Source organism: Paraglaciecola marina, assembly GCF_004360155.1.
Classification (GTDB): domain Bacteria; phylum Pseudomonadota; class Gammaproteobacteria; order Enterobacterales; family Alteromonadaceae; genus Paraglaciecola; species Paraglaciecola marina.
In genome coordinates, this window is sequence record NZ_SAIS01000017.1 from 1 (window position 1) to 97,449 (window position 97,449).

The window sequence follows — 97,449 nt, forward strand, 5'->3', positions numbered from 1 at the left end:
CAAACAACTATTGAGAGCGGCTTAAAGAATTTCTACGAATATCTGCTGCTTAAAATGGGGAGATTACACTAACGCTCAGCAGTAAAGGTTGAATTGTATGAAAATAATGACGATATTATTTGATATTAATGAAACTGTTCTGAACGTAAGTTCATTACATCCAAACTTTACGTCTGCTTTTGATGATGATAATGCTTTATCGTTATGGTTTTATCAGTTATTACATGCATCTACCGTATGTGTTGCCACTAAAGTTAAAACCGATTTTTCTACTTTGGCCAGCACTATGTTAGATGTGGTAGCGGGGCGTTTGGGTGTTTCTTTAACTGCTGAGGTAAAGGCAAATTTACTTTCTGACTTTGGCTGTTTACCGCCATATGAAGATATAAAGCCCGCACTTACAAATTTAAGACAAAAAGGATTTCGACTGGTAGCTTTTTCGAACTCCTCAAATGAACTTATTGCAACGCAAATCAAAAACTCTGGCTTATCTGATTTTTTTGATGAAATTGTGTCTGTAGAGAGTACAGGTAGTTTTAAGCCAGATTTAAGAGTTTATGAATTCGTGGCTGACAAATTAAGGCAAAAGGTTGAAAACTTGAGGTTAGTAGCTAGTCATGACTGGGACATACATGGAGCGTTAACTGCTGGATTAAACGGAGCATATGTAGACAGAAGTGGTGCGCCATATAATGCTTTATATCTTAAACCAGATATTTATGAGAAAAATATGATGGGTATAGCAGAAGCCATTATCCAAAAACGCTAGTTTAAGATAAGGGTGTAGCTATCTGTAATAATAGTTACACCTTACTACTCTCGACATCTTTAAACTTGGTCCTTTAATTCCTCTACCCACAATGCAGTGGCACCGCATACTGCAACTGGCATCACCAAGAAGTTTACTATAGGTATCAAAGAACACACACTTACTGTAATTCCAAAACTAAAGCTTTGTGATTTATTGTCACCTAGTACATGCTTCATTTTTGTAAATGGAACTTTGTGATTATCAAATGGGTAGTCACAATATTGTACTGCCATCATCCAAGCGCTAAACAAGAACCACAATATTTGTCCAAAAACCGGCAAAATGAAAAACAATAATAAAAAGCCAATTGCTCGTGGTAGGTAATAGCTTAGCTTGGCTAACTCTCGCCCTAACGTACGAGGGATATCCTTAAATACATCTAATAAACCTGAGTCATCCATTGCTTGCCCTGTTAGATGCTGTTCTACTTTCTCTGCTAATAGGCCATTAAAGGGCGCTGCTATCCAGTTCGCTAAAGTTCCAAAGATTAAAGAAAACACCAGTAGTATGCTAATAACGGCAATTGGCCAGATAATATAACTTAAGCCTTGCTTTAACCAGCTTAACCAGTCCCAATCGGGGATCAGGTCAACCATCCAAACAATACTGGCGCTGATTTCGCCAAATAAATAATAAAATGCAACAGAAAATAAAATAAGATTAATTGCTAGGGGGAAAAACACAAATCGTTTTAAACCTTTGGTTGTAATTAGACTAAATCCCAAGAAAAAATAATGCATAGTAAACTTTAATAACCTTTTGTTTTGTTTGAATTAACTACAATATTAACCAGTACAAACGTCAATTTAATTATAGGAAGTATACGGAACTCGCGCAGATGTTCAAAACGTCAATTGTTACACTTGATGACTTTTGGTACATTCACTTACTAATCAATAATAATTATAATATTTTTAGGGAAATTACGACTTCGTGTCTTTCACTCTATGCGCCTGAAAAAAATAAAACTGGCCGGATTTAAATCTTTTGTAGATCCAACCACTATCCCATTTCCTGATGATATGACCGCTGTCGTAGGCCCTAACGGCTGTGGGAAATCCAATGTAATTGATGCTGTACGCTGGGTTTTAGGGGAAAGTTCGGCCAAAAATCTTCGTGGCGATGCCATGACAGATGTTATTTTTAATGGGTCAACCGCAAGGAAACCCGTATCTCAATGTAGTGTTGAGTTGGTGTTTGATAATTCTCTTGGACGTATACAAGGTGAATATGCTGGTTACAATGAGTTATCAGTGAAACGTATCGTCACCAAAGAAGCAAAGTCCAGCTATTTATTAAATAATGCAAAGTGTCGTCGTAGAGATGTAACTGACCTATTTCTAGGGACAGGTTTAGGCCCTCGAAGTTACGCGATTATCGAGCAAGGCATGATTTCTCGATTAATAGAGTCGAAACCTCAAGAATTGAGGGTATTTATAGAAGAAGCTGCTGGCGTTTCAAAATATAAAGAGCGTCGCCGAGAAACAGAAACCCGTATTCGTCATACTAAAGAAAATCTTGAAAGGCTAGAAGATGTTCGAGGTGAATTAGGACAACAACTTGAAAAACTACAACGTCAAGCGTCTGCAGCTAAGCGCTACAAAGAATTAAAACAGAGTGAAAGACAATATAAAGTTGAGTTAGCCGCTTTACGTTGGTTAAAACACAGTAAAAAGGTTGAAGTATTAGAATCGGAGATTGCACAAAAAAATGCTGATATTGAGGCTTATGTTGCTACTCAGCGAAATGAAGAAAAAGACATTACGCTTTATAAAGAACAACAGCATGATGTTAAACAACAGTTGTCAGATATGCAGCAACAGTTGTTTAAGGTGAGTACAGACATCACACGTATAGAGCAAATTCAAATTCATACTAAGCAAAGGCAACAGCATATTGAGCAGGAGTCACAATCTCTGCGGGATGCTATAACCGACAATAAAATAAGCCAGCAACAGCACCTAGACACTATTAAAGGCTTAGAGCAGCAGCTTGAGTTAGCGATACCAGAAAAAGAGCTGCTTGATGAGGAGGTTGAACAGGCTCAATTTACGTTACTAGAGTCAGAGGAACAATTCAGTCAAGCACAGCATCAATGGCGAACTCTGGATCAAGAGTTTAATCAACGTAAACAACAAGCCCAAATTTGTCATGGTAAAATCCAATCGCTAATGTCAATGCAAATGCGTACTCAGCAGCGCATTGGAGAGCTAAAAGATGAACTATCAGCTGAGTCTGACCAAGAATTGGATTTAAAGATAGAAGCCCACAAAGAACAAATATTAATCCAAAAGCAAGCCTTAGAAGAGCTTGCAGAGCTAGCCCACCAAAGGGAACAAGTAGAAAACGAAAAACGTAGTCAGCAGCAGAAAGCCAGTCAGCTGCAACTAACAATTCAAGGTTCTTTGCAAAGCCTAAATGCCCAAGTAGATGCGTTAACAGTGTTACAACAAACTAGTGACCAGAGAGATAATGGTTTCGAAACATTGGATCAGCAGCACATAAAATATAAGAAGTGGTGGCAAACTTTAGACATTACACCTGGCTGGGAGCAAGCATTTGAAACTGTTACCCAGCAATGGCAACTGGCTTTTGAACTCAATGACAATGTAAAACTAGAAACCCTATTAGATTGTGCAGATGGCTCTTGGTTATTTTCGGGAGATTATGTCAGTGACATCGCTTCAAAGTCTATTGCGTCAAAATTGAATATGACTAAGGTGCCTCTGTGGTTAACTCATATTATGTTTACCGAAAATCTACAGCAAGCCCAAGCATTGTTACCTCAATTAAAGTCATATCAAAGTGTGGTAACAAAAGATGGTATTTGGTTGGGCCGAGGCTGGATTGTTTCTGGTAATACAAGTCAAGACTCCGGTTTGCTGGCTCGTGAAAATCAAATTAAAGAGTTGAGACAACAACAGAGCCAAGTTGCCAAGGAATTGCATCAGGCTGAATCAGTAGCTAAAAGAACTGAACAAGAGTTGCTAGATTCTATACAAAACTCTAAGAGCGCACAGCTACATTTAGATCAACATAAGCAAGCGTTACAAACAAATCAGAACCAACTGCAATTATTTACTGGACAAAAACAACAAACCTTAAGTCGACACAGTCGATTAAATGAGGAATTGTTCCGTCAGCAAGAAACCTTCGAAGATGAATGCCAGCAATTGGATGAATTAGCGTTGCAAGCCGAAGAGTTGGAGCAAGCTGTTGAGGCATTAGAAGAGCAACAGATAACCTCTGAGCAAGGTCGAGAGCAATTTCAGCAAAATATAACGGATAGTCGCACCCGTTTAGAAAGTGGTAAAACTAAACTGCATCAATTGGCACTTCATTTACAAGGGCTCAAAAATCAATACGATGGGCTTATATCTGGTCAACAAAGAGAAGACCAATTACTCAATACCATGGAACAAAAGTTAGCTCTTTTACAAGTAGAACTAACTGAAATTTCTATGCCCCTTGAGGAACAGGTTGAAAACCTACAATTGTATTTAGAACAAAAGGCCACCCTTGAAATCGAACAGAACCACTTGTCAGAAAAGTTGTCAAAAATTGAAGAAAAGTTACTTGAAGCTGAAAAAGGTCAACAAGGGGTAACTGATAAAATTCAATCCATGTTAACTGAATTACAGAGCGTTAAGTTAGAGTGTGAAGGTTTTCGAGTAAGAGCTAATGCAGTTCTAGAACAATTAGAAGAAATGCAGCAGCATTTAAAAACAGTGTTAGATGGCTTGAGTGCAAATGCAGAAGAAAACGAATGGCAAAGATTACTCGATAAAACAACGGCTTCTGTGAGTCGATTGGGCGCGGTAAACTTAGCTGCTGTTGAAGAATATGAAGTGCAAGCAGAGCGTAAAAAGCATTTAGATGATCAAAATGATGATTTAGTGTCTGCTATGGATATTTTAGAGCAAGCCATTCGTAAAATTGATAAAGAGACCCGTACCCGGTTTAAAGAGACTTTTGATACCGTTAACGAAGATTTAAAAATGTTGTTTCCTAAGGTATTTGGTGGTGGCTCAGCATATTTAGAGTTAACAGGTGATGATTTGTTGGAAACTGGTGTGAGCATTATGGCTAGACCACCAGGAAAGAAAAACAGCACAATTCATCTTCTTTCGGGTGGTGAAAAAGCGCTGACCGCTTTATCATTAGTGTTTGCGATATTTAGATTAAATCCGGCGCCATTTTGTTTGTTGGATGAAGTTGACGCGCCGTTAGATGATGCCAACGTAGGGCGTTTTTGTAAGTTGGTATCTGAAATGTCAAAAAGTGTGCAGTTTATTTATATTACCCATAATAAAATTGCCATGGAAATGGCCACCCACTTAACAGGGGTCACAATGGCTGAGCCGGGTGTGTCGAGAATGGTCGCTGTTGATGTTGAAGAAGCTGTTGCCATTGCAAATGCTTAATTAACGTTAGTCTTAAAAATTATAATAAATAGAAAGTACGAGTGAATTAAATGGAAGATGTGTTACGTTGGTCGTTATTGGTAGTGGGTAGTTGCGTCATTATTGGTGTTGCTGTTCATGGCATTTGGGTGTCACGTAAGAATAGTGAACAAAAGTTACAAAAAACTAGAACCAGACCAGAATTACAAACAGAAGACCAATACCCAGTTAATGATGTGGCTGAAAAAGACGTAGATGTTTCCATAAACTTTGACAATGATTTTAATGAGTCTTCTGTTGAGCTTGAAGATGAGATTACTAGTACATCGACTGTAAGTTCTCCTAAATTCGATGATTTAGGACTAAGTAGTGTTCGAGTGGTGTCGGGTAATACTACAACAGAGCCCGATGAGGCAACTGAAATTAAACATCAAGGTTTCCCAAGTATCGCCAATACTGAAGTTGAAAATCAAAAAGAGTGTAAAGCAGAAAAGCAACCTAACGAATCTCCAAGTAAAATTTATGCTTCGGTTGTAACACAGCCTAAGCCTGAGTATACAAAACAAAGTCACGTTTCTAAATCTCAAAATAGTGACCTTTCACAGCAAACTAAACTAGTGTCTTCTAGCACGACTGGAAACCCAAAACCTTCAGTGAGTAGTGGTACAAGCCAAAGTAGTACTAATTCGATTTCTGATGGATATCAAGCGCCAGAGCCTCCACCATTTTTACTTAAAAAAGATGCGTCCCACGAGCTTGAAACTACAAAAGACATACAAAAAGCAACATCTAGAGCTGATGACAAACCACTACTTAAAGATACTAAATCCGTTAGCTCAGATAAAAGTGTCAGTGAAAAGCCTAGCCTTAGTGAGCAAGCACGTAATTTGGTTAAACGTAAAAAGTCTGAAAATACGCGAAAACGTCGTGAGCCCAAAATAGCCGAAGATCAAATGAAAATTGATTTTGACGAAGAAGACACCAAAGACGTTACGCAGCCACAGGCAATAGAACCAGAGAAAAAATCAGAAACAAAACCAGCTAAGGTAGAGCAGGAGCAAGAAGTATTAGTGCTTAATGTTAAAACTCCGGACGGAGATCCAATTTCAGGTGCGGCATTACTGCCTATGTTGCTTACCTTAGGGTTTAAATTTGGGGATCAAGATATCTTTCACCGCCATGTTAATTCTAATGGTAAGGGACCTGTGTTATTTAGTTTAGCAAATATGTTCAAACCTGGTGTATTCGATATTGATAATCTTGAAAATTTTACCACGCAAGGTGTGTCATTATTTATGATTTTACCGATTGAAGGTGAACCTCATCAGGTTTTCAATATGATGCATAATGCAGCTCGTAAAATTTCTGAAGAGTTTTCAGCGCAAATTTATGATGCTAAACGCAGTTTATTAACCAAACAAAGCCTGCAACAGTACGTTGAAAAAATTCGTGAATTCGAGCGCCAACGTATGCTAAAAAACGGATAATACTCAACTATTCTCCCCTCACGTTTGTGAGGGGAATGCTTAATCTCTTTTCTATGGAATGCTTCTTATGGCAGTCTCGCAAGACACAATATTAAAACTCGCCGCTATCAAAGCCACGATTACAGAATATAACTACCAATATTACGTACTAGATAACCCAAGCGTACCTGATGCTGAATACGACAGGCAAATGCTGGCCTTAAAGGCGATTGAAACCCAGTACCCTGAATTACTGACAGCAGACTCACCTAGTCAAAAGGTGGGAGACATGCCATTACCAGAGTTTCAACAGGTAGAGCACGAAGTCCCTATGCTGTCTTTAGATAATGCCTTTGATGAAGAAACCTTTCTTGCTTTTGAAAAGCGCATGCAAGACCGATTAAAAAGCAGCGATCACATTACCTATAGTTGTGAGCCTAAGCTTGATGGCTTGGCAGTTAGCTTACTCTATGAAAACGGGAGATTAGTGCGCGGAGCTACTCGAGGCGATGGTAGAGTCGGAGAAAATATTACAGCAAACGTCCGTACAATTCGTAATATCCCCTTAATGCTCAGAGGAGATGATTACCCTGAACGACTTGAAGTTCGTGGTGAAGTAGTTATGAGCCGTGATGGCTTTATAAAACTAAACGAAAACCAACTAGCCGAAGGTAAAAAAGTGTTTGCTAATCCCAGAAACGCTGCTGCCGGCAGTTTACGGCAACTCGATTCGCGAATAACAGCCAAACGACCTTTGCTATTTTTTACTTACTCTCTTGGATTGGTCGAAGGGGAACAAAATCCCTTAGCCCAAACCCACTCAGCCCGTTTACGGCAGTTAAGTGAATGGGGATTCCCCCTTAGTAAAGAACTTCAAGTAGCCCAAGATTCAAGGGAATGTTTAGCATATTACCAGGCTATTGGCGCAAAACGAGATGCACTTAATTACGATATCGATGGGGTCGTATTTAAAGCGGACAAGATAGCGTTACAGCAAGAGCTTGGATTTGTCGCTAGAGCGCCGCGCTGGGCCATTGCCCATAAATTTCCTGCACAAGAAGAAATGACAGTAGTGCAAGACGTCGAATTTCAAGTGGGCAGAACAGGGGCCATTACTCCAGTCGCAAGGCTAGAGCCTGTGTTTGTAGGTGGTGTAACTGTTTCTAATGCAACACTTCATAACCAAGATGAAATCCAACGTTTAGGCTTAAAAATTGGCGATACGGTAATTGTTAGGCGGGCTGGGGATGTCATCCCTCAAGTGGTATCGGTTATTTTAGAAAAACGCCCAGCAGATGCTAGAGACATAGTGTTTCCTAAAACCTGTCCAATTTGTGATTCGAATATAGAAAAGCTTGAAGACGAAGCCGTAGCTAGATGCACAGGTGGCTTATATTGCGGTGCACAGCTTAAAGAGTCGATGAAACACTTTGCATCTCGCAAGGCCTTCGATATAGATGGTCTGGGTGACAAAATAATTGAACAGCTAGTTGACCAAAAGTTAGTAAAAACCCCAGCAGACTTTTTTAATCTCGAACTGATTCAGATCTCAAATTTAGAACGAATGGGTGAAAAGTCTGCGGCTAATTTAATTCATTCATTAGAAAAAAGTAAACAAACAACACTAGCTAAATTTCTGTATTCATTAGGTATTCGAGAAGTGGGTGAAGCTACCGCTGCAAATTTGGCGGCCCATTATTGTGAGCTAGATGCCATTAAAACCGCTGATTTAGAAAGTTTACAGGAGGTGAGCGACGTAGGTGTGATTGTAGCTCAACACCTAGTTAACTTTTTTGCCGAAGAGCATAATGTACAAGTAATAGATGATTTGATAGCAGCGGGTATAACCTGGCCAATAATAGAAAAAATTGAACTCGACTCATTACCACTTGCAGGTCAAACCTATGTGTTAACAGGAACCTTATCGCAAATGGATAGAAATACTGCAAAAGCCAAGTTACAAGGCTTAGGTGCTAAAGTTGCAGGAAGTGTTTCAGTAAAAACAACGTGTTTAATAGCGGGTGAAAAAGCTGGCTCTAAGTTAACTAAAGCAGAAGCCTTAGGTGTAAAGATCCTAAACGAACAAGGTATGTTAGATTTATTTGCCGAGCTTGAAGCCTAATTTGACCCTGCTCATGGTTGTAGTGATAACGTTAGGATCATAGTAAATGAGTGTAAAACAAGGAAATAGTTAAATGATTGATGATAAAGCTGCTGGTACCCGGCAGCTATTTATTGAGCTGATTGAATCTAAAGAATTGGCAATGAAGGATGTACCTGAGGCTATTGCCATAGCCAAGATATCGCCGTCGGCCGGTCAATGGCAAAACTTCATCAATACCCTTTTACTTTGGTTTGGAAGCCTCACCTTAGCATTTGGCGTGATATTTTTTGTTGCAGCAAATTGGCAAGAAGTAGGGCGTATGGTTAAGTTTGCCATAGTGGAAGGCGCTATCTTAATCGCTATGATCTTAAACATGAAATTTCGTCATAAAGAAGTCATCAGACAAGCTACTTTATTGATCGTTATCATATTGGTTGGTGCGTTAATGGCACTGTTTGGACAAACTTACCAAACTGGTGCCGATCCATGGCAATTATTTTTAAATTGGGCATTGTTAACCACACCTTGGGTGTTAATTAGTCGGTTCAGTGTTATCTGGTTAATTTGGTTGGGTCTACTTAACCTTTCGATTAGTCTTTATTATCAAACCTTTGGTGGTTACTTCAATATTGCCTGGGTAGCCTTTGGGTTCAATACGGCTGCGCTTGTTATTTGGCAAGGCAGTGTGAGTAAATTTAGTTGGTTAAATATGACTTGGGCTATTAACTTACTAGGTTTTATCTCTGGTGCATTGGCCCTAAATCTCTTTGTTCGTAGCCTTTTTAATGATGAGCCTTCTGGGCTAATAGTATGGGGGCTATGGGCGGGTTTTACTTTTTATGTATATCGATATCGAATATTAAACCTATTTATGTTGGCAGTATGGTCTGTTGCTATTTTAGTGGCAGCAAATGCCCTGCTGATACGTATTCTCCCCGGCTTTTTTGAAGCTGGAACGCTTATGTTGTTAACAATAGTGACAATTGGTTTAGGCACCTATTTTACGGTTTGGTTAAAATCACTGAATAAGGTAAATCACGCATGATTGCAGCCTCTAATTTGCTTAGGTTACTTAAGCAATCTGATTTAATAACTTTAGGTGCTCGTGATGAACCTACAGTGTTTGATTCTCCTTGGTATATAAAAGTATTGATGGCATTTTGTGGTTGGTTAGCGGCTATCTTTATACTGGGTTTTTTCGGGCTTAGTATTGCAGGCTTGTTTGATAACTCCTATGCATTAAGTATTTTAGGCATTGTTATGATTGGATGCAGTTTAGGTGTGCTTTATTCAAAATCATCAGAGTTCTTTGAACATCTTTGTCTCGCGTTTAGTTTTGCAGGACAGGCACTTATAGTATTTGCCTTATTTAACCAAGGGGAATCGAAGGATATTACTAATTGGGTAATGTTAAGCTTAATGTGCTGTTCTTTAGCCATAGTTATGCCGAGCTATATCCATAGCCTAGTTTCAGCTTGCTTAGGGACTCTTTGCTTTTCATATTTAATGTTTTTAGTGGGGCTACCTTCGTTTTTTAGTGGTGTGTTTTTGTTCCTAGTGGCTAGCATCTGGTTGTATGAATTTACCCTCAGCTACCAGGTTAAAAAATTACAGGCAATTGGATACGGAATCGTTATTGGGCTGATGCAATTTAAAACGTCAATTTTGTTTAGCCAGGGTGGTCAAACTTGGGCGCAAGAGATGGTGCCTTATGTAAACCAATGGCTGGACGAAGGGCTAAATACCTTGGTATTAATTTATATTGTCGTACAAATGCTAAGACATAAAGCGTTACTAATAGAACGAGCTAACCGCTTAATAGGTATAGCCGTGGTTCTGCTATTTTGTATGGGTAGCTTATATGCGAACGGTATTATTGTTGGCCTTACTTTTGTGCTTTTAGGGTTTGCGAATCAGAATAAAATTCTATTAGTGTTAGGGGGAATTTGTACTTTAATAAATTTGTCTTCTTATTACTATTTTTTAGACATCACCTTATTAAACAAGTCTTTGATTTTTGTTGGAATGGGCTCTTTGAGCTTGCTACTTATGTACTTAAATAAGCGTTTACCTGTGGGTAAAGCGTTATGAAACACAACTTGGTAATGTGGCTTACTGGGGGTGTTATTTTAATACTTATTAACTTGTCAATTTGGCAAAAAGAAGTACATCTAGATGAGGGTGAAGTGATTTATCTTGAACTCGCTCCCGTTGACCCTCGCTCCTTAATGCAAGGAGATTATATGGCACTAAGGTATAAGTTGGGTAATAAGGTGTATGCCGCGTTAACTGGGGCTACTGACACCGAAGATAATCAAGAGTGGCAAGATTGGAATAACCAACAGTTGTCGGCTACTGATGGCTATCTTATTGCTGAAAAAGACCAAAATAAAGTCATGAAGTTTGTACGTCTAGATAACGCTGAAGCAATGACAGCCTCACAGAGAAAGCTGCAATTTAGATTTAGAGATAAGCGAATTAAATTTGCCACCAATGCATTCTTTTTTAGTGAAGGGGATAGAGCATTATATGAAGACGCTCGATACGGCGTTTATCGCTTGAATACTCAGGGGGAGGTTCTACTTACGGGTATGTTAGATGAGCAGTTTAATGTGTTAGGTAATCAGTAAAATGTCAAAAATCGAACTATAGAAAAGGAAAGTATATGTTTGGAATAAGTTCAATACTTGTGTTGTTAATTTGGTTAATACCTATCATTTTAGTCGCTAAATCAAATCGTACCCAAGGTAATGAAAAGCTAGTCTGGCTATTATTAATTGTATTTGTTTCTTGGTTCGCATGGGTCTTTTATGTGTTGTTAGCCCCTCTTAAGAAAATTCCAACAAGTGAATAATATTCATAGTTAGTCGTTAATATTCACCTTTCTAGTCCTTTAAGAATAGCCAAGACTAGTGGCGTCTTATCAGCGTTTGGTAAGGCATCAGTACCTTAGGAGGCAAAAAATGACATTGGGTAGAAAATTAAAAAGTTTACGTACAGAGCATGAATTAAGTCAGCCAGAATTGGCTGATAAAATTGGAATTGAGCAATCCTATTTATCTAAATTAGAAAATGATAAATCATTGCCTTCGAACGAAGTGCTTCGCAAGATTTTAGACGCTTTTAACTTATCTTTATCTACATTTTTAAAAGATTTTGAGCTAGGTAAAGAGCATGGCGTATTAAGGCAAATCCCAATTGTTGATGAGTATTTTTCTGAACAAGAAACGGTGAAGTTTGCGCAACAACGAGTGTATTTTATTACCTCAAGCTTCATCATTGTGCTGGCGGTTACTTTATTTTATATGGGTTATAGTAAGCAGGTGTTTTCAGAAACTCAATTTCAATATGAGTCGCAGGGTGTCATTTTTGAAGGTGAGCCTGATATTATTTTTTCTAGGTGGATGAGTTTATTAAGTCCAGACGAATCTGCTGACCGTACTTTCATGGCAAATAAAAAACTAGAAATTGCCCTTAGAGTCGACGAACATATGATTTCATTATTTAAATATGCTGGGCAAAGTTTTAAACAGAAACAGGAAGACGGGCACCGTCATTTTGTACTTAAAAGAGAAAAACAGATTAAGAGGCCCATAAATGCCTGGTTACAGGTGTTGGGTGTATTTCTATTTAGTCTTGGGATTATGGGGTTTGTGATTGAGAGGCGGTTTTTTAAATAGTTTGTTTAAGCTTACTGTAAAAGGGGCGGGTGACGCCCCTAATTATTATTGAGAGCGACTATTTTCGAGAAATAGTAATTTTAGCTACTACATCTCGCCAGTCATACTCTGAGGCAAGAAGATCACCTTCACCATGTATTCCTGAACTAATATGCACAAATCCTTCATCAGTGGTGCTTTCTTCAGAAAAGCCTATTCCACCACAAGCAGGCCCAGGAATGTTGTCACATAATTCATCGTTATCTTCGGAGCCAGCATCATATGCCTTTGCAAAATACACTTCAGTATCTGTACGTCTAGGTAAATATACTGAATCTAATGCCATAAATGTGTCATTAGTGGGAATTAACATGGCAGCTAAGCTTAGCCTAGGAAATCCCCGTGATGTTGTTAGTTCCAGGGTGACTGATTCGCCAGGTCGTAATAGACCATCAGCTAACATTGGGGCAGAGTTATCAGTATCATGAACTAAGTCAGGTGTTGCTAATAATAACTCTTCTAATGGTGCTGGATTTCCCGATTCAGCTAAGGTTGCTAACTCTAGGGATGCAGGGGTACCTAATTCAAAATAGCCAATATCGGTACTATGTGTTGCTGCTAAAATAGGTGTAAAAATTTGGTTGCTGGTAATATTGGTAATGGTTACTTCGTAAGCTCTATCAGAGGCAAGGGCATTTCCCATCATAAGTAAAGTTGCAGTGGTGCAAAGGATCTTTTTCATTTTGTGTTTCTCCGTTAAATAAGTTTTATTGAAGTCATACTGCGACTTAATAAAAAGTAACGGCTTAATATCACGCTGCATTCACATATTTATAACAAATTTATTAAGATCCCTTATATGTTGTGATTTTTGTGTGATAACTATGATAAGAACAGACCTTATAATTATAAGATCAAAAGAAATTTTGAGAATTGAAACAGCTAGTAGTATTTCAATTCTCAATTGTGCAGCATTAGGACTGCTGATGACTTTCATGGGCGACTTCGTGTTTTAAGGTCATGGCGATAAGTATGATGGCACAAACGCAACCACCTACTAAGAGTATAAAACCACCGTCCCAGCCAAAATGATCAACCGTATACCCTAAGGCTATATTAGCCACAACCGCACCGCCTAAGTAACCAAATAAACCCGTTAATCCAGCAGCCGTACCCGCTGCTTTTTTAGGGACTAACTCTAATGCAAATAAGCCAATTAACATCACTGGGCCGTAAATTAAGAAACCAATTGCCATTAACGCTGCAATATCAATGCTAGGGTTACCAGCGGGGTTAAACCAGTAGACCAATACTGCTACCAATACCAATAGCATATAAAGGATGGCAGCGGGGGCTCTGCGGCCTTTAAACCACGCATCGCTGATATAACCACATAATAGCGTACCTGGAATACCCGCCCATTCGTACAAGAAGTATGCCCAAGAACTTTTATTAAATGAGAAGTCTTTAACTTCATGTAAATAGGTTGGTGCCCAATCTAATACCCCATAACGAATGAGATAAACAAAGGCATTCGCAACGGCTATAAACCATAAGAGTTTGTTGTTAAGTACATATGTAAGAAATATTTCTTTGGCGCTAAATTCTTGTTCGTGCTTTATCTGGTAATCTTTTGGGTAATCCTTTCTGTGCTCTTCTACGGGCGGCAAGCCGCAAGACTGTGGGGTATCCCGTAACGTTAAGAAGATAAAAACTGCAACAAAGACCGCAGCGGCTGCGGGGACATAAAAGATACTGTGCCAGTCGTTAAACCATGCCATACCTAATATGGCCAATGGGCCAGTTAAACCGCCACCTACATTGTGGGCTATATTCCAAAAAGAGACGGTTCTCCCCCTTTCATTACCCGAAAACCAATGCACCATAGTGCGGCCACAGGCGGGCCAGCCCATACCTTGAGCCCAGCCATTTAAAAATAGTAAAATGAAAATTGAGCTAACGCTTGCAGTGGCCCATGAAGTAAAGCCAAACAAAAACATTACGCCAGCTGATATCAATAACCCTGTGGTGAGAAAATACCTTGGATTACTGCGGTCAGACACACTGCCCATTAAGAACTTACTTAAACCGTAAGCGATAGACACAGCGGAAAGGGCTAAACCCAGTTCGCCTTTAGTAAAACCCTGCTCTTCAATCAGAAAGGGCATGGCGAGGGAGAAGTTTTTACGGACGAGATAATAACCAGCATACCCGACAAAAATGCCTATAAACACCTGCCAGCGCAGGTGTTTATAATCTTTATCTACTTGGTTGTTTGGTACACGCTCAATATGAAGTGCAGGTTTAAAAATTCCAAACATAATAGTTTGACCTAATTGGTTTTTTCCAATTAAAACAAAATATTAACATTAGATATATGACTATTTTTATTTGTTAGCAAACCAACGGGCAATTATTTGTCTTTCTTCTTCAGTCATACCTGTTCTATTCATCATAGGCATATCTTTAGTGATTACCGTGCGGTGATGGATAAGTGCTGCTTTAGCTTCAATCTCCGCCCATGAGTCATACTTCACACCAAGAGGTGCTACCACAAAGATGTCGTCTGTAGGTGCAGCTGAATGGCAATTAGCACAATGAACTTGCATAACATCAAATACCGCTTGTTGCTCAGGGCTTAAAGCCGCAGGTTTAGCTTCTACCACTTGTGTAGTTGAAGAAGTTACCGTTGCAACAGGTGCTGGGGTTGGCATAGAAACCCAATAAGCTATGGCGAACATGCCAATGAAGCCCGTGATTAAAATTGAAGGTCGTGAAATACCAATATGTTTTAAGTTAAAATAGTGACGTATCCAAGCAGAAACGATACCGATAGCCATTAACACCAACCACGCTTGTTCATGCTGGTAAGTCATAGCATAGTGATTGCTTATCATAATAAATAACAGGGGTAGGGTAAGGTAATTATTATGAACTGAGCGTAGTTTCGCTCCTAATCCCCAACTAGGGTCAATCTCTGTTTTATTGGTTACCGCATCTACCATTAAGCGTTGTGCTGGCATTATTTTGAAAAATACATTTCCGGCCATAATCGTACCGATTAACGCCCCTACATGGATAAACGCACCGCGGCCACTAAACCAGTGTGTAGCAAGAAAGCTAGCTGCAGCCAATAGAATTAAAAACATGATCCCGAATGCTTTGGGGTAACGGCCTAATGGACTGCGACATGCTGCTTCATAAATGAATAAGCCACCAAAAATAATGCCTAGGCCACGAGCAATTGCTTCGCCAGGCGTTAAGTCCATCACAGAGGTATCAATTAAATAGATAGCTGCGCCATGATAGTAGACTAGACCTAATAGTAAGAAGCCACTGATCCAAGTCGTATAAGCTTCCCATTTAAACCAATGGAGTTTCTCTGGGATAACTTCTGGCCCATATTCATACTTGGCAACTTCGTAGAATCCCCCGCCATGAACTGCCCACAAGTCGCCTTTGATTCCCTTTTTCTTTTTCCAGTCAGGGGGCGTGTCTAGATTGTTGTCGAGCCAAACAAAGTAAAACGATGCACCTATCCATGCGACGCCAGCAATAACGTGAAACCAGCGAATAAATAGTGAAATCCAATCAAGCAACATTATGTACTTCCTCTTGTGTATTGTTTTGGGCTTGGTAAACCGGCTTGCCGGCTATGTAGGTTGCAAATACTGCTCTGTCATCTGCCAACATACTTAGTGCAAAAATTAAATCTTGTGGGGTTCTGTGGTGCTCAAAACGTAGCGCAGTTAACTCATCAAACTCTGGGTCAAGCACAACAAAATCAGCATCTGTACCTGGGTTGAGGTTACCAATTTTATCATCAAGATCTAAGGTGACAGCGGAGCCTTGAGTCATTAGGTAAAGGCCTTGCATAGGATCTATCTGATTACCTTTTAATTGGCATATCTTGTAAGCCTCACTCATGGTTTTCAACATGCTAAAACTGGTTCCACCGCCCACATCAGTGGCTAAGGTGACGGGGACGTTTTCCTGTTGCGCCTTGGCTAAATCAAACAAGCCGCTGCCTAAAAACAAATTAGACGTGGGGCAAAAGGCAATGGCAGCCTCTGTTTCTCTTAACCTTTGCCATTCTGATTGTTCTAAATGAATACCATGACCAAATACCGCTCCTTTGCGAAGTAAATTGTAATGGTCGTATACGTCTAGATAATTCTTTCGCTCGGGAAACAACTCTTTAACCCAAGCTATCTCATTGTGATTTTCAGATAAGTGAGTTTGAATATAAACATCGGGGTATTGCTGGGCAAGCTCCCCTAAAGCATGGAGTTGCTCTGGGGTGCTCGTTGGTGCAAACCTTGGGGTAATGGCATATTTCAATCTGCCATTGTTGTGCCAAGTTTCAATTAACTGTGCTGTATCCTGCTGCGCACTTGCAGCAGTATCTTGTAGCCAATCTGGGCAATGTCTATCCATGCAGACTTTACCTGCAATCAATAACATTTCATTATTTTGAGCTTCTTCAAACAGGGCATCAGCCGCTTGTTTATGGACCGATGAATACACCATGCCTGTTGTGGTGCCATGGCGATAAAGTTGCTTTAAAAATACTTTAGCTATTCGGCTCGCATATTCTTTGTTTTCGAACTTACGTTCAACAGGAAATGTGTAGTCAGTTAACCAATCTAGTAATTGCTCACCAAAGCTTGCTAGCATTTCTGTTTGTGGAAAGTGTAAATGGCTGTCTATAAAACCCGGCAATATCAACTTACCTGAATAATCATGATGCTTTGCATCAAGATATTGATGTATATTGTCTTTATACTCACCAATGAACTCTATTTTTCCGTTACGCGTTACCAACAAGCCATCTGCGATGTACACATAGTCTTCTTTTGGCGATTGGGTTGGCGCTGCAAAGTGCAACAAAGAGGCGCGATATGTTTGAATGCTCATAATCTCTATTTACTCACTAGCTACCGCGATAACTGCTAAAGCCATAAGGCGAAATTAACAAGGGAACGTGGTAATGACCACCGTTTTTTACTAGTTCAAAATGCACATCTACAAAAGGGTAAAAGGCTTCTTTATGGTGGGCTAAAAGGTAGTCCTTAGTGTAAAAGCGTAAGCAATATTCGCCTGCTGCAAATTCAAAGTCTTGCCACTCTTTACATCTCCCATCAACATCTGTTGTACCTGTGATAGTTTTGCCGTCGTAGGTAGTTAATTCAAGCTGCATATGTGCAGCTGGTTTACCTAAAGTGGTGTCCAGTACATGGCTAGATAAACTAATGCTCATTAATATGTCGCTCCTTTTTCTAAGCCCTTTTCTAATCGCAAAAGGGTGATTTTAATTTGTTCTGCAGCAGCGAGAGTAATCTCTGTTGTTGTGTCATTCTCTAAGCGTTCAGTTAATGCATCTAGCATGGTTTTAGCGCTTAAACCACTTGCACAGATAATGAAAATAAACCCATTTTTTTCTAAATATGTTTTATTAGCACCAGCTAATGACTCCAACACCTGTTCGTCTGCTTCAGATGCACCTTGTTGTTCGTTACTGGCCATGGATTTTGTTGAGGCGTATTTTGCTCTGAGACTATTTACGTCACCAATCATTGGGTGTGCTTCAAACGCTTGCAAAAAGTCTGTGGTGCTACAATCTTGCCAGACTTTCTCTGAATAGCGTTTGACTGCATCAATTGAGCTAAAAGGACGGCCAGCGGTCATGGCTTTAAACCATGATTCAGAAGCACAACACTGGCTAAACCAATTTTCTGCCTCGTGTGTTGATAGGTTGTTTAATGCTGATAAAGATAAGGTCATTGAGGCACTCATTTTAATGGTTCAACTACTAAGGATTTAAATAGTAGTTTGTTGTCACGCCACGCTTGCTTATCGGCATCTTCGTTCGGTGATTTTATGTTTAATTTTTGGATGATTTGGGCCGCCATAGAAACCGCTACCTCAATAGGTTTTTTACCTGGGATATCATGCAATCCTACTGGGCTCACGAGTCGTTTAATATCTGTCGATGACCAGTCCCTATGGGCGAGCCGGGTAACGAACCTTCGTGCTTTTGTTTCTGAGCCTATCATGCCCACAAACGAAATTGCTTGATTGCTAAGGGCGGCTTCAACTATGTCAAAATCTAACTGATGGTTGTGGGTCATGACCATCACCCATGATGAGGCAGGCAGACTACTTAAGGTGTCTTCTGGGTGTTCAGCATGGTGTAACTTAACGTTAGAGGCGAGAGTTTGCTGATCAATCTCATCAAGTAGTTCTTGGCGATTATCAATCCAGCGAATTTGTAATGGTAGCTGAGCCAAAATCGGGACTAACGCCTTAGATACATGGCCAGCGCCATAAATGGCAATATGCTGAGTATGTTGGGTAAATACTTCAAACAACACATTGGTTGCTCCGCCACAGCATTGCCCTAATTTACTCGATAGAGGATAGTGCTCTACTTTTTGCGTGGCGCTATTCTCTAGTAGTAAGGCTCTAGCTTGCTTAGTGACTTCAAACTCTAAGTGACCGCCGCCAATAGTGTCAAAGGTAGAGTCGTCACATACTAGCATTTTGGTACCGCCATCTCTTGGTGTAGAGCCTGCCGTTGCTAACAAAGTAACGAGTACAAAGCTTTTACCCTGTTGCTGACATTGGTAGACAGCGTCAAACCAAGTGTTAGCTTTCATAGCTATTGTCCTTCCAAGCTTGAGCTCGCTCAATGGCGTTGTAGACTTTCTCTGGTGTAGCTGGCGTATGTAGTACAGGGTCAGTTTTATAGTCGGTAATACTCGAAATGGCATCTTTTAATGCACACCAAACTGAGTTTGCCAACATAAAAGGAGGCTCACCCACGGCTTTAGAATGATAGATACTATCTTCATCGTTTGCTCTAGGGTAGAGGTCTACGTTGAATATTTCAGGTGTATCACCAATAGCCGGTATTTTATAAGTTGCAGGGTTATTACTAACTAATTTACCTGAGTCATCCCATAACAATTCTTCGCTGGTTAACCAGCCCATCCCCTGAATAAAACCACCTTCAATTTGCCCGATGTCGATAGAAGGGTTAATACTTTTGCCCACATCGTGCAATATATCAACACGATTTACCTTGTACTCACCTGTCAGTGTATCAACAGACACCTCTGAACAACTTGCGCCATAGGCAAAGTAGAAAAATGGGCGACCTTTACCTGTTTCTCTATTGTAATGAATTTTTGGGGTTTTATAGAATCCAGATGCAGACAAAGAAATACGATTCATATAGGCCTGTTGTACGAGTTCCACAAAGGTTATTTTATGTTCGTTTAGGGTGACGGATTGTTCAGTAAACTCAACAAGTTGCGGATTACCTTCGACCTGCTCGGCAAAGAAGGTTGCCAGCCTTTCTTTTATCGCGATACAAGCATTCTGTGCTGCTTTACCATTTAAATCGGTACCGCTTGATGCCGCGGTAGGCGAGGTGTTGGGCACTTTGTCGGTACGGGTTGAAGTGACTTCAATATGGGATAAGGGTAATCCAAACTCATTTGCAACAATCTGCCCAATTTTAGTATGTAAGCCTTGGCCCATTTCGGTGCCACCATGACTTACTTGTATACTGCCATCAGTATATATGTGTAATAGTGCGCCTGCTTGATTTAAGTGTTTTGCCGTAAAAGAGATGCCAAATTTTATCGGCGTTAACGCTAGGCCCTTTTTAATGATTGGACTGGTTTCATTAAACTGCCTAATTTGGTCTCTTCTGGCCCAATAATCGCTAGATTTTTCTAACCGTTGAATGAGATCTTCAAGTAGGTTGTGCTCAACCGGCATACCATATTGGGTAGTATTGCGGCTGTCTTTTTGATAAAGATTGAGTTTTCGTATGGTTAGCGGATCTTTACCCACTTTACGAGCAATCGCATCCATGATGGCTTCAGCCATAATCATACCTTGGGGACCGCCAAAACCTCGGTAAGCGGTATGTGAGACCTGATTGGTACGACACCTATGACCTTCTATGTAACAATCTGCTAAATAATATCCGTTGTCAGCATGGAACATAGCTCGGTCAACAATGGCGTCTGATAGATCAGGAGAGTGGCCGCAGTTGCCATTAATTTCTACATGGGTTGCTTGCAATAAACCTTGCTCATCAGCTCCAATACTAAAGCGGTTCTCAAATGGATGCCTTTTGCCTGTCGCTGCCATGTCTAGCATTCTTGGAACACGTATTTTTACTGCTACATTATTTCGAGTTGCAAGTAATGATGCCAAGCACGCCCACTGTGCGGCTTGGGTTTCTTTGCCACCAAACCCACCGCCCATGCGGCGCATATCTACTACGACTTTATGTAATCTAATATTTAACACTTCTGCGATAAGCTTTTGTACTTCGCTTGGATGTTGGCTAGAGGTATACACAGTCACTCTGTCTTCTTCTTCAGGGATCGCCATTGAGATTTGGCCTTCAAGATACATATGCTCCTGACCGCCTATAAATAATTCACCACTTATTTTTACAGGGCTGTTGTCATAGCTTCCCTGAAAGTCTCCATGACGCATAAAGTGGGGAGGGCGGACAAAATTACTAGCCTCTTTGGCCTGAGCAACTGATAAACATGCTTCGTCAGGCGTGATCTCTATTTTGGCTTTTAGTGCAGCTTTTCTAGCCAAAGTTGTGGATGTCGCAAGCACAGCAAAAATAGGTTGGCTGTGATAAAAAATTTTTGAATCAGCGAGTAACGGATCACCCGAAAAGACCGGCCCAATATCTTTATGCCCAGGAATATCGTCAACGGTAATAACGTCAATCACACCTTCACTGGCTTTTACTGCCTCTAAATCCATAGACGTAATGACACCAGACGCTACTGGGCTAACCCCTACCGCTCCATGATGAATGTTGGCTGCCTCAGGAATATCGTCAACATAGCGAGCTAGTCCGCCCACTTGGCGCTGCGCACTTTCATGTTTATGTGATTTGCCTGCTACGCCTTGGGCTTGATTGTCAAAACCGGGCTGTGTAATGAGTTTACGCATGGCTAGTGACTCCAGTGCTATGGGGTACATGAACAACACGAGTTGCAATAGTGTTGGCTTGATGGTTACTCTCAAGCCAAAAGCGTTTCCATAAATTTGCCAACATAATCACTCTGTATTCTTTTGTTGCTCTAACATCATCCAAAGGAGTGAATGCTTTAGATAAAATATCTTTGCCGACTTCGAAGGTGAGCGAACTTGACCAATCTTTACCTATAAGAGCAGTATTCAGTTCTTCTACTATCGCAGGAATAGCCGCAACGCCACCAAATCCGGCGCTTAGGCCAACTACTTTTTTGTCTTCGAGGGCAATATTAAAGACTGCACATACCGCAGATATATCATCTTCGTAACGCTTTGATATTTTATACGCTCTAATGCTTTGATTGGGTTGTAAAAAAGGGATGAAAATAGCGGCAACCCATTCTCCCTGTTGTAGCACTGTTTTTCGATACCCTAAGAAAAATTCATTTGCCGCAACTGTGCGTTGTTCATAGCCATTATCAATATGTATTTCTGCATTTAGGGCTAATAATACGGGTGGCATATCACCTATTGGAGACGCATTTGCTACATTGCCACCTAGTGTCGCTTGGTTACGTATTGGCGTCGCTGCAAAGCGCCAAAGTAACTCTGATAAATCAGGGAAATGCTTTAATAGTTCAGGTTCGATTTCATTAAAGGGTAGGGCTGCACCTATTAGTAAACCCTTCTCTTGGGTATTAATGGTAGTTAATTCAGGTACTAAACTCAGTGATATTAACTTGTCAAAGGTGTGCAGTTGCTGGGTAACTTGCAAGGCTAAGTCTGTACTACCAGCAAACATCTTTGCTGTTGGGTGGCTTTGTATAGCTTGGCTCAGCGCCTCTCTAGACGTTGGGATAATCAAATTGTCAGTATCTACCGAAGTTTTGTCGATAGATTTTAGTGTAGTAATAGTTTGTGCTTCCGCTCGGCTAAATCTATCCTCAATTTTATCGCCACATATTTTTAGAGCGGCATCAATAATGGGACGATATCCAGTGCAACGACATAAATTACCTGATAAACCATTAATAACGGCTTCTCTGTCTATTTCTGAGGGTTGATGATAAAGCGCAAACATAGACATAATAAAACCAGGTGTACAAAAGCCACACTGGGAGCCATGTTCTTCAACCATACTTTGTTGCACAGGGTGTAAGGTGTTGCCGTCACTTAAATGCTCAACGGTTATTAATTGCTTGCCATGTAGCGCAGATAAAAATGTGACACAGCTATTGATAGCTTTGTATTGAAGAGAATGGTCTGTTGCCTTTGATATTTCAGCCACAACCACAGTGCACGCTCCGCAGTCACCAGAAGCGCACCCTTCTTTTGTGCCTGTTAACTTTTTATTCTCACGAAGATATTCTAGTAAGGTTAGGTCCGCCTTTTCTTCCTGAATATGGTTCATCTGACTATTTAACAAAAAGCTGACCATTTTTTTAGCTCCAGCGAATAATTTAATAAATGGGACATTATCCTTAAAGACTGGCGAATTACAATAAAAACCTGACTAGTTGGTCAGGTTTGATTCGCAAGGATACAACAAAAAGTAGAAAATTCTACAATTAGTAAATTGAAAAGCAATTTAAATGCCGTTTACTGGCTCATTAGTACGATAGCTTTAGTTTGCTAAAGATTATTCCCAAAAAAGTGTTAAAGTATTAACTTATAAGAATAAAAGTACTTTGGTTAATTAGATGATTATAGGAATTAAAAACCGTTAATGACTGCAAGTAGAAACGAAAAAGACGTCACTATTGGTGAGTTAAATAGAAGCAAAATCCTTCGCGCTGCCGAAGAAGAGTTTGCATCCCACGGATACAAAGGGGCAAGGGTACAGCAAATTGCTGATAGGGCAGGCTTACCTAAAACCAATGTTTTATATTACTTTAAAAGCAAAGAGAGCCTATATCTCGCTATTTTAGAAAATATAATGCGGTTATGGAACAGTCGGTTTGATGAAGCAACTGTTCATGATGATCCTGCCAGAGTATTAGCGCAATATATTACTGATAAAATGGAAATATCGCGGTCTCATGCCAATTCTTCAAAAATATTCGCACTGGAAATTATCAATGGTGCACCAAACTTGAACGACTTTTTTAAAGATCAGCACTCAAAATGGATGGCAGGTAGAGTCGCTGTAATTAACGAGTGGATAAAAGCAGGAAAATTAAAAGAAACCAACCCCTATTACTTGCTATACAACATTTGGGGAACTTCTCAGCATTACGCAGATTTTTCTACGCAAATTACGGAACTTCAAGGTAGTTCAATGGGTCAAAAAGATTTTGAAAATGCGACGAAAAATCTTATACATTTGATTTTAACGGGCTGCGATTTAACTGTCCCAGCTGAATTTAGGTAATTTATGAAACACGCATACCCAAGGGATTTAATAGGGTACGGTCAAAATCCCCCCAATCCACATTGGCCAAATAATGCCAAGATAGCCGTACAGTTTGTGCTGAATTATGAAGAAGGTGGAGAAAACAACGTTCTTCATGGAGATGAGCATTCTGAGATATTCTTATCTGAAATTGTCGGAGCTCAAGCATATAAAGATCGCCACTTAAGCATGGAGTCTATGTATGAATACGGCAGTAGAGCGGGATTTTGGCGTTTATATAACTTATTTGTAAAGTATGACCTACCCATTACTGTATTTGGTGTCACTATGGCGTTACAACGCAATCCAGAGGCGGTTGCTGCTATGCAAGATGCTAATTGGGAAATCGCTAGTCATGCCATGCGTTGGATACATTTTCAGGATATGCCTGAAGAGCAAGAAAAGAAAATGATAGATGCGGCTATACAATTACATCAGGCTATTACCGGCAGTAAACCCGTAGGGTGGTACACAGGGAGAACTAGCCCTAATACCTTAAAGTTGATTGCCAATAGAAATGATATTCTATATTGCGCTGATTCTTACGCAGATGACTTACCCTATTACGACGAGCAATACGCCAAACCTTTATTGATGGTACCCTATACTCTAGACACCAACGATATGCGATTTGCGACCCCACAAGGGTTTAATAGTGGTGAGCAGTTTTATCAATACCTAAAAGATGCCTTTGATGTACTGTACGCTGAAGGTGAAACCGCCCCCAAAATGTTATCAATTGGTTTGCATTGCAGAATAATAGGGCGCCCAGCTAGAATGGCAGCCTTGCAAAGATTTATAGAGTACGTTCAGAGTCATGATAGGGTTTGGTGCTGTACTCGAGAGCAAATCGCGGTTCACTGGAAACAGAATTTCCCAGCTTAAGTTAAATCACAAAAGTAACCCATAAAAAAACCGACTAAATTCAGATTGAATGAGTCGGTTTTTGTTTATTTAAAATGGATTGGTTTTGTAATAACAGCGGGTATTCCATAACCCTACTTTAAGTCTAAAACATACCTTAATACAAAAACTGCCGCCATGGCGTATGTGATCAAGGTTACTTGTTTGTAACGCCCTGTACCCATCATGATCCCCACATAAGTGATAAAGCCTAATGCTATACCTTCACTAATGCTAAACGTTAATGGCATGGCAAGTAACGCCACTGTTGCAGTGGCTAAGGCTGTTAAATCATCGAAATCAAGTTGTCTGAATGAATCCATCATTAAAATGCCAACCATTATCAAAGCGGGAGTAGTAGCCATCAAAGGAATGACTTTCATGACGGGTGTTAGAAATAAAGCTAATAAAAAACATAAGGCGACAAATATTGTCGTTAAGCCGGTTCTACCACCTGAAGAGACCCCAGCGGCCGACTCTACATAAGAGGTAACAGGAGAGGTACCCACGGCAGCCCCCATAACACTTGCCACTGCGTCAGCTGTCATGGCTTTGCCTAGTTTCGGTAACTCACCTTGTTTATTGAGTAAGTTCGCGCGACGAGACACACCAATAAGCGTGCCGATAGTGTCGAACATGTTGACGAATAATAGTGCAAATATCAGATCCCATGTCTCTGCTAGGTGTTCAATTGGGTACATGATATCCATAGCAAAGAAGGTGTTTGAAATATCATCCGGTAAGCCGATAAATTGATCGGTATGTTGTGTTAAGTAGCCATCACCAACAGGTATAAATGCGCCTATGACACTTAAGGTAATAACGGATATTAAAATCGCCCCCGTCACTTTTCTAATGACCAATACTATTGTTAATATAATGCCGGCTAAGGCTAATAAAGTAGCTGGTTCAGATAGATCACCTATGGATACAAAGGTAGCGGGGTTATCGACAACCAGGCCTGCATTTTTTAATCCGATAAAGGCGATAAACATACCAATACCACATTGCACACCAATTTTTAGTGCCGCTGGAATCGCCTCTGCTATCTTGGTTCTTACCCCTGTAACAGATAACAGTAAAAACAATATGCCATTCCAAAAAACAATCCCTAAAGCGGCATCCCAAGGCACTTCTCTTGTTAAACAAATAGTAAATGCAAAGAATGCATTTAACCCCATACCGGGTGCCATAGCGATAGGATAATTGGTTATAAACGCCATAAGTAAACAACCTATACATGCAGCTAATGCCGTAACGGTTATTAAGCCTTCAATGGGCATTCCACTGGCCCCTAATATGCTAGGGTTTACAACTAAAACGTAAGACATAGCAGCAAAGGTTGTCAGGCCCGCAATAAACTCAGTTTTTAGATTGGTGCCTTTTTGTTTTAATTGGAAATAATGCTCGAGTAGTTTAGACATCTGATTTCACTCTTGTTATGGCTGATTTAATGATCATTTATTGAAAGCTAACGGAACACCCTGCAAAAAGCTGACCAATTAGTCTGGTAATGCTGGGCTTTATGCTGTAAATAATATCAAGGACTTACGACTAGGTCTGTAAACTTTTCAGAAATTAAAAACTCTTAAAGAGTTAGTAGTAGAAATATTGCGTTGTAAAAGAAAACTGTGCACCATTAATTAACGAAAAGAAATAATATGGTGCAAATTATCAAGTGCAGCGTTAAACATATGCTGAGTGACTAGGTGAGTAATGAATAAAGAAGAATTAAAAAAATGGGTATCGGTACAACCGAAAGTAGAACTGCATCTACATATTGAAGGCAGTCTTGAGCCTGAACTAATGATGGAGTTAGCCAAAAAGCACAGTGTTGAATTACCCTATCAGTCAATTGCAGAAGTTCGTGAGGCATATGATTTTCAAGACTTACAGAGTTTTCTAGAGTTATATTATCTGGGGGCATCTGTGCTCATAGATGAAGATGATTTTTATCACTTAATGTGGCGCTATTTATGTCACTGTAAGACCGATAATGTCGTCCATGCTGAAATTATGTTTGATCCGCAAACCCATACCGAAAGAGGTATTGATTTTTCAGTATTTATGGCGGGATTCAATCGCGCTATGAATCAAGCCAAACAAGAGTGGGGGCAATCCTGTTTGCTCATTATGTCCTTTTTACGGCATTTAAGTGAAGAAAGTGCCATCGAAACACTTAAGGCAGCCACACCATATTTGCCAAATATCACTGCGGTAGGCTTAGATAGTAGTGAAATGGGAAATCCTCCAGAAAAGTTTACTGAGGTTTTCAAAATGGCAAAAGCATTAGGATTAAAGCGCGTTGCCCACGCTGGTGAAGAGGGGCCGCCTGCATACATTTGGGGGGCACTTAAGACTCTAGATGTTCATAGAATTGATCATGGTGTGCGTAGTATTGAAGATCCAGTTTTAATTGAGTTTTTAGTAGACTCTCAACATCCATTAACGGTTTGTCCTTTATCTAATACTAAACTTAAAGTGTTTGAGCATATGCAGCAGCATAATATTTTAAAGTTGTTAGATTTAGGCTTACTGGTAACAGTTAATGCTGATGACCCTAGTTATTTTGGTGGCTATTTAAATGACAACTACCATGCGCTAATTGATCATTTACCTATAAACAAAGAACAGTTATTGGTACTACTTAAAAATGGTTTTAATGCTAGCTTTCTACCTGAAGAAGATATCAAGAGTTGGTTGCTTAAGTTAGATATACCCGAATAAGGATTTCTAAGCTCATAGAAAAACGGCTCTTAATGAGCCGTTTTTAGGTTGAGATTTTAGGAGCTTTAACTATCTTTCTTTACCGGCCTTAGCTACAACTATTTGCAAAGCTTCTGATTTGCTGAAGCCAGCTTCAATTAGTGCCAAATAGTGTTTCCTTAATAACGTAGCTTGAGCATTAACCAATCGATCATTACTAAAAGCTTGAGTTTCGTTTAGTAATTGTTCAGATAGCTGAGCAGTCATAAAGTTATCAGGACGTTTATGTTCTTGGGCCTCTGTAGCGCCAATATATAGTGTTATTAGTGCTGGTATAACAAGGGTTTTCTTAAACATGTTATTGGAACCTTATTTTGTATCAGTTAATAATTGATTCTAAAAACATACGTTAGTTCATCTTATCATCGGCTTAACATTTTTATTAGTTCTGCATGCTTTGGAAATTTGGCCAGTAATTTTTGTGTTTCTCCTAATTGCATATCTTCATATTCAAACCCAGGAGCAACCGCTTCACCAATTAGCCCATAGCCGTATTCTTCATCTGTAGGTATTATGGACGCCTTCCAAATACCGCCTTTCACCATCATTTGCATTTTATGACCTTTAGTAGGATCAGGCCCCATTATGACGGTTTCTAGAGCGCCATCGGGATGTAGCAAATAATAGGTTATAGGGTCACCCGCATGGAAGTAATGCATAATATCTGATTGATTCATATGAAAATGGCCGATAGGGGACTCTGCACTCAATAAATAAAAAATGCTAGTCATTAAGCTTCGTAACCCACTGTCAGTTGAAATTTTAGGCCTGTGGGAAGCTTTAAAAGTTTGTTTAAAATAACCTCCTTCGACATGCCCCTCTAACCCAAGCGCTTTTACTAATTGCTCAGTTGTTAGATGTGTAGATTTCAAAGTTGTTGTCTCAGGCTGTGGCGGTAGATTTCTGGTTCCTACCTTCTGACTAGGCGTTAAGGCAGTATAGGGTAACGCAGACTTATATTGGTCCCAGTTGGCAACTATGGTATCGACGACTTTACTCCCCACTAGATAAGCTGACTCTAATGATGAACGCATGCCTGCAAAACCCGCTTCACCACTTTCATTTGTTAAGTTTTGTGAAGCACTAATTCCAGTGGGAGGCGTAGCGTAATTACTCGCGGTTCTTAGCACTAAAAAACGTTGCTTATCAGCCTTGTTGGCCTTGTCAAGGTAAGTTATGGCTTGGTAACTTCCTGTGTCTTCCATCCCTGACGTAACAAAATTACCTTTACCTTGAGTCCAATAGTGAGTCCAATCGTTAGCCCACTGGTTAAGTTTGTCACCATGCCAAAAGGTAGATGCTGCCATTTGGTCACCTTTTAATACGAAAGGGGGCTTTTGGGCGTTAGGATATTGGGTATATTGGCTTCTAAGCTCATGCATAGATGCATAATCATTTAACGGTATATCCTTTGTTAATTCGTAGGCCCAATCAACAAGATGCTCATCTAACTTATATACTTCACCATTTTTAGATAGTGAACCTTCTGGCGCCGTTGTTCCATTTGAGACTGGCGCGTTAGCAAACAAAGGAAAATAACCACTGGCCCAGTTTTTTGGGATCTCTCTAGCGTCTATTTCATGGGCTAAGTCACCATCTACCAGGTAGGTGGCCCATACAGCAGAACCTATTGAAGCGTCAGCTGGATCAACCCCAGCAATGCCCGCGACTAACCAATAAGCATGGGTAAGGTCAAACCTTGGATCTAAGCCCAATGCCATGATAGCTGCGGTGGCCCTAGCGGTCCCCATTCCAGTTACTATCCCCATCACCCCAGTTTTAGGATTGATACAAATCTCATGAAATGACGTGTCAAAGGGTAGGCAGGTGTTGAGTTCTTGTCCGGCTTTCCAAAGTTGAAACTCTCCAGGTTTATCCCCTTGGTCTTCACCAATTTCAAACATATTCACGACAACGACTTTTATTTCTATCTTTGTGTTTATCTGTTCTGGCTTTTCACTACACCCCCAAAAAAATAGTAAGCAAAGGGGTATCAATAGTTTAGCGTTCATGACGCATCCTCAATTTAATGTTGTTTTATTAGAAGATATAAAAAAGGGTAAATATGCAGAACATATTTACCCTCAATACTAATGTAAAGCTAGAACTTAGAACTTATAAGTAAATTTCGCTTGATAATGGCGAGGCAATTCAGGTAACACGATTTGCGCTCCAAATAAATCAGGGAAGTTCGCTCTGTAGTACTTTTCATCGGTTAAGTTTTTAATATTTAAACTAGCCGTCCAAGACTCAGCTTCGTAAAATACCCCGGCATTGATTAGGGTATAAGAAGGTAAAGTGACTACCTGTGAGAAGCTTGAAAAGGTTTCATCCGCTTTTACAACACTTGCGTTGGCAGCAAAACCATTTTGGAAATCATAAGTCGCATTTAAGGTATAGATATTTTCAGGAATACCGGCTTTGCGTGATTCTTCTTTACTACCAACCCAATTTAATCCTATAACATTACCACCATACATTAACGAAGGATCGGTTAGTAATGTTAAGTCTTCAGCACCTAAGAAGCCAAACTGACTTCCATTTTCAAGCGCCGTTAAGTTGTAGACTTTAATATTGGTATAACCAGCACCAATTACTAAGTTATCGTTGATAACCCAGCGTAATTCAAACTCAGTACCTTTGTTTTCTGTAGTAGAATTGGTAACAATAGCTTGAGCATTAAAGTCAGAACGTTCTTGCTCATAGACTGATAACGCAAAATAAAGACTGTCGTCTAAGAACGAACCTTTAATACCATATTCAAATAGTTCTGAGGTATCAAAAGCGCCGTCTTCTAATTGGCCTACACCTATTTCAGCACCTTGACCTGCAACTAAAGTAGCTTGTTCAGCTGCTGTAATGTATGGGATAAGACCAATAGGAGTCTTGAATGAAATACTAGTATTCCAAGAAACACCACTTTCAGTGCCACTAGCTGATTCTACTTCACCACCACCTAATAATAGGTCGCCTCGGCTGGTTGTTTCGATATCAATTGAGTCATAACGTAAACCTAACACAATATTTAAACCGAAGTCCCATGTTAGGTCTGTCATTGCCGCTATACCTAAATCAGTATAATTACCTTTGTCGTAATTATCGTAGTTAGCATTAATTGACGTGGCTAACTGTCTTTTATCAAGGGCAGTAGACGGACCGGTTAAGTCTCGGCGGTTAAAGTATTCATAAGTAAAGTCATCACCGTGTAAAAACTGAGTATGACGAATTGATGGCGATACTTGTAATTGTGCCAAAAATGAATCTGTTTCCCACTCGTTTGAGAAAATTAATTTATTTTCAATAACAGAGCTGTCATGGAACTGAGAGAAGCCATAGGCGTTCTCATTTAGGTTGTCATATGCTTCATAAAACAACTGGTTTTTAATTTCCCAGCCGTTTTCTGAGAAATAAGTGATATCAAAGTACAGGGTTTCAACTTCATTTTGTAATACATCTTCAGGCGCAACTAATACTTGGTTGCCTTTAAGTTTGGCCGTTCCAACATTTTCAAGCTGCATTAAATCAGTTGCTTCATCATCAGTGAAATCAACAATACCCGGCAAATAGAAAAAACTATTACCCCCTATGTTAACTGCACCATACTCGTCATGTGAAATTAAGCCGTCACCACTTGTATCTAGTGGTTTTGCAGTGCCAGTAACATAGGTGCCGTTATCAACTAAATCTTGAGTTAGACGGTTCCAACCCGCTACTTGGTTACCATCATAATCATGGTACATCGCACCGAATTCAACTAAAACGTTATCGGTTACATCAATATTAAAAGATGCTTGTAAAACAGTCTGATCTGTATCTGTATTGTCGTAATAGCTTCCTGAATTTTCTACCTCACCATAAAGGTAAAAACCCATTTCCTTATCGCCAATCTTACCAGGACCACCTACTTCTGCAGTCATAATGCTCTTGTCCCAAGAGCCTAATGTGTAAGAAAACGCACCTTCATTTTCATCTAAATATTGACCGCCACTTGCACGGGCCGACTTAGGGTTAAAGTTAAGGTATCCACCAATTTTAGCTGGACCATAAATAGGAGATGCGGGGCCACGCACAATATCAATACGGCTAGATGCGCCGATTGGAGTAGGGTAGTTACCTGGATTATCTAGGCGCTTAACCCCTCGGAAATAGGTTTCACCTGGCGTACCACGTACATCTAATGAGCCGGCAACACCAAAGAAAGACTGGGTAAACGTACCCGGCGCAAACGCTACTAATTCATCAATATCGCTTACACTAAAACGTTCCAATTGTTCTTGACTGATGGTAGATGCAGAACGTGGTGTTTCAAGAATAGATTTACCAAAGCCAAATACAGCTTCAACATCTTGACCTGGAAGACTGCCCAAGGAGCCAGTTACCTGTATACGCTCTACTGATTCTTCTTCACTTTCTTGAGCTAACACTTGGCTAGGCAAAAATACTGCTAACCCAATTGCTACAGCAGTAGCAACAGAGCTTGATTTGAACGTTTTGTTTTTCATTGTGGTTTTCCCGAATATTATAATTTACTTCTACGCACCGGATATGGTCAATCGGCCGCTTTTTTATGTGTCTTTAGATGGGTTGCACAATTAATGCCAATGACCTGTCCATTTGGTCAGGTTGTGGGCTGGTAATGTAATCAGTTGATTTTAATTAAAATTTTTGAACTAATTGAATGTATATATATCTCACTACGAAAATATGAACCATATAACACTATATAATGCCCCTTTTTGGGGCATTATATAGTGTTATATGCACTTTCATGGATGGGTACTTTGACTTTTACTATTTTAATTAACGGCTCTGCTCTGTAGCTTTCTTGCCAAAATTTGATGTTCAGACATCAATTTTGCAGTGTCAATATCAAGGTGTTGTTCATCTTCAACAACCCACTTGCCGGCAATCATGAGTTTTTCAACTTTATAAGCACCACAGGTCACAAGTGCATCTAATGGGCTACCTACACCAGAAAACCGTAATTCATTTAGTGAAAACATGGCAATATCTGCTTGTTGACCTGGTTTAAATTCACCTAAACTAGGACGTTGCAATACTGCAGCTGAGCCCTTAGTCGCAAAACTTAATACTTTTTCTGCAGTGATAACTTCAGCACCATAGCGTAATCTTTGTTGTAACAAGGATTGCCTTGCTTCTTGGATCATATTTGAACAGTCATTAGATGCTGAGCCATCAACGGCTAAGCCAATGTTACAGCCGGCATTTTCAAGATCGACCGTGGGGCAGATACCAGAAGCTAGTAACATGTTTGAACTAGGACAATGTGCTATTCCTACTTTTGCCTTGCCTAAACGCTGTATCTCATCTGGTGTAAAGTGAATACCATGGGCCAGCCATGTTTTGCTATTTAGCCAATCACAGGACTCTAAATAATCTAATGGGCGCATACCATACTCCCTAAGACAAAAGTTATTTTCATCTTCAGTTTCCGCTAAGTGAGTATGTAATAACACCTTATTTTGACTAGCAAGTGTAGCCGTGTCTTTCATTAATTCAGTCGAAACCGAAAAAGGAGAACAAGGTGCCAATGCTATTTGGATAAAAGCGTCATCGGCTCTGTCGTGATATTGGCTTATCAACCTTTGGCTATCTTCGAGTATGGTATCTTCAGTTTGAATAACACTGTCTGGAGGGAGACCTCCGGCGCTTTCTCCAAGGCTCATAGAGCCCCGTGTCAACGTGGCCCTGCATCCTAAGGATTTTATAGCGTCTACTTGAATATCTATTGCATTTTCTAAGCCTTTTGGGAACACGTAGTGATGATCTGCAATGCATGTAGCACCGGATAACATTAACTCCAAGCCCGCTAATTGGGTGGCACTATAAATCATATCTTCATCTAAATGCGCCCATACCTTGTATAGAAATTTTAACCAAGGAAACAAAGGCTTATTTATAGCCCCAGGTACACAACGAGTCAGTGTTTGGTAAAAGTGGTGATGGGTATTGATGAGCCCTGGAGTAATAACCATATTGCTACAATCAATGTAGCTATCTACTGTGTTTTTGGGGTTTTGGCCGCTTGGGACTAACTCAATAATTTTATTCCCTTTTACAACCACTCCATTACCCGCATTGAATTCATTACCGGTAAATACAGCAGCGGGAGATTTTAACCACATGGCTTTATCTGACATTCTTAACTCTTAAACTTTCTCTGCAACAGACTTTGTTGGTTCTGGGATTAATACACTCATAATTATCGCACAAAACCCTGCGGTAGTAACAGATGAAGAAATAATATTCTTCACTAAAAGAGGCATTTGCATCAGTACATCTGGCACCATCATCACGCCTAGGCCTAAACCCATTGAGGTGGCGATTATCAGTCCTTTTCTTCTATCTATTGGCTCACTTGTAAGTATTTTAATACCTGCCGTTGCTATAGTTGCAAACATCACTAACGTTGCTCCACCTACCACAGGTTTTGGCATTAATTGAAGAACTGAACCAATGATCGGAAAAAGGCCCAGAATGACTAAAAAGCCAGCAATGTAAAATCCTACATGACGACTAGCAACACCAGTCATTTGTATTACTGCGTTATTCTGTCCGAAGGTAGTGTTGGGGAAGCTGTTGAATATGGCCGCCAACATTGAATTAACGCCATCCGCTAGAATCCCGCCTTTTATGCGTTTTATGTATAGTGGGCCACTAATAGGCTGCTTACAGAACAAGCTATTGGCGGTTAAATCTCCCGATGTTTCGATTGCACTAAGCAAATAAACTAAAGCAACAGGTACAAATATATCCCACTGAAATGATATGCCATATTTAAACGGCTCTGGAAAACTAAATATAGGAAAGTCGAGCATATCATCGAAGGATAATACACCCTGCCACCAAGAGATTACGCAACCTACAAACATACCTATGAAAATAGCTGATAGTCTTAAAATTGGATGTTTAGACAAGTTTAGTACCACAACGATAAACATGACTGTAAACCCTAAACTGATGTTTTCAACTGACCCTAAGTCTTCCGCACCAAAGCCGCCAGCTAAATCTGTCATACCTACTTTTATGAGGGTTATACCAATAGTTGTAATCACTATGCCTGTGGTAAGTGGCGTTATCACTGCTTTTAAATGGTCTATAAAGCGGCTAAGGACTATTTCAATGAAGGCTCCCCAAAAGCATATTCCAAACATGACTGCGAGTATTTCCTCGTTACTGCCTCCTTGTCCTTTTACTGCAAAACCCGCAATCAAAAGAGCGCTGATAAAAGTAAAGCTAGTGCCTTGCACGGCAATTAATCCACATCCTATGGGCCCAAAGGTTTTGGTTTGAATAAAGGTTGATATGCCTGACATCATTAATGCCATACTGATCAGATAGGGGATTTCTGCTGTCAATCCTAATGCTGAGCCTATAATTAGTATTGGGGTAATAATTCCTATAAAAGAAGCCATGACATGTTGTAAAGCCGCATTGATACAATGTAATACTTTAGGTTTGTCGTGTAAGCCGTACATTATTTCGTCATTGTTCTGCATAGAGATAAATTACCAATACTTGTTATGTTTCAATATAAAAGTTTACTAGCAATATTGTGACCACTTGGTCAATTGCTACCTTATGAGCTAGGTTACTGATAACATTGCTATTATTAAATTTCGTTACAGATAGATCGTGTGAAAAGAGTGACTTAATTTTTAATGTTTGCTACATCATGGTGCAGGTTAACCTTACTAAATAAACAATAAGCGCTTAGGTTGGTTTTACTTAGGATAAAAAATGATTAATAAAAACTTAGTATCAACTCAATGGTTAAACGAGCATCTTAATGATGAAGATTTAATCGTTTTATATACGCAAATGGATAATCCAGTTACAGGTGTAAAAGACAGCCCACCAGAGAGCTACATTCCTAATTCGATATTTTTTGATTTTGAGAAAGTATTTTGCGAGCTAGATTCACCGTGGCCCCATACTATGCCAGGTACAAAACAGTTTTCTAAACACATCGCAAACTTAGGAGTCAGTTCAGATTGCCTGATTGTAGTGTATGACAATAAAGGCGTGTATAGCTCACCAAGAGTGTGGTGGATGCTAAATTCTATGGGCTTTAAACGTGTATATGTATTAGACGGCGGGTTACCAAAATGGTTAAAGGAAGAGCGACAAGGTGATAATAGTCTAACTGTAAAACCTCCCATAGAGCAAATTAACCTAAACTTCAGCCCCGCTTTTTTTACAACGGCTGAAAATATATTAGCGTCGCAAGGTACTGTAAACGTTTTAGATGCGAGAAGTGAAGGGCGTTTTTATGGTACTGCTCCTGAGCCTCGTGAAGGCTTGCGTTCGGGGCATGCACCGGGAGCGATTAACTTGCCATTCACGGAATTGTTAAATGGAACACAGCTGAAATCTACACCGGAGTTAAACTCTATTTTTGAGTCGTTAAATGTACACCCTCAAGAAAAACTTGTTTTAAGTTGTGGCTCTGGTGTGACAGCTTGTATTTTAGCTTTAGCTGCCAGCCAATTGGGCTACAAGCATTTAGCGGTTTATGATGGTTCATGGTCGGAGTGGGGAGCTAGATTAGATTTACCGGTTGAAGTGTAGACCCGTTAAAATGTTGTACCTCTAACCCATAGACAAACAGGTTAGAGGTATTGTCATTTATTTTAAACGATTTGAAATCCACAAAGATTGGTACGGTGCAACTTCGTACTCTAAACCCTCTAAACTTATGGTTTGGCCACTAATTAAATCAATCCAAGAGTCAGTTCCAATTAAGTTTAAGTCACTGAGTCTCATCATTTGAGGCTCGTCAGATACATTAAACACACAAAAAATACTTTGACTACGGCCTAAACTCTGTCGCCAAAACCCAAATAATTGCTCACCCAATTGTAGAGTGAATTGCGTTGCATTTGGGTGAAAAGCAGGCTGCTCCTTTCGTATATTTAATAATTCAGTAATTCGAGCATGTACTTTTGCGTGTTGGCTATAGGGCGATGCTAGTTCTTGCTGCAATTGCCCATATTGCCATTTATGACGATTAATAGAGCGATTATGGCTGGTGTTTTTGACTCGCTCATAATCGTTCGTGGTGCCTAATAAGCTGTGAATGTATAAACCTGGAATACCCTCTAGTGCAAACATCACGCTGTGTGCACAAACAAAACGCTCTAGCCCCCATTTGTCAGGCCCTTTAGTAGTACCTTGTAACGCGTCATACAAAGCGATGTTAATTTCGTAGGCTTTTTGTTCTCCGGTTTCTGACTTTCTCCATGAGATACGGCCACCAAAGTTTTGCATGGTATTAACTAGGGTGCCTAGTTCTTCATCGTCTAACAAGCCTTCAGCAGGTCTTAACCCTATGCCGTCATGGGAAGCGATAAAGTTAAAGAAAAAGGTACCATTTTGCGCTGGAGGCATGCTACACAGCCAAGCTTTCAAATGGGTACATGATCCTGTTACTAAGGAGTTAACGAGTAATGGAGGCAACGAAAAGTTATAGATCCCATGTGCTTCATTAGCATTACCAAAATAAGTCAAATTTTGACGATTGGGAATGTTAGTTTCTGTGATGATAACTGCATCGCTTACTGCATGTTCAATAAGGGTACGTAATAGTCTTATTGCTTCATGGGTTTGCTCTAAGTTGATACAAGTAGTGCCGAGTTTTTTCCATAGAAATGCCACAGCATCAAGTCGAAATATCCGAATCCCAGTATCTAAATATTGGCGAATAATGGAAACAAAGGTATCGAGTACCGCTGGATTTCTGAAATCAAAATCTACTTGATCGTGACTAAAGGTACACCACACATATTTTTCGCCGTTTTGAGTCTCTGTGAGCCTCAATAGGTCAGAAGTACGCGGACGAGTCACTTCAGAAATATCATCAATAGGTAAAGCCGTGAAGAAAAAATCACTACCAGGTCCTTCACCTTTAATAAAGTTTTGAAACCAAGCGCTTCTAGAAGAACAGTGATTTATTACCACATCAGACATCATGCGATAGTCTTTTGTAATATCTTCAATGTCATCCCAGTTTCCTAATGACTCGTTGACGCTTGAGTAATCTATAACTGAAAAACCATCATCAGAACTATAAGGAAAAAAGGGCAAAATATGCACACTATTAATAGAGTCTCCACAGTATTGCTTTAAAAAACTATGAAGAGTTTTAAGTGGCTTCTCACCTTCTTTTTCAATGCTATCACCATAAGTGATAAGCATGACATCCTTCTGATCCCAATTGTTGTGATGGCGTTTTGGTTCTTCTGTTAACTTATCTTCAACAATTCCCATTGTGTTGATAAGTGTCCCTGCAAGCTCTTTATGGGACACCGCCAAGTCAACGTCTTGGTATATTACATCTAAGTGATGTTCAACTCTTTCAGTTAGTTGCTCAAATACCGATAACATCTATTGCCCCCTATGCTTGGTTAAACTCTAAGTAATCTTTTTCTACTGCATCTTTTAATTCGTCTAAAACATCTGGCATTGCACTGACTACACGGTTCCAACTTGGAATGAAAGGCGTTTCCATTGGGTTATCTAGAAAGCTTTCACCGGCTGTCATAATGTTTCGAGCAAAAAGTTCTACTGCTTTTTCTTCGTTGTGAATATCTAGATTAAGGCCGTTCATAATGGCGTCATTGTGGTAGGTTTCCACAAAATCTAAGGCAATTCGATAATAGGTTGCCTTTAATGATCTGAAAGACTCTGTTGTAAAGGTTTCCCCTTGGGTGGCTAATTTTCTAAATAGCGCCTTGGTGATATCTATAGACATCTTGGATAGGCCACCATTTTCATTATCAGCGGATAAATCTTGATGCTTATGATCATAGGTTTGAGCAATATCCGCTTGGCACAGTCTATTGTGAGAGTAGTTGCGCTGCATTTCAGATAACACACCTATCTCTAGGCCCCAATCACTTGGAATGCGAATATCATTTAACACATCTCTTCTAAATGAAAACTCTCCCGCTAGCGGATATCTAAAGCTGTCCATGTATTCTAAATAGTCATTGTGTCCAACAATTTTTTGTAACGCTCTGATTAATGGTGTGACCAATAAACGAGATACACGTCCATTTATTTTCCCATCTGCAACACGGGCATAATAGCCTTTACAAAATTCATAGTTAAATTGAGGGTTAGCTACTGGGTATATTAACCTAGCCAATAATCCACGGTCGTAAGTGAGTATGTCACAGTCATGGAGCGCCACAGACTCAGCTTTACCTGTTGCCAGTATATATCCCATGCAATACCAAACGTTACGACCTTTACCCAACTCTTTAGGGGCTAAACCTAGTGACTCTAATTTAGCATCCAAAGCTTTTAATCTTGGGCCATCATTCCATAAAACTCTGTGGTCTTGAGGAAGTTTTCCAAAGAACTTCAAAGCATGTTGATATTGTTCGAGTTCAGCTCTGTCTAGACCAATGACGATTTGAGAAAGATAAGGTACTTTGCTGATGTGGTTAATGATATTAGGTAAGGCTTCGCCTTCTAATTCTGAAAATAAAGAAGGAAGAATTAACGCCATGGGGCGTTTTTTAGCGAATCCCATTAATTCTTTTTCAAGATCTTCAATAGGGCGCTCTGAGAGGTTATGTAAAGTGGTTACAATACCGTTTTGATAAAAATCAGCCATTATAGCTCCGTGTTCCGGTTATGAAAAAATTAACAATTGAAAATAATGTGGTTTAGGCTATCAGCCCATCCCTCTGGTCCGAATCGCTTAGTGGTATGAACATCATTTTCTTTCGTGAGTATTGGTGGTTCATTTACAGGTGATAATATTCTTACTGCGATATCAGCCGCATTAAGCATAGCAACGTCATTTTGACCATCACCTAGGGCAATACTGGTGTACTCCTTATTTGCTTTCGTAGACTGAAATAGCTTTTTTAGCCAAATCAAAGCTTTACCTTTATCACATTCGCCAGATAAGTGTAAAAACCTGCCTCCTTGTAAAGGTTTAGCGCCTAAATTTTCTAACGCTTTTAAAAACAGAACTTTGGTATCTTGATCGCCTAACCATAATATAGGCTCGCCATATTCTCTTGCACTTGCTAGTTCCGCTTGGGCTTGAGACAGTCCAGTTGCATCAACTATTTCTGCATTTGTCATATTGGCAAAATGATTAAACTGGCCATCAAATTCACCTTTTAATGTATCTAGTAATCCACGCCAGTAAGCTACTGGCTTTGAAAACTCCTTAATCCAAAAACCGTTTTTAGCCAAGGTATCTTTTGGCTGCTCATTAAAAAAGCCTTCGGGTATAAATATCGCGGCTCCATTTTCAACGATAAAAGGCGTCTGTAGCCCTAAATCACTGCGGATTTGTTTCAATTCAGCGTAGGTTTTACTGGTAGTTGGTATAACAGGAATATTTTGTTCAGCTAATTTATCTAGGGTAGGGACGGCTGCTGCAAAACTATAGGTATGGTGATCAAGTAGGGTTCCGTCTAAATCACTAAAAACTAATATCTCGTTATTCATGAACTTCCTTAGTGGTGTGTTCAACAATTTTTCGCTTAGCGTTTAGCTTAAATACATGATCACAGGCAGCAGGTAAAGTTTTTAATCCATGTTCAGTGAGTCTTTGATAATACTGAATGAAATCTAAAATTTGCTGTTCATTCATCAAACCAGAGTGTGGCTTTGACCCGACTGCTGCAATTAATTTTTGCTCTTGCTCTAATCGCCAGCCATAAACATCATTAAACGAAGGCGCGGCTAACATCACCCACTTATCCATAAAACTATATAAAGACGCATAATGAAGTGAAAGCTGGGTATTGGCATAGGTACGCCAAACGGCTTCTGGGTCTTGATCTGACTCTAATTTATTCACAGGCTCTTTAAGTTGTTCTGGTGATTGAGCTTGAACCCCCCAACACCAGCCTTCGAATATCACTATATCAACAGCTTTAGTAATTGTTGTCCAGTTAGCAACGGGATGTGGGTCGTCTGTCGCTTTATTAAACCTAGGAATTGTCGCGGGTTGTTGTTGCCTTAAAGCATTTAATACTTCTTTTGCTTGCTCCATATCATGGGTACCTGGTACGCCACGAGTTTGTAATAGTGGGTGTATGGTTTCTGCAAGGCTATGCCGCTTAGCATGGCTAAAATAGAAGTCATCTAATGACATCACTACTACGTTAAGAGAATGGGTTTCTGTGAGATAGGCCTTAATAAATTCAGATAAAGTAGACTTACCCGAACCTTGACTGCCATTTATGCCAACAAAATAGGGTGTGTCCGCACTTATTTGGTGCGTTTTAATTTCTTCCGCTAAGGGCACATAATATTGGTTCGCAATATCAATAAATGCTTCCGATAGCTTATGTTGCTTGATGAATTCACTGATCATTAATATATTAGTCCTTCATAGTTGCACTTTAAAAGTGCTGTTTTTAAGAACGATTTATTCTTGCTGTTAAATTTATCTTCAACTTGTGTGCCATGTTCAAAATGCCATATATTTTTATGTAAACCTAGTGTTTTTATGACAGATATCACTATTTATGATACAAATACTTTGAATCAAGTACCGTCAACTTTACGGTATTTTTATAACTCCGAGCCTCTATACCTAAATCTTAGACAGGGTGTTTTGGCCGCAAACTTTGCGTTTGCCAGGGTTGCAAGAGAAATTGAGCAGCCTCCCGTAAGAGTCGTTATTCTCTTCATTTTGGAAAGGTGTTAACAAATTATGTTAGAAGACAAATATGGGCGTCGCTTCCATTACTTGCGGCTGTCTATAACCGATGTATGTAACTTCAGTTGTGATTATTGTTTACCAGATGGGTATCAATGTGACAATGATCGAGATTTTTTGAAGGTGTCTGAAATTAAAACTTTAGTTTCGGGCTTTGCAAAGCTTGGCACCAGTAAGGTACGCATTACCGGTGGTGAACCTGCACTAAGAAAAGACTTATGCGATATCATCAAAGTTTGTGCCTCGACTGCTGGCATTGAGCATATAGCCATGACGACTAACGGCTTCAAGTTAGAGTCAGATATTCAAGCTTGGGTCGATGCAGGTCTAGATGCCTTAAATATTAGTATTGATAGTCTAGATCCTAGAATGTTTGCCTCTATTACCGGACACAATAAATTAGAAAGTATATTACGAGGTATTGATAAGGCATTAGCTTTAGGGGTGCGTGTAAAAGTTAACGCCGTATTAATGAAGCAATATAACGAAAAAGAGCTTGAGCCTTTTTTAGCTTGGTTAAAAACAACGCCTGTTACCTTAAGGCTAATTGAACTGATGCAAACTGGTGATAACAACGAGTTTTTCCAACAAAACCATGTTTCTGGTATGCCTATTAAAGATAAATTACTGGCTGGCGGTTGGAGTCAACTAATACGCGATAAATCATCTGGCCCTGCTCAAGAGTTCTATCATCCTGATTTTGAAGGACGAATGGGATTAATTATGCCTTACAGTAAGGATTTTTGTGCCAGTTGTAATAGGTTACGGATATCGTCTCTAGGTAAATTACATTTATGTTTGTTTTCTGAACAAGGGTTAGATATTAGGCCTGCCTTACAAAGTGCCAACGATGAAATGTTACAGCATCAGTTAACTGCCTTGTTAGGTGATAAAAAAGCGACACATTGGTTGCAAGAAGGTTACACCGGAGCGACTAAACACCTAGCTATGATTGGTGGGTGATGTTAGCAGGACTTGTTCTAGCCGGTGGCCAGTCTAGGCGAATGGGGCTTGATAAGAGTTACCTCAGACTAGCTCACAATAATCTTTCGCTACTTGAGAATAGCCAACATCTGTTATCACAGGTATGTGAGCCTATTTTAGTCAGTGGCTCGCAGCATCCACAGGGTATTGTCGATCTTTACCCTAAACTAGGTCCTATGTCTGGTATTCATTCTGGAGTACAATATATCCGGCTGCATTATCCTAATGTCAGAGAGCTTATTGTTGTTCCCATTGATATGCCGAACCTCTCTTTAAACGAACTAAATCAATTATTAGTACGGGGGAGAGAGTCTGGTGTGCTGGTGGGTTTTGACACCTTTAATTTCCCTTTGTATATCCCAGTTGTAGAAAATGTTTTGGATTATCTTGATGGTTTGTTTCCACATACTGACAGCACTGAAAATGTGCAACAAAAAGATAAGCAGTATTCAATTCGAAATTTTATTAATGGTTTAAATGGACAGAGGTTAGCTCCCCAAGCCACAGAGCCTTTTAATAACATTAATACTCCACAGCAGTGGCAAATACACTGCGAAATGAAAAATGAGAAATAAAACCATGAAAGCAAACGCCTCTGCCCCAAAAGAGCCCTTAAACATTGCTGTATTGACTGTGTCTGACACTCGCACCGAAGCTAACGATACCTCAGGTGCTTATTTAGTGAGTGCTGCCGAAGCTGCTGGACATAATGTATTAGATAAACAGATTGTAATAGATGACAAATTTCAAATAAGAGCCTTGGTTTCTAACTGGATTGCCTCAAAAAACATACAAGTATTACTAGTGACAGGTGGTACAGGTTTTACCGCAAGAGATACCACGCCAGAAGCTATGCAGCCTTTGTTCGATAAAAGTATTGAGGGTTTTGGTGAGCTCTTCAGACATATTTCCTATTTAGAAATAGGCACATCAACTGTGCAATCCAGAGCCCTTGCTGGGATGGCAAATGGTACTGCCATTTTCTGTATGCCAGGCTCAACCGGAGCATGTAAAACAGCGTGGAATGGCATACTACTAGAGCAATTAGATAATACCCACAGACCCTGTAATTTTGTGGTTCACCTAAAAAACATTGAAACCCAATGCGCTACTAGAGAGGTTTAATATGACAAATTTGGATTCCGTTGTGCTAACTCATGTTGATGAGCATGGTCAAGCAAATATGGTTGACGTGTCAGATAAATCGATCACTCAGCGTCAAGCCATAGCACAAGGCAGTATCCAAATGTCGAAAGTGGCATTTGATATGGTGGTTAATAATCAGCACGCTAAAGGTGATGTGTTATCTGTAGCAAGAATTGCTGGTATTCAAGCTGCCAAAAAGTGTGGTGATTTAATTCCATTATGCCACCCTTTAATGCTAACCAAAATACAAGTGGATTTTATTCCTGAGCCCAGTGAAAACACTATAAAAGTTGAGGCTTTATGTAAACTTGCCGGTAAGACTGGCGTTGAAATGGAAGCCCTTACTGCTGTAAGTGTGGCAACACTGACTTTATTTGATATGTGTAAAGCAGTTGATCCCTTAATGACAATTAACAATATTAAGGTATTGCAAAAGCAAGGTGGTAAGAGCGGTGACTGGACAAGGCAAGACTAAAAGATGGTAACAATTTTATTTTTTGGACAATTAAAAGAACGTCTAGAGACCTCCCGTTTGCCCCTTGAGTTAGTTAATGGCTCAGAGGGTTTAGACTCAGTGGCTAAGTTGAGAGACTTTTTACTGGCGAAGGGAGATGTTTGGAAAGAAAACCTAGCTTATGGTTCAGCGTTAGTGGCGGTAAATCAACAAATGGCGACTGAAGATACGCCAATCAAAGACTCGGATGAAATCGCATTTTTCCCACCGGTAACGGGAGGCTAAAATTGGAAGCTGATACATTAACGTATATTCAGGTTCAAGAAGATGATTTTAGCTTAGCCGCTGAATATCAAGCATTAATAGAAGACAACAGTCGTGATGGAGCGGTAGTGACCTTCTGTGGTTTAGTGCGAGATATGAATTTAGACAAATCAGTAACAAGTTTATTTCTTGAGCATTACCCTGGCATGACCGAAAAATCATTGCTATCGATAATTAACCTTGCAAGGAACAAATGGCCTTTAGGTCGAATAAGAGTCGTTCATCGAGTAGGGCGGTTACAAGTATCAGAGCAAATTGTATTTGTTGGGGTAACCAGTCAACATAGGCAGGCTGCATTTCAAGGTGCAGAATTTATTATGGATTTCCTTAAGACCCAAGCTCCATTTTGGAAAAAAGAAACAAGTAACGACGGTCAATATTGGGTTGACGCTAAACAAAGTGATAATCAAAAAGCCAAGTTATGGGGTATTTAAACTTATCCACCTAGAGTCTAAACAACAAAAGGTGAATAAGTAAATTACCTATTAATACTTGTTTAAAGCATTATTCCACTGTAATCATGGTTTTGATCGGGTAGGGGCTAACTCGATTAGAAGCGTTATCACGTATCCATATAGATATCTGATAGTTATCTGGACTAACCACATTCCCCCCATCTGCTGTTCCATCCCACGTTAAAGTGACGGTTTGTTCTCTTTCGTACAATGTTCTATCTAGATCTTTTACCAAGCCGACCCCGTCACTTTGTAAAATATATACGGTAACTAATGAACTTGCTGATACGTCTAGGCTTATTGTTAAAACACCGTCATCGTCTGGTGAAAAGGGGTCAGGTGTAATTGAAAAATTACTGTATTCGGGAGGAATTGTATCCACAAGAATCTCTGTTTCGGTCTCTATAATTTGAGAAAATGAATCACTACCCACTAAAGCAATAATGTAAGTGTCATCTTCAACAGTCGCGCCATTATTGTTGGTTCCATCCCATATAACCTCTCCTAATGTCCCTGTACCAGAAGTATCAAATATTAGCTCACCTAATTGGTTGGCTACTGTGAAGTTCCAAGTTACTGATTTATTGAACTCAAAATCAAAATAGGCTTCTTCCTGACGTCCATCATTATTAGGGGATATTGTATTGGCAGCATTAAACGAAATTAATTCGGGAGCAGCATCTGCAGCAGTTGAATTAACTGAAAAAAATGCTTTCTCAACAACTGCATTAACACCTGTTTGAGTACGCCCACTCAAGGTTATTTGGTACGTTCCATCATCAACCAAGCCGCCTCTTGTACTACGTCCATCCCATTCAGCATATATACTCTTACCCAAGCCTTTTCTAATAAAAACAGGCCTAGTTTCTCCCTCTTCAAAAATTTCAGCAATCCAAAGCATGTTTTCACTAGAAGTACTACTAAATGAAATCTGATCGTCTTCTAAGTCACCATTTGGACTTAAAACCTCAGCACTTAGTGAGATATCTGTGAAAGTAGGAATGCCATCTTTGCCCGTGGCAACAACCGCTTCGAAAACACTATCGTACCTATTATCATCAGAAGCGACATGGACATAACCATTTAAGTCAGCTGCCACTTGTGCCTTTAATGATCCTAATTCACTAGGTGTAATGTTTAGGGGCGGGGAGAAAGTTTGGCCAGCATCGTTTGAGTAACTATACATGGTTTCGTAATTACCCGGTGTGGTGTCATTCCACACTATATGAACAGTGTCTAATGCATCAACAAATACATTTGGGAAAACTGAAACCCCTTCATTATTTGAAATATTCTTAGGCTCACTAAAGCTTAAGCCTTGATCAGTAGATACCGTGAAATATAAATCTGTTTCTTCACCTTCAGTGGGGGTGTCACTCCAAACCACATAAACATTGCCGCTGTCACTTACATCTATTGAAGGAGCGCTAATTTTAATGCCATTGGAAATTTGAACTTGCTCCAAAAACGAATTAGCCCCGTCCCTAGAGTGAGTGTAAAGCACATGCCTTTCACCATCATCATTTGGAGCGGCTAGATAAACTACGTGTATATAGTCATCGCTATCAACAGCTACACCGGGGGAGCCTCCGTTGCCAAGGTTTTTTACGCTGTTTACATTGGCACCATTATTTACAGCTGCGAAGCTAATTGAAGCATCTTCAATCCAAGTTAGATACAGCCTTTCTCTGGAATCCGTTGCTAATTTTACCGAACTAGAGTTTACGTCAGAGTTAGTGACGTTAAGTGCTTCAGAGAAACTTGTGCCATCATCTGTACTAAAACTGATAAAAATATCTGATTTGCCTGAAGTATTATCTGCCCAACTGAGATAAATATTGTCAGAATCCGAAATAGCCATATCGGCAAAACTAGAATTTCCCTCATTTTCGCTTATATTCAATTTACCATCATAGGTCTCACCATGATCACTAGACTTTACAAAATAAATATCTTGATTACCTAGGTCATTATCGTGCCAAGCTACAAATACATTTCCTGAGCTATTTACATCTATTGTAGGGGCGAATGAATGCCCAGAAGTATAGGAAAGATTTACAGGCTCGTAGAATGCTATTTCTGCGGTTGTAGAAACCGAAAACATTGTTAGTGAAGAGGCAAAGGCCATTAGGCTATTACTAAACTTGCGGTTAAGCATAGAGATCATCCTTAATAATTAATACATAAGTGCAAATGACTTAATTTGTAAAACGCAATATCAGTGCCAAAGTTTTTTTGTAAATTAATCTTGTTGTATAGATAGGAGTCCGACAAAAATAAAATTTAACTTATTGTTATTTAATGTATTTCTAATTTTTCAAACTTTTAACTCATTAACAAAGCTTAGAAACTGAGAGGTTATAAAATCACCTATTGAGTGATTTGTGCTAATTTAGTGCTTAATTGAAAAGCGACAGCCTGCATTTGTTGGGCAAATTTAAGTAAAGTAGCGGGTACTTATCTTCGCGCTCAATTATACTAGCCTATTTAGGACCTACTATTATTGCAAACAAGGCCTTGAGTGAAAACACAAACAATGCAAAGTTAAATATTCCTTCATGATGAAATACAAATAATTGTGCCTTCCCTGGCAAACATCCAAATGCTATAGCACACTTAGATATTCTGGCTCCACCCACAAGATCTATCCTGATTTTGTTCATCTAACCAAGTTTTAAGCGGAGCGAAGTAATCAAGTATAGCACTGGCATCCATTTCCCCTTTACCAGTCAAACTAGCCAAGGCTTCTTGCCAAGTTTTACTTTTTCCCATTTCTAACATAGCATTTAACGCTTTGCCAGCTTCTGCACTGCCATAAATTGAACAACGATGAATAGGGTCTGTATTACCTGCTATCTCGCATAATGTTTTATGGAATTGAAATTGCAAAATGTGCGCTAAAAAATATCGAGTATAAGGAGTATTTCCTGGTACATGGTATTTAGCACCTGGATCAAATGCATCAACAGGGCGCTCAACCGGAGCCATGACTCCTTGATATTTTTCTCGTAATTCCCACCAAGCTTTGTTGTAGTCTGCTGGCTTTACTTCACCAGAGAATACTTTCCAGCGCCATTGGTCCACCATCAAACCAAAGGGAACAAAAGCAATTTTGTCTAAGGCAAGTTTAAGTAACATACCTATGTCGTTAGATGCATCAGGGACCGTATCCACTAAACCGATTTCTTTTAGATACTTGGGTGTAATAGATAAAGCAATGGTGTCGCCAATTGCCTCATGAAATCCATCGTTAGCAGAGCCTCTGTACAATAAAGGTTGTGTATTGTAAGCACGCTGATAATAGTTATGACCGAGTTCGTGGTGAATCACAGCAAACTCTTCACCTGTTTTTTGAATACACATTTTAATGCGTAAATCATCAATGTCGTTTAAATTCCAAGCTGATGCATGGCATACCACATCTCTATCAGCTGGCTTAGTAAACTGTGAGCGTTCCCAGAAAGTATCAGGTAAAGGCTCAAACCCTAATGATGAAAAGAATGATTCAGCTTGCTTCACCATTTTTATTTCATCGTAATTGTGTTCAGCAAGAGCCGCTGTCACATCGATCACTTCTAGTTTTTGTTCGGGTTTGACAATGTCATAAATGTTACCCCAAGATTGAGCCCACATATTACCTAGTAAATGAGCCGGTATGGGCTGGTCTTGGGGTACTTTATCTTCTCCGTACTCTTCACCTAATTCCGCTCTTACGTGACAATGTAGGGCATCGTAAAAAGGTTTAACTTGTCCCCATAAACGGTCAAGTTCTACCGAGAAGTCTTGGGCTGGCATATCATAACTACCACGCCAAAGATCACTGATATCTTCAAAACCTAGCTCTCTTGCTCCTTCATTAGCAAGTACGACTTCTTCTTCGTACAAAGGCTTCATTGGTGGCGACACATTGCGCCATCCTTGCCAAAGTTCTAAAAGTTTTGCTTCGTCACGACTGCTTGCCATAATTGCTGACATTTCAGTCAAACCCATGCAACTTTCTTTGTCAGCACAATATTTACCACTTCCATACATGCCCTCTAAATCAGAGGTGATTTGTGATAATTTTTGCGATTTTTTAGGATCAGCTGGTGCGGGTAAAACTAAGCTATTGCGCATTAAATTCAGTTTACGTCGGGTATCGGCATCAACTTCAACGTTATTAAAATCAGCTGCTTGTTTTGCCAATTTTGTAGATAGGCTACCTATCTTTTCATTCATATAGGCTGATAATGCAGCGGTATCTTGATTAATATAAGTTTGATAAGCCCAGGCAGCTTGAGCGGCTGGCCCCATTAACTGCTCAACCTCTTGTTGTGCTTGCTCTACAAATTCTTTTGCATCTTGTGCTGTTACGTGAGCGCTTAGCTCTTTGGTTTTCGAGGTTTGGCTTGGGACGGAATCATCCCCACAGCCTGAAAATGCGAGTGTTAAAGAAAGCATTATGGCGCTGAACGGGTATCGTATCTGCATCGGTTTACCTTTATTTTGCGTTATTTAAATTGTTATTCGAAGTTACCTCATTAATTTACCTTAAAAGTGCTCAAATACCATAGGCCCAACTTAATTAAGCTATCAAACCTAGTTCTGTAAGCGTTACTAGGATATTCATCATTCTTTATCTGATATTTATAGTAATCCTGTTTGTAGTTACTTGAATTGTTAGATGATTTTGCAAAACTTTACCCATACCAGAGAACTAAAATTAACATTTATATAACATAATCAAAGTAATTATTTCTTGATGGGGTGGTATGAAAAATAGAAATCATGTATCAAAAATTGGTTCATCTCATATATTCAAAATAATTGAAAATGCCTTAACTGACATCCCCATGTTTAGCTTGTTACAAGAGAATGGTTGTTTACATGCTGAAGTTAGCGATTGTGAAATAAACAAAAATACAGCAGCAAAAATCCTGCAAACGATGCATTACATTAGGATTTTAGATGAGCGTATGGTAGCCGCGCAAAGACAAGGTAGAATTAGCTTTTATTTGGCTTGTACCGGAGAAGAAGCCGCTATTATTGGTAGTGCCGCGGCACTTCTGCCCCAAGATATGATTATGTCTCAATACAGAGAACAAGGTGCTTTAGCCTATCGAGGTTTTTCAACTCAGGAGTTTATGGATCAGCTATTTAGTAACCAAAGGGAGCTGAATAAAGGACGTCAGATGCCAATTCATTACGGTTCAAAAGCGTTAAATTTTATGACTATTTCATCGCCATTAGGTACGCAGATACCACAAGCTAGTGGTTATGCCTATGGTCAAAAAATGGCCGGTGAACCAGCAGTTACAATCTGTTATTTCGGTGAAGGTGCCGCGTCAGAAGGTGATTTTCACGGTGGTTTAAATATGGCTGCAGTTCTAAATTGCCCAGTAATATTTTTTTGTCGTAACAATGGTTATGCTATCTCAACCCCTTCAGAAGAACAATTTGCAGGTGACGGAATCGCTTCTAGAGGCATTGGTTATGGGGTAAAAACCATTCGAGTTGATGGTAATGATGCCTTGGCTGTTTATGTAGCTACGCTAAAAGCTCGAGAAATTGCATTACAAAAACAATCCCCAGTCCTTATCGAAGCTATGACCTATAGGTTAGCTGCACACTCTACTTCTGACGACCCTTCAAGCTACCGTCCTAAAGAAGAAGAATCCCTTTGGAAACATAGAGATCCCATAGTGAGATTTAGCAACTGGATGAAACAAAAAGGCTGGCTAGACGAGACCGCAATTGCGAATTTTACAGAGCACACTAAAGAACAAGTTTTAGCGGCACTTAAAGAAGCAGAAAACGTGGCTATTTCAGGGATTGATGAAATAATTGAAGACGTATATGACACCCCTCCATGGCATTTAAAACAACAATTGTCGGATTTAAAAACACACATTGCTAAATACCCAAAACATTATCCTAGAACTTCAGGGAGGTTATGAAAATGGCGGCTATGAATATGCTTCAAGCTGTGAATCATGCCCTGGTTCTTGCTATGGAAGAAAATGAAAGAGTTATGGTGTTAGGTGAAGATGTTGGCCATTTTGGTGGCGTATTCAGAGCAACGAGTAATCTTCAGCAAACATTTGGAAAGGCCAGGTGTTTCAACACTCCTATAACTGAACAAGGAATTATAGGGTTTGCCACAGGTTTAGCAGCACAAGGCTCAACCCCAGTCGCGGAAATACAATTTGCCGATTATATATTTCCAGCTTTTGATCAAATAATTAATGAAACAGCAAAGTTTCGATATCGCTCCGGTGGGCAATTTAGTTGTGGCTCCTTAACCATTCGAACTCCTTTTGGGGGAGGTATAGCAGGGGGCCACTATCACTCCCAATCCCCTGAGGCATTCTTTGCTCATATTCCAGGTATAAAAGTGGTAATACCTAGTAATCCATATCAAGCAAAAGGGTTATTACTTGCTTCTATACGGGATGACAACCCTGTTTTATTTATGGAGCCTAAACGTTTGTATCGAGCCTCAGTGGGAGAGGTCCCTGAAGGTGACTATGAACTTGAACTAGGTAAAGCGAAGATAATTAAAAAAGGGACTGATATCACACTAGTGGCATGGGGCGCACAAGTAGAAATCATAGAAAAGGCTGCTGTAATGGCCGAAGAGCAAGGCATATCCTGTGAAATTATTGATTTAGTCTGCATTTTGCCTTGGGATGCAGAGAAAGTGTGCAGATCTGTTTGTAACACTGGCCGTTTGTTAATAAATCATGAAGCACCGGAAACCGCAGGATTTGCTGCTGAAATTACAACAAAAGTACAACAAGAATGCTTTTTAAATTTAGAGTCTCCAATCTGCCGAGTCTGTGGTCTAGATACGCCTTTTCCTTTCGCTCACGAAAAAGAATATATGCCTGACCATTTAAAAACCTTTGAAGCAATTATTCGCACGGTTAACTTTTAAACCTATTATGGAGACTCATATGAAAGATTTTATTCTGCCAGATATTGGTGAAGGAATAGTTGAATGCGAGGTAGTTAAGTGGCTAATTGTTGAAGGACAAAATATTAAAGAAGATGACCCAGTTGTTGAAGTAATGACAGACAAGGCTTTAGTTGAAATACCAGCTAAATACACTGGCATAGTAACTAAACTGTATTATGGAGAAGGTGAGATTGCTAAAGTTCATTCTCCATTGTTTTCTATAGATATTGTCAATTCTAATAACCATCAAGTTAATGAAACCGCTCAACCTAAAGAACAGACTCATACTGTTAATTCCCCATCAAAAGTAGAGTTACAAACTAAAAATGTTGAGAGTACTTCATCAAAGGCACTAGCTAGTCCAGCGGTTAGGCGTTTGGCTAGAGAGATGGCCATAGACCTAACAAAAGTAATAGGAACAGGTGAAAAAGGTAGGGTACTAAGCGACGACTTGAGTCAATTTGTAGTTAGCGATAATGATGACACAAATAACAAAGCCGGTCATACAGTTGAACTTATAAAGGGGGTTAAGGCCTCTATGGCTAAAAAGATGACTCATGCAGCTTTTACAGTGCCACACTTTAGTGTCAGTGAGGAAATTCAACTAGATAAGCTAATTGAGGTAAAGGCTCAACTACTTGATACCTACATGCAAAAACAATTAAAGCTTACTTTTATGCCATTTTTCATAAAAGCAATTTCCTTAGCGTTACACCAATTTCCAATCATAAATGCTCAAGTAAACAATGATTGTTCAGAAATTACCTACATGGATACTCATAATATTGGGTTCGCAATTGATTCAAAAATAGGATTATTGGTTCCAAATATAAAAGGGGTTGAACGCCTTTCTATAATGGATATTACATCTCAGTATAATGAGTTAGTTGACCGAGCTAGATTGGGAAGAGTAAAAAGTGAAGAGTTAAAAGGAGGCACAATCTCGCTTTCCAATATTGGAGTATTAGGTGGCACAGTTGCTACCCCTATCATAAACACCCCTGAATCAGCTATCCTAGCCCTTGGCAAAATTCAACGCTTACCTAGGTTTAACGAACAAGATCAAGTTATAGCAGTTAACATAATGCAAGTTAGTTGGTCTGCAGATCATAGAATTATAGACGGTTCAACCTTGGTGAAATTTAATAACTTATTGAAATCCTATATCGAAAATCCAATTAGCTTATTACACCCACTATAATCTAATCGTTATGGCGTAATACAAAGCTGCTAACGACGCCAGTGAATTTGTTTTATCATAGATGTTATTAAAAAGAATGGAGTTACATATTGTTTAGTTATCGTCATAGCTTTCACGCGGGAAATCACGGTGATGTTTTAAAGCATATTTGCCAAATATCCCTATTGAATAAACTCAAACTTAAAGATAAAGGTTTTGTGTATTTTGATACCCATAGTGGAGCTGGAGTTTATAATCTAAATTCTGAACAAGCTTTAAAAACCCAAGAGTTTAAGCAAGGTATTGACTGTTTAGCGGGCCAAAAATTTGAAGAGCCTATTATTAACCAATACCTTGAACTTGTCTCTGCTTACAAGGCGTTCAAACAGTATCCTGGGTCACCAGAAATTGCTAAATCAATTATGAGACCACAAGATAAATTAACCTTGATGGAATGGAATACTCAAGAAATTAAAAACTTGAAACATAACTTAAATGGAAAAAATATCTCAGTACATCACAGAGATGGATTTGAGGGGTTAATTGCAATGACTCCTCCAGAAATAAAGAGAGGGCTAGTATTAGTAGATCCTCCTTATGAGCTCGCATCTGAATATGAACAAGTCTTAGATACAATATCTAAAGTATACAAACGTTGGTCAACTGGAATATTTGCAATTTGGTATCCACTTATCAGCGAACGTAGTGGCAATGAAAGTAACTTTAACAATACAAATAGTAAACTTGGAAAAAGCCAAATGCTTTTGGACTCTTTACGTCAGCAGCCCTTTAAAAATCTACTTAATATAGAATTATGCGTAACTTCTCCTAGTGAATGTGCAGGCATGTATGGTTCTGGGATCGCAATAATTAATGCGCCATGGCAACTAGATGAGAATATTAGAAATTGCCTACAAGAAATCACTCCATTATTAGCCCAAGACAGTAGTGCAAGTTTTAATCTTGAATGGTTAATTCAAGATTAAGTTTTGTATCAATCTAAGTTAAGACACTTTTATATACCAGACGAGCAATCTGTATATTTGCTTAGTCATCTAGACGCAAAGAAGTTAAAGGACTGGGTGACCTTATGTATTAATCAATTACAGCATTTGGGATATGAAGACATCTGTTTAATTGGTAAAGGAGCATTTGGATTTGCATTTTCAGGGGTTATTCCCGAGCAAAAAACTAATGCTAATTGTCTTCAAAAGAAACAAGTTTTTAAATTCTCTAGAGTTAACTTATCACAACATGTTCAGGATAGGCTTGAAGAAGAAGCTTACATGTTAAGCCTAATTAACCACCCCTTGGTACCTAAGTTAATAGAGTTTCAAAGGATAAAAAAGCAGGCAATTTTGGCAATGGAACTGGCCAAAGGCGATGATTTAGAAAAAGTATCCTTAAAATATGGACCTTTACCAGTTAGTTGGATAATAGAGATTGCAGCACAATTAGCAGATATTTTAGTGTACCTTCGAACTTTTAAAATCCAAGACAACAACAAACCCATAGTCCATGGAGATATTAAACCATCAAATATAGTTTTCAATATGCAAACTTGCAGTATAGGGCTAATTGACTGGGGGTCGTCAGTGTTTGCTCAATTAGATGAAAAAGGGCAATTTTTAGGCACTAATATAATGGATCTGATGTCTAGTGATATGCAGCAAACTAATGCCCGTCTAGGAGATGTCTATTTTATAGGTAATGATCAATTAAACGGTGCTTTATCATCTGTACGTTTTGATGAGCAAGGTGTTGCCAGTACTCTATATGCATTAGCTTCTGGTCAATCTAGCCGATTTGGCTGTAAGGTTATATCTGCTAATGCATTAGGGCTACCTAAGGAATTGGCTAAAACTTTAACAGCTATGATGAGTGAAGATCTTGCTCTTAGAGAAAGAGGCGGGGATTATTTTATTACCAATATGAAGCACATGGGAAATATCGTGACTAATGACTTATACAATAATCATTGTAAAGTCTTATTGCCATTTTGGATAAGCCCAGAAACTAAAGTTATTGATACAGTTGAATACAGCTCTAGAAAATCTTTTTTAAGGGTGGAGTCAAACCAAACAACAGAAAGCTTACACCACATACATGACGTTCAATTTGATCGATATTACAAAAATTATATGCAGGGCATGGGCGATACTGAAAAAGCTTTTATCGCAGCCGTTGGACGTTTAGCTAAATTTCCTGTTGTTGGCGGAATATCCATACATTGGAAAAATAATGGAGTGCTAATTGACTCTAACTTAACTTTATTCGATGCAGACATGAAACCCTCATTTCAATCTTCTTTAAATAATCTAGTTCATTTAGCGCGGGCAATTCACAGAGTTGGTATATTTAAATCCTGTCTATTTAATGCAAAGGACACCCTGCATATTGAACGGTTATCAGCAAGTAAGCCGTTTATACCAAATGATAAACTAAAATTTCCTTTTAAGTTAAGTGACATTTCATGGCCAGAAAATCAAAGTCGTATGCATTCATACTTTGAAGATGGAGATGATCCAGATGAGTATCTGGAACTACCGGATGTCATCATGACTGTTATTAAAAAATTAAATAACATTCACCACAGTGGATGTATTATTTTTGAAGCATTACCAAGTCACCTTAAAATACATAGTGATTTAACTTTATTGAATCACTCTTTAGCTTTTGAGTTTAAAGTTCTATTAGAGCAAATGATTAAGTTGATACCTAAAATTTCAGGGGTAGGAATTTCAGGTTTTATGAAATTACCCTATAAAGATTCGAGATTCTTTAAGCATCAAAGTCAATTACCTGATAAATTTTACCCAGCGAATCCAAAATTTAAATCTTAGCTTCACGCTTAAAGGTTTGTAATAAAAAGAGAAAACATGTCAGACGTAAAATTAACCGATTTATTTAATTTAGAAACCTTAGAACAAGGGTTGTTTAGAGGTCAAAGTTGGGATCTTGGATTTAGAGCCTTGTTTGGAGGCCAAGTTTTAGCCCAAGCCCTAGCTGCTGCTCAATTAACTTTACCTGAGGGTAGGATCGCACACTCTTTTCATAGTTACTTTTTACTGCCAGGTGATGCAACTAAGCCAGTGGTGTTCGACGTTGAAAACGTGCGTGACGGTGGCAGCTTTTCTACTCGTCGTATAAAAGCCATACAAAATGGTAAAAGTATTTTTTATATGACAGCTTCCTTTCAAACGCCTGAAATTGGTTTAGAGCATCAAGCTGCGGTAATGCCAGATGTACCAGCACCTGAAACTATTACACCAGATATTAAATTAATGGAACAAATAGCAAAAGAGTTAGGAGCCAACTCGTCAAATATTGCTTATCACAAAGTTATTGACATGCGCACCGTGCAAACCATTGATATCAATAGCCCTGAAATATTAGAACCTAAGCGTTATATTTGGATGAAGGCCGAAGAAGTTTTGTCGGGTAACATTAACTTAAACCAAGTTATGTTGGCCTATGCTTCTGATTACAATTTTTTAGCCACAAGTTTGCAGCCACATGGTATTTCAGTGCGTGATAGAGAATTGCGTATAGCTACAATAGATCATTCAATGTGGTTTCATCATCCTTTCGATTTTGATGAGTGGTTATTATATTGTGCTGAAAGCCCTTTTTCGGGCAGTGCAAGAGGTTTGGTCAGAGGACAGTTTTTCAATCAAGCAGGTAAACTAGTAGCTTCTACCATGCAAGAAGGGTTAATGCGAAAGGTTAATAACCGCAGTACTAGATAAGGAAACGTTTGCGAGATAGCCCTACTGTTAAGATATTGATAAGTTTGAATATTAATTTACTTACTGAAATTATCGTAACATTTATCTGATACGACATTTCTTACCAAGAACTGAGGTTACTCAAGTTATGATGTACACGTTAGGTGAACACCAAGTTGAAAAGGCAAAGGGTGTGTATTTAGCACCTGGCAGCCATGTTATTGGCCAAGTGAAGTTAGCAAAGAATGTTAGCGTATGGTTTAACGCTGTTATTCGGGGTGATTGCGATCTAATTTCTGTTGGTGAAGACACCAATATCCAAGATGCTTCTATTTTGCACACAGACCATGGTGTGCCCATGAATATTGGCAAGGGTGTAACGATTGGTCACAAAGTGATGTTACACGGCTGTAGCATTGGTGATTACAGTTTAATTGGTATTAACAGCGTGGTTTTGAATGGCGCTAAAATTGGTAACTATTGCGTTATTGGTGCTAACAGTTTGGTGACCGAAAACATGGAAATACCCGACGGCTCTTTAGTTATGGGGTCACCAGCAAAAGTGGTTAAGAGTATCCCAATTGAACAGCAAAAGTTTTTAGAGAAATCAGCGCAGCATTATGTTCAAAATAGTCAATGGTTTGCAAAAGAGTTAAAACCGCAAATTTAATCCGTTTTAATTCACGAATAGTGTGTGCGCTTCTCGCTTAAAGCGAGTTGACTCGTGCTGTTTAATTGTCTTAATCATAAGCAGCATTCCTTTTATTTATCCTGCTTATGCTGAATATACAAGGGTTGTTGATTCGACTAAAGGTTGTCAAACTGCACCCATCACATTTTTATAGGTTATGTATTATGTCTACAACATTTTCTTCTTTTATTCCGCCAAATCGAATTCTTATGGGCCCTGGTCCTTCAGATGTTTACCCTCAGGTATTACAAGCACTTGCAAGACCTACCATAGGACATCTCGACCCTAAATTTGTAGAACTGATGGATGAAGTCAAAGTCTTATTGCAATATGCCTTTCAAACAAAAAATGCGCTAACCATGCCGATATCGGCGCCTGGCTCTGCGGGTATGGAAGCGGTATTTGTTAATCTGATTGAGCCCGGTGACAAAGTTATAGTTTGTCAAAACGGAGTCTTTGGCGGCCGCATGCAACAAAATGTTGAGCGTAGTGGCGGTGTCGCTATTACTGTTCAAGATGAGTGGGGCACGCAAACAGATCTTAATAAACTTAAAGAAGCCTTAGATGCTAATCCAGATACAAAAGCCGTAGCCTTCGTACATGCAGAAACATCAACAGGTGTATTAAACGATGCCCAAGCTCTATGTCAATTAGCCAAAGAGTATGGCTGCTTAACGATTGTTGACGCGGTTACGTCCTTAGGTGGCAGTGAGCTCAAGGTAGATAAATGGCAAATAGATGCGATTTATTCAGGAACTCAAAAATGTTTATCTTGTGTACCTGGCTTATCGCCGGTGTCTTTCAGTGAATTAGCCATAGAAGCCATAAAAGCCAGAAAATCCCCAGTACAAAGTTGGTTTTTAGATATGGATCTGGTTATGGGGTATTGGGGCAAAGGGGCTAAACGTGCTTACCATCACACCGCGCCAGTAAATAGCCTTTATGCACTGCACGAATCCTTACTGATACTACAACAAGAGGGCTTAGAGCAATCTTGGGCGAGACATCAAACTAACCACTTATGCCTAAAAGCTGGGTTAGAAAACTTAGGTTTAGAGTTTGCTGTTGACGAAAAATACCGTTTACCACAATTGAACACTGTACGTATTCCAGAACATGTTGATGACGCAGAAGTCAGAACGAAACTTTTGAATAACTATAACCTTGAAATAGGTGCGGGTTTAGGAGCTCTGGCTGGCAAAGTTTGGCGGATTGGCCTAATGGGCTGCGCTTCTAGTCAAAAGAACGTTGATTACTGTGTTAATGCATTAACTGAAGTACTTAAATAACCTAATCTCATGCATATTGTCGACAATTATCCTTGATATCTGATTAAAGTGAGTTAATATGTCTGTCATTACTCAATTTGTCGACAATATATTTTGCAACCTAATACATTTACGCCACCACCTAAACTCACCCGAGCCGATACGGTTTTCACTGATCTGCGCCAGCGCATAGTTGAGGGCGATATCTTTACTGGCTCTAAGCTTAGTGAGCCAGAACTTGCCAAACATTATGAAATTAGCCGTAGTACCTTGCGGGATGCCTTGTCTCGTTTAGAAGGATGTGGGTTATTAGAACGTAAAGCCAATATAGGGTACCGAGTCGTAACATTGTCGACAGAGCAACTCTTAGAAATATTCAGAGTAAGGGAGTCTTTAGAAGGCACAGCCTGTCGTTTAGCTGCTAAAAATATGAGTGCTGAGCAAATAAAACATTTGCGAGAGCTGCTCGTTATTCATAATCAAAGGGAGTCATTGCAACAGGGTGAAGCCTATATGCAAGAAGAAGGCGACTTAGATTTTCATTTTCGCATTGTAATGGGAAGTGGCAACAAGTTGTTGATCCGCTTGCTGTGCGAAGAACTCTACTACCTAGTTCGTATGTATCGATACCAGTTTGGTATGGCAAGCCCCAGAGCTAAAAAAGCCTTTAGAGAACACGAAAATATCATTCAAGCCATTGAAGACAAAGATGGTGAACTTGCTGAGATCCTAATGCGTAGGCATATCTCAGCATCCCGCATTAACGTTGAAAACCGGATGAACACACTATGAACTCAGCAGGAAAACGCTTTCGCGACGCCCTTAAAGCTAATACTCCCTTACAAATTGTAGGCACTATCAATGCCTACACAGCCATGATGGCAAAGCAAATTGGACATCAAGCCATTTACTTATCTGGTGGTGGTGTGGCTAACGCCTCCTATGGATTACCTGACTTAGGTATGACCTCTTTAAATGATGTAACTGTAGATGTGCAGCGTATCACTGCCGCGTGTGATTTACCTTTAATGGTAGATATAGATACAGGTTGGGGCGGTGCTTTCAATATTGCTAAAACCATAAGAGACATGGAAAAGGCCGGTGCTGCAGCGGTACACATGGAAGACCAAGTAGCACAAAAGCGTTGTGGTCATAGACCCAATAAAGAGATTGTTTCTAGCGCTGAAATGGTCGACAGAATAAAAGCTGCGGTTGATGCCCGTACCGATCCAGACTTTTTTATTATGGCAAGAACCGATTCTTTTGCCCAAGAAGGGCTAGAGGCTGCAATTGAAAGAGCTAAAGATTATGTGGCAGCTGGCGCTGACGGAATTTTTGCAGAAGCAGTAAAAACCGAAGCCCACTACCGAGCCTTCGCTGAGGCTTTAGATGTGCCAATTTTGGCAAATATTACAGAATTTGGACAAACTGAACTTTGGAATACCAGTGATTTGGCGAAGTGGGGCGCTGATATGGTGTTGTACCCACTGAGTGCTTTTAGAGCGATGAACAAAGCAGCCGAAAATGTTTACCAGTCTATCCTTGTTAATGGCGATCAAACAGCGGTGGTCGACACAATGCAGACTCGTATGGAGTTATATGATTACCTTGGTTATCACGATTATGAACAAAAGCTAGATACCTTGTTTTCTGAAGGAAAAAACAAGTAAACCCCTTTTTTAACACTGCGTACAGATTACGCCTTGATGTAATTAACAAACAGGACAAAATTATGGTGGATAAAAAACTAAGTGGCGCTGGGCTCCGTGGCCAAAGTGCAGGTGAAACTAAATTATGTACAGTGGGAAAATCCGGGTCTGGATTAACCTATTGTGGTTACGATGTATCGGATCTTGCTGATAATGCAACCTTTGAAGAAGTGGCCTACTTGTTATTTAACGGTGAGTTACCTAAACAGCAGCAATTAGATCAATACAAGGCTGAGCTAGCTGAAAAACGGGACCTACCAGACGCTCTAAAAAGCGTATTAAAGCTAATCCCTGCAGATGCACACCCTATGGATGTGATGCGCACCGGGTGTTCATTTTTAGGTAACCTAGAGCCTGAGTCAGATTTTGCGCAACAGAATCAAGCGGCTAGTCGCCTATTAGCGGCTTTTCCGGCAATTATGTGTTTTTGGTATCGCTATAGTCATCAGGGTGTAGAAATTGATTGCACTAGTGATGAGCCCTCACTTGGTGGCCATTTTCTAAAACTATTAACGGGTAAAAGCCCATCAGCTCAGCATCAAAAAGTGATAGATGTATCTCTTATTTTGTATGCCGAGCATGAATTTAATGCCTCTACTTTTACTGCCCGTGTTTGTGCATCTACTTTATCTGATATGTACTCATGCGTTACAGGCGCAATTGGTTCACTTCGTGGTCCTTTACATGGTGGTGCAAACGAAGCGGCTATGGAGATGATTCAGCAATTTACTTCTCCCGCTGATGCAAAAGAAAAAATGGCTGGCATGTTAGCCCGTAAAGAAAAAATCATGGGATTTGGACACGCTATTTACCGAGAGTCAGACCCTAGGAATGTCATCATAAAAGCTTGGTCAGAAAAGCTTGCAGCAGAATATGGTGATAGCGATTTATACGATATTTCAGTGGCATGCGAAGAGTTTATGTGGGACACCAAAAAGTTATTTTGTAATGCTGACTTTTTCCATGCTTCTGCTTATTTCTATATGGGTATTCCTATAAAATTATTCACACCAATATTTGTTTGCTCTCGATTAACGGGCTGGGCCGCCCATGTAATGGAGCAAAGATCTAATAACCGAATTATTCGTCCAAGTGCAGATTACGTGGGTGCAGAGCCTAGAACTGTTACGCCTATATCGCAGCGCTAAGTAAATAAGACAGGCCGTTTAAAATATTCGGCCTTTGTAACCTAGCTTTCCTTTTTGAGTAATTTTATGAATTATGATTACCGTAAACCTCTACCAAATTTTAAGGTGGGTGGTGCAAGTGTTGACTTCTTTGATGCTAGAGAAGCCATAGAAAACATCAGTGAAGGGGCTTATAAAAAGTTACCTTATACCTCACGGGTATTAGCTGAGCAGTTAGTGCGAAAGTGCTCTCCTGAACTACTAACAGCCTTTCTTGAACAACTTATTTATAGTAAACAAGAGCTTGATTTTCCTTGGTATCCGGCTCGTGTTGTTTGTCATGATATTTTAGGTCAAACCGCATTGGTTGATTTAGCAGGCTTACGAGATGCCATAGCAGAGCAGGGTGGCGACCCAGCAAAAGTTAACCCTGTTGTGCCGACTCAGCTAATTGTGGATCATTCATTGGCTGTGGAACACGGTGGCTTTGATGCTGACGCCTTTGAAAAAAATAGAGCCATTGAAGATAGAAGAAACCAAGACCGCTTTCATTTTATTGAGTGGACCAAAACCGCGTTTAAAAATGTAGATGTTATCCCAGCTGGTAATGGGATTATGCATCAAATAAATCTTGAGAAAATGTCTCCCGTTATCCAACTTAGAGATGGCGTAGCCTTTCCTGATACATGTGTCGGTACAGATAGTCATACTCCACACGTTGATGCTTTAGGGGTTATTGCCATAGGGGTAGGTGGCTTAGAAGCTGAGACCGTTATGCTTGGCAGGCCATCAATGATGCGACTACCCAATATTGTGGGCGTAAAAATAAGGGGTTCTCGACAGCCTGGAATTACCGCTACAGATATTGTACTGGCGATGACAGAATTCTTACGGGATGCCAAAGTTGTGTCTGCCTATTTAGAGTTTTTTGGAGAAGGCACAGCTGCCTTAACCATAGGTGACAGAGCCACCATTTCGAATATGACCCCAGAGTATGGAGCATCGGCTGGGTTATTTTATATTGATAAGCAAACCATTGATTATTTAAAAATTACTGGTAGAGAGACAGAGCAAATCGAGTTAGTCGAACACTACGCCAAACAAACTGGCTTATGGGCTGATGACCTAACAGAAGTTGAATATGCAAGGGTTTTAGAGTTTGATTTATCCAGTGTTGGCCGCAATATGGCTGGGCCATCAAATCCCCATAGGCGGCTTGCCACTTCAGACCTAGCCACAAAAGGTATCGCTAAAGATGTGAAAGAAGTTGCGGGAAAAATGCCCGATGGCGCGGTGATCATCGCAGCAATAACCAGTTGTACCAATACTAGTAACCCGCGAAATGTAGTGGCAGCAGGATTAATTGCTAAAAAAGCCAATGAATTAGGATTAATAAGAAAACCTTGGGTTAAATCCTCATTTGCTCCCGGCTCTAAAGTGGCAAAATACTACTTAGAAGAGTCTGGATTATTGCCAGAAATGGAAAAACTAGGCTTCGGTATTGTGGCCTACGCCTGCACAACCTGTAATGGCATGAGTGGCGCCCTAGATCCAAAAATTCAAAAAGAAGTCATAGACAGAGATTTATACAGCACTGCGGTACTGTCAGGTAATCGTAACTTTGACGGACGTATTCATCCCTATGCAAAGCAAGCGTTTCTAGCTTCTCCTCCTTTGGTGGTAGCTTACGCTATCGCCGGTACCATTCGTTTTGATATTGAAAAAGACGCCCTCGGATTTGATAAAGATGGTAAGGCTATAACCCTAAAAGATATTTGGCCTGATGATGCAGAGATTGATGCAATAGTTAGTGAATTTGTAAAGCCAGAGCAATTTAAAAAAGTCTATACCCCCATGTTTGACCTTGGCTCTTTTGAACCAGCTGAGAGCCCATTGTATGATTGGCGCTCGCAGAGTACCTATATTCGTCGCCCACCATACTGGGAAGGCGCACTAGCGGGTAAACGCACTATGCAAGGTATGCGAGCATTAGCTGTGTTAGGCGACAATATAACCACAGACCATCTCTCACCTTCAAATGCCATTATGTTAGACAGCGCAGCAGGAGAATATTTGCATAAGATGGGCCTGCCTGAGGAAGATTTTAATTCTTACGCTACTCACAGGGGTGACCATTTAACCGCGCAGCGTGCCACCTTTGCTAATCCTAAATTATTGAATGAAATGGTGTTAGAAAATGGCCAAGTTAAACAAGGCTCATTTGCGAGATTAGAACCTGAAGGGAAAGTTATGCGCATGTGGGAAACCATAGAAACTTACATGGAACGAAAACAACCTTTAATTATTGTTGCTGGTGCAGATTATGGACAAGGATCATCAAGAGATTGGGCTGCAAAAGGAGTTAGGTTAGCCGGAGTTGAGGTGATACTTGCAGAAGGGTTTGAACGTATTCACCGTACAAATTTAGTAGGAATGGGCGTTTTACCTTTAGAGTTTACCAACAAAGAAGACCGTAAATCCTTAAGGCTTGATGGCACAGAAATCTATGATGTGGTGGGTAAACCTGAAGCTGGTGGGCAACTTAAGGTAAAAATTACCCGTAAAGACAGCTCGCACACAGATATATTGGTAACGTGTCGCTTAGATACAGCTGAAGAAGTAAAAGTTTATGATGCCGGTGGCGTGTTGCAGCGTTTTGCACAAGATTTTCTTGAGTCAAATTTAGCGTAACTCTGGAGTGAAATTATGATTTTTAATCCTCAAATTGGCATTCCTGCAACCTATATGCGCGGTGGAACCAGCAAAGGCGTGTTCTTTAAACTAGATGATTTACCTGAGGACGCCCAGGTTGCAGGGACTGCTAGAGACAACTTGTTACTTAGAGTAATAGGCAGTCCAGATCCATATGGTAAACAGACAGACGGTATGGGAGGTGCGACTTCTAGCACCAGTAAAACTGTCCTTCTTTCAAAAAGCACTAAGACCGAACATGACGTAGATTATCTGTTTGGCCAAGTAGCTATAGATAAAGCCTTTGTGGACTGGAGCGGTAATTGCGGTAATTTAACCGCAGCTGTCGGCTCATTCGCCATAAGCAATGGATTAGTAGATAACAGCCGCATTCCCGATAATGGTGTAGCCGTGGTGCGTATTTGGCAAGCTAACATTAACAAAACTATTATTGCCCATGTTCCTATGGTTAATGGCCTAGTACAAGAAACCGGTGATTTTGAGTTAGATGGGGTAACTTTTCCAGCTGCAGAAGTGAAAGTAGAATTTGTTAACCCTGTGGATGGTGATGAAGCCATGTTTCCTACTGGTAACTTAGTTGATGAATTGGCTGTACCCGGTGTGGGTACCTTTAAAGCCACTATGATTAACGCAGGCATCCCTACAATATTTATTGAAGCCAAAGCACTAGGTTATCAGGGCTCTGAGTTACAAGAAGCCATCAATAGCGATGAATCTGCGCTCGCCAAATTTGAAACCATTAGGGCCTACGGCGCACTGATGATGGGGTTAATTCATAGTATAGACCAAGCAAGAGAGCGGCAACACACCCCCAAAGTTGCCTTTGTTGCACCGAGTTCTGCGTACCAAACCTCTAGTGGAAAATCGATTACAGGTAATGACATTGATTTATCAGTAAGGGCCATGTCTATGGGTAAATTACACCATGCAATGATGGGTACCGCAGCGGTAGCAATAGGAACAGCAGGGGCTATTCCCGGTACTTTGGTTAATTTAGCGGCTGGCGGTGGCGACAAAGACTCAATCATATTTGGCCATCCATCGGGAACCTTAAAAGTAGGAGCCGAAGCAAAATTTAATGAGGGGGCTTGGAGTGTTGATAAAGTATCTATGAGCCGCAGTGCCCGAAAATTAATGAAGGGAGAGGTTTATATTCCAGCAGATTCTTATTAAACTAGCTTGATAAGCTTACATTTAAAAAGACTATCCCTATTTGCCCTCAGCCTTCAGCAATTAATGCTTCAGTATGCCCTCTGTGCCACAAGGCCAATGAGTGCAGTGCAGAGCTGGGTAGTTGTTGGTGTTTTAACACTAGTATACCCGCCGGATTAAAGGCTCAACTCAATGAAAATGTAGATCCTAGATGTATCTGCCAATCCTGTGTTGCTATCTATAATAATGCTCCTGAAAAATTTACTTTTAAGAGTTAACTCAAAGAACTGACTATTTACAATTTGTTAAGTTAAGGTTCATAAAAATCCTTTAAGATAACTAGCTCGATTCAAAAAGGAATAGTTATGCGTATTATCACATTAGTTTTATTTTTAAGCTGCATTAGCCAAAGTCATGCTAAACAATCTCATTCGTCTGTAAATCTAACTCGGCAAATAGAAGTAACTGGAGTAGGGCAAGTATTTAGTATTCCAAACAGATTTAGTTTTTCGTTATCCTTAGAAGAAAAGGGCAACTCGGCCGCAGATTTGAATGGTGTGATGACAGAAAAGTCTACAAGGGTTATTAATGCATTGCTTAAAGTTGGTGTAAATAAAAAGTCATTACAAGCTCTGCAAGTTAGGTTTAATCCTTGGGTTGTATACAATAATCAAACACGTGAGCAAAAAGGTTTTATTTTAACCCGCACCTTTAATGTCACAGTGGATGATCTTCAAGTTTACGAGAAAGCCATTGATGAAGTGTTAAAGCTTGGCATTACCAGTATTTCAAATTTTAATTACAGTAGTAGTGAGTCTGAGGTTCACTATCAAGCGTCATTACGCCAAGCTTTATTGAGTGCGAAAGCTAGAGCTGAAGATATGGTGAAAACTTTAGACTTGAAATTAGGCAAGGTGATATCCATATCTGAGCAATCAGCAGGACAAGCTATGCCCGTTCAAATGCAAATGCGAGAGGCCAAGTCAAGCAGTAGTTACCAGCCTGGAGAAATGACAACCGAAACACAAGTTAGGGTGATTTTTTCTATAGAATAGCTGGATATCCAGATTAACACCTTAGGTTTTATTGAATGAATCAAAACAAAGAACAACAGTATGCTGAGTTAGCAGCCCAAGCAGAAGCCCTAGTTTCATCAGAAACAGACATGATTGCCAATATGGCAAATATTAGTTCACTTATTTATTGGGCATTAGCTGATGTTAATTGGGCAGGGTTTTATTTGCATAAAGAAGAGCAATTAGTATTAGGCCCTTTTCATGGACAACCAGCTTGTATCCGTATACCACTTGGTAGAGGAGTATGCGGAACTGCAGCCCAAGATAACCAAATTCAGCTTATTGAAGACGTGCATGAATTTGCTGGTCATATTTCTTGCGATGCAGCATCAAACTCTGAAATTGTTTTACCTATACTTAAAGACGGAAAAGTGTTTGGGGTACTAGACCTTGATAGCCCATTGGTTGCTAGATTTGATGAACAAGATAAAGTTGGATTGTCAAAAATAGTTGAAATCTTTGAAAAATCATTGAATTTAGAAGAAGGCAAGTAGATGAAAAGCTTAGTTGATATTCATGTTGCTCTTGCAACCGTTGATGACATGGATTTTTGGGAAGACCGAGCAGATGATGCCGCTGATAGACTCAATACTCTACTACACATGTTGTATGATCATGCTGATGAAGACATAAAAACTGACTCTTTGGAGAACATGATCCAATATATTTGGGAAAATTGGCGAGAAGATAGCCATTTACTCGATATTGATGACGATGATTTGTACGACTGGGTTGACCAACTTCTAGCAACTTGGGATGATGAGCACCAAGAACCTCGTAATTAACCAAACTAGAAGACTTAATGGACAATCCACAAAAATTTTCGAACAGCAAAGAAGTAATTAGCTTCTTAGTTGAGCAATTCCCAGCCTGTTTCAGTAGTAAAGGTGACGCAAAACCGTTAAAGATCGGAATATTCCAAGATTTGGCAGAACGTTTAGCGGAAGAAGAACGTGTAAGTAAAACATTATTACGCTCTTCTTTACGTCATTACACGAATAGCTGGCGTTATTTACATAGCATTAAGAAAGGTGCACAACGTGTCGATATTGATGGCAACGAAGTAGCAGTAATAGATGATGAACATGTAGAGCATGCACAAAAACAGCTTGAAGAAAGTAAAGCCAAAGTTGCCGCTAAACGCAAAGAGCAAAAAGCTGCAGGTTTAGACGTAAAGAAAAACTTCAAGAAGAAAGATGTTCCTAAATTTAAGCCCACATCCAAAGTTAAAAAGCCAAGCCAACCTAAAGAAAAGCAGCCACCAGCAGAGCGCCTCAATGATAGTCAAATCGTTGCAGGCACTGCGGTAACAGTAAAAGTTGGTAAAACGCCTATGCCTGCAACCATTACTGATGTTGCGAAAGATGGTATTCAGGTGCAACTTGATTCAGGAATGGTTGTCAAAGTGCAATTAGAAAACTTAAGGTTGGCTCGTACCAAGAGGTAATTAAATGATTAAATCAATTCGTGTATCGGTATTATCCGCATTAGTTATAGTAAGCACAGGCTCATTAGCGCTAGAAAGCAGTTTAGGTGTTAAAGATTTACCCGTGCTCACACAAGAATCGCAACATGTAGCTGCAGCTAAAAGAGTGTCATCTCAATTTTTGCGAGCCCATTACAAACAAATTGATTTAGATGATGAATTATCTGTAAAAATATTTGACCGTTTTATTCGTTCATTAGATTTTAATCGTAACGTTTTTACAGCCGAGGATATTGCCAAGTTCGCTGTAAATAGTAAAAAGTTCGATGATGCTATTGAAAGAGGCAATTTAAGTATTGCTTATGAAATATATCAGTTAAACATGCAGCGCCGGACTGAGCGTTATCAATTTGCCCTCAGCTTGTTAGATAAAGAGTTTAACTTTGAAGAAGCTGGTGACAAATTTGTTTACGACAGAGAAGATGCTGAGTGGGCAAAAAACGAAGCTGAACTTGATGAGCTTTGGCGTCAAAGAGTTAAGTATGATGCTCTTAATTTAAAGCTAGCCGGTAAAGATTGGCCAAAAATTCAAGAGCTATTAGCTAAACGGTACGAGCGAGCCATCAAACGCTTAACTCAAACCTCAAGTGAAGATGTATTTCAAACAGTGATGCATTCATTTGCTAGAAGTGTTGAAGCACACACCAGTTATTTATCACCACGCAATGCAGAACGTTTTCAAATGGAAATGAACCTTTCTTTTGAAGGTATTGGTGCTGTGTTATTGAGTGAAGATGATTACACAGTTATACGCAGTGTAGTACCAGGTGGTCCTGCTGATTTATCTCAAAAAATAAAGCCAGAAGATAAGATTGTTGGTGTGGCTCAAGATGAAGATGAGTTTGTTGATGTAATTGGCTGGCGCTTAGATGAAGTGGTTGAGTTAATTAAAGGGCCCAAGGGGAGTACTGTAAAACTACAGATTATGAAGGGCTCTTCTGAATCTACTGTTCCAGATGTTGTCACTTTAATTCGTGATAAAATTAAACTAGAAGACAGAGAAGCCAAATCTGAAGTTTATACGCCAAAAACAGGCCCCCACAAAGACCAAAAATTAGGGGTGATTGCTATCCCTTCTTTTTACAATAAGTTGCATCAAGATGTGCAACGAGAAATCGCAAACCTTACTGAACAAGGGGTTGAAGGTATAATCGTTGATTTACGTGGTAATGGTGGAGGCTCTTTGACAGAAGCTACCTTATTGTCAGGTTTATTTATTGATAAAGGCCCTGTTGTACAAATAAGAGATGGGGCCGGCCGTATAAGGTTAGAGCAAGATGTTGATGGTAAGGTTTTCTACGATGGTCCTTTGACTGTTTTAGTTGACCGTTATAGCGCTTCAGCCTCAGAAATTTTTGCTGCCGCTATGCAAGATTATAATCGAGCTTTGATATTAGGTGAACAAACTTTTGGTAAAGGTACGGTACAACAACACCGCCCATTAGGTCGTATTTATGACCTATATGAAAACCCTTTGGGTAGTGTGCAGTTTACTATAGCTAAGTTTTATCGCATTAATGGTGGCAGTACACAGCACAAAGGTGTGATACCAGATATTTTATTCCCATCAGTGATTGATCATGCTGATTGGGGTGAAAGTCAAGAAGATAATGCTTTACCTTGGGATAGTATTGCTCGAGCCAATTATACTACTTTTGGTGAAAACAAAAATGTAGTCGAAAATCTAACGGCACTGCATAAACAAAGAGTCAAAACTGAGTTTAACTATATCTATGAAGATATAGTTCGTTATAACCTTAAAAAAGAAGATAAAACTATATCGTTAGTAGAGTCCGAGCGTGTAAGCGAAAAGGCGGAAAACGAAAAGCGCGCTTTAGCAAGAACCAATGAACGTTTGGCACGGCTAGGGCTTGAAAAAGTGGAAAACTTAGATGACTTACCAGAAGAGTTAGACGAGATTGATGGATTTTTAGAAGAAGCGGCAAACATTACCTATGATGTTTTGGCTGCTGATGTATACGCAATTAATAGTAAACAAAAGTAAAACTCAAGGCCTCTAGTGGGGCCTTCAATTTATCTTTCATAAAAATAATAAGAAAAGGTTAATGCATGAGTGCACGCGGAGAATTTTCATCTCGAATAGGGTTTGTATTAGCCGCAGCTGGATCAGCTGTTGGTTTAGGTAATATATGGGGATTTCCTACACAAGTTGCTAGTAACGGCGGCGCAGCTTTTGTTTTAATTTATATTCTTCTCGCTTTTTTACTCGCTTATCCAGTATTAATGGCAGAACTTATCATTGGACGAGCCACTCGTTCCAATATGGTTGATGCCCTGAGTAAAATCTCAAATGGAAATATTCTTGGTAAAGTTACCGGAGTTTGGGGCTTTGTTACCGTTTCTTTAATTCTTTCCTTTTATGCACTTGTCGCGGGCTGGATGTTGTCTTATTTCTTGCAAACCATAAGTGATATGGCGGGCCAAGAGTCACTATCAACTTGGTTGGTAGCCTCTTCTTATACTCGAGATATTTTATTCTGTGGGTTATTTCTATGCTTAACCGCTAGCATAGTAACGGGCGGCGTAAGTAAAGGTATTGAAAAATGGTCAGTGCGTCTTATGCCAGCATTGTTTATTATTATTGCGCTGTTGATTATCTATGTATCTACTCTAGAAGGTGCAATGGATGGTTGGAAAGCCTACTTACAGCCAGACTTTAGCTTAATTTTAGATCCCAAATTACTCATTAATGCCATGGGACAAGCCTTTTTCTCTATGTCATTAGGCGTAGGGACCATGTTGGTATATGGATCTTATGTCAGTAAAAAAGAAAACTTACCTACCTTAGGTGCATCGGTCGCCTTGGTTGATATTGGTGTAGCAATACTCGCTGGTATGTTGATTATTCCTGCTATGTACGTGGCCTTACACAATGGTATTAAAATTTTTACAGATACCGGAGCACTTATCGATGGACCTAATTTAATTTTCGCTGTTTTGCCGTCATTATTCGACTCTATGGGTACAGTAGGGGTCTTTGTAGCCTTTGTATTTTTTGCCTTAATGTTAATTGCAGCGCTAACTTCTTCAATTTCTATGTTAGAAGTGCCAGTAGCATATGTAGTTGAAAGTAAGAGAGTTAACCGTAAAAAAGCGGTTTGGTTATTAACTATCATAATTTTCTTAATTAGTTCAACAATCGCTTTTAATATGGCAACCCTGTTTGGCTTAGTAATTGATTTAACAACTAAATATAGTCAACCTTTGTTGGGCTTAGTCCTCTGTATTTTTGCAGGTTGGATTTGGAAAAGAGATCAAATTTTAACTGAAATTAAACAAGGGAACGAACACGCAGAACAAAGCATATTTTGGAAGGTCTGGCCTTGGTATGTACGTTTTGTATGCCCCATTGTTATTGTAATAATGTTTTATCTATCCATTTTTGGATAAACACCTTTGTAAAACCCTTAGATGGACATAAGAATTCATGACTGAAGAAAAACAACAAGTAGAAGCGTCATTATCAGATGCTCTCATTCCAATAATCATTCTCATTACTTTGCTAGGCGGGTCAGTTTATTTATTTGGAGATAACTCATCCTTCGGGCCTAATCAGATCGCATTATTAATAGCAATGGGTATTGCCTCAATCATAGGGATTAAAAATGGTTACAGTTGGGATGATATTGAAAAGGGGATAATTAAAGGTATTTCACGGTCTCTTGGAGCTATCTTAATATTATTAGCTGTTGGCTCTTTGATTGGTACTTGGATGTTATCAGGCACCGTACCTACCTTGATTTATTATGGTTTAGACCTTTTAAATCCTTCAATGTTTTACGCGGCAAGTTGTTTGATATGTGGCATTATTGCTATGAGTATTGGTAGCTCATGGACAACCGCAGCAACTGTTGGTGTGGCATTAATGGGGGTCGCTATCGGAATGGGCATGTCAGAAGCCATCACCGCTGGTGCAATAATTTCTGGCGCATATTTTGGAGATAAAATATCACCATTATCAGAAACAACAAATTTAGCACCAGCAATAGCAGGTACTAATTTGTTTGAACATATTCAATATATGATGTGGACAACAGTACCTAGTATTATCATAACTCTTATTATATTTATGGTGATCGGCTTGGGTGCAGATATTCCCGATTCCAGTAGCAAGATTGAAGAAATGCAGGCTATCTTAGAACAAGAATTCAACCTTGGTTTTCATATGTTAGTGCCTTTGTTTGTATTATTGGCAATGGCCATAAAAAAAGTGCCGGCTTTTCCAGCCGTTGCTATTGGCGCTCTTTTAGGTGGTATCTGGGCCATTATTTTTCAAGGAGACGTTATAACAAACTTAGCTAGCGATGAACCAAGTGCCCTAAGAGCATCCATTATGGTAGTTTGGACCGCTTTATTCGATGGTGTATCATTTTCGACCTCAAGTGAAACTCTAAATGACCTACTTAGTAGGGGCGGAATGTCGAGTATGTTAAATACTATTTGGCTAATTATGTGTGCCATGACGTTTGGCGCAGTGCTAGAAAGAGTAGGGCTATTAAAGCGTGCAGTGACAGCATTTTTAAAAGGGGCTAAAGGTGCCGGTGATATGGTGACACGTACGATTTTAACCTGTATTGGTACCAATTTGATTACTGCGGATCAATATATGGCAATCGTTATGCCTGGAAGAATGTATAAAGACGAATTTGAAAAACGTGGTTTAAATCAGTTGAATTTGTCTAGAAGCCTAGAAGATGGGGGCACCTTAACATCACCACTTATTCCATGGAACACCTGTGGTGTTTATATGCAAGGAGTATTAGCAGTGAGCCCTCTGGATTACTTGTTCTATGCGTTCTTCAACCTAATAAACCCTGTACTTTCTATTATATATGCTTATTTGGGTATAAAAATACTCCGCATCCCAGTACCTGAAACAAATAAAGTGTCTAAAGCATAATTAAACAAAGGCCATTTAATAATAAATGGTCAGTTACCAAGCTAAAATCTGTAATTTCTCGAGCGCACCATGTCTACTATATCTGCAAATGTAAAAAAAAGAGCTGATTACCAGTCCGCTGATTTCACTATCAATAAGGTCAATTTAGAATTTGAATTGCACGCTACTGCGACTCGAGTAGTTTGCATTACACAAATTGAACGTCAAGGAAACCACCATAGGCCCTTAGTGTTAGATGGTGAAAGTCTAGAGTTGTTATCTGTTGCTATCAATGGCGTGGCACAAACAGATTATAAAATAGAACCTGATTCATTAACTGTACCTACTGAACTAGATAAGTTTGACTTGCGTGTTGAAAATATAATCAACCCTCAAGAAAATTCTAGTCTCGAAGGTTTATACCTGTCTGCTGGAGCGTTTTGTACTCAATGTGAAGCTGAAGGCTTTAGAAAAATCACCTACTTTCTAGATAGACCTGACGTACTAGCTGCTTACGACGTTAAAATAATTGCTGATAAAACCCAGTTTCCATTCTTGCTTTCTAATGGTAACAAAGTGGCTGCTGGAGATTTACCGGATAATAAGCACTTTATTTCTTGGCAAGACCCATTCAATAAACCTTGTTACTTGTTTGCATTAGTAGCTGGTGATTTTGACCTTTTAGAAGATACCTTTATAACCCAATCTAATCGAGAGATTGCCCTGCAGCTTTTTGTTGATAAAGGTATGTTAGATAGAGGTCCTCACGCATTAGAGTCTCTTAAAAAGGCAATGAGATGGGATGAAACAGAGTTTGGCTTAGAATACGATCTTGATATTTATATGGTAGTCGCTGTGGATTTTTTCAATATGGGAGCCATGGAGAACAAAGGCCTAAATGTTTTTAACAGCAAATTTGTGTTAGCGAATTCAGAAACCGCTACAGATGAAGATTACTTTAACATTGAAGCCGTTATCGGCCATGAATACTTTCACAATTGGACAGGTAACAGGGTTACGTGTCGGGATTGGTTCCAACTAAGTTTAAAGGAAGGTTTAACTGTGTTTCGTGACCAGCAATTTAGTGCTGATATGGGGTCACCTATAGTTAATCGTATTAAAAATGTGCGCGTGATCAGAGAACATCAGTTTGCAGAAGACGCCAGTGCTATGTCGCATCCTATTAGGCCTGACGAAGTCATGGAAATGAACAATTTCTATACAGTTACTGTGTACGACAAAGGTTCTGAAGTGATCAGAATGCTACATACTATATTAGGTAAACAAGGCTTTTTAGCGGGTATTAAATTGTATTTTGAACGCTTTGATGGTCAGGCTGTTACCTGTGATGACTTCGTACAAGCCATGGAAGATGCAAATGGTAAAGACCTAACACAATTTAGATTGTGGTATAGCCAATCCGGAACACCAAATATTGCTGTTTTTGACGAATACGACTCAGACACTAAAACCTACAAAATCACGTTTAAGCAAAGTCATAAAGCAACATTTGATCAGCAAGAAAAGCAAAACCTTGTTGTTCCTATTCAATTTAGTTTATTGAATTCAGGTGATAGCCAGCAACATACGTTAGAGTTAACAGCAACATCTGAAACCCTAGAATTTAAAGATGTTGGTACTAAACCAACACCATCTTTACTCCATAACTTTAGTGCGCCGGTTAAGTTAAGTTATCAATATAAGCAGTCAGAATTAGCCGATGTGATGGTTAAATCTCCAGATGATTTTGCACGCTGGGATGCAGGGCAATCTTTATTTAGTAAATGTATACACAAAGCAAGTGGGCTAACTGATGCAGAAGGTCAGCAATTAATAGCCGATACAGTTAAATATTTTGAAGAGGTGATTAATAGCAAAGACATTAAGGACGACCTTAAGACTGAGATCTTAACCGTCCCTAGTTTTGAAAGCTTGTTTCAACAAGCCGACTCAGTAGACATTGATAGTCTCTATAAAAGCCGAAAACAGCTTTTAACACAAATGGGGCAGACGTTTGAGACCCAATGGAATAATATTTATCACAACAAAACCAAACAAAAATATGCTTACAATCAAAAACAAGTTGAGCAGCGAAAGCTCACAAATTTGGCTCTTAAATACTTAAGCTTAGGGAATCAAACCTTAGCTAAAGAGCTTATAAAAGAACAATTTTCTAGCTGCGATAATATGACTGATTCATTGGGCGCATTAGCCGCAGCGCAGACTTGTGATTTGGATTTATTTGAAGGTCTGATGCAACGTTTTGAAGAAAAGTGGCATAGCGATCCACTTGTGCTTGATAAATGGTTTTCACTACATGCAAATACAGATAGGCATGATATTTTGTCGCGAATAGAGCTACTTATGAGCCATAGCCAATTTACGATTAATAATCCAAATAGGGTGCGAGCCTTAGTAGGCACCTTTGCATTTTATAATGTGAAGGGTTTCCATAATTTAAATGGTAGTGGTTATAAGTTTGTGGCTGACTACTTAATAAAGCTCAATAGTGTTAACCCTCAGGTAGCGGCTCGTGTCATTACCCCTTTGATTCAATGGCAAAAAGTAGACAAAACTCGTCAAGAGCTGATGCAACATCAATTAATGCGCATTGGCGATACTCAGGGGCTTAGTAAAGATTTATTTGAAAAAATATCTAAAAGTTTGCCTTAGGCAATGGCAACCTTATGCAAACATTCTATTTTACTTTATCCCTAAAATATGAAGAGTGTGAATCTTTATATCAACCAGGCATAAATACCGTTGTTATGACAGCAGACAACGGTAAACGAATTCAGCTACCCGTAAAAAATTTACGTCCCCATGTTACCCGCACAGGTATTAAAGGTCGCTATAGGCTTGTTATTAATAGTGACAATAAATTCCAAAGTTTTGAGAAAATAGCTTAAATTATTTTTGCATAATTATTTATCCAAATGTCCCCTAAGTGCTTATATAAACAGTTTTTCTTATATAAGTTGCATAGCTATGAATAATGTTAAATTTAGGTAAATTTAAAGCTTTTACTTGACGTTTATTTTAGCGAGAATATCAATACTTGAATAAAAAACTGTATAAATCTCAGTCTTTTGTCTAATCTTTTATTGTTTGTCATCTAGGTTACACATCATCTTAGTTGATAAATATTTGTATTAAAATTTTGTCAACCTAATATGGGCAAACACATGACCGTTGTAGATAATCAGTATTCTGTTCTCCTTGAAAATGTCAATAATTTAATCTCTAAAAAAGTCGCGTCTGAACAAGTAGCACAAGTAAGCGATTTCTCTAAAATTCTTTTTAAAAATATCGCTAGCACTGATTTAGAAAATAGAAGTGATAGTGATTTATATGGAGCCACTCTCAGTCTATGGAATGAGTTTGTAGATTACACTGCAGACAAGCCTTTTATTCGCGCTTTTAATCCAGAAATTGGTAAACATGGTTGGCAATCAACTCATAGTATAGTGGAATTAATTGTAACAGATATGCCATTTCTAGTGGATTCTGTGCGTATGGCGCTAAACCGTATGGGGATTACAGCGCATTTATTACTTCATAGTCCTATTGCGTTGTGCCGAGATCAAAATGGCAGAGTGGCTTCCTTTGAAGAGCCCAATAGCGGCAAAAAAGGATTAATAAGACAAACAGTATTTTTAGTAGAAGTTGACCGACAGACTTCTAAAAAGGCGCTTGATAAATTGACAGACGAATTAATGTCTGTGGTAGAAGAAGTCTCATTAGCTGTTGAAGATTGGCAGCCAATGCGTACTCGCCTAAATGAGTTGACCGATGAAATTAGTAAACTTCCTAGTCCTTGTAGTACTGAACAGAAAATAGAAACCGAAAAATTCTTAGCTTGGTTAGGTGATCATAACTTTACTTTAATGGGCTATCGTTCTTATACAGTAACTGGAATCGACGGAGATTACCGCTGGGTGGCTGATAACGATACTAGTTTAGGTTTAATGAAAAGCTCTAAAACAGAACGTGAAAGAGTACTATCGAATATACCGCCATCTGCTCGAGAAGAAGCCCTCAGTAGTAACCCGCTAATGCTTACAAAAACTAGCACGCGCTCTAGGGTGCATCGTCCAGCCTATTTGGATTACATCGGGATCAAGAGATTTGACGATTCTTGTAATGTGGTTGGAGAAGATAGGTTTATTGGATTGTACTCAGCTTCTTTTTACAACAGTAGCGCCACACATATCCCAGTTTTAAAGAAAAAGATTGATGATATTTCTAAATTATCTGGCTTTTACCCTGGTACCCATGGTCATAAAGCATTCTTAAACATAATAGAAACTTACCCTAGAGACGAATTATTACAAGGCACAGTTGAAGAGCTCGCACAAATCATTTTAGGTATCTTTCAAATGCAAGAGCGTGGAATGTCCAGACTATTTGTTCGTAAGGACATTTTTGGTCGCTTTGTATCTTGTATGGTGTTCGTTCCAAGAGAGCGCTACAACACTCAGTTAAGAAAGGACACTCAAGAATTACTTAAGAAGTCATTTGCGAGTGATCAGGAAGTAGAGTTTACAACCTATTTTTCGGAATCAGTTTACGCTCGAACCCACTACATAACCCGAGTTAAAAATAACAATGCGGAATATAATGTGAAGGAAATAGAAAAGAACGTCATAGAGCTTAACAAAAGTTGGGAAGATAGACTTGCATCTACTCTGCGAACAAATCATGGAGAAGCTAAAGCTAAAAAATTAGAAAGAGGTTATGGCAATGGATTTTCTAATAGTTACAAAGAGTGCAATTTACCAAGTGCCGCATTGATTGATATTGAAAAGCTTGAGCAATTAAGTGCTGAAAATACCTTAGACATGTTGTTTTATCGTCCCTTAGAAGAAGGGCCTGATAGTAAAGCAGTGAGACTAAAGTTATTTCATAAAAATGAGCCTATTCACCTGTCTGCTGTATTACCTATGCTAGAGAACTTTGGTTTAAGAGTAATTGATGAAAGCCCCTACAAAGTTACTTTAGATAACGGCTCAGTAAATTGGATTATGGATTTTTCAATGCTTCATAATACCAGTAATGATATGGATATGGAGCAGGCTCAAACTTTGTTTCAATCTGCATTTTCACAAGTTTGGTATACGCAACTTGAGGATGACTCTTTTAATCGTCTGGTCTTAGGCGGCGGCATAGCGGGCCGTAACGTTACTATATTACGTTCTTATGCTAAATATATGCGTCAAATTGGTAGCTCATTTAGTCACGAATATATGGCTAACACGTTGGCTAATTATCCTCAAATTGCTGCTCTACTTATAGATTTATTTAATCAAAAGTTTAACCCAGCCGTTAAACGCAGCGAGAAATTAGAAGATAAATTATTAACCGCCATAAAGAACCAGTTAGATGATGTTTCTAACTTAGATGACGACAGAATCATTCGTCGTTATTTAGATCTTATATTGGCGACGTTAAGAACTAATTTTTATCAAAAAGATCCTGATGGCAATGATAAATCCTATGTCTCTTATAAAATGTTACCAGAACTCATCCCGGACATGCCTTTACCTAGGCCAAAGTATGAAATTTTTGTTTATAGTCCTCGAATAGAAGGTGTCCACCTACGAGGGGGCAAAGTTGCCCGGGGAGGATTACGCTGGTCAGATAGGCAGGAAGATTTTAGAACAGAAATATTAGGCTTAGTGAAAGCACAGCAAGTTAAGAATACGGTTATCGTTCCTGTTGGTGCTAAAGGGGGATTTGTCTGTAAAAAACTACCTGTGGCACAAGGACGAGAAGCCTTTCTAAAAGAAGGACAAGAATGTTACAAAACCTTTATACGCAGCTTGTTAGATATTACGGATAACATAGTAGACGGAAAAGTTGTTCATCCAAAAGACGTGGTTCGTCTTGATGAAGATGATGCATATTTGGTAGTTGCAGCAGATAAAGGTACAGCAACATTTTCTGATATTGCTAACGGTATTGCTGAAGAATTTAACTTTTGGCTTGGAGATGCCTTTGCATCAGGTGGCAGTATTGGATACGACCATAAAAAAATGGGGATAACTGCTAGAGGCGCATGGGAATCTGTTAAAAGACACTTTAGAGAAATGGGAAAAGATTGCCAAACCACAGATTTCACATGTGTTGCTGTAGGTGATATGGCTGGAGATGTATTTGGTAATGGAATGTTATTGTCAAAACATACTAAATTGGTGGTGGCGTTTAATCACTTAAATATCTTTTTTGACCCAGATCCAAATATCGAAACGAGTTATTCAGAACGTAAGAGATTATTTGAAAACCCATCCCTTGGTTGGGATGACTATGATAAGTCAATTATTTCAAAGGGCGGTAATATTTTCAGTCGCTCAGCTAAGTCGATAAAGCTCAGCCCAGAAATGAAAAAATCCTTAGGTACTAAACAAGCCAGCATGACACCAAACGAGTTAATCCATGCAGTATTGAAAATGCCGGTAGACTTACTATGGAATGGTGGCATAGGTACCTATGTTAAAAGCAGTAAAGAAACCCATGCTCAAGTTGGCGACAGAGCAAATGATGACGTGCGTGTAAATGGTAACGAGTTACAAGCCAAGATAATAGGAGAGGGAGGCAACTTAGGCGCTACTCAACTAGGTCGTATCGAATTTGCTGAAAATGGTGGCCGTGTTAATACCGACTTTATAGACAATGTCGGCGGTGTTGATTGTTCAGATAACGAAGTAAACATCAAAATTCTATTGAATACCTTAGTAAGCTCAGGTGATTTAACTGTTAAACAGCGTAATAACTTACTTTATGAAATGACCGATGAGGTGGGTGACTTAGTGATTCAAGATTGCTACAGGCAAACTGAATCTATTTCTATTTCTAAATTAGGTGGTGTAGGTCAGCTAAGAGAGCAGCTTAGGTTTATCCATGGCTTAGAGCGCGAAGGCTATCTTAATAGAGAGCTTGAGTTTATACCTACTGATGATGAGATATCTGATAGGTTAGCAAAATCGGCAGGGCTAACCAGACCAGAATTATCAGTTTTAATTGCCTATGGCAAAATGGTAATGAAAGAACAATTTAATATTCCTTCAATTACCGATAATCCTTATCACGGCAAATTACTTATTGAAGCGTTTCCTGTGAAGCTACAACAGAAATTTTCTTCTCAAATGCAACAGCATCCACTTCGAAGCGAAATCATCGCCACTAAGTTAACTAATAATATTATTAATGATTTAGGCATGAACTATGTCTTTAGAATTCAAGAGGAGACTGGTGCTGCAGTCGACGAAATTGCCAATGCTTATGCTGTAGTAAAAGGCATCTTCAGAATGGAAGTACTATGGAATGAAGTTGAAGCATTGGATAACAAGATATCTTCTGATGTGCAGTTAGGTATGTTAGATAGTATTCGCCGCACCATGCGCAGAGCTTCACGTTGGTATCTAAGACATGGTAATAAATTAATTGGAATTCAAGAAGCGATTGATAGTTACCAGTCAACCTATGATGACTTGTTTGCTAATTTAGAAAACTATCTAGTAGAGGAAGAATTTGAAGAGTTGCAGCATGCTTGTACTAATTTAGAGAAATCTGGTGTAACTAAGACAACGGCCTTTAAAGTAGCGTCTTTAAGTAATATGTTTCCTTGTATGGATTTAGCTCAAATAGCCGAATCTGAAAACAAAAATATTAAACTGGTTTCGAATTTATATTATAAGTTGGGTTCTAAGTTAGAGTTGCATTGGTTCTTAGCTCAAATAGATAAACAAGCAGTGAGCAATCATTGGCAAGCGCTAGCTAGAGCTTCATATCGAGAAGAGCTGGATTGGCAACAAAGGTCGTTGACCTCTGTGTTATTATCAGCCACAAAAGGTAGTGATGCTGAAGTCATTCTGAAAAATTGGATGGACAATAATCACACTTTACTTGATCGCTGGTATCATATGATGTCAGAGTTCAGAACCAGTAGCACCCATGAGTTTGCCAAGTTTTCCGTTGCCCTTAGAGAGTTAATGCTTTTAAGCATCAACGCTAGCGACTGATATAACTGTCTAACACAGCCCTGGTTGATACCTTTGGTACCACCGGGGCTTTTTTATGCCTAAAGAGAAATTATATGTATTCAATTATTCAAAAATGTCTATTTACCCAAGATGCTGAATGGAGCCATGACTTCACTATTAATTGGTTAAGACGCACCCAAAATACCCCTTTAAGTTTTATTTACAAGCAAAGCATTGCCGCTAAACCAGTTACTGCTTTTGGCATTACTTTTAAAAATCCTGTGGGTTTAGCAGCAGGTTTAGATAAAAATGGTGAATGTATAGATGCGTTTGGTGCTATGGGTTTTGGTTTTGTTGAGATAGGAACAGTGACGCCCAAAGCACAAGCTGGTAACGATAAACCCCGGATGTTTAGACTGCCAAAAGGGCAGGCGATAATTAACCGAATGGGGTTTAACAATAAAGGCGTAGACAACCTAATTGCGAACGTAAAAAAATCTAAATACGATGGTGTATTGGGTATTAATATTGGTAAAAATAAAACCACTCCAGAAGAAAACGCCTTAGATGATTACCTTATTTGTTTACGTAAAGTTTACAACTATGCGAGTTATGTCACTGTAAATATCTCATCACCAAACACACCTGGGCTTAGAAATTTGCAACACGGAGATGCGCTAGAAACACTCCTGCAAGGCCTTAAAAAAGAGCAAAAATTATTAGAAGTAGAGCACGGTAAATACGTTCCGATTCTCGTTAAGATCGCCCCCGATCTAAGTGACAAAGAAATTGTCGACATGTCAAATTCTTTGATCAATGCAGAGATCGATGGCGTCATCGCCACCAACACAACTTTAGACAGAGATCTTGTTGCTGGACAACAAAATGCAGAAGAAATGGGAGGTTTAAGTGGCGCAGTGTTACAAGCTAAAAGTCAGGCTGTAGCTGAGAAACTATGCAAAGAGATCGCAGGCAGGATACCGGTTATAGGAGTAGGGGGTATTCACTCCGGATCATCTGCCAAAGAGCGGATCGAAGCCGGATCTCAACTGATCCAAGTGTATTCTTCATTGATCTACAAAGGGCCATCGTTGATCAAGGAGATCGTCAATTCCTTATAAGGATCATGGGGAGATCTGGTTATTTTAGAATAATTAAATATGGCAAATTAGCACCATAAGTTTGTAAATTTGTGTTAGTTTTTTAGGCAATAAATTTACTATTAATTGGTGCTTAATTTTTATGTTGCAGCCTATGGCAGATTGGTTTTGGTTCTCTGAAAATGGTCAGCTAATGTTGTCCATGGGAAAAGAGTGGCAATGTACAACTGCTTATAATGAACAACATATTGTTAACTTACCTGCAGATAAGCAACTCTTTAGTTTAAGAGATACAGAAATTTATCTTTCTATTGGAAATTGTTTATTAAATAGTGATGCGGATTTCTCTGAAGCTCAGTTAACGCATTTTTTGATTAATGCGACCGCCGCTTTAATTTTTCATAAACCTATTTCGCCCAAAAGTTGGCTTTTCGATGAAGTCGAGTATTTTGGTGTTAATCATAAACTGGCAAAAATAAACACTTCGTTCGGTACTGGAATCGTCTTAGTTTTGTGCGACCAACAGCAGCTTGCGACCTGCATGTTAATATCTAACGAAATACCAATTACTAGCAATAAGTCCCTAAAACAATTTGACTTGGTCAAGGTGGCAGTAAATCGTTTAGAACCCCTTCTTATTGCATCAGGCTCTCAATTAACAGCCTAGTCCCGAAATTTCAGTATTTATCCTATCCTTTTCCTGATTAAACATGCGCTTAGTGCATATTTACCGTATAATCGCGCCCGTTTTAACGTCATATCCCTGTGAGATACATAATGTTTGAATTTTTAGTTACCACTTCTAAAGGCCTTGATGGTTTGCTGTTTGATGAGATAGCAACTATTTGTCCTGATGTGACGTTAAAAAGTAAACCGGGTCAAGTTTTGTTTTCCGGTGAATTAAGTGATGCTTACAAAGTTTGCTTGTGGTCAAGATTAGCCAATCGTGTTTTAGTAAAATTAGCTGAAGGCGAGATTGATACCGCTGATGACGTTTATAAAGTAACAGATAAGGCAAATTGGCCCAGTCATTTTGGTGTTGAAGATACCTTTATGGTGGACTTTAACGGCACTAATCAAAGCATCAACAATACGCAGTTTGGTGGCCTTAAGGTAAAAGACGCCATAGTCGATCAGTTTTCAACTTTTTTTGATGAACGTCCATCAGTTAATAAACTTTCACCAGACATACGCATACAAGCTAGGTTGTGGCGAAATGTACTTGCTGTTTATATTGATTTATCAGGTCAAAGTTTACATCAAAGGCATTACCGCGCTAAAACAGGCTTAGCACCAGTTAAAGAACATTTAGCCAGTGCTATGTTAATTAGAAGTGGTTGGACATCTGACTTAACAAAACCCTTATTAGACCCTATGTGTGGTGCTGGTACTATTGCCATTGAAGCTGCGTTGATTTCTACAAACGTTGCGCCAGGGCTAAGCAGAAAACAATGGGGCTTTGATGCCTGGAAACAACACGAACAAGATGTTTGGGAAGAGCTTAGTATCCAAGCCGAATCAGAGAAAAGGCAACCCCAAGGCAAAATATATGCAAACGATATAGACAAAGCTGTTGTTGCTATAGCGAAAGATAATTCTCGTATTGCAGGTGTATTAGACAATATTAATTTTACAACCCAGGATGCTTGTAAGTTTAGACTATCCGAAGATGAGGCAGGTTATATGGTTACTAACCCGCCTTATGGTGAAAGGTTAAGTGATAGCAACAAACTCATGCCAACCTTTCAAAATTGGGGTTTAGCGTTAAAACAAGCATTTAGAGACTGGAACCTTTCTATATTAACCTCTGACCGTGATCTATTGCGTCAAATGAAGTTAAGCTCAAAGAAAGAATACAAGCTAATGAATGGCAAGCTTGAGTGTGTTTTAGTAAATTTTGAATTAGATGAACGTAATTGTATCGTTCGAGAAACTAAGCCCATTAGTAACGATTTTGCCAATCGTCTTAAAAAGAACTTACAAAGAACTGAGCGTTGGTTAAAAAAGCAAAATACTAATTGTTACCGGATTTATGATGCAGACCTACCTGAATATAATGTAGCTGTAGATAGATATGCTGATTATTTAGTGGTGCATGAATATGCTGCACCAAAAGATGTTCCTGAACATAAAGCTAAGAAACGTTTACAAGATGTCGTTTTATCTTTACCTCAAGTTACTGGTATTGATGCAAATAAGATAATCCTTAAAGTGCGAGAGCAACAAAAGGGTAAGAACCAATATCAAAAAGTGTCGCAACGTAAAGAAACCATTGAAGTGTTTGAAAATGGTGCCAAGTTTATCGTTAATTTATATGATTACTTAGACACTGGGCTATTTTTAGATCATCGAATTACCAGACAAGTTGTACAACAAAAATCAGCTGGAAAAGATGTATTAAACCTATTTGCCTATACCGGTAGTGTTTCTGTGCACGCAGCTTTAGGTAGAGCAAAGTCTATTACCACAGTAGATATGTCAAATACCTATATTGACTGGGCGAAAGAAAACTTTAGATTAAATGGTTTGAAGGGAGCATATGAGTTTGTTCAAGCTGACTGCCTAACTTGGCTAAAAAGCCATACAAGCAAATACGATTTAATTTTTATTGACCCGCCGTCTTTTTCTAATTCGAAAAGAATGGAATCAACCTGGGATGTACAAAGAGACCATATCAACTTAATAAGTGATGCTCTTAAGTGCTTAAATCAGGGTGGCGAGATTATCTTTTCTAACAATTTGCGCCAGTTTAAATTAGATGAATCGACACTAACGAAAATGGGGTTAAGTATTAAGAATATTTCTAAACAGACTTTGCCTGATGATTTTCAGAGAAATCCAAAAATCCATCATTGTTGGTCATTGGTTAAGCAATAGGAATAAATAGAGTTATGGCGTTAATTTTTTATTCTGGTCAAGAATGTTGTTTGTGCGAGCAAGCAGAAGTGTTACTTAGTGAAGTTTCTGTGGGTCGTTTAGAAGTAACCAAAATTGATGTGCGTTCAAGTACAGAATTATACCACTTATATGGAGCCAGAATTCCAGTGCTATTTAATAAAGAAAACGGACAAGAATTACCTTGGCCTTTTAATAAAGAACAATTAGTAGAGTTTTTATCTTGAGTTTATTTCAATTAAAAAATGCCAGTATCATTTTAGGGCATCCACCGTTATTAAATGGTATCGAATTAGTTATTCAACCCGGTGAAAGACTGTGCTTGGTTGGCCGTAATGGTTGTGGTAAATCAACATTACTTAAAGTGATTGAAGGTGAAATTAAACTCGATGATGGTCAGCGCATTGTTAATGGTGACGTTAAGATTTCGCGTCTTCCACAAGACCCGCCATCTAGTGTGCAATGTTCATTGTTTGATTATGTTTCTGAGGGGTTGGCCGAAGTAGGACAATATTTAAAAGAGTATTTTCAGACTGCAGATTTAGTAGCTGAGGACCCTTCTGACACAAACTTGTCTAAGCTAGAATCCTTACAACATAAAATCGACCATCACAATGGTTGGCAATTTGAGCAAAAAATCCAACAAGTGTTAACTAAGTTACAACTCGATCCTAATCAGCAGTTGAGTGATTTATCAGGTGGATGGCGAAGAAAGGCGGCCTTAGCGAAAGCTATGGCCAGTGAACCAGATGTATTGTTACTTGATGAGCCTACTAACCATCTTGATATTGATATGATCAAATGGCTAGAAGACGCCATAGCGGGATATTCAGGTGCGGTTGTATTTGTAAGCCATGATAGAGCTTTCATTAGAAAAGTCGCGAGCAGGATAATAGATTTAGACAGAGGAAACCTAGTTAGTTACCCAGGAAGTTACCAAGCATACATTGAACAAAAAGCCCATGATTTGGAAGTTGAAGAAGCGCAGAATGCCTTGTTTGATAAAAAATTAAGCCAAGAGGAAACGTGGATAAGACAAGGGATTAAAGCCCGTAGAACCAGAAATGAAGGCAGGGTGCGGGCACTTAAAGCATTACGTTTAGAACATTCACAACGAGCTAATAAATTGGGGCGCGCTAAAGTTAGTGTTAGTGAGTCAAAGAGTTCTGGAAAGATTGTTTTCGAAACCGAAGCGCTACATTACAAAATTTCTGATAAGTTAATCGTTGAATCATTAACTACTACTATAATGCGCGGTGAAAAACTTGCGTTAGTTGGCCCAAATGGTTGTGGTAAAAGTACTTTGATAAAGCTTTTACTTGAAGAGTTAAAACCGACATCAGGTATTGTAAAGTCTGGGGCAAATATTGAAGTTGCTTATTTTGACCAACATAGAGACCAACTTGACGGCGAGTTAAGAGTTATCGATTGTATAGCCGACGGTAAGCGTGAAGTAACCTTAAATGGTCGTACTAAACATGTAATGAGTTATCTCCAAGATTATCTGTTTACCCCAGAACGTGTTAACTCTCCCGTAAAATCGTTATCAGGTGGTGAGAAAAATCGCTTACTTTTAGCTAAATTGATGCTAAAACCTAGTAACTTACTCATACTCGATGAGCCAACCAACGACCTTGATGTTGAAACTTTGGAGCTATTAGAAGACACAATTGCAAACTATCCAGGAACTGTGGTTTTAGTGAGTCACGATAGGGAGTTTGTAGATAATGTAGTTACCTCAAGCTACTTCTTTGAAGGTAATGGTATAGTCAAAGAATTTGTGGGTGGCTGCACTGATATTGCTAATTGGTATCAACAATTAGCGAGCAATAAAAATTCAAAACCTGAAACTAAATCAGAAACTAAGAGTCAAAAAACGAAGCCCAAAGAAGCAAATACTAAAAAGCTATCATATAAGCTTCAACATGAATTAGAATCGTTACCTTTAAAAATTGAATCCTTGGAAAACCAGATTGAAAATTTACAAGCAAAAGTAAATGACGCTGAATTTTTCAAACAAGATGCATCCGTAACCGATCCGGTATTGAATGAATTGAATGAGACACAAACAGTACTCACTCAATCTTATGACAGATGGGACGAAATCGAAGGCATGCTCGAATAAAACATAAGCAGTAAGCAGGATATTACATGATTAAAAAAAGGCTGGCTGTAGCATTATCTATAGCCCTTTTATCAATAAGTTCAGTAGAAGCCGCAAAATATAGAGTGGTTGAGTTAGATGTTGCGAATGAAGGTCAGGATAGCTTTCCAAGTGCCATTAATGATGACGGTGAAATTTCAGTTAATGTAAAACTTCCATATGATATTCCAATTGATATAGATTTAATTGATTTTGATTCTGTCGTATTGACAGATTCAGAAGCGGCGAGTGTTGGCAATATTAATGAAACAGATTACGAATTACTACTAGCTCATATTAGAGGGCAACAAGGCTCTCAGTTCTTTCAACAAATCGCTGACACAATTAGCTACCAAGCGTCAGAAGATGAAACAGATTACATTCCGGTATTTGATCAAGAAGCATCAGCAGATGGCGAATATACCTTAAGTTCAAATGTAAATACCCGTGATATAAATAATTCTGATTTTTCAGTAGGTAGTAGCCAAGGATACTTTTCTAAAGTTGATTACCAATTTGAAAATGGCGTAGAAACCACATTTATAGTCTACGAGTTTGGCGCTAGGGGGTTTGTATCCCGCAATGGGCAAACAACTGAATTACCACCGCCAGAAGATTTTGCTGGAGGCTATAGTGAGGCCTATGGAATTAATGAAAGCAACCAAGTAGTAGGGTATGGGACCACAGAATTTTTAAGCGATACTTTCGAACTTGCTGAAGAAAGTTGTGAAGACGAAGATTTGAGAGGTGATATTCCATATGAGTCATGTATATCAAGTCTAGCTTCATCTCTTGCAGGTAACCCCGCGCAAGCTTCGCAATTAAGAGGCTTAATTTGGGAGCTTGATGATAATGGTAACCTATTAGATACCACTGAATTAGGTATTTTATTTGAACCAGAAGCCGAAGACATCGCCAGTTATACTAGCCGAGCCCATGCCATAAATGATAATGGTATTGCTGTTGGTGTATCTCATGGCGAATATACTACTAGTAACGCTACAGTCATTCGAACCTACGGTGTTATTTTTGATGGTGAAGAAATTTTAAACTTAACACCTACCCCCGATCTTACTGTTGCAGCAAGTTCTGCAACTATTAGCTCAGCTACAGATATAAATAACAACAACCTTGTAGTTGGCTATCAAGTTCAAAGAATTAACGGTGTCAATCGAGATAAATTTTTTGTTTATGATATGAGTTTAGGTGAATTAGAATTTCCAGATGATTTTTTCTTGGGATCTGAAAGCGTAGCCTTGGCCGTTAATAATAATAATTTAGTGGTGGGCTACGGTGAAGTTGAAGCTTCAATAGGAAACAGGCGCTCTGAGGGTTTTCTGTATGATCATAATGAAAAAGAGTTTAGCAGAATAAGAGACTTATTAGATTGTGATTCAAAATACACAATTGTCCAAGCCAATAGCATAAACGATAACGATGAAATTGCTGCAACAGCACTTTATCAAGCCCCTTTACGGGACTCTAGGGGCGAATTAGTAATTGATTCTGGTGGTAACGAAATACTAGTAGATACGGTAGGCGCTGTGAAACTAATTCCTATTGAAGGTGGTGAAGCAGATATCTGTGATGTGCCTGAAGATGAAGTTGTTATGCCTCGTCAAGGAGCCTCAATTAGCTGGTTCTTATTGTTTTCTGGAATGTTGCTAATGTGGCGGCGTTTTACCAAAAAGTAAAAATCTAATTGTTAAAAACCGCTTAATTGCGGTTTTTTTATATCTAATTTTTAGGTTAAAAGGTCCAACTAGATTTCATATTACAGTTCTGTTTAAAAAAATATTTTTTAGATAAAATTGTTTCATAGTGAAAAAATCATGAGTTTCAATAAGTTAACCTAAAAGCAATGTAAACCTGTAGTTTTAGTATTGAACCAAGTCAACATTTGCATTATCTGTATAGCGTAGTTCATAAGAACTGCCAACTGATCCTTAAACCCAAAGAGAGAACTCCATGAAAAGACAGAAAAGAGACAGACTTTCCAGAGCACATTCCAAAGGTTACCAAGCAGGCATTTCAGGACGTTCAAAAGATAATTGTCCGTTCCAAAGTTCAGAGGTGAGGTCGGAGTGGTTAGGCGGGTGGCGAGAAGCCATAGGAGATCGAAATTTAGGATTAGTTAAATAAAAATAAAGCCCCGGCAGGGGCTTTATTATAGAAGTTGTCAAACTACTTTAATTAAAAACTGCTAGTGTCTTGAAACAATCCAACCTTTAAGTCTTTAGCTTGATAAATAACTCTTCCATCTACCGCTACTGTGCCATCTCCTAGGCCCATAAACAGTTTACGCTTGATAACACGCTTCAAATCAATGCGGTAAGTTACTTTTTTGGCTGTTGGTAATATTTGCCCTGTAAATTTTACTTCACCAACTCCTAATGCACGACCTTTACCCGGGCCACCTGACCATCCTAAGAAAAAACCAACCAATTGCCACATTGCGTCTAATCCTAAACAGCCTGGCATGACTGGATCACCCGGAAAGTGACAATCAAAAAACCATAAGTCTGGAGTGATATCTAGCTCAGCTTCAATATAACCTTTGTCAAATTCACCACCGGCTTCATGTATCTCTACAATTCTGTCCATCATCAACATGTTAGGAGCAGGAAGCTGACTATTGCCAGGACCAAATAAATCGCCTCTACTACAGGCTAAAAGATCTTCTCTCGTGAAACTATTTTGTTGCATTGTCATTCTATATACTTGCCTAAATTATTTTAGGTAGTAATTTAGCGAACACTTGTAAGCTAAACAACTCTGAACAGTCAAAAACTTATACTTTTTAATAAATTAAGATGTAAAAAGCATAAAACTAAGTAACAAGGGCAGAATGAGCAAGTTAAAATCTACAGCAAATGCAGAAAAGCAAAAACGTTTTCGTGAAAGACAAAAAGAAAAAGGTAATAAGCAGGTAAGGGGATATGTCACGCCTCAGGCTCGATTTTGTTATAAAGAAATATCCGAAAAAACGGGGTGGACAGATAGTGAAATCCTATCCAACTCGTTACGCATAACCTATGCGGCCTACAAATGTGGGCAAATTAAATTACTAAATGAATGGTTAAAAGATAATAATAATTAATAAAAACATGAAGTTAACTAAAAACAAAATGCACCGCTGTTACGAGCTTGATGTCTTAAGAGGTTTTGCCATCGTTTTGATGGTCATTTTTCATTTTTGCTATGATTTAAGCACATTTGGCTGGGCGTCATACAATACTGGGCAAGATTTAGAATGGAGAATTTTTAGAGCCATTATTGTAACTAGCTTTTTATTGGCTGTCGGTATGAGTAGTTATTTGGCATACCACAAACATATCAATCTCAGAAAACTCACCATGGCGACAGCTAAATTGCTATTTGTCGCATTAATCTTAACTATTGGCAGCTTGTTCATGTATCCCAGCGCTTGGGTATACTTTGGGATCATTCATTTGATAGCGGTGGCTTTACCTATATCTGTGCTATTTGTACGTTTACCTTATTTGTCCTTGATTATAGGTGTACTAATTATCCTTTCTTATTATTTAGGCTGGTTGTCAATGGAGCCAATTTGGTCTTGGTCGGTCAAACACTTAGGTATCCCTAAAACAACAGTGGACTTAGCCAGTATTATTCCTTGGCTAGGTGTGGTGCTTATTGGTGTGTTTGTCATGCATAAACAGTTGTTTTCTATAAGGCTTCCTGAAAATACTGTATTTAATAAGCTAAGTACCTTAGGTCAATATTCACTTATTATTTACTTACTACATCAACCCATTTTGTACGCTGTGCTATTAGCGGTTAAATCTTTGTAATAAAAACTAGGTGGTTTATGGTGTGGACCAAATAATTACACGCCATAGCAGTCTGCCTTGATTGACACTCTATTCATTTTGATTACACTAGCCACATGAAAATCACCGTCAAATGTTTATTAATCATGCTCACCTTATTGACTAGCCAAGTCAGCAAGGCGTATGAGGCTGTGCCATCGGCTGAGCACTGCGATAGGCAAATGCAGTCTCATGTGGTGCAGGGTAGTGAGCAAATGGACATGTCTTCAATGATGAATAATCATAGAAGTGGTGATTTAAGCTCTGCAATGGAAAAAATGGAATGTTGCGATAACTCTGACTCTGCAATGGCTGTTTCTAAAATATGTAATGATGGCCAGTGTGGGTGTGAATCCCTTGTTGGCTCTATTGTCATATTGATGTCTCCCTTTGAGTCAATGGAACTGCACAGTGTAAGTATACCTATTGCATACCTCCCACAATACCTGCCATCTCCTTCTATCGATCAAGTAAAACGACCTCCAATCTTTTAGTTCTCACCCCAGTTCAAGTGGGGAAAATCGAAATATTTAATTTATTTATTTTAAATAAGACTGCTTTTAGGCATTGCCTTACTTAGTGGTTATTTGACAATTTGGGAACAAACAATGCGTAACATTTTTAGCACTCTAGATACTGCCCATTTAAGGAAGAGTATAAATATCTCTCTGAGGGCCAATATCACTGCCTGCGTGGTGCTTGGCAATGCCATAAGTCAACCGATTACAGCAACAGGCACACCACTTAGTTTGTCTGACACTATTAAAATCGCGGTACAAAATGACGATTGGCTATTAAAGAGCCAAAGTATTGAAAAGGGGCTATACGCTTTAAGTGAAGGCGCAGATGCGCTGCCGGATCCAGTAATTAGTTTGAGTGTATTGAACTTACCGAGTAATGGATTTGCCTTTAATCAGGAGGAAATGACACAACTACAAGTTGCTGCTAGTCAACAGTTTCCAAGGGGCGATACCCTGAAACTTCAACAAGAAAAGTATAAAACTGTAGCTAAGGAACAGCCCCTATTAAGGTTTGATCGTAAGGCTAAAATAGCCCTTAGGGCCGAGGAGCTTTGGTTAGATGCCTATAAAGCCCAAACGAGCTACCAACTAGTTGAAGATACTCGCCCGTTAATACAAAAGTTAGAAGAAATAGTTAGCACCAGTTACGCATCCTCTGTTGGTAGTGCAGGTCAGCAAGATATTATTCGAGCACAGTTGGAAATCATGCGCTTACGTGACCGCTTGATTGAATTGAAAACACAAAAAGTAGTATCACTTAAAAAGCTATCTCAATATCTTTTTAATAGCCGAACTTCAGGAGTGACAGATTATAACCCCAGCTCCGATATCCAATTACCTAACAAGTTGACTGATATTTCTTACATAGATAAAAAGCGCATCTCTTTATTCGATACTCAATCTAATCAAGAGCTTATTCAATTAGTCTCAATGCATCCATTAGTTCGTGCTAAAGCTCAGCAAGTAAAAGGGTTTGAAGTTGATACCCAAATAGCGAAACAAAGCTTAAAGCCCCAATATGCAGTTAACGCTAGCTATAGTTTTAGGGATGACACGCCACAAGGAACTAGTAGAGCTAACTTTTACTCGGTGGGAATCAGTATGTCTATACCGCTGTTTTCATCAACAAAGCAAGACGCCGAAATTTCAAATAGAGTGCAAACAACTGAAGCGGTTAAAACCGAAAAACGCCTTCTTATACGAGAGTTTTTAGCCACAGTTAATAGTGCATATGCTGATTATAATGGCTTGTGTGAACGTATAAACATTTATGAGACTGGGATTATCCCTCAAATAAAACAACAGACCCAAGCCTCGTTAAACGCCTACACCAATGATGCAGGTAATTTTGCCGAGGTAGTTCGTGCCCAAGTGTCTGAGCTTGATGCTCAACTTACTTTACTTGGCTTAGAAGTGGCTAAACATAAAGCTATCGCCACACTTCGTTATTATTTACCTTTGGAGGCTCATACCCATGAATGACATGCACCTTTCAAAACCTAATGGGTTAGGCATAACTCTTGGATTAATTATGGGAATTGGGATTAGCGCCTTATGTTATTGGGCGTTCATAACGTCTAATGACCACGCTAGCCCAGAGGTTGAAAACAGTAATGCCCCTCTTTATTGGGTTGCTCCTATGGATGCTAACTTTAAGCGCGACAAACCAGGTAAGTCACCCATGGGTATGGACTTAGTCCCAGTATACAAGACTGAAAAAACTAAGGAGACTCGTAAGGGGACGGTTGAGATTGAGCCAAGCATAGTTAATAACCTTGGGGTAAAAACCACTCAGGTGTCTTTAATTACACCATCGGTTGATATTCGAGCCTTTGGGCGGGTGGAATATGCTCAAAACTTAATGGTTCATGTGCACGCTCGTGTTGAAGGTTGGGTAGAAACCCTATATGTAAGAAGTGCAGGGGAGTTTATAGAAAAGGACTCTCCATTGTATGACTTATATTCACCTGAACTTGTGAATGCACAAGAAGAGCTGTTACTCGCTTTGAAGCAAGGTAATGCAAGGTTAATTCAAGCCGCTCAGTCAAGATTAGAAGCCCTAAATGTTCCCACCACCTTGGTAGACAGTTTAAAGCAAACCCAAAAAGTACAACGAACAGTGACTTTTACTGCGCCCCAAAGTGGATTTGTAAACAATTTGCAGATTCAAGAAGGCTTTTTTGTTACCCCTAGTAAAACCCTGCTGTCGGTTGCACCGGTTAATCAAGTTTGGGTTATCGCTAGCATATTTGCAGAGCACGCCAATTTTATTAAGGAAGGGCAAAAGGCAAGTATTACTTCAGAGTATTTCCCAAATACTAAGCTAAGTAGTCAAGTTGAATATATTTATCCGTCGTTGCATTACAAGACCAAAACCTTACAGGTACGGTTTTTATTGGATAATCCTAACTTTTTACTAAAGCCAGAAATGTTTGTAGATGTATTTTTGCAGCTAGGTATTGCCCATGGCTCAGATAAACACAGCACAAAAGTGTTGGCTGTACCTGTGGATGCAGTAATCAGAACTGGTTTGCAAGATAGAGTAGTTTTGGCATTAGACGAAGGTAAGTTTAAATCAATTGAAGTCAGTGTCGGTCGTAAGCTGGGTGACTACTATGAAATACCAAATGGCCTCAGCGAAAACGACAAGATAGTTACCTCAGCTCAGTTTTTAATTGATTCAGAAAGTAGTATCACTTCTGACTTTAAACGTATGGCAGCTGATGAAGATAGCCCAGCTACATTCTCAGCTATTCAAAAAGATAACCAACAAAGTGCTTGGACCTTGGCAACAGTAAACGAAATCTTCATTGAAGACGGTATGCTTAATCTAACACATGGCCCACTTGATACCTTTGGCATGATGGGAATGACTATGGATTTTTTAGTTGCGGAAAACCTTGATATGACGCAATTTAAAGAGAATCAAGATATCCATGTTGAAATAGTTAAGACAGCGTCAGGTATGTTTCAAGTTAAAACTGTGCATTTTACAGAGCAACAGTCGCCAAAAGTTGAGATGCCCAGTGAGCCAATGGAAATGGACCACAGTAAGCACCACAGAGGTGAACACTAGTGATTACGTCAATTATTCAATGGTCTATTCATAATCGTATATTAGTCTTGTTAAGCACCTTAGTTATTATAGGTGCTGGGTTATTTACCATCAAAAATACCCCAATTGACGCCATACCTGATTTATCAGATGTGCAGGTTATTATAAAAACCACTTATCCAGGACAAGCCCCCCAAGTAGTTGAAGACCAAGTTACTTACCCCCTTACAACTGCAATGTTAGCTGTGCCAGGTGCAACAACTGTTAGAGGTTTTTCCTTTTTTGGTGACTCTTATGTATACGTGATTTTCGACGAGAAAACAGACTTATATTGGGCAAGAAGTCGAGTGTTGGAATATTTATCTCAAGTGGCACCGAGTTTGCCAGATTCAGCTAAGGCACAGCTTGGGCCAGATGCAACTGGGGTAGGTTGGGTGTACATGTATGCTCTGATAAGCCCCAGTGGTAAACAGAGTTTGAGCGAACTTCGCAGCTTACAAGATTGGTTTTTAAAATATGAGTTGCAAACAGTACCTGGGGTATCAGAAGTAGCCTCAGTTGGCGGTATGGTGAAGCAATACCAAGTAATAGTTGACCCTATAAAATTACTAGCTTTTGATATGCCTTTGTCCCACGTACAAAGGGCAATTCAAAGGGGCAATCAAGAAGCAGGGGCATCTGTGCTCGAAATGGCAGAAGCCGAATACATGATCCGCACCACAGGCTACATCGAAAACAAAACTGATATAGAAGCGATCCCATTGGGAATGTTAGACGATGCAGGGACGCCTATTTTAGTTAGAGATGTAGCAAAAGTTGAAATTGGACCACAATTACGCAGAGGTATAGCAGAGCTAAACGGGGAGGGGGAAACTGTAGGCGGTATTGTAGTAATGCGCTATGGCGAAAACGCCCAAGCAACCATTGATGGTGTCAAAGCTAGGCTGTCAGAACTACAAAAAAGCTTACCTGAGGGTGTAGAAATAATCACAGTATATGACCGCTCCACACTAATAAAGGACTCAGTCGATAACTTAAGCCAAAAGTTAATTGCAGAATTTTTAGTGGTGGCGTTAATTTGCCTAGTATTTTTATTCCATGTTAGGTCATCTTTGGTGGCTATTATCAGCCTACCTGTGGGAATTTTCATAGCATTTATTGCAATGTATATGTTGGATATTAATGCCAATATTATGTCTTTAGGTGGCATTGCTATTGCTATTGGAGCCATGATTGATGGTGCCATTGTTCTCGTAGAAAACCTTCACAAACACATAGAGAAAACGCCTTTAACTAAGGATAATCGCTGGAAGCTAGTGGCGACTGCAGCGAGTGAAGTTGGCCCTTCATTATTCTTTAGCTTACTTATTATTACTGTTAGCTTTATCCCAGTATTTACCCTAGAGGCCCAAGAAGGGCGTATGTTTTCACCCCTTGCTTACACTAAAACATTTGCCATGGCCGCAGCGGCGGTACTTTCTATTACCTTGGTACCAGTACTAATGGGATATTTTGTAAGAGGGAAAATTGTCAAAGAGCGAGATAACCCAATAAACAAAGGCTTGATAGCAGTTTATCAGCCGATTTTAAAGTCAGTTCTAACGTACCCCAAAATAACGGTTTTATGTTCGCTAATCATATTACTTATAGGACTGTGGCCAATATCAAAAATTGGTACTGAGTTTATTCCGCCATTAGATGAGGGCGACTTAATGTATATGCCAACCACTTATGCCTCAGTATCTATAGGAGAAGCTAGGTTTATATTACAACAAAGTAATAAACTCATTAAAACCTTACCAGAGGTAGAAAGCGTTTTTGGAAAGGTAGGCCGAGCTAATACAGCCACGGATCCTGCGCCCTTAACCATGATAGAAACATCGATTCGCTTTAAACCTAAATCCCAGTGGAGACAAGGGATAACTAAAGAGTCGATTATTGAAGAGCTGGACCAATTAATTGATTTTCCTGGTGTCACAAATGCTTGGGTCATGCCTATAAAAACACGTATTGATATGTTAGCTACGGGCATCAAAACACCGGTTGGCATCAAGATAGCCGGGCCAGATCTCGCTGTTATTCAAGATATAGGAAAGCAGCTTGAGTCAGTAATATCAGGTGTTGCGGGTACTGCTTCTGTTTATGCTGAACGAGTAGCTGGCGGGCGCTATATCACTATAGATATTGACAGGCTCAACGCCGCCCGATTTGGCCTTAATATTCTTGATGTACAATCTTTTATTTCAAGTGCTGTAGGTGGAATGGATTTAACTACAAGTGTGGAGGGATTAGAGCGTTACCCGGTGCAAGTAAGGTTTCCACAATCCTACCGAGATTCCCCTGAGCAATTAGGGTTACTGCCAATAGTGACCCCAAGTGGAGCCCATATAACCCTTGCTGACATAGCGACTATTGGGATTGAAAATGGCCCAGCTGGGATCAAAAGCGAGAATGCTAGGCCTAATGGTTGGGTGTATATCGACATAGAAAATGTAGACATAGGCCATTATGTTACTGAAGCTATCAATGCCGTTAATCAAGACCTAAAACTACCTACAGGGTATTCGATTACATGGAGCGGACAATACGAATATATCCAAAGAGCAAAGGCCAAATTAAGTTATGTTATACCTTTAACGCTTGGGATAATTATTGTGCTTTTATATCTAAATTTTAAAAGCATTCCCCAAGTTGTCATGATTTTGGGAACACTGCCTTTTGCATTAACGGGCGGGATTTGGTTACTTTACATAGAAAACTTTAACTTTTCTGTTGCGGTAGGCGTTGGATTTATTGCTTTAGCAGGGGTAGCCGTAGAAATTGGGATCATAATGTTAACCTATTTAGATGCCAAATATACCCAACTATGTAAACACGCCACCACAAGCAAGCTAATTAAAGACAGCGCTTTAAAAAGTGCAGTAATTGAAGGTTCTGCCATGCGTATACGACCAGTTATGATGACATCAACCTCAATCATATTTGGTTTATTACCAGTCATGTATGGCACTGGTACAGGCTCTGAAATCATGAGCAGAATTGCAGCGCCTATGGTCGGAGGCATGATAAGTGCGTTAGTTTTAACACTCATAGTTTTGCCGGCAGTCTACTACTTATGGCGCTCAAATAGTTCTTAAGTGACTAAAGATTAGTTGCAAGCTATGAGCTTAGCTTTAATTAAGAGCTTAAAAATTACTTAGCCTTGTATTTATAATGACAAGGCTAAGCTCTTTGTTAAGTTTTAAGTAGAGTCAGTAATGGTGAACTATATATTCTGGGCACCATAATGTTACCTAATCTACAAATATTTAAGTTCCTATAATGTATATTAACTAGTCTGTCTTAGGGG

General features: G+C 39.3%; 79 protein-coding genes and 1 riboswitch. Of the genes, 56 read left to right on the forward strand and 23 right to left on the reverse strand.

Going from position 1 to position 97,449, the window contains the following annotated elements; genetic code table 11:
• Positions 1-97: 97 nt before the first annotated feature.
• A complete protein-coding gene (locus EOK74_RS17925; RefSeq protein ID WP_133471486.1) occupies positions 98-769 on the forward strand; it encodes a haloacid dehalogenase type II in 672 nt (223 codons plus the stop codon).
• Between the two features lie 59 nt (positions 770-828).
• Here the strand turns inward: EOK74_RS17925 and cysZ are convergent, their stop codons facing one another.
• Entirely contained in the window at positions 829-1,551 is a 723-nt protein-coding gene (cysZ, locus tag EOK74_RS17930; RefSeq protein ID WP_133471487.1) for a sulfate transporter CysZ, read from the reverse strand.
• A 207-nt stretch (positions 1,552-1,758) separates the two neighbouring features.
• Here cysZ and smc point away from each other — a divergent pair, with 207 nt between their 5' ends.
• The 8 genes from smc to EOK74_RS17970 all read left to right on the forward strand — a co-directional run bounded on the left by smc (position 1,759) and on the right by EOK74_RS17970 (position 12,464).
• A complete protein-coding gene (smc, locus tag EOK74_RS17935) occupies positions 1,759-5,235 on the forward strand; it encodes a chromosome segregation protein SMC (RefSeq protein WP_133471488.1) in 3,477 nt (1,158 codons plus the stop codon).
• Between the two features lie 50 nt (positions 5,236-5,285).
• A complete protein-coding gene (gene zipA / locus EOK74_RS17940; protein ID WP_133471489.1) occupies positions 5,286-6,701 on the forward strand; it encodes a cell division protein ZipA in 1,416 nt (471 codons plus the stop codon).
• Positions 6,702-6,768: 67 nt separating this feature from the next.
• Complete coding sequence (gene ligA / locus EOK74_RS17945) at positions 6,769-8,802, forward strand: NAD-dependent DNA ligase LigA (protein ID WP_133471490.1); 2,034 nt, start codon at positions 6,769-6,771, stop codon at positions 8,800-8,802.
• 73 nt (positions 8,803-8,875) lie between these two features.
• On the forward strand, positions 8,876-9,829 hold the full coding sequence (locus tag EOK74_RS17950) for a DUF2157 domain-containing protein (protein WP_133471491.1): 954 nt from the start codon (positions 8,876-8,878) through the stop codon (positions 9,827-9,829).
• The gene (locus tag EOK74_RS17955; RefSeq protein WP_133471492.1) at positions 9,826-10,875 is read left to right on the forward strand and encodes a DUF4401 domain-containing protein; all 1,050 of its coding nucleotides are present in this window, start codon (positions 9,826-9,828) and stop codon (positions 10,873-10,875) included. The genes EOK74_RS17950 and EOK74_RS17955 overlap by 4 nt, the downstream gene beginning before the upstream one ends.
• Entirely contained in the window at positions 10,872-11,414 is a 543-nt protein-coding gene (locus EOK74_RS17960; protein WP_133471493.1) for a GDYXXLXY domain-containing protein, read from the forward strand. Before EOK74_RS17955 ends, EOK74_RS17960 begins: the two co-directional genes overlap by 4 nt.
• Positions 11,415-11,449: 35 nt before the next feature.
• Positions 11,450-11,638, forward strand: a complete 189-nt coding sequence (locus tag EOK74_RS17965; RefSeq protein ID WP_133471494.1) for a hypothetical protein — start codon at positions 11,450-11,452, stop codon at positions 11,636-11,638.
• Between the two features lie 109 nt (positions 11,639-11,747).
• Positions 11,748-12,464 (forward strand): helix-turn-helix domain-containing protein, encoded by a 717-nt coding sequence (locus tag EOK74_RS17970; protein ID WP_133471495.1) that lies wholly within the window; start codon positions 11,748-11,750, stop codon positions 12,462-12,464.
• 58 nt (positions 12,465-12,522) lie between these two features.
• Here EOK74_RS17970 and EOK74_RS17975 read toward each other — a convergent pair whose 3' ends face one another.
• The 9 genes from EOK74_RS17975 to xdhA all read right to left on the reverse strand — a co-directional run bounded on the left by EOK74_RS17975 (position 12,523) and on the right by xdhA (position 22,902).
• Positions 12,523-13,185 carry a spondin domain-containing protein gene (locus tag EOK74_RS17975; RefSeq protein WP_133471496.1) on the reverse strand — a complete coding sequence of 221 codons (663 nt, stop codon included), beginning with the start codon at positions 13,183-13,185 and terminating at the stop codon, positions 12,523-12,525.
• 232 nt (positions 13,186-13,417) lie between these two features.
• On the reverse strand, positions 13,418-14,764 hold the full coding sequence (glpT, locus tag EOK74_RS17980) for a glycerol-3-phosphate transporter (RefSeq protein ID WP_133471497.1): 1,347 nt from the start codon (positions 14,762-14,764) through the stop codon (positions 13,418-13,420).
• Positions 14,765-14,830: 66 nt separating this feature from the next.
• Positions 14,831-16,045 (reverse strand): urate hydroxylase PuuD, encoded by a 1,215-nt coding sequence (locus tag EOK74_RS17985; protein WP_133471498.1) that lies wholly within the window; start codon positions 16,043-16,045, stop codon positions 14,831-14,833.
• On the reverse strand, positions 16,035-17,360 hold the full coding sequence (guaD, locus tag EOK74_RS17990; protein WP_133471499.1) for a guanine deaminase: 1,326 nt from the start codon (positions 17,358-17,360) through the stop codon (positions 16,035-16,037). Before guaD ends, EOK74_RS17985 begins: the two co-directional genes overlap by 11 nt.
• Positions 17,361-17,376: 16 nt before the next feature.
• The gene (gene uraH, locus EOK74_RS17995; protein ID WP_133471500.1) at positions 17,377-17,703 is read right to left on the reverse strand and encodes a hydroxyisourate hydrolase; all 327 of its coding nucleotides are present in this window, start codon (positions 17,701-17,703) and stop codon (positions 17,377-17,379) included.
• Positions 17,703-18,227: a 2-oxo-4-hydroxy-4-carboxy-5-ureidoimidazoline decarboxylase gene (gene uraD, locus EOK74_RS18000; protein WP_239024162.1), complete on the reverse strand. Its 525-nt coding sequence runs from the start codon at positions 18,225-18,227 to the stop codon at positions 17,703-17,705. The genes uraH and uraD overlap by 1 nt, the downstream gene beginning before the upstream one ends.
• 8 nt (positions 18,228-18,235) lie before the next feature.
• Positions 18,236-19,102 carry a xanthine dehydrogenase accessory protein XdhC gene (gene xdhC, locus EOK74_RS18005; protein WP_205964711.1) on the reverse strand — a complete coding sequence of 289 codons (867 nt, stop codon included), beginning with the start codon at positions 19,100-19,102 and terminating at the stop codon, positions 18,236-18,238.
• Positions 19,092-21,440 (reverse strand): xanthine dehydrogenase molybdopterin binding subunit, encoded by a 2,349-nt coding sequence (gene xdhB, locus EOK74_RS18010; protein ID WP_133471502.1) that lies wholly within the window; start codon positions 21,438-21,440, stop codon positions 19,092-19,094. The genes xdhC and xdhB overlap by 11 nt, the downstream gene beginning before the upstream one ends.
• Positions 21,433-22,902: a xanthine dehydrogenase small subunit gene (gene xdhA, locus EOK74_RS18015; protein ID WP_133471503.1), complete on the reverse strand. Its 1,470-nt coding sequence runs from the start codon at positions 22,900-22,902 to the stop codon at positions 21,433-21,435. The genes xdhB and xdhA overlap by 8 nt, the downstream gene beginning before the upstream one ends.
• A 288-nt stretch (positions 22,903-23,190) precedes the next feature.
• Here xdhA and EOK74_RS18020 point away from each other — a divergent pair, with 288 nt between their 5' ends.
• Both EOK74_RS18020 and puuE read left to right on the forward strand, forming a co-directional pair.
• A complete protein-coding gene (locus EOK74_RS18020) occupies positions 23,191-23,835 on the forward strand; it encodes a TetR/AcrR family transcriptional regulator (RefSeq protein WP_133471504.1) in 645 nt (214 codons plus the stop codon).
• Between the two features lie 3 nt (positions 23,836-23,838).
• Positions 23,839-24,741: an allantoinase PuuE gene (gene puuE, locus EOK74_RS18025; protein ID WP_133471505.1), complete on the forward strand. Its 903-nt coding sequence runs from the start codon at positions 23,839-23,841 to the stop codon at positions 24,739-24,741.
• Between the two features lie 113 nt (positions 24,742-24,854).
• Here puuE and EOK74_RS18030 read toward each other — a convergent pair whose 3' ends face one another.
• On the reverse strand, positions 24,855-26,183 hold the full coding sequence (locus EOK74_RS18030; RefSeq protein ID WP_133471506.1) for an NCS2 family permease: 1,329 nt from the start codon (positions 26,181-26,183) through the stop codon (positions 24,855-24,857).
• A gap of 292 nt (positions 26,184-26,475) precedes the next feature.
• On the opposite strand from EOK74_RS18030, the gene EOK74_RS18035 reads away from it, so the two are divergent.
• Positions 26,476-27,486, forward strand: a complete 1,011-nt coding sequence (locus EOK74_RS18035; RefSeq protein WP_133471507.1) for an adenosine deaminase — start codon at positions 26,476-26,478, stop codon at positions 27,484-27,486.
• Positions 27,487-27,555: 69 nt separating this feature from the next.
• Here the strand turns inward: EOK74_RS18035 and EOK74_RS18040 are convergent, their stop codons facing one another.
• From EOK74_RS18040 to EOK74_RS18060, 5 genes are all read right to left on the reverse strand, one after another.
• Positions 27,556-27,822, reverse strand: coding sequence for a hypothetical protein (locus tag EOK74_RS18040; protein ID WP_133471508.1), 267 nt, complete (start codon positions 27,820-27,822; stop codon positions 27,556-27,558).
• A gap of 65 nt (positions 27,823-27,887) precedes the next feature.
• A complete protein-coding gene (locus tag EOK74_RS18045) occupies positions 27,888-29,537 on the reverse strand; it encodes a cupin domain-containing protein (RefSeq protein WP_133471509.1) in 1,650 nt (549 codons plus the stop codon).
• Between the two features lie 96 nt (positions 29,538-29,633).
• Positions 29,634-32,027: a TonB-dependent siderophore receptor gene (locus EOK74_RS18050; protein WP_133471510.1), complete on the reverse strand. Its 2,394-nt coding sequence runs from the start codon at positions 32,025-32,027 to the stop codon at positions 29,634-29,636.
• A 294-nt stretch (positions 32,028-32,321) separates the two neighbouring features.
• Positions 32,322-33,686, reverse strand: a complete 1,365-nt coding sequence (locus tag EOK74_RS18055; RefSeq protein WP_133471511.1) for an 8-oxoguanine deaminase — start codon at positions 33,684-33,686, stop codon at positions 32,322-32,324.
• A gap of 9 nt (positions 33,687-33,695) precedes the next feature.
• Positions 33,696-35,045, reverse strand: a complete 1,350-nt coding sequence (locus tag EOK74_RS18060; protein ID WP_133471512.1) for a uracil-xanthine permease family protein — start codon at positions 35,043-35,045, stop codon at positions 33,696-33,698.
• Positions 35,046-35,286: 241 nt separating this feature from the next.
• Between EOK74_RS18060 and EOK74_RS18065 the strand changes: the two genes are divergently transcribed.
• A complete protein-coding gene (locus tag EOK74_RS18065; RefSeq protein WP_133471513.1) occupies positions 35,287-36,117 on the forward strand; it encodes a sulfurtransferase in 831 nt (276 codons plus the stop codon).
• Positions 36,118-36,174: 57 nt separating this feature from the next.
• On the opposite strand, the gene EOK74_RS18070 is transcribed toward EOK74_RS18065, so the two are convergent.
• The 4 genes from EOK74_RS18070 to EOK74_RS18085 are packed head-to-tail and all read right to left on the reverse strand — an operon-like array spanning position 36,175 to position 40,894.
• Entirely contained in the window at positions 36,175-37,932 is a 1,758-nt protein-coding gene (locus tag EOK74_RS18070) for a sugar phosphorylase (RefSeq protein ID WP_133471514.1), read from the reverse strand.
• 10 nt (positions 37,933-37,942) lie between these two features.
• Positions 37,943-39,169 carry a glycosyltransferase family protein gene (locus EOK74_RS18075; protein WP_133471515.1) on the reverse strand — a complete coding sequence of 409 codons (1,227 nt, stop codon included), beginning with the start codon at positions 39,167-39,169 and terminating at the stop codon, positions 37,943-37,945.
• A 29-nt stretch (positions 39,170-39,198) separates the two neighbouring features.
• Entirely contained in the window at positions 39,199-40,020 is an 822-nt protein-coding gene (locus EOK74_RS18080) for an HAD-IIB family hydrolase (RefSeq protein WP_133471516.1), read from the reverse strand.
• Positions 40,013-40,894, reverse strand: a complete 882-nt coding sequence (locus tag EOK74_RS18085) for a P-loop NTPase fold protein (RefSeq protein WP_133471517.1) — start codon at positions 40,892-40,894, stop codon at positions 40,013-40,015. Before EOK74_RS18085 ends, EOK74_RS18080 begins: the two co-directional genes overlap by 8 nt.
• Before the next feature lie 194 nt (positions 40,895-41,088).
• Positions 41,089-41,242: riboswitch (molybdenum cofactor riboswitch) on the forward strand.
• Here EOK74_RS18085 and moaA point away from each other — a divergent pair.
• From moaA to moaE, 6 genes are all read left to right on the forward strand, one after another.
• On the forward strand, positions 41,237-42,205 hold the full coding sequence (gene moaA, locus EOK74_RS18090; protein ID WP_133471518.1) for a GTP 3',8-cyclase MoaA: 969 nt from the start codon (positions 41,237-41,239) through the stop codon (positions 42,203-42,205). It overlaps the preceding riboswitch by 6 nt.
• A complete protein-coding gene (gene mobA / locus EOK74_RS18095; RefSeq protein ID WP_133471519.1) occupies positions 42,205-42,801 on the forward strand; it encodes a molybdenum cofactor guanylyltransferase in 597 nt (198 codons plus the stop codon). Before moaA ends, mobA begins: the two co-directional genes overlap by 1 nt.
• A gap of 4 nt (positions 42,802-42,805) precedes the next feature.
• Positions 42,806-43,351, forward strand: a complete 546-nt coding sequence (gene moaB, locus EOK74_RS18100; protein WP_133471520.1) for a molybdenum cofactor biosynthesis protein B — start codon at positions 42,806-42,808, stop codon at positions 43,349-43,351.
• Between the two features lie 22 nt (positions 43,352-43,373).
• Positions 43,374-43,847 (forward strand): cyclic pyranopterin monophosphate synthase MoaC, encoded by a 474-nt coding sequence (gene moaC, locus EOK74_RS18105; RefSeq protein ID WP_275404775.1) that lies wholly within the window; start codon positions 43,374-43,376, stop codon positions 43,845-43,847.
• Positions 43,848-43,850: 3 nt separating this feature from the next.
• Positions 43,851-44,111 carry a MoaD/ThiS family protein gene (locus EOK74_RS18110; RefSeq protein ID WP_133471522.1) on the forward strand — a complete coding sequence of 87 codons (261 nt, stop codon included), beginning with the start codon at positions 43,851-43,853 and terminating at the stop codon, positions 44,109-44,111.
• Positions 44,112-44,113: 2 nt separating this feature from the next.
• Positions 44,114-44,584 (forward strand): molybdopterin synthase catalytic subunit MoaE, encoded by a 471-nt coding sequence (gene moaE / locus EOK74_RS18115; RefSeq protein WP_133471523.1) that lies wholly within the window; start codon positions 44,114-44,116, stop codon positions 44,582-44,584.
• Positions 44,585-44,654: 70 nt separating this feature from the next.
• Here the strand turns inward: moaE and EOK74_RS18120 are convergent, their stop codons facing one another.
• Positions 44,655-46,763: an exo-alpha-sialidase gene (locus tag EOK74_RS18120; RefSeq protein WP_133471524.1), complete on the reverse strand. Its 2,109-nt coding sequence runs from the start codon at positions 46,761-46,763 to the stop codon at positions 44,655-44,657.
• Between the two features lie 458 nt (positions 46,764-47,221).
• Positions 47,222-49,075: a M2 family metallopeptidase gene (locus tag EOK74_RS18125; RefSeq protein ID WP_205964713.1), complete on the reverse strand. Its 1,854-nt coding sequence runs from the start codon at positions 49,073-49,075 to the stop codon at positions 47,222-47,224.
• 281 nt (positions 49,076-49,356) lie between these two features.
• Between EOK74_RS18125 and EOK74_RS18130 the strand changes: the two genes are divergently transcribed.
• From EOK74_RS18130 to rmf, 31 genes are all read left to right on the forward strand, one after another.
• Positions 49,357-50,541 carry a thiamine pyrophosphate-dependent dehydrogenase E1 component subunit alpha gene (locus EOK74_RS18130; RefSeq protein ID WP_133471525.1) on the forward strand — a complete coding sequence of 395 codons (1,185 nt, stop codon included), beginning with the start codon at positions 49,357-49,359 and terminating at the stop codon, positions 50,539-50,541.
• A 2-nt stretch (positions 50,542-50,543) separates the two neighbouring features.
• A complete protein-coding gene (locus EOK74_RS18135; RefSeq protein ID WP_133471526.1) occupies positions 50,544-51,521 on the forward strand; it encodes an alpha-ketoacid dehydrogenase subunit beta in 978 nt (325 codons plus the stop codon).
• A gap of 19 nt (positions 51,522-51,540) precedes the next feature.
• On the forward strand, positions 51,541-52,743 hold the full coding sequence (locus tag EOK74_RS18140; RefSeq protein WP_133471527.1) for a 2-oxo acid dehydrogenase subunit E2: 1,203 nt from the start codon (positions 51,541-51,543) through the stop codon (positions 52,741-52,743).
• A gap of 89 nt (positions 52,744-52,832) precedes the next feature.
• Entirely contained in the window at positions 52,833-53,708 is an 876-nt protein-coding gene (locus EOK74_RS18145; protein WP_133471528.1) for a 23S rRNA (adenine(2030)-N(6))-methyltransferase RlmJ, read from the forward strand.
• Between the two features lie 3 nt (positions 53,709-53,711).
• Positions 53,712-55,565: a protein kinase domain-containing protein gene (locus EOK74_RS18150; protein ID WP_133471529.1), complete on the forward strand. Its 1,854-nt coding sequence runs from the start codon at positions 53,712-53,714 to the stop codon at positions 55,563-55,565.
• A 36-nt stretch (positions 55,566-55,601) separates the two neighbouring features.
• A complete protein-coding gene (locus EOK74_RS18155) occupies positions 55,602-56,471 on the forward strand; it encodes an acyl-CoA thioesterase domain-containing protein (RefSeq protein ID WP_133471530.1) in 870 nt (289 codons plus the stop codon).
• A 127-nt stretch (positions 56,472-56,598) separates the two neighbouring features.
• Positions 56,599-57,120: a gamma carbonic anhydrase family protein gene (locus EOK74_RS18160; RefSeq protein ID WP_133471531.1), complete on the forward strand. Its 522-nt coding sequence runs from the start codon at positions 56,599-56,601 to the stop codon at positions 57,118-57,120.
• Positions 57,121-57,305: 185 nt separating this feature from the next.
• Entirely contained in the window at positions 57,306-58,430 is a 1,125-nt protein-coding gene (locus EOK74_RS18165; RefSeq protein ID WP_133471532.1) for a pyridoxal-phosphate-dependent aminotransferase family protein, read from the forward strand.
• 93 nt (positions 58,431-58,523) lie between these two features.
• Positions 58,524-59,201, forward strand: a complete 678-nt coding sequence (locus tag EOK74_RS18170) for a GntR family transcriptional regulator (RefSeq protein ID WP_133471533.1) — start codon at positions 58,524-58,526, stop codon at positions 59,199-59,201.
• Positions 59,198-60,079, forward strand: a complete 882-nt coding sequence (prpB, locus tag EOK74_RS18175) for a methylisocitrate lyase (protein ID WP_133471534.1) — start codon at positions 59,198-59,200, stop codon at positions 60,077-60,079. The genes EOK74_RS18170 and prpB overlap by 4 nt, the downstream gene beginning before the upstream one ends.
• Before the next feature lie 62 nt (positions 60,080-60,141).
• A complete protein-coding gene (gene prpC / locus EOK74_RS18180; protein ID WP_133471535.1) occupies positions 60,142-61,266 on the forward strand; it encodes a bifunctional 2-methylcitrate synthase/citrate synthase in 1,125 nt (374 codons plus the stop codon).
• Positions 61,267-61,332: 66 nt separating this feature from the next.
• Positions 61,333-63,936 carry a Fe/S-dependent 2-methylisocitrate dehydratase AcnD gene (acnD, locus tag EOK74_RS18185; protein ID WP_133471536.1) on the forward strand — a complete coding sequence of 868 codons (2,604 nt, stop codon included), beginning with the start codon at positions 61,333-61,335 and terminating at the stop codon, positions 63,934-63,936.
• 15 nt (positions 63,937-63,951) lie between these two features.
• Positions 63,952-65,130: a 2-methylaconitate cis-trans isomerase PrpF gene (gene prpF / locus EOK74_RS18190; protein ID WP_133471537.1), complete on the forward strand. Its 1,179-nt coding sequence runs from the start codon at positions 63,952-63,954 to the stop codon at positions 65,128-65,130.
• A gap of 80 nt (positions 65,131-65,210) precedes the next feature.
• The gene (locus EOK74_RS18195; RefSeq protein ID WP_275404776.1) at positions 65,211-65,387 is read left to right on the forward strand and encodes a cysteine-rich CWC family protein; all 177 of its coding nucleotides are present in this window, start codon (positions 65,211-65,213) and stop codon (positions 65,385-65,387) included.
• A gap of 87 nt (positions 65,388-65,474) precedes the next feature.
• Positions 65,475-66,164 (forward strand): SIMPL domain-containing protein, encoded by a 690-nt coding sequence (locus EOK74_RS18200; RefSeq protein WP_133471538.1) that lies wholly within the window; start codon positions 65,475-65,477, stop codon positions 66,162-66,164.
• A 35-nt stretch (positions 66,165-66,199) separates the two neighbouring features.
• The gene (locus tag EOK74_RS18205; RefSeq protein WP_133471539.1) at positions 66,200-66,679 is read left to right on the forward strand and encodes a GAF domain-containing protein; all 480 of its coding nucleotides are present in this window, start codon (positions 66,200-66,202) and stop codon (positions 66,677-66,679) included.
• Positions 66,680-66,970 carry a hypothetical protein gene (locus EOK74_RS18210; RefSeq protein WP_133471540.1) on the forward strand — a complete coding sequence of 97 codons (291 nt, stop codon included), beginning with the start codon at positions 66,680-66,682 and terminating at the stop codon, positions 66,968-66,970.
• A 17-nt stretch (positions 66,971-66,987) separates the two neighbouring features.
• Positions 66,988-67,632: an RNA chaperone ProQ gene (proQ, locus tag EOK74_RS18215; RefSeq protein ID WP_133471541.1), complete on the forward strand. Its 645-nt coding sequence runs from the start codon at positions 66,988-66,990 to the stop codon at positions 67,630-67,632.
• A gap of 4 nt (positions 67,633-67,636) precedes the next feature.
• Entirely contained in the window at positions 67,637-69,676 is a 2,040-nt protein-coding gene (gene prc / locus EOK74_RS18220; RefSeq protein WP_133471542.1) for a carboxy terminal-processing peptidase, read from the forward strand.
• Between the two features lie 65 nt (positions 69,677-69,741).
• On the forward strand, positions 69,742-71,082 hold the full coding sequence (locus tag EOK74_RS18225; RefSeq protein ID WP_133471543.1) for a sodium-dependent transporter: 1,341 nt from the start codon (positions 69,742-69,744) through the stop codon (positions 71,080-71,082).
• 37 nt (positions 71,083-71,119) lie between these two features.
• Entirely contained in the window at positions 71,120-72,592 is a 1,473-nt protein-coding gene (gene nhaC, locus EOK74_RS18230) for a Na+/H+ antiporter NhaC (RefSeq protein WP_133471544.1), read from the forward strand.
• A gap of 69 nt (positions 72,593-72,661) precedes the next feature.
• Entirely contained in the window at positions 72,662-75,244 is a 2,583-nt protein-coding gene (pepN, locus tag EOK74_RS18235; RefSeq protein ID WP_133471545.1) for an aminopeptidase N, read from the forward strand.
• 14 nt (positions 75,245-75,258) lie between these two features.
• Positions 75,259-75,480 carry a DUF2835 domain-containing protein gene (locus tag EOK74_RS18240; RefSeq protein WP_133471546.1) on the forward strand — a complete coding sequence of 74 codons (222 nt, stop codon included), beginning with the start codon at positions 75,259-75,261 and terminating at the stop codon, positions 75,478-75,480.
• 276 nt (positions 75,481-75,756) lie between these two features.
• On the forward strand, positions 75,757-80,592 hold the full coding sequence (locus tag EOK74_RS18245) for an NAD-glutamate dehydrogenase (protein ID WP_133471547.1): 4,836 nt from the start codon (positions 75,757-75,759) through the stop codon (positions 80,590-80,592).
• Between the two features lie 74 nt (positions 80,593-80,666).
• Positions 80,667-81,674: a quinone-dependent dihydroorotate dehydrogenase gene (pyrD, locus tag EOK74_RS18250; RefSeq protein ID WP_133471548.1), complete on the forward strand. Its 1,008-nt coding sequence runs from the start codon at positions 80,667-80,669 to the stop codon at positions 81,672-81,674.
• Between the two features lie 121 nt (positions 81,675-81,795).
• A complete protein-coding gene (locus tag EOK74_RS18255; protein ID WP_239024163.1) occupies positions 81,796-82,320 on the forward strand; it encodes a cell division protein ZapC domain-containing protein in 525 nt (174 codons plus the stop codon).
• Positions 82,321-82,430: 110 nt separating this feature from the next.
• Positions 82,431-84,530 carry a bifunctional 23S rRNA (guanine(2069)-N(7))-methyltransferase RlmK/23S rRNA (guanine(2445)-N(2))-methyltransferase RlmL gene (gene rlmKL, locus EOK74_RS18260; protein ID WP_133471549.1) on the forward strand — a complete coding sequence of 700 codons (2,100 nt, stop codon included), beginning with the start codon at positions 82,431-82,433 and terminating at the stop codon, positions 84,528-84,530.
• Positions 84,531-84,544: 14 nt separating this feature from the next.
• Complete coding sequence (locus EOK74_RS18265) at positions 84,545-84,775, forward strand: glutaredoxin family protein (protein ID WP_133471550.1); 231 nt, start codon at positions 84,545-84,547, stop codon at positions 84,773-84,775.
• Positions 84,772-86,673 (forward strand): ATP-binding cassette ATPase Uup, encoded by a 1,902-nt coding sequence (gene uup, locus EOK74_RS18270; protein ID WP_133471551.1) that lies wholly within the window; start codon positions 84,772-84,774, stop codon positions 86,671-86,673. Before EOK74_RS18265 ends, uup begins: the two co-directional genes overlap by 4 nt.
• A gap of 26 nt (positions 86,674-86,699) precedes the next feature.
• Positions 86,700-88,385, forward strand: a complete 1,686-nt coding sequence (locus tag EOK74_RS18275) for a DUF3466 family protein (RefSeq protein WP_133471552.1) — start codon at positions 86,700-86,702, stop codon at positions 88,383-88,385.
• A 274-nt stretch (positions 88,386-88,659) separates the two neighbouring features.
• Positions 88,660-88,833: a ribosome modulation factor gene (gene rmf / locus EOK74_RS18280; RefSeq protein WP_133471553.1), complete on the forward strand. Its 174-nt coding sequence runs from the start codon at positions 88,660-88,662 to the stop codon at positions 88,831-88,833.
• 51 nt (positions 88,834-88,884) lie between these two features.
• On the opposite strand, the gene fabA is transcribed toward rmf, so the two are convergent.
• Positions 88,885-89,403, reverse strand: a complete 519-nt coding sequence (fabA, locus tag EOK74_RS18285) for a 3-hydroxyacyl-[acyl-carrier-protein] dehydratase FabA (RefSeq protein ID WP_133471554.1) — start codon at positions 89,401-89,403, stop codon at positions 88,885-88,887.
• A 136-nt stretch (positions 89,404-89,539) separates the two neighbouring features.
• On the opposite strand from fabA, the gene EOK74_RS18290 reads away from it, so the two are divergent.
• The 6 genes from EOK74_RS18290 to EOK74_RS18315 all read left to right on the forward strand — a co-directional run bounded on the left by EOK74_RS18290 (position 89,540) and on the right by EOK74_RS18315 (position 97,237).
• Positions 89,540-89,791: a hypothetical protein gene (locus tag EOK74_RS18290; protein WP_133471555.1), complete on the forward strand. Its 252-nt coding sequence runs from the start codon at positions 89,540-89,542 to the stop codon at positions 89,789-89,791.
• Positions 89,792-89,798: 7 nt separating this feature from the next.
• A complete protein-coding gene (locus EOK74_RS18295; RefSeq protein WP_133471556.1) occupies positions 89,799-90,506 on the forward strand; it encodes a heparan-alpha-glucosaminide N-acetyltransferase in 708 nt (235 codons plus the stop codon).
• Between the two features lie 95 nt (positions 90,507-90,601).
• Positions 90,602-91,018, forward strand: coding sequence for a hypothetical protein (locus tag EOK74_RS18300; RefSeq protein WP_133471557.1), 417 nt, complete (start codon positions 90,602-90,604; stop codon positions 91,016-91,018).
• Positions 91,019-91,132: 114 nt separating this feature from the next.
• Positions 91,133-92,527, forward strand: a complete 1,395-nt coding sequence (locus EOK74_RS18305) for a TolC family protein (RefSeq protein WP_133471558.1) — start codon at positions 91,133-91,135, stop codon at positions 92,525-92,527.
• Positions 92,520-94,121, forward strand: a complete 1,602-nt coding sequence (locus EOK74_RS18310; RefSeq protein ID WP_133471559.1) for a copper-binding protein — start codon at positions 92,520-92,522, stop codon at positions 94,119-94,121. Before EOK74_RS18305 ends, EOK74_RS18310 begins: the two co-directional genes overlap by 8 nt.
• A complete protein-coding gene (locus tag EOK74_RS18315) occupies positions 94,121-97,237 on the forward strand; it encodes an efflux RND transporter permease subunit (protein WP_133471560.1) in 3,117 nt (1,038 codons plus the stop codon). The genes EOK74_RS18310 and EOK74_RS18315 overlap by 1 nt, the downstream gene beginning before the upstream one ends.
• Positions 97,238-97,449: the final 212 nt, after the last annotated feature.

Coding starts and splice junctions, on each gene's coding strand:
- EOK74_RS18225 (WP_133471543.1), top strand. CDS start 69,742: ATGAGTGCACGCGGAGAATTTTCATCTCGAATAGGGTTTGTATTAGCC.
- EOK74_RS18020 (WP_133471504.1), top strand. CDS start 23,191: ATGACTGCAAGTAGAAACGAAAAAGACGTCACTATTGGTGAGTTAAAT.
- EOK74_RS18305 (WP_133471558.1), top strand. CDS start 91,133: ATGCGTAACATTTTTAGCACTCTAGATACTGCCCATTTAAGGAAGAGT.
- EOK74_RS18310 (WP_133471559.1), top strand. CDS start 92,520: ATGAATGACATGCACCTTTCAAAACCTAATGGGTTAGGCATAACTCTT.
- EOK74_RS18255 (WP_239024163.1), top strand. CDS start 81,796: ATGTTGCAGCCTATGGCAGATTGGTTTTGGTTCTCTGAAAATGGTCAG.
- EOK74_RS18200 (WP_133471538.1), top strand. CDS start 65,475: ATGCGTATTATCACATTAGTTTTATTTTTAAGCTGCATTAGCCAAAGT.
- mobA (WP_133471519.1), top strand. CDS start 42,205: ATGTTAGCAGGACTTGTTCTAGCCGGTGGCCAGTCTAGGCGAATGGGG.
- acnD (WP_133471536.1), top strand. CDS start 61,333: ATGAATTATGATTACCGTAAACCTCTACCAAATTTTAAGGTGGGTGGT.
- EOK74_RS18035 (WP_133471507.1), top strand. CDS start 26,476: ATGAATAAAGAAGAATTAAAAAAATGGGTATCGGTACAACCGAAAGTA.
- fabA (WP_133471554.1), bottom strand. CDS start 89,403: ATGACAATGCAACAAAATAGTTTCACGAGAGAAGATCTTTTAGCCTGT.
- EOK74_RS17975 (WP_133471496.1), bottom strand. CDS start 13,185: ATGAAAAAGATCCTTTGCACCACTGCAACTTTACTTATGATGGGAAAT.
- zipA (WP_133471489.1), top strand. CDS start 5,286: ATGGAAGATGTGTTACGTTGGTCGTTATTGGTAGTGGGTAGTTGCGTC.
- EOK74_RS18130 (WP_133471525.1), top strand. CDS start 49,357: ATGAAAAATAGAAATCATGTATCAAAAATTGGTTCATCTCATATATTC.
- EOK74_RS17960 (WP_133471493.1), top strand. CDS start 10,872: ATGAAACACAACTTGGTAATGTGGCTTACTGGGGGTGTTATTTTAATA.
- prpB (WP_133471534.1), top strand. CDS start 59,198: ATGAACTCAGCAGGAAAACGCTTTCGCGACGCCCTTAAAGCTAATACT.
- uraH (WP_133471500.1), bottom strand. CDS start 17,703: ATGAGCATTAGTTTATCTAGCCATGTACTGGACACCACTTTAGGTAAA.
- EOK74_RS18275 (WP_133471552.1), top strand. CDS start 86,700: ATGATTAAAAAAAGGCTGGCTGTAGCATTATCTATAGCCCTTTTATCA.
- prc (WP_133471542.1), top strand. CDS start 67,637: ATGATTAAATCAATTCGTGTATCGGTATTATCCGCATTAGTTATAGTA.
- EOK74_RS18205 (WP_133471539.1), top strand. CDS start 66,200: ATGAATCAAAACAAAGAACAACAGTATGCTGAGTTAGCAGCCCAAGCA.
- EOK74_RS18110 (WP_133471522.1), top strand. CDS start 43,851: ATGGTAACAATTTTATTTTTTGGACAATTAAAAGAACGTCTAGAGACC.
- EOK74_RS18055 (WP_133471511.1), bottom strand. CDS start 33,686: ATGTCAGATAAAGCCATGTGGTTAAAATCTCCCGCTGCTGTATTTACC.
- EOK74_RS17970 (WP_133471495.1), top strand. CDS start 11,748: ATGACATTGGGTAGAAAATTAAAAAGTTTACGTACAGAGCATGAATTA.
- rmf (WP_133471553.1), top strand. CDS start 88,660: ATGAAAAGACAGAAAAGAGACAGACTTTCCAGAGCACATTCCAAAGGT.
- xdhB (WP_133471502.1), bottom strand. CDS start 21,440: ATGCGTAAACTCATTACACAGCCCGGTTTTGACAATCAAGCCCAAGGC.
- xdhC (WP_205964711.1), bottom strand. CDS start 19,102: ATGAAAGCTAACACTTGGTTTGACGCTGTCTACCAATGTCAGCAACAG.
- EOK74_RS18070 (WP_133471514.1), bottom strand. CDS start 37,932: ATGTTATCGGTATTTGAGCAACTAACTGAAAGAGTTGAACATCACTTA.
- proQ (WP_133471541.1), top strand. CDS start 66,988: ATGGACAATCCACAAAAATTTTCGAACAGCAAAGAAGTAATTAGCTTC.
- puuE (WP_133471505.1), top strand. CDS start 23,839: ATGAAACACGCATACCCAAGGGATTTAATAGGGTACGGTCAAAATCCC.
- EOK74_RS18135 (WP_133471526.1), top strand. CDS start 50,544: ATGGCGGCTATGAATATGCTTCAAGCTGTGAATCATGCCCTGGTTCTT.
- EOK74_RS18040 (WP_133471508.1), bottom strand. CDS start 27,822: ATGTTTAAGAAAACCCTTGTTATACCAGCACTAATAACACTATATATT.
- EOK74_RS18085 (WP_133471517.1), bottom strand. CDS start 40,894: ATGATCAGTGAATTCATCAAGCAACATAAGCTATCGGAAGCATTTATT.
- EOK74_RS18300 (WP_133471557.1), top strand. CDS start 90,602: ATGAAAATCACCGTCAAATGTTTATTAATCATGCTCACCTTATTGACT.
- moaB (WP_133471520.1), top strand. CDS start 42,806: ATGAAAGCAAACGCCTCTGCCCCAAAAGAGCCCTTAAACATTGCTGTA.
- cysZ (WP_133471487.1), bottom strand. CDS start 1,551: ATGCATTATTTTTTCTTGGGATTTAGTCTAATTACAACCAAAGGTTTA.
- smc (WP_133471488.1), top strand. CDS start 1,759: ATGCGCCTGAAAAAAATAAAACTGGCCGGATTTAAATCTTTTGTAGAT.
- EOK74_RS17955 (WP_133471492.1), top strand. CDS start 9,826: ATGATTGCAGCCTCTAATTTGCTTAGGTTACTTAAGCAATCTGATTTA.
- EOK74_RS18165 (WP_133471532.1), top strand. CDS start 57,306: ATGTCTACAACATTTTCTTCTTTTATTCCGCCAAATCGAATTCTTATG.
- prpC (WP_133471535.1), top strand. CDS start 60,142: ATGGTGGATAAAAAACTAAGTGGCGCTGGGCTCCGTGGCCAAAGTGCA.
- EOK74_RS18245 (WP_133471547.1), top strand. CDS start 75,757: ATGACCGTTGTAGATAATCAGTATTCTGTTCTCCTTGAAAATGTCAAT.
- EOK74_RS18160 (WP_133471531.1), top strand. CDS start 56,599: ATGATGTACACGTTAGGTGAACACCAAGTTGAAAAGGCAAAGGGTGTG.
- EOK74_RS18155 (WP_133471530.1), top strand. CDS start 55,602: ATGTCAGACGTAAAATTAACCGATTTATTTAATTTAGAAACCTTAGAA.
- EOK74_RS17965 (WP_133471494.1), top strand. CDS start 11,450: ATGTTTGGAATAAGTTCAATACTTGTGTTGTTAATTTGGTTAATACCT.
- EOK74_RS18030 (WP_133471506.1), bottom strand. CDS start 26,183: ATGTCTAAACTACTCGAGCATTATTTCCAATTAAAACAAAAAGGCACC.
- EOK74_RS18060 (WP_133471512.1), bottom strand. CDS start 35,045: ATGCAGAACAATGACGAAATAATGTACGGCTTACACGACAAACCTAAA.
- xdhA (WP_133471503.1), bottom strand. CDS start 22,902: ATGGTCAGCTTTTTGTTAAATAGTCAGATGAACCATATTCAGGAAGAA.
- EOK74_RS18210 (WP_133471540.1), top strand. CDS start 66,680: ATGAAAAGCTTAGTTGATATTCATGTTGCTCTTGCAACCGTTGATGAC.
- pepN (WP_133471545.1), top strand. CDS start 72,662: ATGTCTACTATATCTGCAAATGTAAAAAAAAGAGCTGATTACCAGTCC.
- EOK74_RS18295 (WP_133471556.1), top strand. CDS start 89,799: ATGAAGTTAACTAAAAACAAAATGCACCGCTGTTACGAGCTTGATGTC.
- nhaC (WP_133471544.1), top strand. CDS start 71,120: ATGACTGAAGAAAAACAACAAGTAGAAGCGTCATTATCAGATGCTCTC.
- prpF (WP_133471537.1), top strand. CDS start 63,952: ATGATTTTTAATCCTCAAATTGGCATTCCTGCAACCTATATGCGCGGT.
- EOK74_RS17925 (WP_133471486.1), top strand. CDS start 98: ATGAAAATAATGACGATATTATTTGATATTAATGAAACTGTTCTGAAC.
- guaD (WP_133471499.1), bottom strand. CDS start 17,360: ATGAGCATTCAAACATATCGCGCCTCTTTGTTGCACTTTGCAGCGCCA.
- EOK74_RS18045 (WP_133471509.1), bottom strand. CDS start 29,537: ATGAACGCTAAACTATTGATACCCCTTTGCTTACTATTTTTTTGGGGG.
- rlmKL (WP_133471549.1), top strand. CDS start 82,431: ATGTTTGAATTTTTAGTTACCACTTCTAAAGGCCTTGATGGTTTGCTG.
- ligA (WP_133471490.1), top strand. CDS start 6,769: ATGGCAGTCTCGCAAGACACAATATTAAAACTCGCCGCTATCAAAGCC.
- EOK74_RS18080 (WP_133471516.1), bottom strand. CDS start 40,020: ATGAATAACGAGATATTAGTTTTTAGTGATTTAGACGGAACCCTACTT.
- EOK74_RS17950 (WP_133471491.1), top strand. CDS start 8,876: ATGATTGATGATAAAGCTGCTGGTACCCGGCAGCTATTTATTGAGCTG.
- EOK74_RS17985 (WP_133471498.1), bottom strand. CDS start 16,045: ATGTTGCTTGATTGGATTTCACTATTTATTCGCTGGTTTCACGTTATT.
- uraD (WP_239024162.1), bottom strand. CDS start 18,227: ATGACCTTATCTTTATCAGCATTAAACAACCTATCAACACACGAGGCA.
- moaA (WP_133471518.1), top strand. CDS start 41,237: ATGTTAGAAGACAAATATGGGCGTCGCTTCCATTACTTGCGGCTGTCT.
- EOK74_RS18140 (WP_133471527.1), top strand. CDS start 51,541: ATGAAAGATTTTATTCTGCCAGATATTGGTGAAGGAATAGTTGAATGC.
- glpT (WP_133471497.1), bottom strand. CDS start 14,764: ATGTTTGGAATTTTTAAACCTGCACTTCATATTGAGCGTGTACCAAAC.
- EOK74_RS18120 (WP_133471524.1), bottom strand. CDS start 46,763: ATGCTTAACCGCAAGTTTAGTAATAGCCTAATGGCCTTTGCCTCTTCA.
- pyrD (WP_133471548.1), top strand. CDS start 80,667: ATGTATTCAATTATTCAAAAATGTCTATTTACCCAAGATGCTGAATGG.
- EOK74_RS18265 (WP_133471550.1), top strand. CDS start 84,545: ATGGCGTTAATTTTTTATTCTGGTCAAGAATGTTGTTTGTGCGAGCAA.
- EOK74_RS18290 (WP_133471555.1), top strand. CDS start 89,540: ATGAGCAAGTTAAAATCTACAGCAAATGCAGAAAAGCAAAAACGTTTT.
- EOK74_RS18065 (WP_133471513.1), top strand. CDS start 35,287: ATGATTAATAAAAACTTAGTATCAACTCAATGGTTAAACGAGCATCTT.
- EOK74_RS18240 (WP_133471546.1), top strand. CDS start 75,259: ATGCAAACATTCTATTTTACTTTATCCCTAAAATATGAAGAGTGTGAA.
- EOK74_RS18125 (WP_205964713.1), bottom strand. CDS start 49,075: ATGCAGATACGATACCCGTTCAGCGCCATAATGCTTTCTTTAACACTC.
- EOK74_RS18050 (WP_133471510.1), bottom strand. CDS start 32,027: ATGAAAAACAAAACGTTCAAATCAAGCTCTGTTGCTACTGCTGTAGCA.
- EOK74_RS18075 (WP_133471515.1), bottom strand. CDS start 39,169: ATGGCTGATTTTTATCAAAACGGTATTGTAACCACTTTACATAACCTC.